General features: G+C 55.3%; 108 protein-coding genes, 7 tRNA genes and 1 pseudogene (2 of these 116 only partly in view). 77 read left to right on the plus strand and 39 right to left on the minus strand.

All coding sequences use genetic code 11. The annotated features are described in order from the left end of the window. Positions 1-455: the 5' portion of a transaldolase gene (gene tal, locus ACOTWU_RS15120; RefSeq protein WP_015572217.1), read on the minus strand. It extends 496 nt beyond the left edge of the window; only the first 455 of its 951 coding nucleotides appear in the window; its start codon is at positions 453-455; its stop codon lies beyond the left edge, outside the window. A gap of 286 nt (positions 456-741) precedes the next feature. Here tal and maeB point away from each other — a divergent pair, with 286 nt between their 5' ends. Beyond that, a complete protein-coding gene (gene maeB / locus ACOTWU_RS15125; RefSeq protein WP_126498875.1) occupies positions 742-3,021 on the plus strand; it encodes an NADP-dependent oxaloacetate-decarboxylating malate dehydrogenase in 2,280 nt (759 codons plus the stop codon). Between the two features lie 79 nt (positions 3,022-3,100). On the opposite strand, the gene hemF is transcribed toward maeB, so the two are convergent. Both hemF and amiA read right to left on the minus strand, forming a co-directional pair. Then, positions 3,101-4,000 (minus strand): oxygen-dependent coproporphyrinogen oxidase, encoded by a 900-nt coding sequence (gene hemF, locus ACOTWU_RS15130; protein WP_033487426.1) that lies wholly within the window; start codon positions 3,998-4,000, stop codon positions 3,101-3,103. Then, entirely contained in the window at positions 4,000-4,875 is an 876-nt protein-coding gene (gene amiA, locus ACOTWU_RS15135; protein ID WP_032669416.1) for an N-acetylmuramoyl-L-alanine amidase AmiA, read from the minus strand. The genes hemF and amiA overlap by 1 nt, the downstream gene beginning before the upstream one ends. A gap of 212 nt (positions 4,876-5,087) precedes the next feature. On the opposite strand from amiA, the gene ACOTWU_RS15140 reads away from it, so the two are divergent. The 10 genes from ACOTWU_RS15140 (at position 5,088) to pdxK (ending at position 13,433) form a co-directional block, all read left to right on the plus strand. Next, a complete protein-coding gene (locus ACOTWU_RS15140; RefSeq protein WP_003861292.1) occupies positions 5,088-5,513 on the plus strand; it encodes a GNAT family acetyltransferase in 426 nt (141 codons plus the stop codon). Further along, positions 5,500-5,949, plus strand: a complete 450-nt coding sequence (locus ACOTWU_RS15145) for a DUF2919 domain-containing protein (RefSeq protein ID WP_126498874.1) — start codon at positions 5,500-5,502, stop codon at positions 5,947-5,949. The genes ACOTWU_RS15140 and ACOTWU_RS15145 overlap by 14 nt, the downstream gene beginning before the upstream one ends. A gap of 63 nt (positions 5,950-6,012) precedes the next feature. Next, positions 6,013-6,588, plus strand: coding sequence for an RpoE-regulated lipoprotein (locus ACOTWU_RS15150; protein WP_032102764.1), 576 nt, complete (start codon positions 6,013-6,015; stop codon positions 6,586-6,588). A gap of 91 nt (positions 6,589-6,679) precedes the next feature. Further along, entirely contained in the window at positions 6,680-7,579 is a 900-nt protein-coding gene (locus ACOTWU_RS15155; RefSeq protein WP_017383480.1) for a Dyp-type peroxidase, read from the plus strand. Between the two features lie 176 nt (positions 7,580-7,755). Beyond that, positions 7,756-8,769: a sulfate ABC transporter substrate-binding protein gene (locus tag ACOTWU_RS15160; RefSeq protein WP_126498873.1), complete on the plus strand. Its 1,014-nt coding sequence runs from the start codon at positions 7,756-7,758 to the stop codon at positions 8,767-8,769. Next, on the plus strand, positions 8,769-9,602 hold the full coding sequence (cysT, locus tag ACOTWU_RS15165) for a sulfate/thiosulfate ABC transporter permease CysT (RefSeq protein ID WP_017383478.1): 834 nt from the start codon (positions 8,769-8,771) through the stop codon (positions 9,600-9,602). Before ACOTWU_RS15160 ends, cysT begins: the two co-directional genes overlap by 1 nt. Next, entirely contained in the window at positions 9,602-10,477 is an 876-nt protein-coding gene (cysW, locus tag ACOTWU_RS15170) for a sulfate/thiosulfate ABC transporter permease CysW (protein ID WP_003861305.1), read from the plus strand. Before cysT ends, cysW begins: the two co-directional genes overlap by 1 nt. Then, positions 10,467-11,561: a sulfate/thiosulfate ABC transporter ATP-binding protein CysA gene (gene cysA, locus ACOTWU_RS15175; protein ID WP_017692966.1), complete on the plus strand. Its 1,095-nt coding sequence runs from the start codon at positions 10,467-10,469 to the stop codon at positions 11,559-11,561. Before cysW ends, cysA begins: the two co-directional genes overlap by 11 nt. A 118-nt stretch (positions 11,562-11,679) precedes the next feature. Continuing rightward, the gene (gene cysM / locus ACOTWU_RS15180; protein WP_017692967.1) at positions 11,680-12,591 is read left to right on the plus strand and encodes a cysteine synthase CysM; all 912 of its coding nucleotides are present in this window, start codon (positions 11,680-11,682) and stop codon (positions 12,589-12,591) included. A 5-nt stretch (positions 12,592-12,596) separates the two neighbouring features. Next, positions 12,597-13,433, plus strand: a complete 837-nt coding sequence (gene pdxK / locus ACOTWU_RS15185) for a pyridoxine/pyridoxal/pyridoxamine kinase (protein ID WP_032649006.1) — start codon at positions 12,597-12,599, stop codon at positions 13,431-13,433. 44 nt (positions 13,434-13,477) lie between these two features. On the opposite strand, the gene crr is transcribed toward pdxK, so the two are convergent. The 5 genes from crr to cysZ all read right to left on the minus strand — a co-directional run bounded on the left by crr (position 13,478) and on the right by cysZ (position 18,272). After that, positions 13,478-13,987, minus strand: coding sequence for a PTS glucose transporter subunit IIA (crr, locus tag ACOTWU_RS15190; protein WP_003861316.1), 510 nt, complete (start codon positions 13,985-13,987; stop codon positions 13,478-13,480). A gap of 40 nt (positions 13,988-14,027) precedes the next feature. Then, positions 14,028-15,755: a phosphoenolpyruvate-protein phosphotransferase PtsI gene (ptsI, locus tag ACOTWU_RS15195; protein ID WP_006811455.1), complete on the minus strand. Its 1,728-nt coding sequence runs from the start codon at positions 15,753-15,755 to the stop codon at positions 14,028-14,030. Between the two features lie 45 nt (positions 15,756-15,800). Further along, positions 15,801-16,058 carry a phosphocarrier protein Hpr gene (gene ptsH, locus ACOTWU_RS15200; RefSeq protein ID WP_000487600.1) on the minus strand — a complete coding sequence of 86 codons (258 nt, stop codon included), beginning with the start codon at positions 16,056-16,058 and terminating at the stop codon, positions 15,801-15,803. Between the two features lie 317 nt (positions 16,059-16,375). Continuing rightward, positions 16,376-17,347: a cysteine synthase A gene (cysK, locus tag ACOTWU_RS15205; RefSeq protein WP_006811453.1), complete on the minus strand. Its 972-nt coding sequence runs from the start codon at positions 17,345-17,347 to the stop codon at positions 16,376-16,378. A gap of 163 nt (positions 17,348-17,510) precedes the next feature. Next, on the minus strand, positions 17,511-18,272 hold the full coding sequence (gene cysZ, locus ACOTWU_RS15210; protein WP_006811452.1) for a sulfate transporter CysZ: 762 nt from the start codon (positions 18,270-18,272) through the stop codon (positions 17,511-17,513). A 229-nt stretch (positions 18,273-18,501) separates the two neighbouring features. On the opposite strand from cysZ, the gene zipA reads away from it, so the two are divergent. The 3 genes from zipA to ACOTWU_RS15225 all read left to right on the plus strand — a co-directional run bounded on the left by zipA (position 18,502) and on the right by ACOTWU_RS15225 (position 21,798). Then, positions 18,502-19,497 carry a cell division protein ZipA gene (gene zipA / locus ACOTWU_RS15215; protein ID WP_015572226.1) on the plus strand — a complete coding sequence of 332 codons (996 nt, stop codon included), beginning with the start codon at positions 18,502-18,504 and terminating at the stop codon, positions 19,495-19,497. 68 nt (positions 19,498-19,565) lie between these two features. Beyond that, complete coding sequence (gene ligA, locus ACOTWU_RS15220) at positions 19,566-21,581, plus strand: NAD-dependent DNA ligase LigA (protein WP_017383473.1); 2,016 nt, start codon at positions 19,566-19,568, stop codon at positions 21,579-21,581. 1 nt (position 21,582) lies between these two features. Next, positions 21,583-21,798 carry a DUF3820 family protein gene (locus ACOTWU_RS15225; protein ID WP_104950400.1) on the plus strand — a complete coding sequence of 72 codons (216 nt, stop codon included), beginning with the start codon at positions 21,583-21,585 and terminating at the stop codon, positions 21,796-21,798. Here ACOTWU_RS15225 and ACOTWU_RS15230 read toward each other — a convergent pair. Next, positions 21,795-22,790, minus strand: coding sequence for a bile acid:sodium symporter family protein (locus ACOTWU_RS15230; RefSeq protein ID WP_015572227.1), 996 nt, complete (start codon positions 22,788-22,790; stop codon positions 21,795-21,797). The genes ACOTWU_RS15225 and ACOTWU_RS15230 overlap by 4 nt on opposite strands. Positions 22,791-22,879: 89 nt before the next feature. On the opposite strand from ACOTWU_RS15230, the pseudogene ACOTWU_RS15235 reads away from it, so the two are divergent. After that, positions 22,880-23,821, plus strand: a pseudogene (locus ACOTWU_RS15235) (LysR family transcriptional regulator). Here the strand turns inward: ACOTWU_RS15235 and ACOTWU_RS15240 are convergent. The 5 genes from ACOTWU_RS15240 to ACOTWU_RS15260 all read right to left on the minus strand — a co-directional run bounded on the left by ACOTWU_RS15240 (position 23,812) and on the right by ACOTWU_RS15260 (position 24,668). Beyond that, positions 23,812-24,153, minus strand: coding sequence for a FlxA-like family protein (locus ACOTWU_RS15240; protein ID WP_017383471.1), 342 nt, complete (start codon positions 24,151-24,153; stop codon positions 23,812-23,814). The pseudogene ACOTWU_RS15235 and the gene ACOTWU_RS15240 sit on opposite strands and share 10 nt — an antisense overlap. 137 nt (positions 24,154-24,290) lie before the next feature. Then, positions 24,291-24,366, minus strand: a tRNA-Lys gene (locus tag ACOTWU_RS15245). A 4-nt stretch (positions 24,367-24,370) separates the two neighbouring features. Further along, positions 24,371-24,446: transfer RNA gene (locus tag ACOTWU_RS15250), tRNA-Val, on the minus strand. A 29-nt stretch (positions 24,447-24,475) separates the two neighbouring features. Continuing rightward, positions 24,476-24,551 (minus strand) — tRNA-Val (locus ACOTWU_RS15255). A gap of 41 nt (positions 24,552-24,592) precedes the next feature. Continuing rightward, positions 24,593-24,668 (minus strand) — tRNA-Val (locus ACOTWU_RS15260). A gap of 258 nt (positions 24,669-24,926) precedes the next feature. Between ACOTWU_RS15260 and gltX the strand changes: the two genes are divergently transcribed. Continuing rightward, on the plus strand, positions 24,927-26,342 hold the full coding sequence (gene gltX / locus ACOTWU_RS15265; RefSeq protein ID WP_015572231.1) for a glutamate--tRNA ligase: 1,416 nt from the start codon (positions 24,927-24,929) through the stop codon (positions 26,340-26,342). 51 nt (positions 26,343-26,393) lie between these two features. Here gltX and ACOTWU_RS15270 read toward each other — a convergent pair whose 3' ends face one another. Beyond that, positions 26,394-26,780 carry a YfeC-like transcriptional regulator gene (locus ACOTWU_RS15270; protein WP_017383469.1) on the minus strand — a complete coding sequence of 129 codons (387 nt, stop codon included), beginning with the start codon at positions 26,778-26,780 and terminating at the stop codon, positions 26,394-26,396. Position 26,781: 1 nt separating this feature from the next. Continuing rightward, positions 26,782-27,144 (minus strand): YfeC-like transcriptional regulator, encoded by a 363-nt coding sequence (locus ACOTWU_RS15275; RefSeq protein WP_015572232.1) that lies wholly within the window; start codon positions 27,142-27,144, stop codon positions 26,782-26,784. 217 nt (positions 27,145-27,361) lie between these two features. Here ACOTWU_RS15275 and ACOTWU_RS15280 point away from each other — a divergent pair. The 3 genes from ACOTWU_RS15280 (at position 27,362) to ACOTWU_RS15290 (ending at position 29,956) form a co-directional block, all read left to right on the plus strand. After that, positions 27,362-27,437 (plus strand) — tRNA-Ala (locus ACOTWU_RS15280). A gap of 41 nt (positions 27,438-27,478) precedes the next feature. Beyond that, positions 27,479-27,554, plus strand: a tRNA-Ala gene (locus ACOTWU_RS15285). A 212-nt stretch (positions 27,555-27,766) separates the two neighbouring features. Beyond that, positions 27,767-29,956, plus strand: coding sequence for a sensor domain-containing phosphodiesterase (locus tag ACOTWU_RS15290; protein ID WP_126498872.1), 2,190 nt, complete (start codon positions 27,767-27,769; stop codon positions 29,954-29,956). Positions 29,957-30,001: 45 nt separating this feature from the next. Here the strand turns inward: ACOTWU_RS15290 and nupC are convergent, their stop codons facing one another. Further along, positions 30,002-31,189: a nucleoside permease NupC gene (gene nupC, locus ACOTWU_RS15295; protein WP_006811440.1), complete on the minus strand. Its 1,188-nt coding sequence runs from the start codon at positions 31,187-31,189 to the stop codon at positions 30,002-30,004. Positions 31,190-31,534: 345 nt separating this feature from the next. Between nupC and ACOTWU_RS15300 the strand changes: the two genes are divergently transcribed. Then, entirely contained in the window at positions 31,535-32,773 is a 1,239-nt protein-coding gene (locus tag ACOTWU_RS15300) for an Nramp family divalent metal transporter (RefSeq protein WP_023295104.1), read from the plus strand. A 33-nt stretch (positions 32,774-32,806) separates the two neighbouring features. On the opposite strand, the gene ACOTWU_RS15305 is transcribed toward ACOTWU_RS15300, so the two are convergent. Continuing rightward, positions 32,807-33,154, minus strand: coding sequence for a DUF2502 domain-containing protein (locus ACOTWU_RS15305; protein WP_033487398.1), 348 nt, complete (start codon positions 33,152-33,154; stop codon positions 32,807-32,809). Between the two features lie 127 nt (positions 33,155-33,281). Continuing rightward, a complete protein-coding gene (mgrA, locus tag ACOTWU_RS15310) occupies positions 33,282-34,280 on the minus strand; it encodes an L-glyceraldehyde 3-phosphate reductase (RefSeq protein WP_017692976.1) in 999 nt (332 codons plus the stop codon). Between the two features lie 186 nt (positions 34,281-34,466). On the opposite strand from mgrA, the gene ipdC reads away from it, so the two are divergent. Continuing rightward, a complete protein-coding gene (gene ipdC / locus ACOTWU_RS15315) occupies positions 34,467-36,125 on the plus strand; it encodes an indolepyruvate decarboxylase (RefSeq protein WP_063134551.1) in 1,659 nt (552 codons plus the stop codon). Here the strand turns inward: ipdC and ACOTWU_RS15320 are convergent, their stop codons facing one another. Continuing rightward, positions 36,126-37,361: an ion channel protein gene (locus tag ACOTWU_RS15320; RefSeq protein ID WP_032619299.1), complete on the minus strand. Its 1,236-nt coding sequence runs from the start codon at positions 37,359-37,361 to the stop codon at positions 36,126-36,128. It abuts the gene before it with no gap. A 205-nt stretch (positions 37,362-37,566) separates the two neighbouring features. Here ACOTWU_RS15320 and glk point away from each other — a divergent pair, with 205 nt between their 5' ends. After that, entirely contained in the window at positions 37,567-38,532 is a 966-nt protein-coding gene (gene glk, locus ACOTWU_RS15325) for a glucokinase (RefSeq protein WP_126498870.1), read from the plus strand. A 35-nt stretch (positions 38,533-38,567) separates the two neighbouring features. On the opposite strand, the gene ACOTWU_RS15330 is transcribed toward glk, so the two are convergent. Beyond that, on the minus strand, positions 38,568-39,299 hold the full coding sequence (locus ACOTWU_RS15330; RefSeq protein ID WP_015572237.1) for a LytR/AlgR family response regulator transcription factor: 732 nt from the start codon (positions 39,297-39,299) through the stop codon (positions 38,568-38,570). A gap of 13 nt (positions 39,300-39,312) precedes the next feature. Next, positions 39,313-41,010, minus strand: a complete 1,698-nt coding sequence (locus tag ACOTWU_RS15335) for a sensor histidine kinase (protein ID WP_017383461.1) — start codon at positions 41,008-41,010, stop codon at positions 39,313-39,315. Positions 41,011-41,396: 386 nt separating this feature from the next. Here ACOTWU_RS15335 and alaC point away from each other — a divergent pair, with 386 nt between their 5' ends. Next, entirely contained in the window at positions 41,397-42,632 is a 1,236-nt protein-coding gene (gene alaC / locus ACOTWU_RS15340) for an alanine transaminase (RefSeq protein ID WP_023304168.1), read from the plus strand. Positions 42,633-42,690: 58 nt separating this feature from the next. On the opposite strand, the gene ypdK is transcribed toward alaC, so the two are convergent. Both ypdK and lpxP read right to left on the minus strand, forming a co-directional pair. After that, positions 42,691-42,762, minus strand: a complete 72-nt coding sequence (gene ypdK / locus ACOTWU_RS15345; protein WP_099458937.1) for a membrane protein YpdK — start codon at positions 42,760-42,762, stop codon at positions 42,691-42,693. Between the two features lie 359 nt (positions 42,763-43,121). Then, positions 43,122-44,042, minus strand: coding sequence for a kdo(2)-lipid IV(A) palmitoleoyltransferase (lpxP, locus tag ACOTWU_RS15350; protein WP_026080619.1), 921 nt, complete (start codon positions 44,040-44,042; stop codon positions 43,122-43,124). A 268-nt stretch (positions 44,043-44,310) separates the two neighbouring features. Between lpxP and ACOTWU_RS15355 the strand changes: the two genes are divergently transcribed. Further along, a complete protein-coding gene (locus ACOTWU_RS15355; protein WP_220719687.1) occupies positions 44,311-45,690 on the plus strand; it encodes a diguanylate cyclase in 1,380 nt (459 codons plus the stop codon). 13 nt (positions 45,691-45,703) lie between these two features. Here ACOTWU_RS15355 and ACOTWU_RS15360 read toward each other — a convergent pair. Continuing rightward, positions 45,704-45,775, minus strand: a tRNA-Arg gene (locus ACOTWU_RS15360). Between the two features lie 75 nt (positions 45,776-45,850). Further along, entirely contained in the window at positions 45,851-46,780 is a 930-nt protein-coding gene (locus tag ACOTWU_RS15365; protein ID WP_015572241.1) for a formate/nitrite transporter family protein, read from the minus strand. 314 nt (positions 46,781-47,094) lie between these two features. On the opposite strand from ACOTWU_RS15365, the gene mlaA reads away from it, so the two are divergent. Continuing rightward, positions 47,095-47,847, plus strand: a complete 753-nt coding sequence (gene mlaA / locus ACOTWU_RS15370) for a phospholipid-binding lipoprotein MlaA (RefSeq protein WP_003861365.1) — start codon at positions 47,095-47,097, stop codon at positions 47,845-47,847. Between the two features lie 44 nt (positions 47,848-47,891). On the opposite strand, the gene fadL is transcribed toward mlaA, so the two are convergent. After that, positions 47,892-49,175, minus strand: a complete 1,284-nt coding sequence (fadL, locus tag ACOTWU_RS15375) for a long-chain fatty acid transporter FadL (RefSeq protein WP_017383456.1) — start codon at positions 49,173-49,175, stop codon at positions 47,892-47,894. Between the two features lie 372 nt (positions 49,176-49,547). On the opposite strand from fadL, the gene ACOTWU_RS15380 reads away from it, so the two are divergent. The 4 genes from ACOTWU_RS15380 (at position 49,548) to sixA (ending at position 54,213) form a co-directional block, all read left to right on the plus strand. Beyond that, positions 49,548-49,832 (plus strand): YfcZ/YiiS family protein, encoded by a 285-nt coding sequence (locus ACOTWU_RS15380; RefSeq protein ID WP_017383455.1) that lies wholly within the window; start codon positions 49,548-49,550, stop codon positions 49,830-49,832. 228 nt (positions 49,833-50,060) lie between these two features. Continuing rightward, positions 50,061-51,371, plus strand: a complete 1,311-nt coding sequence (gene fadI / locus ACOTWU_RS15385; protein ID WP_023304166.1) for an acetyl-CoA C-acyltransferase FadI — start codon at positions 50,061-50,063, stop codon at positions 51,369-51,371. Continuing rightward, positions 51,371-53,518 (plus strand): fatty acid oxidation complex subunit alpha FadJ, encoded by a 2,148-nt coding sequence (fadJ, locus tag ACOTWU_RS15390; protein ID WP_252049252.1) that lies wholly within the window; start codon positions 51,371-51,373, stop codon positions 53,516-53,518. Before fadI ends, fadJ begins: the two co-directional genes overlap by 1 nt. A gap of 209 nt (positions 53,519-53,727) precedes the next feature. Further along, positions 53,728-54,213, plus strand: coding sequence for a phosphohistidine phosphatase SixA (gene sixA, locus ACOTWU_RS15395; RefSeq protein ID WP_003861375.1), 486 nt, complete (start codon positions 53,728-53,730; stop codon positions 54,211-54,213). Positions 54,214-54,259: 46 nt separating this feature from the next. Here sixA and smrB read toward each other — a convergent pair whose 3' ends face one another. After that, complete coding sequence (smrB, locus tag ACOTWU_RS15400; protein WP_126498868.1) at positions 54,260-54,811, minus strand: endonuclease SmrB; 552 nt, start codon at positions 54,809-54,811, stop codon at positions 54,260-54,262. Positions 54,812-54,956: 145 nt separating this feature from the next. On the opposite strand from smrB, the gene prmB reads away from it, so the two are divergent. The 6 genes from prmB to ACOTWU_RS15430 are packed head-to-tail and all read left to right on the plus strand — an operon-like array spanning position 54,957 to position 59,508. Further along, entirely contained in the window at positions 54,957-55,889 is a 933-nt protein-coding gene (gene prmB, locus ACOTWU_RS15405; protein ID WP_126498867.1) for a 50S ribosomal protein L3 N(5)-glutamine methyltransferase, read from the plus strand. Between the two features lie 60 nt (positions 55,890-55,949). Continuing rightward, a complete protein-coding gene (aroC, locus tag ACOTWU_RS15410; RefSeq protein WP_015572247.1) occupies positions 55,950-57,035 on the plus strand; it encodes a chorismate synthase in 1,086 nt (361 codons plus the stop codon). A gap of 2 nt (positions 57,036-57,037) precedes the next feature. Continuing rightward, entirely contained in the window at positions 57,038-57,862 is an 825-nt protein-coding gene (gene mepA / locus ACOTWU_RS15415; protein WP_003861385.1) for a penicillin-insensitive murein endopeptidase, read from the plus strand. After that, on the plus strand, positions 57,862-58,671 hold the full coding sequence (locus ACOTWU_RS15420; RefSeq protein WP_126498866.1) for a sulfite exporter TauE/SafE family protein: 810 nt from the start codon (positions 57,862-57,864) through the stop codon (positions 58,669-58,671). Before mepA ends, ACOTWU_RS15420 begins: the two co-directional genes overlap by 1 nt. Continuing rightward, positions 58,671-59,216 (plus strand): elongation factor P hydroxylase, encoded by a 546-nt coding sequence (locus tag ACOTWU_RS15425; RefSeq protein ID WP_048219717.1) that lies wholly within the window; start codon positions 58,671-58,673, stop codon positions 59,214-59,216. Before ACOTWU_RS15420 ends, ACOTWU_RS15425 begins: the two co-directional genes overlap by 1 nt. 13 nt (positions 59,217-59,229) lie before the next feature. Continuing rightward, a complete protein-coding gene (locus ACOTWU_RS15430; protein ID WP_017383451.1) occupies positions 59,230-59,508 on the plus strand; it encodes a YfcL family protein in 279 nt (92 codons plus the stop codon). Positions 59,509-59,566: 58 nt separating this feature from the next. On the opposite strand, the gene mnmC is transcribed toward ACOTWU_RS15430, so the two are convergent. Beyond that, positions 59,567-61,564 (minus strand): bifunctional tRNA (5-methylaminomethyl-2-thiouridine)(34)-methyltransferase MnmD/FAD-dependent 5-carboxymethylaminomethyl-2-thiouridine(34) oxidoreductase MnmC, encoded by a 1,998-nt coding sequence (mnmC, locus tag ACOTWU_RS15435; RefSeq protein ID WP_032648976.1) that lies wholly within the window; start codon positions 61,562-61,564, stop codon positions 59,567-59,569. Between the two features lie 158 nt (positions 61,565-61,722). Here mnmC and fabB point away from each other — a divergent pair, with 158 nt between their 5' ends. Together fabB and ACOTWU_RS15445 are read left to right on the plus strand one after the other, a co-directional pair. After that, positions 61,723-62,940, plus strand: a complete 1,218-nt coding sequence (fabB, locus tag ACOTWU_RS15440) for a beta-ketoacyl-ACP synthase I (protein WP_017383449.1) — start codon at positions 61,723-61,725, stop codon at positions 62,938-62,940. Positions 62,941-63,007: 67 nt separating this feature from the next. Next, positions 63,008-64,186, plus strand: coding sequence for an arabinose transporter (locus tag ACOTWU_RS15445; RefSeq protein ID WP_252049253.1), 1,179 nt, complete (start codon positions 63,008-63,010; stop codon positions 64,184-64,186). Between the two features lie 87 nt (positions 64,187-64,273). Here the strand turns inward: ACOTWU_RS15445 and flk are convergent, their stop codons facing one another. Beyond that, entirely contained in the window at positions 64,274-65,278 is a 1,005-nt protein-coding gene (gene flk / locus ACOTWU_RS15450) for a flagella biosynthesis regulator Flk (protein WP_023304159.1), read from the minus strand. Between the two features lie 111 nt (positions 65,279-65,389). On the opposite strand from flk, the gene pdxB reads away from it, so the two are divergent. The 15 genes from pdxB to hisP all read left to right on the plus strand — a co-directional run bounded on the left by pdxB (position 65,390) and on the right by hisP (position 79,459). Continuing rightward, positions 65,390-66,526: a 4-phosphoerythronate dehydrogenase PdxB gene (gene pdxB, locus ACOTWU_RS15455; RefSeq protein WP_045339238.1), complete on the plus strand. Its 1,137-nt coding sequence runs from the start codon at positions 65,390-65,392 to the stop codon at positions 66,524-66,526. Positions 66,527-66,592: 66 nt separating this feature from the next. Continuing rightward, entirely contained in the window at positions 66,593-67,606 is a 1,014-nt protein-coding gene (locus ACOTWU_RS15460) for an aspartate-semialdehyde dehydrogenase (RefSeq protein WP_015572252.1), read from the plus strand. Beyond that, positions 67,606-68,418: a tRNA pseudouridine(38-40) synthase TruA gene (truA, locus tag ACOTWU_RS15465; protein ID WP_001286071.1), complete on the plus strand. Its 813-nt coding sequence runs from the start codon at positions 67,606-67,608 to the stop codon at positions 68,416-68,418. The genes ACOTWU_RS15460 and truA overlap by 1 nt, the downstream gene beginning before the upstream one ends. A gap of 28 nt (positions 68,419-68,446) precedes the next feature. Then, on the plus strand, positions 68,447-69,106 hold the full coding sequence (locus ACOTWU_RS15470) for a DedA family protein (protein ID WP_003861406.1): 660 nt from the start codon (positions 68,447-68,449) through the stop codon (positions 69,104-69,106). Between the two features lie 154 nt (positions 69,107-69,260). Next, positions 69,261-70,166: an acetyl-CoA carboxylase, carboxyltransferase subunit beta gene (gene accD, locus ACOTWU_RS15475; RefSeq protein WP_014884667.1), complete on the plus strand. Its 906-nt coding sequence runs from the start codon at positions 69,261-69,263 to the stop codon at positions 70,164-70,166. Positions 70,167-70,236: 70 nt separating this feature from the next. Continuing rightward, positions 70,237-71,505: a bifunctional tetrahydrofolate synthase/dihydrofolate synthase gene (folC, locus tag ACOTWU_RS15480; RefSeq protein ID WP_023295092.1), complete on the plus strand. Its 1,269-nt coding sequence runs from the start codon at positions 70,237-70,239 to the stop codon at positions 71,503-71,505. Next, complete coding sequence (dedD, locus tag ACOTWU_RS15485; protein ID WP_017383444.1) at positions 71,495-72,190, plus strand: cell division protein DedD; 696 nt, start codon at positions 71,495-71,497, stop codon at positions 72,188-72,190. The genes folC and dedD overlap by 11 nt, the downstream gene beginning before the upstream one ends. A gap of 220 nt (positions 72,191-72,410) precedes the next feature. Continuing rightward, positions 72,411-72,899 (plus strand): colicin V production protein, encoded by a 489-nt coding sequence (gene cvpA / locus ACOTWU_RS15490; RefSeq protein WP_000262116.1) that lies wholly within the window; start codon positions 72,411-72,413, stop codon positions 72,897-72,899. Positions 72,900-72,932: 33 nt separating this feature from the next. Further along, positions 72,933-74,450, plus strand: coding sequence for an amidophosphoribosyltransferase (gene purF / locus ACOTWU_RS15495; RefSeq protein WP_006811407.1), 1,518 nt, complete (start codon positions 72,933-72,935; stop codon positions 74,448-74,450). An 89-nt stretch (positions 74,451-74,539) separates the two neighbouring features. After that, entirely contained in the window at positions 74,540-75,109 is a 570-nt protein-coding gene (locus ACOTWU_RS15500) for a UbiX family flavin prenyltransferase (RefSeq protein WP_015572254.1), read from the plus strand. A 290-nt stretch (positions 75,110-75,399) separates the two neighbouring features. Further along, positions 75,400-76,182: a lysine/arginine/ornithine ABC transporter substrate-binding protein ArgT gene (argT, locus tag ACOTWU_RS15505; RefSeq protein WP_015572255.1), complete on the plus strand. Its 783-nt coding sequence runs from the start codon at positions 75,400-75,402 to the stop codon at positions 76,180-76,182. 226 nt (positions 76,183-76,408) lie between these two features. After that, entirely contained in the window at positions 76,409-77,191 is a 783-nt protein-coding gene (hisJ, locus tag ACOTWU_RS15510) for a histidine ABC transporter substrate-binding protein HisJ (RefSeq protein WP_045333684.1), read from the plus strand. 88 nt (positions 77,192-77,279) lie between these two features. Continuing rightward, entirely contained in the window at positions 77,280-77,966 is a 687-nt protein-coding gene (locus ACOTWU_RS15515) for a histidine ABC transporter permease HisQ (protein WP_015572256.1), read from the plus strand. Continuing rightward, the gene (locus ACOTWU_RS15520; protein ID WP_003861424.1) at positions 77,963-78,676 is read left to right on the plus strand and encodes an ABC transporter permease; all 714 of its coding nucleotides are present in this window, start codon (positions 77,963-77,965) and stop codon (positions 78,674-78,676) included. Before ACOTWU_RS15515 ends, ACOTWU_RS15520 begins: the two co-directional genes overlap by 4 nt. A gap of 9 nt (positions 78,677-78,685) precedes the next feature. Then, positions 78,686-79,459 carry a histidine ABC transporter ATP-binding protein HisP gene (gene hisP / locus ACOTWU_RS15525; RefSeq protein ID WP_017694749.1) on the plus strand — a complete coding sequence of 258 codons (774 nt, stop codon included), beginning with the start codon at positions 78,686-78,688 and terminating at the stop codon, positions 79,457-79,459. Positions 79,460-79,599: 140 nt separating this feature from the next. On the opposite strand, the gene ACOTWU_RS15530 is transcribed toward hisP, so the two are convergent. The 4 genes from ACOTWU_RS15530 to yfcG form a co-directional block, all read right to left on the minus strand. Continuing rightward, positions 79,600-80,100, minus strand: a complete 501-nt coding sequence (locus ACOTWU_RS15530; protein ID WP_023295088.1) for a GNAT family N-acetyltransferase — start codon at positions 80,098-80,100, stop codon at positions 79,600-79,602. A 44-nt stretch (positions 80,101-80,144) separates the two neighbouring features. Next, positions 80,145-81,038, minus strand: a complete 894-nt coding sequence (locus tag ACOTWU_RS15535) for a TIGR01777 family oxidoreductase (RefSeq protein ID WP_023295087.1) — start codon at positions 81,036-81,038, stop codon at positions 80,145-80,147. 13 nt (positions 81,039-81,051) lie between these two features. Next, the gene (folX, locus tag ACOTWU_RS15540; protein WP_003861432.1) at positions 81,052-81,420 is read right to left on the minus strand and encodes a dihydroneopterin triphosphate 2'-epimerase; all 369 of its coding nucleotides are present in this window, start codon (positions 81,418-81,420) and stop codon (positions 81,052-81,054) included. A gap of 75 nt (positions 81,421-81,495) precedes the next feature. Then, positions 81,496-82,125 (minus strand): GSH-dependent disulfide bond oxidoreductase, encoded by a 630-nt coding sequence (gene yfcG / locus ACOTWU_RS15545; protein WP_003861434.1) that lies wholly within the window; start codon positions 82,123-82,125, stop codon positions 81,496-81,498. 140 nt (positions 82,126-82,265) lie between these two features. Here yfcG and yfcF point away from each other — a divergent pair, with 140 nt between their 5' ends. Genes yfcF through yfcD form a run of 3 tightly spaced genes read left to right on the plus strand, consistent with a single transcriptional unit; the run spans position 82,266 to position 84,140 of the window. Beyond that, entirely contained in the window at positions 82,266-82,910 is a 645-nt protein-coding gene (gene yfcF / locus ACOTWU_RS15550) for a glutathione transferase (RefSeq protein ID WP_017692996.1), read from the plus strand. 56 nt (positions 82,911-82,966) lie between these two features. After that, complete coding sequence (yfcE, locus tag ACOTWU_RS15555; protein ID WP_003861437.1) at positions 82,967-83,518, plus strand: phosphodiesterase; 552 nt, start codon at positions 82,967-82,969, stop codon at positions 83,516-83,518. Positions 83,519-83,573: 55 nt separating this feature from the next. Continuing rightward, entirely contained in the window at positions 83,574-84,140 is a 567-nt protein-coding gene (yfcD, locus tag ACOTWU_RS15560; protein WP_006811396.1) for an NUDIX hydrolase YfcD, read from the plus strand. A 3-nt stretch (positions 84,141-84,143) separates the two neighbouring features. On the opposite strand, the gene ACOTWU_RS15565 is transcribed toward yfcD, so the two are convergent. After that, complete coding sequence (locus ACOTWU_RS15565) at positions 84,144-85,163, minus strand: LacI family DNA-binding transcriptional regulator (protein WP_017692998.1); 1,020 nt, start codon at positions 85,161-85,163, stop codon at positions 84,144-84,146. Positions 85,164-85,399: 236 nt separating this feature from the next. Here ACOTWU_RS15565 and ACOTWU_RS15570 point away from each other — a divergent pair, with 236 nt between their 5' ends. The 5 genes from ACOTWU_RS15570 to ACOTWU_RS15590 all read left to right on the plus strand — a co-directional run bounded on the left by ACOTWU_RS15570 (position 85,400) and on the right by ACOTWU_RS15590 (position 89,381). After that, positions 85,400-85,843, plus strand: a complete 444-nt coding sequence (locus tag ACOTWU_RS15570) for a PTS sugar transporter subunit IIA (RefSeq protein ID WP_047741423.1) — start codon at positions 85,400-85,402, stop codon at positions 85,841-85,843. Between the two features lie 79 nt (positions 85,844-85,922). Next, entirely contained in the window at positions 85,923-86,195 is a 273-nt protein-coding gene (locus tag ACOTWU_RS15575) for a PTS sugar transporter subunit IIB (RefSeq protein WP_003861447.1), read from the plus strand. 21 nt (positions 86,196-86,216) lie between these two features. Further along, positions 86,217-87,608 carry a PTS ascorbate transporter subunit IIC gene (locus ACOTWU_RS15580; protein ID WP_047741422.1) on the plus strand — a complete coding sequence of 464 codons (1,392 nt, stop codon included), beginning with the start codon at positions 86,217-86,219 and terminating at the stop codon, positions 87,606-87,608. Continuing rightward, positions 87,605-88,435, plus strand: coding sequence for a transketolase (locus ACOTWU_RS15585; protein ID WP_039270261.1), 831 nt, complete (start codon positions 87,605-87,607; stop codon positions 88,433-88,435). Before ACOTWU_RS15580 ends, ACOTWU_RS15585 begins: the two co-directional genes overlap by 4 nt. Continuing rightward, positions 88,428-89,381: a transketolase family protein gene (locus ACOTWU_RS15590; protein ID WP_015572265.1), complete on the plus strand. Its 954-nt coding sequence runs from the start codon at positions 88,428-88,430 to the stop codon at positions 89,379-89,381. Before ACOTWU_RS15585 ends, ACOTWU_RS15590 begins: the two co-directional genes overlap by 8 nt. A 108-nt stretch (positions 89,382-89,489) precedes the next feature. Here the strand turns inward: ACOTWU_RS15590 and pta are convergent, their stop codons facing one another. After that, positions 89,490-91,631 carry a phosphate acetyltransferase gene (pta, locus tag ACOTWU_RS15595; protein ID WP_017383435.1) on the minus strand — a complete coding sequence of 714 codons (2,142 nt, stop codon included), beginning with the start codon at positions 91,629-91,631 and terminating at the stop codon, positions 89,490-89,492. 75 nt (positions 91,632-91,706) lie between these two features. Then, the gene (gene ackA, locus ACOTWU_RS15600; protein ID WP_015572267.1) at positions 91,707-92,909 is read right to left on the minus strand and encodes an acetate kinase; all 1,203 of its coding nucleotides are present in this window, start codon (positions 92,907-92,909) and stop codon (positions 91,707-91,709) included. 337 nt (positions 92,910-93,246) lie between these two features. On the opposite strand from ackA, the gene yfbV reads away from it, so the two are divergent. The 4 genes from yfbV (at position 93,247) to ACOTWU_RS15620 (ending at position 96,868) form a co-directional block, all read left to right on the plus strand. Then, positions 93,247-93,702: a terminus macrodomain insulation protein YfbV gene (gene yfbV, locus ACOTWU_RS15605; RefSeq protein WP_032669438.1), complete on the plus strand. Its 456-nt coding sequence runs from the start codon at positions 93,247-93,249 to the stop codon at positions 93,700-93,702. Between the two features lie 92 nt (positions 93,703-93,794). Continuing rightward, positions 93,795-94,289, plus strand: a complete 495-nt coding sequence (locus tag ACOTWU_RS15610; protein WP_032669440.1) for a YfbU family protein — start codon at positions 93,795-93,797, stop codon at positions 94,287-94,289. An 11-nt stretch (positions 94,290-94,300) separates the two neighbouring features. Next, positions 94,301-94,960 carry a sugar phosphatase gene (locus ACOTWU_RS15615; protein WP_032669441.1) on the plus strand — a complete coding sequence of 220 codons (660 nt, stop codon included), beginning with the start codon at positions 94,301-94,303 and terminating at the stop codon, positions 94,958-94,960. A 75-nt stretch (positions 94,961-95,035) separates the two neighbouring features. After that, a complete protein-coding gene (locus ACOTWU_RS15620; RefSeq protein WP_017693001.1) occupies positions 95,036-96,868 on the plus strand; it encodes an SLC13 family permease in 1,833 nt (610 codons plus the stop codon). A gap of 80 nt (positions 96,869-96,948) precedes the next feature. On the opposite strand, the gene yfbR is transcribed toward ACOTWU_RS15620, so the two are convergent. Continuing rightward, on the minus strand, positions 96,949-97,548 hold the full coding sequence (gene yfbR / locus ACOTWU_RS15625; RefSeq protein WP_003861468.1) for a 5'-deoxynucleotidase: 600 nt from the start codon (positions 97,546-97,548) through the stop codon (positions 96,949-96,951). A 117-nt stretch (positions 97,549-97,665) separates the two neighbouring features. Further along, positions 97,666-98,880, minus strand: coding sequence for an alanine transaminase AlaA (gene alaA / locus ACOTWU_RS15630; protein ID WP_003861471.1), 1,215 nt, complete (start codon positions 98,878-98,880; stop codon positions 97,666-97,668). 937 nt (positions 98,881-99,817) lie between these two features. Here alaA and lrhA point away from each other — a divergent pair. The 13 genes from lrhA to nuoM all read left to right on the plus strand — a co-directional run. Further along, positions 99,818-100,756 carry a transcriptional regulator LrhA gene (gene lrhA, locus ACOTWU_RS15635; protein WP_032102733.1) on the plus strand — a complete coding sequence of 313 codons (939 nt, stop codon included), beginning with the start codon at positions 99,818-99,820 and terminating at the stop codon, positions 100,754-100,756. 631 nt (positions 100,757-101,387) lie between these two features. Continuing rightward, positions 101,388-101,828, plus strand: a complete 441-nt coding sequence (nuoA, locus tag ACOTWU_RS15640) for an NADH-quinone oxidoreductase subunit NuoA (protein WP_003861475.1) — start codon at positions 101,388-101,390, stop codon at positions 101,826-101,828. Positions 101,829-101,843: 15 nt separating this feature from the next. Then, positions 101,844-102,518 carry an NADH-quinone oxidoreductase subunit NuoB gene (gene nuoB, locus ACOTWU_RS15645; RefSeq protein ID WP_003861482.1) on the plus strand — a complete coding sequence of 225 codons (675 nt, stop codon included), beginning with the start codon at positions 101,844-101,846 and terminating at the stop codon, positions 102,516-102,518. An 89-nt stretch (positions 102,519-102,607) separates the two neighbouring features. After that, positions 102,608-104,410, plus strand: a complete 1,803-nt coding sequence (gene nuoC / locus ACOTWU_RS15650) for an NADH-quinone oxidoreductase subunit C/D (protein WP_252049254.1) — start codon at positions 102,608-102,610, stop codon at positions 104,408-104,410. Between the two features lie 2 nt (positions 104,411-104,412). After that, a complete protein-coding gene (gene nuoE / locus ACOTWU_RS15655) occupies positions 104,413-104,913 on the plus strand; it encodes an NADH-quinone oxidoreductase subunit NuoE (protein WP_006176513.1) in 501 nt (166 codons plus the stop codon). Next, positions 104,910-106,247, plus strand: a complete 1,338-nt coding sequence (gene nuoF, locus ACOTWU_RS15660; protein WP_003861487.1) for an NADH-quinone oxidoreductase subunit NuoF — start codon at positions 104,910-104,912, stop codon at positions 106,245-106,247. Before nuoE ends, nuoF begins: the two co-directional genes overlap by 4 nt. A 54-nt stretch (positions 106,248-106,301) precedes the next feature. Beyond that, on the plus strand, positions 106,302-109,025 hold the full coding sequence (gene nuoG / locus ACOTWU_RS15665) for an NADH-quinone oxidoreductase subunit NuoG (protein WP_039270305.1): 2,724 nt from the start codon (positions 106,302-106,304) through the stop codon (positions 109,023-109,025). Further along, entirely contained in the window at positions 109,022-109,999 is a 978-nt protein-coding gene (nuoH, locus tag ACOTWU_RS15670; RefSeq protein WP_003861490.1) for an NADH-quinone oxidoreductase subunit NuoH, read from the plus strand. The genes nuoG and nuoH overlap by 4 nt, the downstream gene beginning before the upstream one ends. Positions 110,000-110,013: 14 nt before the next feature. Beyond that, on the plus strand, positions 110,014-110,556 hold the full coding sequence (nuoI, locus tag ACOTWU_RS15675; protein ID WP_003861491.1) for an NADH-quinone oxidoreductase subunit NuoI: 543 nt from the start codon (positions 110,014-110,016) through the stop codon (positions 110,554-110,556). 10 nt (positions 110,557-110,566) lie between these two features. Then, positions 110,567-111,121 (plus strand): NADH-quinone oxidoreductase subunit J, encoded by a 555-nt coding sequence (gene nuoJ, locus ACOTWU_RS15680; protein ID WP_006811379.1) that lies wholly within the window; start codon positions 110,567-110,569, stop codon positions 111,119-111,121. Further along, positions 111,118-111,420: an NADH-quinone oxidoreductase subunit NuoK gene (gene nuoK, locus ACOTWU_RS15685; protein ID WP_003861496.1), complete on the plus strand. Its 303-nt coding sequence runs from the start codon at positions 111,118-111,120 to the stop codon at positions 111,418-111,420. Before nuoJ ends, nuoK begins: the two co-directional genes overlap by 4 nt. Beyond that, positions 111,417-113,258 (plus strand): NADH-quinone oxidoreductase subunit L, encoded by a 1,842-nt coding sequence (gene nuoL, locus ACOTWU_RS15690; protein ID WP_126498863.1) that lies wholly within the window; start codon positions 111,417-111,419, stop codon positions 113,256-113,258. Before nuoK ends, nuoL begins: the two co-directional genes overlap by 4 nt. A gap of 170 nt (positions 113,259-113,428) precedes the next feature. Beyond that, positions 113,429-114,409, plus strand: partial view of an NADH-quinone oxidoreductase subunit M gene (nuoM, locus tag ACOTWU_RS15695; protein WP_003861498.1) — the 5' portion only. 549 nt of this gene lie beyond the right edge of the window; 981 of the gene's 1,530 nt are visible here — the first part of the coding sequence; its start codon is at positions 113,429-113,431; the stop codon falls past the right edge of the window.

Below are 114,409 nucleotides of genomic sequence, written 5' to 3' on the forward strand. Positions count from 1 at the left end.
CAGTTGATCCCCTCTTTCTCCAGCACTTCCGCCGCGCGGATGCCTTCCCAGGTGGAGGCAAGCTTGATCAGGATGCGTGATTTATCGATCCCCTGCTCCTGGTAGAGTTCCACCAGGCGGCGAGCCTTGCTAATGCTCTTTTCCTGGTCGAATGAGAGGCGGGCATCCACTTCGGTGGAGACGCGTCCCGGTATGCTTTTAAGAATTTCCGCACCGATATTGACCGCCAGCTTGTCACTGGCTTCGGCGACCTGCTGCTCCTGCGTTTTACCGCGCTGTTTGCCGTAGGCTAGGGCGTCATCAATCAGATGACTAAAGTGCGCAAGACCGGCCGCCTTGAGCAGCAGCGAGGGGTTGGTGGTCGCGTCTTCCGGCTGGTAGTGACGAATCGATTCGATGTCGCCGCTGTCTGCAACCACGGTGGTAAATTGTTTGATGCCGTCTAGCTGGTTCATAATTACTCCTTGGAAATAAAAGAGTTAGTCGAGTGCGTCAGGTCACACTTCTGAGAAAATCATGATGGACTTAACAAAAAAGCATAGCAGACGGGGGAGGCATTGCTGTCTGAGACGGGTAACATGGCTGTTATAAATTGATAACAATTTTTATTCTGCAATGGTGAGAGTTTGGCAGCCTTCAAAGTTTAGGAGCCTGCCTGCGGCGATACTATGCGGCACACCAGGGTGTGCATAGGAACGTCAACATCACCCTTTTTGACCGAAACGTGAAAGGAATAACAAGATGGATGATCAGTTAAAACAAAGCGCTCTCGATTTTCACGAGTTTCCTGTTCCGGGTAAAATCCAGGTATCCCCGACCAAACCGCTGGCGACCCAGCGCGATCTGGCGCTGGCCTACTCGCCAGGCGTAGCTGCCCCGTGCCTTGAAATCGAAAAAGATCCGCTGGCAGCGTACAAATACACCGCCCGTGGCAACCTGGTGGCCGTTATCTCTAACGGTACGGCGGTACTGGGGTTAGGGAACATTGGCGCGCTGGCCGGTAAGCCGGTGATGGAAGGGAAGGGCGTTCTGTTTAAGAAATTTGCCGGTATCGACGTCTTTGATATCGAAGTGGACGAACTGGACCCGGATAAATTCATCAACGTGGTGGCGGCGCTGGAGCCGACCTTCGGCGGCATCAACCTGGAAGACATCAAAGCGCCGGAATGTTTCTATATCGAGCAGAAGCTGCGCGAGCGTATGAACATTCCCGTGTTCCATGACGACCAGCACGGCACGGCGATTATCAGTACCGCCGCCATTCTGAACGGCCTGCGCGTGGTCGAGAAAAACCTCTCCGACGTGCGCATGGTGGTCTCCGGCGCTGGCGCCGCGGCCATCGCCTGTATGAACCTGCTGGTGGCGCTGGGCATGCAGAAACACAACATCGTGGTCTGCGACTCCAAAGGCGTGATTTACAAAGACCGCGAGCCAAACATGGCGGAAACCAAGGCGGCCTATGCGGTGGAAGACGACGGCAAGCGCACGCTAGAAGACGTCATTGAAGGTGCCGACATTTTCCTCGGCTGTTCAGGCCCGAAAGTACTGACCCAGGAAATGGTGCAGAAGATGGCGCGCGCGCCAATGATCCTGGCCCTGGCGAACCCGGAGCCGGAAATTCTGCCGCCGCTGGCGAAGGCAGTGCGTGAAGACGCGATCATCTGTACCGGACGTTCGGACTACCCGAACCAGGTGAACAACGTGCTCTGCTTCCCGTTCATCTTCCGCGGTGCGCTGGACGTTGGCGCTACGGCAATCAACGAAGAGATGAAGCTTGCCGCCGTTCATGCTATCGCAGAGCTGGCGCACGCCGAGCAGAGCGAAGTGGTGGCCTCCGCCTACGGCGATCAGGATCTGAGCTTCGGCCCGGACTACATTATCCCTAAACCATTTGACCCGCGTCTGATCGTGAAGATCGCGCCAGCGGTGGCCAAAGCGGCGATGGACTCTGGCGTGGCGACGCGGCCGATTGAAGATTTCGATGCCTACGTCGATAAACTCACCGAGTTCGTCTACAAAACCAACCTGTTTATGAAGCCGATCTTCTCCCAGGCGCGCGCTGACGCGAAGCGCGTGGTGCTGGCGGAAGGGGAAGAGGCGCGCGTGCTGCACGCCACGCAGGAGCTGATCACCTTAGGGCTGGCGAAACCGATCCTGATTGGTCGTCCGAGCGTGATCGAGATGCGTATTCAGAAGCTGGGCCTGCAAATTAAGCCGGGCGTCGACTTTGAGATCGTCAATAACGAATCCGATCCGCGCTTCAAAGAGTACTGGAACGAATACTATTCGATTATGAAGCGTCGGGGGATCACCCAGGAGCAGGCGCAGCGGGCGGTGATCAGCAACACCACGGTGATCGGCGCGATCATGGTTCACCGCGGTGAGGCGGATGCGCTGATCTGCGGGACCATCGGCGAGTACCATGAGCATTTCAGCGTGGTGCAGGAGATCTTCGGCTATCGCGAGGGTGTTCATACTGCCGGCGCAATGAACGCGCTGCTGCTGCCAAGCGGTAACACCTTTATCGCCGATACCTACGTCAACAACGATCCTTCCCCGGACGAACTGGCGGAAATCACCGTGATGGCGGCGGAAACCGTGCGCCGCTTTGGTATCGAGCCGAAAGTGGCGCTGCTGTCGCATTCTAACTTCGGGTCATCCAAATCCGCGGCGGCGTGCAAAATGCGCCAGACGCTGGACCTGGTGCGCGAGCGTGCGCCGGAACTGATGATCGACGGCGAGATGCACGGCGACGCCGCGCTGGTGGAGAGCATTCGTAATGAACGTATGCCGGACAGCCCGCTGAAAGGCTCCGCGAACGTGCTGATTATGCCGAACGTAGAAGCGGCGCGTATCAGCTATAACCTGCTGCGCGTGTCGAGTTCTGAAGGGGTGACCGTAGGGCCAGTGCTGATGGGGGTGTCAAAACCGGTACATGTGTTAACGCCGATTGCCTCCGTGCGTCGTATCGTCAACATGGTGGCGCTGGCGGTGGTTGAGGCGCAGACGCAGCCGCTGTAAGCGCTGCGTGTCGGGTGGCGCGTTCGCTTACCCGACCTACGGGACTCGTAGGCCGGATAAGCGCAGCGCCATCCGGCAGTTACACCCAGTTCCGAACCCGAATAAACTCACGCAAGGCAGCCTCCGGGCTGCCTTCTTTGGGTTCAAAGCTGTATTCCCAGCGCACCAGCGGCGGCATCGACATCAGAATGGACTCCGTGCGCCCACCGGTTTGCAGGCCAAACAGCGTCCCGCGATCCCATACCAGGTTAAACTCCACGTAACGCCCGCGGCGGTACAGCTGGAACTCACGCTCGCGAACGCCGTAGTCGGTGTTTTTGCGGCGTTCGACAATCGGCAGATAGGCATCGGTAAAGCCTTTACCCACTGCGCGCATAAAGCTGAACGCGGTATCAAAATCCGGCGTGTTGAGATCGTCAAAGAACAGCCCGCCGATGCCGCGTTGCTCGTCGCGATGCTTCAGATAGAAATAATCATCGCACCACTTTTTGTATTTCGGGTAAACGTCTTCGCCAAACGGCAGGCAGAGGTCGCGCGCGGTGGTGTGCCAGTGCACGGCGTCCTCTTCGAAGCCATAGTAAGGCGTTAAGTCGAAACCGCCGCCAAACCACCAGACCGGATCGGCCCCCGGTTTTTCCGCGATGAAAAAGCGCACGTTGGCGTGGCTGGTTGGCACAAACGGGTTATGCGGATGCACCACCAGCGAGACGCCCATCGCCTCGAAGCTGCGGCCCGCCAGTTCAGGCCGATGCGCCGTGGCGGACGCCGGCATTGCATCACCGTGGACGTGGGAGAAGTTGACCCCGGCCTGTTCAAAAATGCCACCGTTACGCAGCACGCGGCTGCGTCCACCGCCGCCCGCTTCGCGCTGCCAGGCATCTTCCTGAAATTCACCGCCGTCTGCGGCGGCCAGTTTCTGGCAAATCGCGTCCTGTAACTGCATCAGGAAAGTTTTGACCAGTTGTGCATTCGGTTTCATCAACGTTTCCTGGAGTGCGCTTTTTGATTATCGAACCAGTTGAAATAACTGATGACCCCGGAGGCGATAGCGTTCGCGATCTTCTGACGAAACGCCGTGGTGCCGAGTAAACGCTCCTCTTCCGGGTTGGTAATGAACGAGGTTTCAACCAGCACGGACGGAATGGACGGGGACTTCAGCACCACAAACGCGGCCTGCTCGGTGCTTTTACTGTGCAGACGGTGCACGGGCTTAATCCGTTTAAGGATATGCGAGCCGAGCGTCAGGCTGTTTTTGATGGTATCGGTCTGCACGAGATCAAACAGAACCTGCTGCAACAGATGGTCTTTGTCGGTGGCTTTTTTCCCGGCCACTTCATCCGCCCGGTTTTCGCGATCGGAGAGGTATTTCGCCATGGCGCTACTGGCGCCACGGTTGGAGAGGGCGAACACCGATGCGCCTGCGGCGGAAGGGTTTGTGAAGCCATCCGCGTGAATGGACATAAACAGGTCGGCGCCGTGCTTATGGGCAATTTCCACGCGATCGTACAGCGGGATAAACGTGTCGCCCGTGCGCGTCAGGCGGGCGTCAATGCCGTTGCTGCGTAAAATTGCGCGCACATTTTTTGCAATTGCCAGCACGACGTGTTTTTCTTTCGACCCGTTTCCGCCAATGGCGCCGGTGTCGATCCCGCCGTGGCCCGGATCGAGCATGACCAGACGCTTTGCGCCGGCTTTTTTGGTTTTCGGCTTGCTGTGTCCGTTACTGGTTTTAAGCGAGCTCTCTTCTTTTGCCTGAGCCTGCTTTGCGATGCCTGTTAACGTTAAGGCCGCCAGCCCCGCTTTGAGAACCTGACGACGCGATGTGAGTGCTTTTAATGGTTTGAATGTGCTCATGCGGCCTGAATTGTAAAAATTGGGGTCCTGGTGTTATATCGTATCGCGTTTTGCGTGACGACATTCCTTATTGAGAATTGTTTTACTTTTCATTTCAATACGTGACAAAGTGACATTATGCCAAATTTTGGCGAGTTTTTCCCCGGTTATTGGCTAAATGCCCTGTTCACGCCATAATCACTGTTTTTAAACCCGAAAAGGCGGTTAATACCATGGAGATACGCGTTTTTCGCCAGGAAGATTTCGAAGAGGTGATCACCCTTTGGGAGCGCTGCGATCTGCTGCGTCCGTGGAACGATCCGGAAATGGACATCGAACGGAAGGTGAATCACGACGTCAGTCTGTTTCTGGTCGCTGAGGTCAACGGCGAGGTGGTCGGGACGGTAATGGGCGGGTACGACGGCCACCGCGGGTCGGCCTACTATCTGGGCGTGCACCCGGAATATCGCGCGCGCGGCATCGCCAACGCGCTGCTTAACCGTCTGGAAAAGAAACTGATCGCCCGTGGCTGCCCGAAAATCCAGATTATGGTGCGGGAAGATAACGACGTGGTGCTGGGCATGTATGAACGTCTGGGCTACGAGCACGCGGATGTACTGACGCTGGGTAAGCGCCTGATCGAAGATGAAGAGTACTGAGTTTCACCCTGGCGACTATGATGTTCACGGTCGTCTGCGTCTGCCTTTTTTATTCTGGTGCGTTCTGCTGTTGCAGGCCCGCACCTGGGTGCTGTTCGTGATAGCTGGCGCGTCACGCGGGCAGGGCGATACGCTACTGAATCTTTTTTATCCCGATCACGATGCATTCTGGCTGGGGTTACTGCCCGGTGTACCGGCGGTGCTGGCGTTCCTGTGCAGCGGTCGGCGGCAGTTCCTCCCGCGCTTCTGGCGCGCGCTTCGCTGGCTGTTAATTCTGGCGCAGGTTGTGCTCCTGGTCTGGCAGCCCGTGCTCTGGCTGTACGGCGAGCCGCTTTCCGGTATCGGGATTGCGCTGGTGGTGGCGGATATTGTCGCGCTGCTGTGGCTGGTCACGAACCCCCGTTTACGCGCCTGTTTTACGCAAGAGTCAGATTAAAACGGCACTTTTTGCCGATACTGCACTCCAACAAGCGTTGATTTACTACGTAAGGACGTCTCAATGAAATCGCTGCGTTTACTTTTATGCGCTCTCCCGCTGGCGTTAACCGGCTGTTCCACGCTCTCATCCATCAACTGGTCTGCGGCCTATCCGTGGAACTGGTTTGGCTCCTCAACGGAAGTGACCGAGCAGGGCGTGGGCAAAATCACCGCCTCGACGGCGCTGGATCAGGATGCCATTCAGGAGGCCATCGGCAGTGATTATCGCCTGCGCAGCGGCATGAAAACCGAGAACGGCAACATCGTGCGCTATTTCGAAGCGTTGAAAGACGACAAGGTGGCGATGGTCATCAACGGCGATAAAGGTACGGTCAACCGCATTGCGGTGATGGATGAAGAGATTCCGACCTCAGGTGGCGTGAAGGTAGGTACGCCGTTTGGCGAGCTCTACCAGAAAGCGTTTGGCCACTGCGCCAGCGTGCCGTCGGATGACAGCGTGGCGGTCGAGTGTAAGGCCGACGGCAGCCAGCACATTAGCTATGTATTCAGCGGCGCCTGGAACGGTCCGGAAGGGTTAATGCCGTCTGACGACACCCTGAAAAAGTGGAAAGTGAGCAAAATTATCTGGAAGCAGTAATTTGCGCCTGAGCAAGCCGCCTCGCTGAAATCCAGGTATAATAGCCGCCATCAATGCCACGCTGTCGTGGCATCTTTTTTCAGGAGGAGCGATGTCTCAGGTTCAGAGTGGCATTTTGCCAGAACATTGCCGCGCGGCGATTTGGATTGAAGCCAATGTCAAAGGGGACGTGGATGCCCTGCGCGCGGCCAGCAAAATTTTCGTTGATAAACTGGCCACCTTTCAGGCCAAATTCCCCGAAGCCCATCTGGGCGCGGTGGTTGCCTTTGGCAATACCGTCTGGCGTCAGCTGAGCGGCGGCGAAGGCGCAGAAGAGCTGAAAGACTTTATTCCTTATGGCAAAGGTCTTGCGCCCGCCACCCAGTATGACGTCCTGATTCATATCCTCTCCCTGCGCCATGACGTGAATTTCTCCGTCGCTCAGGCAGCGATTGAGGCCTTTGGTGACAGCATCGACGTGCAGGAAGAGATCCACGGTTTCCGCTGGGTGGAAGAGCGCGATTTGAGCGGCTTCGTCGACGGCACCGAAAACCCGGCCGGGGAAGAGACGCGTCGCGAGGTGGCTGTAATCAAGGATGGCGTGGACGCGGGCGGCAGCTACGTGTTCGTCCAGCGCTGGGAGCATAACCTCAGGCAGCTCAACCGCATGAGCGTGCATGATCAGGAGATGATGATTGGCCGCACCAAAGACGCCAATGAAGAGATTGACGGCGATGCGCGTCCGGTCACGTCCCACCTGACCCGCGTTGACCTTAAAGAAGACGGTAAGGGGCTGAAGATTGTTCGCCAGAGCCTGCCGTACGGCACCGCGAGCGGTACGCACGGCCTGTACTTCTGCGCTTACTGTGCACGCCTCTACAACATCGAACAACAGCTGCTGAGCATGTTTGGCGATACCGACGGCAAGCGTGACGCCATGCTGCGCTTCACCCGTCCGGTGACCGGCGGCTACTACTTTGCGCCGTCCGTTGAGCGCCTGCTGGCGCTGTAAATCGCTCTCCATTCGTAGGCCGGGTTAGCGTTAGCGCCACCCGGCAATTTCTCCTGCACCCCTTATTCCCTTTTCTGCTTCTAAATCACCAAACGGTATATAAAACCGTTACTCCTTTAGACTCCGTTATAAATATTATGACTATAAGATAGTCATCACATTTATAAGGGTGCGCAATGGCCGTTACTGTACTGAAAAAAGGATCGCTGGCACTGGCAGGTTTACTGCTGGTGGCGCAGGCGCAGGCAACCGAGTTGCTGAACAGTTCTTATGATGTTTCACGCGAGCTGTTTGCCGCCCTTAATCCCGCATTTGAACAGCAGTGGGCGAAAGATAACAACGGCGACAAGCTGACCATCAAACAGTCGCACGCTGGTTCATCCAAGCAGGCGTTGGCCATTTTGCAGGGGCTGAAAGCGGATGTGGTGACCTACAACCAGGTCACGGACGTGCAGATCCTGCACGACAAAGGCAAGCTGATCCCGGCGGACTGGCAAAGCCGCCTGCCGAACAATAGTTCGCCGTTCTACTCCACCATGGGCTTCCTGGTGCGCAAGGGCAACCCGAAAAACATTCACGACTGGAACGACCTGGTGCGTTCTGACGTCAAGCTGATTTTCCCGAATCCGAAAACCTCCGGCAACGCGCGTTATACCTATCTGGCGGCGTGGGGCGCGGCGGACAAAGCTGACGGTAACGATAAAGCGAAAACCGAACAGTTTATGACCCAGTTCCTGAAAAACGTCGAAGTGTTTGATACCGGCGGCCGGGGCGCAACCACCACTTTCGCCGAGCGCGGGCTGGGCGACGTGCTGATTAGCTTTGAATCCGAAGTGAACAATATTCGTAAACAGTACGAAGCGCAGGGCTTCGAAGTGGTTGTCCCGAAAACCAACGTTCTGGCCGAGTTCCCGGTGGCGTGGGTGGATAAAAACGTCAAAGCCAACGGCACTGAGAAAGCGGCAAAAGCCTATCTCAACTATCTGTACAGCCCGCAGGCGCAGACGGTGATTACTGACTATTACTACCGCGTTAATAATCCGGACGTGATGAACAAGCTGAAAGACAAATTCCCGCAGACCGAGCTGTTCCGCGTGGAAGATCATTTCGGCGCCTGGCCTGAGGTGATGAAAACGCATTTTGCCAGCGGCGGTGAGTTAGACAAATTGCTGGCGGCGGGGCGTAAGTAATGTTTGCAGGATCAACAAGACGTGTGCTGCCGGGTTTTACCTTAAGCCTCGGGACCAGCCTGCTGTTCGTCTGTCTGATTTTATTGTTACCGCTCAGCGCTCTGGTGATGCAGCTCGCTGAGATGAGCTGGTCCCAGTACTGGGAAGTGGTCACCAACCCGCAGGTGGTGGCGGCCTACAAGGTCACGCTGCTGTCTGCGTTCGTGGCCTCGATTTTTAACGGCGTGTTTGGCCTGCTGATGGCATGGATCTTAACCCGCTATCGCTTCCCGGGCCGCACGCTGCTCGACGCCCTGATGGATCTGCCGTTTGCCCTGCCGACGGCGGTGGCCGGTTTGACGCTGGCGTCGCTGTTCTCCGTGAACGGCTTTTACGGCGAATGGCTGGCGAAGTTTGATATTAAAGTGACCTATACCTGGATCGGTATCGCGGTGGCGATGGCCTTTACCAGCATCCCGTTTGTGGTACGTACCGTGCAGCCGGTGCTGGAAGAGTTAGGCCCCGAATACGAAGAGGCCGCGGAAACCCTGGGCGCCACGCGCTGGCAGAGTTTCCGTAAGGTTGTGCTGCCGGAACTTTCTCCGGCCTTGCTGGCGGGGGTGGCGCTTTCCTTTACCCGCAGCCTCGGTGAATTTGGCGCGGTCATTTTTATCGCCGGGAACATCGCGTGGAAAACCGAAGTGACCTCGCTGATGATTTTTGTCCGTTTGCAGGAGTTTGATTATCCGGCCGCGAGCGCGATTGCCTCGGTGATCCTTGCCGCGTCGCTGCTGCTACTGTTTTCGATTAACACTCTGCAAAGTCGCTTTGGTCGACGTGTGGTAGGTCACTGATGGCGGAAGTTACGCAATTGAAGCGCTATGACGCGCCCCGCATCAACTGGGGCAAATGGTTTCTGATTGGTACCGGCGTGCTGGTCTCCGCATTCATTCTCGTCGTGCCGATGGTGTACATCTTCGTGCAGGCCTTCAGCAAAGGGATTATGCCCGCGCTGCAAAACCTGGCCGATCCGGACATGCTCCACGCCATCTGGCTGACGGTGATGATTGCCCTGATCACCGTCCCGGTGAATCTGGTGTTTGGCGTATTGCTGGCCTGGCTGGTAACGCGCTTTAACTTCCCGGGGCGTCAGCTGCTGCTGACCCTGCTGGATATCCCGTTTGCGGTGTCTCCGGTGGTGGCGGGTCTGGTTTATCTGCTCTTCTACGGCTCCAATGGCCCGCTGGGCGGCTGGCTGGATGAACACGACCTGCAAATCATGTTCGCCTGGCCGGGGATGGTGCTGGTGACCGTCTTTGTCACCTGTCCGTTCGTGGTGCGCGAGCTGGTGCCGGTGATGCTCAGCCAGGGCAGCCATGAAGATGAAGCCGCGGTGCTGCTCGGCGCTTCCGGCTGGCAGATGTTCCGCCGCGTCACGCTGCCGAATATCCGCTGGGCACTGCTTTACGGCGTGGTGCTGACCAACGCCCGTGCGATCGGTGAGTTTGGCGCGGTGTCGGTGGTATCCGGCTCGATTCGCGGCGAAACCCTGTCGCTGCCGTTACAGATTGAATTACTGGAACAGGACTACAACACCGTCGGTTCCTTTACTGCCGCAGCGTTGCTGACGCTGATGGCGATTTTGACCCTGTTTTTGAAGAGTGTGGTGCAGTGGCGTTTAGAGAATCAGGAAAAACGTCAGCATCAGGAGGGAAATCATGAGCATTGAGATTGCCAATATTAAGAAGTCTTTTGGTCGCACCCAGGTGCTGAATGATATCTCGCTGGATATCCCTTCCGGACAAATGGTGGCGCTGCTGGGGCCGTCTGGCTCCGGTAAAACCACGCTGCTGCGTATTATCGCCGGGCTTGAACACCAGACCAGCGGACATATTCGCTTCCACGGTACGGACGTTAGCCGCCTGCACGCCCGCGACCGTAAAGTGGGCTTTGTATTTCAGCATTATGCGCTGTTCCGCCACATGACGGTATTCGACAACATCGCGTTTGGCCTGACCGTGCTGCCGCGTCGTGAACGTCCAGATGCCGCCGCCATCAAAGCGAAAGTGACCAAACTGCTGGAGATGGTGCAGCTTGCGCATCTGGCGGACCGCTTCCCGGCTCAACTTTCCGGCGGGCAGAAGCAGCGCGTGGCGCTGGCGCGTGCGTTAGCCGTTGAACCGCAAATCCTGCTGCTGGACGAACCGTTTGGCGCGCTGGATGCACAGGTGCGAAAAGAGCTGCGCCGCTGGCTGCGTCAGCTGCATGAGGAACTCCAGTTCACCAGCGTTTTCGTGACCCACGATCAGGAAGAGGCGATGGAAGTGGCCGATCGCGTGGTGGTAATGAGTCAGGGCAACATTGAGCAGGTTGACGAGCCAGAGCAGCTCTGGCGTGAACCGGCGACCCGCTTTGTGCTGGAGTTTATGGGGGAAGTAAACCGCCTTCAGGGCACCATTCGCGGCGGTCAGTTCCACGTTGGCGCGCACCGCTGGCCGCTGGGGTATACCTCCGCGCATCAGGGGCCGGTGGATCTGTTCCTGCGTCCGTGGGAAGTGGACGTCAGCCGCCGTACCAGCCTGGATTCACCGCTTCCGGTGCAGGTGCTGGAAGCTAGCCCTAAAGGGCACTACACCCAATTAGTGGTACAGCCCCTGGGCTGGTACACCGAGCCGTTGACCGTGGTTATGCGTGACGACGTGCCGCCGTACCGGGGGGAGCGCCTGTTTGTCGGGCTGCAACACGCGCGCATTTATCATGGCAACGAGCGCATTGAGACGCGCGAGGATATTGCTCTGGCGGAGTCAGCCTGATAGGTTATTAGTATGTTTATCGCCCGGTGGCGCTGCGCTGACCGGGCCTACAGTTATCACTGCGTCTTGTAGGCCGGGTAAGCTAAGCGCCACCCGGCTTTTTTATTGAGTAAAAATCGTGAATACACTCGAACACACCATTGGCAACACCCCTCTGGTCAAACTTCAGCGCATGGGGCCTGATAACGGCAGCGAAATCTGGGTCAAACTCGAAGGCAATAACCCGGCGGGGTCGGTGAAAGACCGGGCGGCACTGTCGATGATTGTCCAGGCCGAGAAGCGCGGTGAAATTAAGCCATGCGACGTGCTCATTGAGGCCACCAGCGGAAATACCGGTATCGCGCTGGCAATGATTGCCGCCCTGAAAGGCTACCGCATGAAGCTGCTGATGCCGGATAACATGAGCCAGGAGCGCCGGGCCGCCATGCGCGCCTATGGAGCCGAGCTGATTCTGGTGAGCAAAGAGCAGGGGATGGAAGGGGCGCGAGATTTAGCGTTAGCGATGGCGGAGCGCGGGGAAGGCAAGCTTCTCGACCAGTTCAACAACCCGGACAACCCGTACGCGCACTACACCACCACCGGCCCGGAAATCTGGCAGCAAACCGACGGGCGCATCACCCACTTTGTCTCCAGCATGGGGACCACGGGCACGATCACCGGTGTGTCACGCTTTCTGCGCGAACAGGAGAAGCCGGTGACGATTGTCGGCCTGCAACCGGAAGAGGGGAGCAGCATTCCGGGTATCCGCCGCTGGACGGCGGAGTATATGCCGGGCATCTTTAATGCGCAGCTTGTGGACCAGGTGCTGGATATTCATCAGCGCGAGGCGGAAAATACCATGCGTGAGCTGGCCGTGCGTGAAGGTATCTTCTGCGGCGTCAGCTCTGGCGGTGCCGTAGCGGGTGCGATCCGGGTGGCTGAGTCCACGCCGGGGGCGGTGGTCGTAGCGATTATTTGCGATCGCGGCGACCGTTATCTGTCTACCGGCGTCTTTGGTGAAGAGAGTTATTCGCAGGGGGCGGGGATTTAAGCGTCATGGAGATGATTTTATTCCGGGATAACACCCGGGCGCAGCAAACCGATATTGTCGCCGTACAGTCGCAGGTGGTGTACGGCAGCGTGGGAAACAGCATCGCGGTGCCGAATATTCGAACCCACCGGTTGAACGTTACCGCCGTGCCAACGGTGCTGTTCAGCAATACGCCGCACTACGACACCTTCTACGGCGGGGTGATCCCGGACGAGTGGTTCAGCGGCTACCTTAAGGCGCTGGAAGAGCGCGAGATCCTGCGCGAGCTTAAAGCGGTCACCACCGGCTATATGGGCAGCGCCAGCCAGATCGCGCTGCTGGCGAAGTGGCTGAAGGCAATCAAAGTGCAACATCCCGATCTGCTGGTGCTGGTTGACCCGGTAATTGGGGATATCGATAGCGGGATGTACGTGAAGCCGGATATTCCTGAAGCCTACCGTGAGCATCTGCTCCCGCTGGCCCAGGGCATTACGCCCAACGTGTATGAACTGGAAGTGCTGAGCGGCAAACCGTGCCGTACGCCGGAGAGCGCCATTGCCGCCGCGCAGGGGCTGCTGTCCGACACGCTGAAATGGGTGGCGATCACCAGCGCGCCAGTGGCTGACGATCCGCAGAATATCCACGTCGTGCTGGTGAGCGAAGAAGGTGTTACCGTAAGCGCGCACCCGCGCGTAGAGACGGATCTGAAAGGAACGGGCGATCTGTTCTGTTCAGAGCTGGTCAGCGGCATTGTGGGAGGGAAGACCGTTGCCGATGCCATTCGCATGGCGGGCGATCGGGTGACTGACGTTATGATCTACACGCAGTCGAAAGGCTATGACGAGCTTATTCTGCCGGCATAAACAAAAATGGCGCCCGAAGGCGCCATTTTTCTGTGCGGCAAGAATTACTTCTTGATGCGGATAACCGGGGTTTCACCCACGGTGACGCTGCCAGACAGTTTGATCAGTTCTTTGATTTCGTCCATGTTGGAGATAACAACCGGAGTCAGGGTAGACTTCGCTTTTTCTTCCAGCAGCGGCAGATCGAATTCAATTACCGGGTCGCCAACTTTAACACGCTGGCCTTCTTCCGCGATACGTTTGAAGCCTTCGCCTTTCAGTTCAACGGTGTCGATACCGAAGTGAACGAACAGTTCGATACCGCTATCGGATTCGATAGAGAACGCATGGTTGGTTTCAAAAATTTTACCGATGGTGCCGTCAACTGGAGCAACCATTTTGTTGCCAGTTGGTTTGATAGCAATGCCATCACCAACGATTTTCTCAGCAAACACTACATCCGGCACGTCTTCGATGTTGACGATCTCGCCGGAGAGCGGAGCAACAATCTCAATAGTTCCGGAGTCTTTCTTGTCATCAGAAACCAGAGATTTCAGTTTATCGAACAAACCCATGATCTTCTCCTAAGCAGTAAATTGGGCCGCATCTCGTGGATTAGCAGATTGTTTTTTCTTCAATGAACTTGTTAACCAGCGTCATTAACTCGTCCGTTGTCGGTTGAGCAAGAGCCTGCTCTGCTAACACCTTCGCATCTTCGAAGTTCGTGTTACGGATAATCTTCTTAATGCGCGGGATGGAAATGGCGCTCATAGAGAATTCGTCCAGACCCATACCCAGCAACAGAAGTGTAGCACGTTCGTCGCCTGCAAGCTCACCACACATGCCAGTCCATTTACCTTCTGCATGAGAAGCATCAATAACTTGCTTGATCAAATTCAGTACGGACGGTGACATTGGCTGGTAGAGATGTGAAATCATATCATTACCACGGTCAACTGCCAGGGTGTACTGCGTTAAATCATTGGTACCGATACTAAAGAAATCAACTTCTTTGGCTAAATGACGCGCAATGGTCGCGGCTGCCGGTGTTTCCACCATCACGCCGATCTCAATGGATTCGTCAAATGCTTTACCTTCGTCGCGCAGTTCCTGTTTGTAGATTTCGATCTCTTTCTTCAGTGCACGCACTTCTTCAACAGAAATGATCATCGGGAACATGATGCGCAGTTTACCGAAAGCGGAGGCACGCAGAATAGCGCGAACCTGGTCACGCAGGATCTCTTTGCGATCCATGGCGATACGCACGGCACGCCAGCCCAGGAACGGGTTCTCTTCTTTCGGGAAGTTCATGTACGGCAGCTCTTTGTCGCCACCGATGTCCATAGTACGGACGATTACAGCCTGCGAGCCGCACGCTTCCGCAACCGCTTTGTACGCTGCAAACTGCTCTTCTTCCGTTGGCAGAGCGTCGCGATCCATGAACAGGAATTCAGTACGATACAGACCTACACCTTCCGCGCCGTTGCGCTCAGCGCCGTCAACGTCACGTACGGTACCGATGTTAGCGCACACTTCAACCTGATGGCCGTCCAGCGTGATAGCTGGCAGATCTTTCAGTTTAGCGAGTTCCGCTTTCTCGGTAGCAACCTGCTCCTGAACGGAACGCAGCTGCTCGATCACATCGTTAGTTGGGTTGACGTAAACCACATTGTTTACGGCATCCAGAATCAGATAGTCGTCGTTTTTAACCTGGGAGGTAACGCTACCGGTACCCACAATGGCTGGCAGCTCCAGAGAACGCGCCATGATTGAGGTGTGGGAGGTACGTCCACCTGCATCAGTAATGAAACCCAGCACCTTGTTCAGGTTCAGCTGTGCGGTTTCAGACGGCGTCAGGTCAGCGGCAACCAGGATGACTTCGTCCTGAATCGCGCTCAGATCGATGATGGCCAGACCCAGGATGTTGCGCAGCAGGCGCTTACCGATGTCACGTACGTCAGCCGCACGTTCTTTCAGGTATTCATCGTCCAGCTCTTCCAGGGCAGATGCCTGACCTTCGATAACTTCATGCGCAGCCGCGTCGGCCGTCATGCCTTTATCTTTAATCAGGGCTATGATTTCCTGCTCCAGCTCCTCATCTTCGAGCAGCATAATGTGCCCTTCGAAGATGGCTTCTTTTTCTTCACCGAAAGTTTCGCCAGCTTTAGTTTTAATCGCTTCCAGTTGCGCAGATGCCTTGGCACGACCGCTCAGAAAACGTTCAACTTCCTGATCAACCTTGTCGGCAGAAATTTTTTTCCGGTCAATGACGATTTCGTCTTCTTTCAGCAGCAATGCTTTGCCGAAAGCGATACCCGGGGATGCTAAAATGCCTGAAATCATAACCCTACCTTACTTGTGACTGATATTGAAAAGAACCCGGTAAACTTACTCGAGTTCAGCCATCAGCTTAACCAGATGCTCAACTGCTTTCTGCTCGTCTTCACCTTCAGCGGAGATGGTAACAACGGTACCCTGAGTCAGGCCCAGAGTTTGCAGCTTGAACAGGCTTTTTGCGCTAGCGCTTTTGCCGTTGGAAGTCACAGTGATTTCAGAAGTGAAGCCTTTCGCTTCTTTAACAAACTGAGCAGCAGGGCGGGTGTGCAGACCGTTCGGAGCGGTAATGGTAACTTCTTGCTGGAACATTGTATTTCCCCAACTTATAGGTTTAGTGTTGTGGAACTAAAGTCTAGCCTGGCGACTTAACTTTAGCCTGTATAGTTAGCGCTGACGTTTCAATCGTCATTAAACATTATGCAGTGAAAGCAAGACTTGAACCAAATCATAAAATCGATTCAGCAGCGCTATTTCGTTCACCGATTAATTTCGCGCATCAAAATAATTGCTGGTTTAAATACCAGACCCAACGGGGTGAAGCAATGCCAGGAGGGGTAAAACTTTGAAGCAGGCCACAAAAAAGCACCTGAAAAGGTGCTTTTTTACGCGTTTTTAACATGCTGGCATCACTGTTGCAGTTCTTTCTCTGTGAAGAGATCGGCGAACAGTGCTGTGCTTAAGTAACGCTCACCCGAAGACGGTAGGATAACCACAATGTTCTTATTGGTAAAGGTTTCATCTTCCAGCAGTTTGAGGGCTGCCGCAACCGCCGCACCGGAAGAGATACCCGCCAGAATGCCTTCCTCGTCCATCAGGCGACGCGCCGTGGAGATGGCTTCTTCATTGGTAATGGCGACGACTTTATCGATCAGCTTCAGATCCAGGTTGCCTGGAATAAAGCCAGCGCCGATACCCTGGATTTTGTGAGGGCCAGGTTTGATCTCTTCGCCTGCCAGCGCCTGAGCGATAACCGGTGAGTCGGTTGGCTCAACGGCAACGGTAATCAGATCTTTTTTACCTTTCGTGCCTTTAATATAGCGAGACACACCGGTCAGCGTACCGCCGGTGCCTACGCCGGAGATAAACACATCAACCTGACCGTCGGTATCTTCCCAGATTTCCGGGCCGGTGGTTTTCTCATGAATTTCCGGGTTGGCCGGGTTGCTGAACTGCTGGAGCAGCAGATACTTTGCCGGATCGCTGGCAACAATTTCTTCGGCCTTCTGAATCGCGCCCTTCATGCCTTTTGCGCCTTCGGTCAGGACCAGGTTCGCACCCAGCGCTTTCAGCAGCTTACGACGCTCAATGCTCATGGTTTCAGGCATAGTCAGCGTCAGCTTATAGCCACGCGCCGCCGCAACATAGGCCAGAGCGATACCGGTATTGCCGCTGGTGGGTTCAACCAGCTCAACGCCAGGTTTCAGCACGCCACGCTTTTCAGCATCCCAAATCATATTCGCACCGATACGGCATTTAACGCTGAAGCTTGGGTTACGAGATTCGACCTTCGCCAGAATGCGTCCATTACCGATACGGTTCAGTCGAACCAGGGGCGTATGACCGATAGTCAGCGAGTTGTCTTCATAAATCTTACTCATGGCCTGTCCTTAACTGTATGAAATTGGGATACCGACCCAGCATACCTGTTGAACAGGTATGGGGAAGTAAGGAAATCGCATATCTATATGCTGCAAGGAAATAATGGGGATCAGTATGGAATAAGGGGCGGCATAAGCCACCCCTCTTTTACACATTTTTGCATTACTTCCATAACGCGTGCTTAGCACGGTAGCAGTCCACCCACATCGCCGTCGCGCCGCAAACGGCAACGGGCATGATGAACAAATTCAGGAAAGGGATCATGGTGAACAGGCTGGTCAGCGCGCCAAACTGCATGTTGGCAACCTTCTGAGTGCGCAGGGCAGTGCGCATCTCTTTAAACGGCACTTTGTGGTTATCGAACGGATAATCACAGTACTGGATAGCGAGCATCCAGGCGCTGAACAAGAACCACAGCACGGGTGCGACCGTCTGGCCAATCCCGGGTACAAAATAAAGAATAAGCAGCACAATCGCCCGCGGCAGGTACCAGGCGAACTTCTGCCATTCACGCTTCATGATGCGGGGGAGATCTTTCACGATCCCCAGTACGCCCGTGTCAGGTGGCGTCGCACCGGTCAGGCGCGCTTCCAGCTGTTCGGCCAGCAGACCGTTGAACGGCGCGGCTATCCAGTTTGCTATCGTCGAAAAGAAATAGCCGAAAACCAGCAGCACGGAGATAACCGCAATCGGCCAGAGCAGGTAGTCTAGCCACTGTAACCAGTCCGGCACATAGCTCATCAGGGAAGGGATCCAGCTTTCCAGTCTGGTGAACAGCCACCAGAAGGCCCCGCCCATCAGAATAATGTTGATCAGTAACGGCAAAATAACGAAGCGTCGAATGCCCGGCAGGGAGACCAGTTTCCAGCCCTGAGAAAAGTACCAGACCCCGCTGCGTGGGGCAGAAGAAGATGTTGAAACCATACCAGGCTGTACTCCTTTTTACACAACCAGTGGAATTGCCCGCCTATATTATCCAGTTACGGGCCAATGACCAGTTCGGAAATGTTCGAAAAACCAGCAAAAAGCACGATTTAGTTCATCTTTATGCTGTGAATGCTCTGCATACACTTGCACTTGACGTAAACGGCAAATACTCTTAGTGAGTAAATGTTTGCCGTGGTGGCAAGGTGTTAGAACAACAGAGAATATAATGATGCAGGATTTGCGTCTGATATTAATCATTGTTGGCGCGATCGCCATAATCGCTTTACTGGTACATGGTTTCTGGACCAGCCGTAAAGAGCGTTCCTCTATGTTTCGCGATCGTCCACTGAAGCGCATGAAGTCCAGTCGTGACGACGATGACGTTGAAGACGACATCGACGGTCCTGACGACGACGGCGTGGGTGAAGTTCGTGTTCATCGGGTCAATACTGCGCCCGGCGCAGCGCATGGAGAGCATGAAGCCCCCCGCGCTCCGCAGCACCAGTATCAACCACCGTATGCCTCTGCCCAGCCGCGCCAGCCAGCGCCGCCGCCAGTGGAAGAACCTGTTCGTCATCCGCCGCAGCAGCCTGTGCAACAGCAGCCCGTTGCGCCACAGCCTGTACAGCCGCAACCTGTGCAACAGCCGGCACAGCCAGTGCATCAGCCACAGCCTGTTCAGCAGCCGCAGCCGGTACAACAACCGCAGCCGCAGCCTGAACCGCCTGCGCCACAGCCCGCTCCGCGCGTTGAGCCAGAGCCGGTCGCAGAGCCAGAACCGGTTGTTGAAAAGCCGCAGCGTAAAGAAGCGGTGATCATCATGAACGTGGCTGCTCATCATGGCACCCATCTGAACGGTGACGTGCTGCTTAACAGCATCCAACAGGCAGGCTTCAAGTTCGGCGACATGAATATTTTCCATCGCCACCTGAGTCCTGACGGTAGCGGTCCGGCGCTGTTTAGCCTGGCCAATATGGTCAATCCAGGCACGTTTGACCCGGAAATGACCGGTGATTTCGTCACGCCGGGGGTTACGATCTTTATGCAGGTGCCGTCCTACGGTGACGAGCTGCAAAACTTTAAGCTGATGCTACAGTCCGCTCAGCACATCGCCGACGAAGTGGGCGGTGTGGTGCTCGACGATCAGCGTCGAATGATGACGCCGCAGAAACTGCGCGAGTATCAGGACCGCATCCGCGAAGTTAAGGAAGCGAACGCGTAATCGTCGCGTTAACTTCACCTCCTCCTCAACCCCCGCCTGTCGGGGGTTTTTCTCATTGATGGTGCGATATGGACTCAATCGAACAACAACTTACTGAACTGCGAACCACGCTTCGCCATCATGAATATCTCTATCATGTTATGGACGCACCGGAAGTGCCGGATGCGGAATATGACCGCCTGATGCGTGAACTGCGCGAGCTGGAAGCGCAGCACCCCGAACTGATTACGCCCGATTCCCCAACGCAGCGCGTCGGCGCGGAACCGCTGGGCGCTTTCAGCCAGGTGCGCCATGAAGTGCCGATGCTGTCGCTGGATAACGTGTTTGATGAAGAGAGTTTTCTGGCTTTCAACAAGCGTGTGCAGGATCGCCTGAAGAGCATCGACAATCTGAGCTGGTGCTGCGAGCTAAAGCTGGATGGTCTGGCCGTTAGCATTCTTTATGAGAACGGCGTGATGGTGCGTGCCGCAACGCGCGGCGACGGCACTACCGGGGAAGACATCACCACTAATGTGCGCACTATTCGTGCGATCCCGCTGAAACTGCGTGGCGATAACATTCCCGCCCGGCTGGAAGTGCGCGGGGAAGTGTTCCTTCCGCAGGCGGGCTTCGAGAAGATCAACGAAGAAGCGCGTCGTACCGGTGGGAAAGTGTTTGCAAACCCGCGTAACGCGGCGGCAGGTTCGCTGCGTCAGCTCGATCCACGAATCACCGCGAAGCGACCGCTTACTTTCTTCTGCTACGGCGTCGGGATCCTGGAAGGCGGTGACCTGCCAGATACTCACCTGGGTCGTTTAATGCAGTTCAAAGAGTGGGGGTTACCGGTTAGCAACCGCGTGCAGCTCTGCGACTCTCCGGAGGCGGTGCTGGCGTTCTATCACAAGGTTGAAGAGGATCGTCCCACGCTCGGGTTTGATATTGATGGCGTGGTGATCAAGGTTAACTCGCTGGCGTTGCAGGAACAGTTAGGATTTGTGGCCCGTGCGCCGCGCTGGGCGGTAGCCTTTAAGTTCCCGGCGCAGGAGCAGATGACCTTCGTTCGCGACGTGGAGTTTCAGGTAGGGCGTACGGGGGCGATTACGCCTGTGGCGCGTCTGGAGCCTGTGCAGGTGGCTGGCGTGCTGGTAAGTAACGCCACGCTGCATAACGCCGATGAAATTGCCCGCCTGGGCCTGCGCATTGGTGACAAAGTGGTGATTCGCCGCGCGGGCGACGTGATCCCACAGGTGGTTAACGTTGTGGAGTCTGAACGTCCTGCCGATACCCGTGCCATCGAGTTTCCAGCCCACTGTCCGGTATGTGGTTCGGACGTTGAGCGCGTGGAAGGTGAAGCGGTAACGCGCTGTACGGGCGGGTTAATCTGCGGCGCGCAGCGTAAAGAGTCCCTGAAGCACTTTGTCTCCCGCCGGGCGATGGACGTCGACGGAATGGGTGACAAGATTATCGACCAGTTAGTTGAGAAAGAGTACGTCCATACGCCAGCGGACCTCTTTACCCTGACGGCAGGTAAGCTGACCGGTCTTGATCGTATGGGGCCAAAATCTGCCCAGAACATCGTTAACGCGCTCGAGGCGGCCAAAAACACCACCTTTGCCCGTTTCCTTTACGCGCTTGGCATTCGTGAAGTCGGAGAGGCGACAGCGGCAGGGCTGGCGGCGTATTTCGGCACGCTGGACGCGCTGGAGAAAGCCACCATCGACGAGCTACAGAAAGTCCCTGATGTCGGCATTGTGGTCGCTACCCACGTTTTCAACTTCTTCGCCGAAGAGAGCAACCGTGAAGTGATCGGTAAATTACTGGAACAGGGCATTCACTGGCCTGCACCGGTAGTGGTTAATGCCGAAGAGATCGACAGCCCGTTTGCCGGTAAAACGGTGGTGCTGACCGGCAGCCTGAGCCAGCTCTCGCGCGATGACGCGAAAGCGCGCCTGGTGGCGTTGGGGGCAAAAGTGGCGGGCAGCGTATCGAAGAAAACCGACCTGGTGATTGCCGGGGAAGCGGCCGGTTCGAAGCTGGCAAAAGCGCAGGAGCTTGGCATCGAGGTAATCGACGAAGCGGAAATGATGCGCCTGTTAGGAGAGTGACGTGGAAAAAGAGCAGCTCATTGAGATCGCCAATACGGAGATGCCGTTCGGTAAATATAAGGGTCGCAGGCTGATTGATTTACCGGAAGAGTATCTGCTGTGGTTTGCCCGTAAGGATGAGTTCCCCGCCGGGCGTCTGGGCGAGCTGATGGCTATCACGTTACTGATCAAAACAGAGGGGCTGACCCAGCTGGTTCAGCCCCTGAAACGTCCTTAAACTTTCGCGGCGCGGGTCTCTTCCTGCGCCAGCTTTTCAGTCTGCGCCTTGTACCGCCGCGCCAGTACCGCGCACACCATCAGCTGGATCTGATGGAAAATCATCAGCGGCAACACCATCATCCCAATGACGGACGTCGGGAACAGAATATTGGCCATTGGGATCCCGTTGGCCAGGCTCTTTTTCGATCCGCAAAATACAATGGTGATTTCATCGGCCTTATTGAAGCCGCATTTGCGGGCTACAAAGACGTTAACCGCGATGACAATGGCCAGCAAAACGATGCTTACCACCACAATAAACAGCAGCGATCCAGCGCCCACCCTGTGCCAGATGCCGTTCACCACGGCTTCGCTGAAGGCCGTGTAAACCACCAGCAGAATTGAGCTTTGGTCCGTTTTCCCGATCCATTTTTTATGTTTTGCCACAAACGCCCCAATCCAGGGACGGGATAAGTGTCCGAGCACAAACGGCAGCAGCAGTTGCAGACAAATTTTACCCACCTGCTCCAGATTACCTTCCGCCCCGTGCATATTCATCAGCAGACCGACCAGCAGCGGTGAAACAAAGATCCCCAGCAGGCTGGAAGCGGAAGCAGAACAAACCGCCGCCGCGACGTTACCGCCCGCCAGCGAGGTAAAGGCAATAGCGGACTGCACGGTGGCCGGCAAAATGCACAGATAAAGGAAACCGGTATACAGCGCCGGATCGACATTCACCGGCGCCCACCAGGCGAACAGCACGCCCAAAACCGGGAAGAGGATAAAGGTGCTGCACATTACCCACAGGTGTAGTCGCCAGTGGCTACCGCCTGCAATAATGGCTTCCCGGGAGAGTTTGGCGCCATGCATAAAGAACAGCAGGGCAATGGCTGCCGTGGTCAGTCCTTCAATAACCGGAACGAAACTGCCCCGCGCCGGGAAGAACGAGGCCAGCAAGACGACACCAATCAGGGTCAGCGTAAACGGATCAAGGATACGAAAAAGTTTCATAATCACTCCTGAAAACAGATGCCGCTATTGTGCTTCCTTCCCTTTGAGAAATAAAATTGATTTATTGCATCCATTCATGAATTAAACAGATGAATTATTCGTTACGTTAGCTTCGCGTTTTCGTCACCGTCGCGCAGGCCCGCAGCTTTAGCCGGGCAGGGGAGATCATTGGCCTCAGCCAGTCGGCGGTGAGCCATAGCGTTAAGGAGCTTGAAACGCAAACGGGAGTGAAGCTGCTCGACCGTACGACGCGAGAAGTGGTACTCACCGAAGCGGGACAGCAGCTGGCAATGCGACTGGAAAGGCTGCTGGATGAACTGAACAGTACGCTCAGGGATGTTGGCCGGCTCGGACAACAGCTTTCCGGTACCGTGAGAGTGGCGGCGAGCCAGACGATTTCAGCGCATCTTATTCCCCAGTGTATCGCTGAAAGTAATCACCGCTATCCGGATATCGATTTTGTTTTGCACGACAGGCCGCAGCAGTGGGTACTGGAGAGTATCCGTCAGGGGGATGTGGATTTTGGCATCGTTATTGATCCCGGAGCGGTAAGCGACCTGGAATGTGAAGTGGTGCTCTCAGAGCCCTTTTTATTGCTCTGCCGCGATGATGATCCGCTGGCATCGCTGCCACACGTGGCCTGGCAGGCCTTGCAGGGGGCAAACCTGGTGTTACAGGATTATGCATCAGGCAGCCGTCCGCTGATAGATGCCGCTCTGGCCGCGCAGGGTGTTAAGGCAACCATTGTGCAGGAGATCGGGCATCCTGCCACGCTCTTCCCGATGGTCGAAGCGGGGATTGGCATCAGCGTTCTGCCGGCGCTGGCGCTGCCACTGCCGCAGGGGAGTCGTTTAACGGTGAAGCGTTTCGTACCCTGTGTCGAACGCCAGCTGATGCTGGTACGCCGTAAAAACAGGTCACTTTCCGGCGCGGCGCATGCCTGCTGGGATGTGGTGCGTATGCAGGCCGAACGTTTGATGGAGGCCCGCACACGCGATCCACTTTTTAACGAAACCAATAATCAGATGTAGATATTAATCTGATGCTCCGCGGAGGGCTTATTGATGCCTTCCGCGACTGCCTGACCTTTTTCCTGTTTTGGCATCGCCTCTTCTGCCTGCTGACGCTGCAATTGCGCCAGTTGTGCCTGCAACATAGCCAGCTGAGATTCGAGTAATTCCTGCTGCTTTTGCTTCTCTTCTGCTGTGGCATCACCCATGGCCACTTCTTTGAGCTGCTGAGTGACTTTCGTTATCTGTTTGGTCAGACGGGTGATTTGAGAAGCAATGTCGTTTCCGCCGGAGCTGTTATCTACGCTGCCGATTTCCATCGCCGACAGAGAAACGGGCTTAAGAGTTGTCATATTGAGATCCTTTTCGCCATAAAATAGAGGTATCGGCAAAGAAGGCGTGAGCTTGAGTAAAACAAGCGGTCTGGCTGCAATGGGGATGTGCTATATCGCAGATAGCAAAAAAGCGCCTTTAGGGCGCTTTTTTACATTGGTGGGTCGTGCAGGATTCGAACCTGCGACCAATTGATTAAAAGTCAACTGCTCTACCAACTGAGCTAACGACCCGAAATGGTGGGCGATGACGGGCTCGAACCGCCGACCCCCTCCGTGTAAAGGAGATGCTCTACCAACTGAGCTAATCGCCCATTTCGGAACTGCTGCGATAAGGTGAGAATGGTGGGCGATGACGGGCTCGAACCGCCGACCCCCTCCGTGTAAAGGAGATGCTCTACCAACTGAGCTAATCGCCCAATCTCAATGCTTATCTACACTGCGAGTCTACCGAAGTAGATGGTGGGTGATGACGGGCTCGAACCGCCGACCCCCTCCGTGTAAAGGAGATGCTCTACCAACTGAGCTAATCACCCCCGCTGTGTGGAGTCGCATTATAGGGAGAGTTGAAAATGAGTCAACGCATTTTCTAAAGTTTTTATTCGTTCGTCGTAAAATTAGTCAAAACGATCGCAAAACGGACTGTGGTGCATGATTTATAAACAAAAACAGCAATCTCGAACCGGATAAAGTGATCGACATTGAGGAATCGGCCCACAGTGATAGAATATTGCCCATTGTTTTCTTCCCGGAATTTGCCGATTACCGGCATCTTTATAACGTAAGGCCATTTCATGAAAATCAAAACTCGCTTCGCGCCGAGCCCGACAGGCTATCTGCATGTCGGTGGTGCACGTACCGCTCTCTACTCCTGGCTTTTCGCACGTCACAACAACGGTGAGTTTGTGCTGCGTATTGAAGACACCGATCTGGAGCGCTCAACGCCGGAAGCAATTGAAGCCATTATGGATGGGATGAACTGGCTGAATCTGGCGTGGGACGAAGGCCCATACTTCCAGACCAAACGTTTTGACCGCTATAACGCCGTAATTGACGAGATGCTGGTGGCAGGCACGGCCTATAAGTGCTACTGCTCCAGGGAGCGTCTGGATGCGCTGCGTGAAGAGCAAATGGCAAAAGGCGAAAAACCGCGTTATGACGGTCGTTGCCGCCATGACCACAGCGAGCATGCTGCGGATGAGCCTTGCGTAGTGCGTTTTGCTAACCCACAGGATGGCTCTGTTATCTTTGATGACCAGATCCGTGGTCCGATCGAATTCAGCAACCAGGAGCTGGATGACCTTATCATTCGTCGTACTGACGGATCGCCAACCTATAACTTCTGCGTAGTTGTGGACGACTGGGATATGGAAATCACTCACGTGATCCGTGGTGAAGACCATATCAATAACACCCCGCGTCAGATCAACATTCTGAAAGCGCTGAACGCGCCTGTACCGGTGTATGCGCACGTATCAATGATCAACGGTGACGACGGTAAAAAGCTGTCCAAACGTCATGGCGCGGTGAGCGTGATGCAGTACCGTGATGACGGCTATCTGCCGGAAGCGCTGCTGAACTACCTGGTGCGTCTGGGCTGGGCTCATGGTGACCAGGAGATCTTCAGCCGCGAAGAGATGATCGAGCTGTTCTCTCTAAACTCGGTCAGCAAATCAGCCAGCGCGTTCAACACTGACAAACTGCTGTGGCTGAACCATCACTACATCAATACCATGCAGCCAGAATATGTGGCGACTTATCTGCAATGGCACATTGAGCAGGCAAACATCGATACCCGTACGGGCCCTGAACTGGCGGATCTGGTGAAGCTGCTTGGCGAGCGTTGCAAAACGCTGAAAGAAATTGCTGAAAGCTGCCGTTACTTCTATGAAGAGTTTGACGCGTTCGACGCCGACGCGGCCAAGAAACACCTGCGTCCGGTTGCGCGTCAGCCGCTGGAAGTGGTGCGTGATAAACTCGAAGCCATTACCGAATGGACTGCGGAAAATGTTCACCACGCGATTCAGGCTACCGCTGATGAGCTGGAAATTGGCATGGGTAAAGTCGGTATGCCGCTGCGCGTTGCGGTGACGGGGGCAGGCCAGTCTCCGGCGCTGGACGTGACCGTTCATGCCATCGGCAAATCACGTAGCGTTGCGCGTATCAACAAAGCGCTGGGCTTTATTGCTGAGCGTGAAAGCCAGCAGTAATACTCGTGTAATACAAAAAACGGCAGGTTACCCTGCCGTTTTTTATGCCTGTTATTCAGCAATACCAAGACGCGTGAGAAAACCCTGCAACCCTTCACGAGCGAGCAACTTGTGCAAACGTTCCTGTTCGACAGTCGTCATGTTTTCCAGCGAGTCGATAATTTGTGGAAGCAGGCTGGATGAGGTTGCCACGCCGTAGTGGGAAGGGCTTTCCGCCACATGGTAAACAGCCCGACGGTTACGAATGGCGGGAAGACTAATGATGTGCTCCTTAACGTGCGCATCAATACATATCACCCTCGCTCTTCCGCCTTTTACACCGTTGATACCCTCCGTTTTCCATCCCTTCTGTCGTATCCAGCGATTAACGGTTTGTCGGGCTACGCCCAGACTGTCCGCCAGCTCTTCCGTGGTCATTTTGCTGCGTAATCTTTTCATATCAGCGTTGGTCGCGAATCCCTAAACGTTGTAACAAGCCGGTAATCCCTTCCCGCAGTAACAGCGATGTCATCTGCTTTTGCTCTTCCGGCGTCATTTCATTCGCCAGCGTCAGAAGCAGGGCATGAAGCGAGCCCTCATGGTACGCCTTATCTGGCAGTTCCGGCGTCTCTGTTGCCCTGCGCGCGCTGCGAATAAAGTCGCGCACTTTTTCATTGACGTGTACCAGACGCGCTTTGCCACCCTGAACGCCTGGCTTTGGCGATGTAATCCAACCCTCTTTGCGTACCCATTTATTGATGGTCTGTCGGCTATAGCCAGTGAGCAGGGCTAACTCTTCTGGCGTCATTCGTTCCTTGATCATACAATTTCCTGAATATCTGTGGGGTTAATTAGTGGTTCATTTTATAGCACCGTTTTACGTGAAAACGTGACAAGCTTAACTCCTGGCTGCGAGCAGGCTCGCAAAGTGATTCATTTGCATGATTTTTCGGCGATTGAAAGGCGGAGGCTGAATTTGCCGTTGACACTCTGCGGCGGAATTCATATTATGCCGCCCGTCAACATGACAGCTTTACGACGGGGCTATAGCTCAGCTGGGAGAGCGCCTGCATGGCATGCAGGAGGTCAGCGGTTCGATCCCGCTTAGCTCCACCAAACTCTGAACCCAACAGAGTGCGGTAGGTAAAGTAACATGTGGGGCTATAGCTCAGCTGGGAGAGCGCTTGCATGGCATGCAAGAGGTCAGCGGTTCGATCCCGCTTAGCTCCACCAAAATTTAAACCCTCGTCGCAAGACGGGGGTTTTTTTATATCTTGTAAAATATTTTAGACTGTTTTTGTTGCAATTAACGTCGTTTTCTACACCTCACCTCAATCCAAATCAATAAACAAGTCTATAAATAGACCTGAACTTGATTCGTGTTATTAATAAACCTATTATCCATGCGGTCAATGAGACGATGGTAAAATAGATTATCCGGATTAATGAATAGAAAAATTTACAATAATGTAAAGATATTTATGATTGCCCTGGCGCTAAGCCTGATTGCGATTCCTTTTTCTCGTTATATCTCTCCACGGGCCATCGTCAGCGAAAATGATGTTTATCTGGCGTGGTTGCCCTTAAGTGCCATGCTCGCCATCGTGTTGTTATTTGGACGACGGGCAATCATTCCTTTGCTGTTAAGTTTTAGTATTACTAATATTTATAATCTTGATTTAGCACCACTACAATCTGCCGTATTATTATGTTGTCAGACGTTTACCGTCTTCGCCGCCTGTGGCGTCATCCGTCTGGTGCTGGGCAAGCGCTGGCGACACAGCATACCGAATAAGTACATTGGCATACGTATTTTCTGGCTCGGATTTATGGTGCCTGTGGGCATCAAATTATCGATGTATCTGGCGGGATATTTATTTGATTTCCCGGTGACAATCTCCTCCTATTTCGGCGAAGGCTCTGCAATTTATAACGTTATCGATATTCAGAGTCTGATTTGTGCCGCCCTGATTTTCACCATGATGTTCTATTATCCGTTAAGAATGATTATTAATCCTCGCTATGCCCGAACATTCTGGCGGCGAAGCGTGAAGCCCCTCTTTTGTCACAAAAAAGCGTTATTTATCGTTGTGTGGCTGATGCTGTTGATCTCGATGATCGCTATTTTATGCGCGCCTTTTGAGTCGCAGTTTATTGCGGGTTATTTGATGCCAATCGTTTTCATTCTTTTCACCCTGGGGATTGGTCGTCTGAGCTATGCGCTCATCTCTTTATTCTGGGCGGCCTCGGCGCTCATGCTGCTGACCTATAATTATAATTTTCTTAATGGCGTTGAATCGGGCCACTCGCTCTCCTTTATCCTGTCGGTGCTAATCTCTTTCGCCATCTGCCTGCTTTACATGTCGCGGATCTATCAGAAAAGTGAATGGCTGAAACAGGGGTGGCAGGAGAGGGCGCTTACCGATCCGCTCACCGGTCTGCCTAACATTCGTGCGCTGGAAGTGTTTTTACAGCACCATCCCGAGGCCAAAGTCTGCTGCCTGCGCCTGGATAATCTCGAATTCCTGAGCCGTCACTACGGCATCCTCATGCGTGTACATTGTAAAAAGATGATAACCGCGTCGCTGCAACCGTTATTGCAAAAAGACGAGAAGCTCTTCCAGTTGCCGGGCAGTGAGCTGGTAGTGGTCTTGCTGGGTCCGGGCACGGCTGAACGTCTGCAATATATGGTTGATCATCTGAACAGCCGTAAGATTATCTGGAACAAGACTGAGCTCGACATCGAGTTTGGCGCCTCCTGGGGTGAAGTGCCGGATGGAGAAAGCCTGCATCACACGCTGGGTCAGCTGAGCTGGCTCTCCGAGCAGTCCTGTGCCGGGCACAACGTCCTGGCGTTAACCAACAGTCTGGATGATGTCTCCGGTCAGACGACGGACAGAGTGCTGATGCTGGCCCGCATAAAACGCGCCCTTGATATCGGTGGGCTTCACCTTTACGCCCAGCCAATCCATAACGCGCGTGGGGAAGGGTACTTTGAAATCCTCTCAAGGCTTGAAAGCGAGGGGGAGATCATCACGCCTGATCGCTTTATTCCGCTGATTGCTCAGTTTAACCTGAGCCACCGATTTGACCTGAACGTGGTGGAAAAATTGCTGATGTGGATGCGCAGCCATCCGTCCGAACGGGCCGGAACGCGGTTCTCCGTTAATCTGATGCCGCTGACGCTGATGCAAAATGAGATAGCGGCTGAGATCATCGCGCTTTTTGAACGCTACGCCATTGCGCCGCAAGATATCGTCATTGAGATCACCGAGGAACAGGCTTTCTCTGACTCGGGAAGCAGCATCAACAATATCCAGCAGCTGCGGGATTACGGCTTCCGCATTGCTATTGATGACTTTGGTACCGGCTATGCCAACTTTGAGCGCCTGAAGCGGCTGGAGGCCGATATCATTAAGATCGATGGCTGCTTCGTGAAAGATATCTGCACCGACAGCATGGATGCGATGATCGTGCAGTCCATTTGCAACATGGCCAAAACGAAATCGCTTTGTGTGGTGGCTGAATATGTGGAATCGGCTGAACAACGCGAGATGTTGCTGCGATTTGGCGTGGACTATTTGCAGGGCTATTTGATTGGTAAACCAGTGCCCCTGACGGCGCTGGAGGCATAAAAAAACCGGGTGCGAGGACTCCCGGTTTTTATTACGCGGTATGAATTACAGAACCAGTGCTGCGATAGAGGCAGACAGGACGCTCACCAGTGTTGAACCGTAAACCAGCTTCAGGCCAAAGCGAGAAACGACGTTACCTTGCTCTTCGTTCAGTCCTTTAATCGCACCAGCGATAATACCGATGGAAGAGAAGTTCGCGAAGGAGACCAGGAAGACGGACAGGATCCCTTCCGCACGAGGGGAGAGTGTGCTGGCAATCTTCTGGAGATCCATCATCGCCACGAACTCATTGGAAACCAGTTTCGTTGCCATGATACTGCCCACCTGCAACGCTTCGTGAGCGGGCACGCCCATCACCCAGGCAATCGGGTAGAAGATGTAGCCCAGAATACCCTGGAAGGAGATACCGAGTACGGCCGCAAACAGGGCGTTCAGCGCAGCGATCAGCGCGATAAAGCCAATCAGCATCGCGGCGACGATAATTGCAACCTTGAAACCCGCCAGAATGTATTCACCCAGCATTTCGAAGAAGCTCTGTCCCTCGTGCAGGTTTGACATCTGAATGTTCTCTTCGCTGGCATCCACGCGGTACGGGTTAATCAGCGAAAGCACGATAAAGGTGCTGAACATGTTCAGAACCAGCGCCGCAACCACATATTTTGGTTCCAGCATGGTCATATACGCGCCCACGATAGACATGGAAACGGTAGACATTGCGGTTGCCGCCATGGTGTACATGCGGTTACGGGACATCTTGCCGAGAATATCTTTATACGCAATGAAGTTCTCAGACTGACCCAGGATCAGCGAGCTGACTGCGTTAAAGGATTCCAGTTTGCCCATGCCGTTAACTTTCGATAACAGGAAGCCGATCGCACGGATAACCACCGGCAGAACGCGGATGTGCTGAAGGATACCGATCAGGGCAGAGATGAAGACGATAGGGCAGAGCACCTTCAGGAAGAAGAAGGCCAGACCCTGATCGTTCATGCTGCCAAAGACGAAGTTTGTCCCTTCGTTGGCAAATCCGAGCAGTTTTTCGAACATTTCGGAGAAGCCTTTCACGAAGCCCAGGCCTACGTTGGAGTTCAGGAAGAACCACGCAAGTAAAACTTCAATGACCAGCAGTTGGACAACATAGCGAATACGAATTTTTTTGCGGTCTGTGCTGACCAGCAATGCAAGTGCAGTAACGACAACGAGTGCCAGGACAAAATGAAGGACGCGGTCCATATTTGCTCCAAATATGAGGCAGGTTTAATTTCCGTGCACATTCTATGTAACAAGCACAAAGAAAACGAGATCAAGCCCACACTATAGTTACATCCTGTGACGAGTCTCAAAAATAGTGATCAACAAGACATTTTTGTTATGTTAGGTAAATGAGTGAAAAGTTAAGTTTGTGTGCTACGCTTCACAAATGTCTGCGCATTTTCACATTCTGTGACCTTGCTCCACCTGCCTGTCTATCGTTCCTGACTATCAGAGAAATCATGTTAACCGTTACAAATGAACTTGATAATCATTCTCATTTTGATAGCATAAAACATAGCAAAGGCTATATTTCCAGAGGCAGAAATGACGAATAGTCGCGTAGAGAGTAGCAGCGGCAGAGCGGCACGCAAGCTGCGGTTCGCATTAATGGGACCGGCATTCATTGCCGCGATTGGCTACATCGATCCGGGTAATTTTGCGACCAATATTCAGGCCGGGGCCAGTTTCGGCTATAAACTGCTGTGGGTTGTGGTATGGGCCAATCTGATGGCGATGCTGATTCAGATGCTCTCCGCGAAGCTGGGTATTGCTACCGGAAAAAACCTGGCGGAGCAAATCCGCGATCATTATCCACGTCCGGCAGTTTGGTTTTACTGGGTTCAGGCGGAAATTATCGCCATGGCCACCGATCTCGCCGAGTTTATCGGGGCGGCGATCGGCTTTAAGCTTATCCTGGGCGTCTCCCTGCTTCAGGGGGCGGTGCTGACCGGTATCGCCACTTTCCTGATTCTGATGCTCCAGCGGCGGGGACAAAAACCGCTGGAGAAAGTCATCGGCGGCCTGCTGCTGTTCGTCGCTGCCGCCTATATTGTTGAGCTGATTTTCTCCCAGCCGAATCTGGCGCAGCTGACGAAAGGGATGGTGATCCCGTCGTTACCCACTTCTGAAGCCGTTTTTCTGGCTGCCGGAGTGCTGGGGGCGACCATCATGCCGCACGTCATTTATCTGCACTCTTCATTAACCCAGAATCTGCATGGCGGGACGAGTAAAGAGCGCTACTCCGCCTCGAAATGGGATGTGACTATCGCGATGACCATTGCCGGATTTGTGAATCTGGCGATGATGGCGACCGCCGCCGCCGCGTTCCACTTTAACGGGCATACCGGGGTTGCCGATCTCGACCAGGCTTACCTGACGCTGGAGCCGCTACTGAGCCATGCCGCTGCCACTATTTTTGGTTTAAGCCTGGTTGCTGCGGGTCTTTCATCTACGGTTGTGGGGACACTGGCCGGGCAGGTGGTGATGCAGGGGTTCGTACGTTTCCATATTCCGCTGTGGGTTCGCCGCTCGGTCACGATGCTGCCTTCCTTTGTTGTGATCCTGATGGGGCTGGATCCGACCCGCATTCTGGTGATGAGTCAGGTACTGCTAAGTTTCGGGATTGCGCTGGCGCTGGTGCCACTGCTGATCTTCACCAGTAATAAATCGCTGATGGGCGAACTGGTGAATTCGACGTGGGTGAAGCGCGCCGGGTGGGCCATTGTGGTCGTGGTGGTGGCGTTAAACTTGTGGTTGCTGATAGGCACAGCCGCAGGCCTGTAAAAGAAAAAGGAGCCGGAAGGCTCCTTTTTGTTGTTAATGGTGATGGCCGTGACCGTGGCCTCTGCCTTTTCCATGACCCCAGCCGCCACGGCGGTCGTCACGATCGTTCCAGCCTTCGCGGTAGCCGCGTTCGTAAGCCTTACGCTTATCCCAGCCACGGTGATAGCCGTTATCGTGTTTCCACCAGCGGTTTTGACGCCATTCATAATGGCGATGCCAGTAGTCACGGTCGCGCCAGTAGCCACCGTCCCAATATCTGCCGTAGTCATCACGATCGCCAATTTGTAATTTAATCGATGGCAACAGGGTGATTTCGCCCGCACTGGCGACCAGCGGGGCCGAAACCAGTAATACCGCTGCAAGAATCAGTGACCTGAACATACTCTTCTCCTTCACGATCGGGGCCGCTGTGCGACCTGTTAACGCAATTTTACGAGTTGGTAAACATTCGTTTCATCGCCTCAACTCCTAAATCAGGAACGAGAGCACTTTTTGCTAAAAGTGTTTTTTAATCTGAACTGGACAGGATCGTATCTATCGTCTTCAGCTCTTCTGCCGTGAACCGACAATTCTCAAGCACGCCTGCTGCATCTTCAATTTGTCCGGTCTTGCTTGCGCCGATGAGCACGGATGTCACCGCATCGTGGCGCAGGATCCAGGCCAGTGCCATTTGCGATAGCTTTTGCCCCCGGTTTTCCGCCAGCGCATTCAGCTTGCGTACCTTTTCCAGCTTTTTGTCGGTGATCTGCTCCGGGTTAAGGAACTTACTGCCGCTTGCTGCGCGAGAATCCGCCGGGATACCGTTCAGATAGCGATCGGTCAACTGTCCGCCCGCCAGGGGGGAGAAGGGGATACATCCCACCCCTTTATGCTGCAACACGTCCAGCAACCCCTCTTCAGGCGCACGTTCAAACATGGAGTACTTCGGCTGGTGGATCAGACATGGCGTGCCCAGATCCTCCAGTATTTCAATCGCCTGCCTTGCCACTTCTGCCGGGTAGTTGGACAGACCGATGTACAGCGCCTTGCCCTGACGCACCACATGGTCAAGCGCTTTCATGGTTTCACGTAGCGGCGTTTGTGGATCCGGGCGGTGGTGATAGAAAATATCGACATACTCCAGCCCCATACGCCTGAGGCTCTGGTCCAGGCTGGCGATCAGATATTTACGTGAGCCCCAGTCGCCGTAAGGCCCGTCCCACATGGTGTAGCCCGCTTTGGTGGAGATGATTAGCTCATCGCGCCAGGGCAGGAAATCCTCCTGCAAAATGCGCCCGAAATTACGTTCGGCCGAACCAGGAGGCGGGCCGTAATTATTGGCAAGGTCAAAATGCGTAATACCCAAATCGAAAGCACGCTGTAAAAGTTGACGGCTGTTTTCGAGTAACGTCGCGTCGCCAAAATTATGCCAAAGCCCCAGCGAGATGGCGGGAAGCTTAAGGCCGCTTTGCCCACAGCGGCGATATTGCATTGTCTGATAACGATTTTTGTCAGGCTGATAACCCATTGGCGAGACCTCTGGCGCTGGAAAGAAACATCAGTGTATACGTTTACACTAACCTGAAGAAAATGAGCATAGCTCAGCTTTTTTCGTAAAGCATTCTTTCCAGACCCTGATTGTCGCCAATTCTGGACACGCTTCACGCTTATTTAATACTCAGAGTGAGGTCAACGTCAGAAGGACACTTATAATATGCGTACCCCCTATTGCGTCGCCGATTACCTGCTGGACCGACTAACAGATTGTGGTGCCGATCATCTGTTTGGTGTGCCAGGCGACTATAACCTGCAATTTCTCGATCACGTGATAGACAGCCCGGACATCTGCTGGGTGGGCTGTGCCAATGAACTGAACGCGTCTTACGCCGCAGACGGTTATGCCCGCTGTAAGGGCTTTGCCGCGCTCCTGACGACATTCGGCGTTGGGGAGTTAAGCGCCATGAACGGTGTGGCGGGCAGCTTTGCCGAACATGTTCCCGTCCTCCATATTGTGGGGGCCCCGGGTATGGCGGCGCAGCAGCGAGGAGAGTTATTGCACCATACGTTGGGCGACGGCGAGTTCCGCCATTTCTATCATATGAGCGAACCCATCACCGTTGCACAGGCGGTACTTACCGAACAAAACGCCTGCTATGAAATTGACAGAGTCCTGACCACTATGCTGCGGGAGCGCCGTCCGGGCTACCTGATGCTGCCCGCTGATGTGGCGAAAAAAGCCGCTACGCCCCCTGTAAGCGCTCTCACTATTAACCCCGCACCGGCTGATTCAGCCTGCTTGCAGGCGTTCCGTGAGGCTGCCGAAAAGCGCTTGTCCACGAGCAAACGCACCGCGCTGTTAGCGGACTTCCTGGTACTCCGCCATGGTCTGCGCACGGCCCTTCAGACGTGGGTGAAAGAGGTGCCGATGGCACACGCCACCATGCTGATGGGCAAGGGCATTTTTGACGAACGACAGAGCGGTTTTTACGGCACCTACAGCGGAGCGGCGAGCGCCGCGCCGGTCAAAGAGGCCATCGAGGGGGCTGATACGGTGCTGTGTATTGGCACGCGCTTTACCGATACGCTCACTGCCGGGTTTACCCACCAGCTGACGCCAGACCAGACGATAGAGGTTCAGCCACACGCGTCCCGCGTCGGCGACGTCTGGTTTACGGGTATCCCGATGAGGGAGGCCATTGAAACGCTGACAGCGCTGTGTAAAACCTATGTTCGTGATACGCGAGCGCCATTGGATCACAGCGGCTTTTCGTTCCCGACTATCGAAGGGGCGCTGACTCAGGAGAGCTTCTGGCGTACCCTGCAAACGTTTATCCGCCCCGGAGACATTATTCTGGCTGACCAGGGAACGTCTGCTTTCGGCGCTATCGATCTGCGTTTACCGGCGGACGTGAACTTTATCGTCCAGCCGCTGTGGGGATCGATTGGCTACACGCTGGCGGCAGCATTTGGCGCACAAACGGCGTGTCCGAACCGACGCGTGATTGTCCTGACGGGTGACGGCGCCGCGCAGTTGACCATTCAGGAGCTGGGATCGATGCTGCGCGACAAGCAGCGCCCGATTATTCTGGTGCTTAACAACGAAGGATACACGGTGGAAAGGGCCATCCACGGGCCGGAGCAGCGCTATAACGACATTGCCCTCTGGAACTGGACGCAGATCCCGCAGGCGCTGAGCCTGGCGCCTCAGGCAGAATGCTGGCGCGTCAGCGAAGCGGAAGCGCTGGCGGAGGTACTGGATAAAGTGGCACACCATGAGCGGCTTTCGCTGATCGAGGTGATGCTGCCGAAAGCCGATATTCCGCCGCTGCTGAGCGCGCTGACCAAAGCGCTGGAGGCGCGCAATAACGCCTGATTACCTGTCGTTTCGCCATCCCATCAGCATCGGTTTGCCCGCCAGCAGGAGCCAGGCGGGCAACATCACGATACAGAGCAGCGGCAGAAGCGTGGTATCCGGCACGACAACGGCCGCCATAAACAGGCTCAGCCACGCATCGCGCGTGACCACCAGTACCAGCCCCAGAATGGAACAGGAGACGGTAATCGCCGCAGGGACAGCGTCAACGTGCTCATGCAGCATCAGCCCCAGCGCGACGCCAACAAATACCGCCGGGAAGATACGACCTCCCCGGAAACCACAGGCCGCAGCGACCACCAGCGCCGCCAGTTTTACCAGCGCGAACAGCAGATAATCGGAGACGCTAAAGACCTGGCTGAAGGCCAGCTGCTGCATCTCGTCCAGACCCTTAAACAGCGTAACCGTCCCGCCGATGGCGCCTAAAACGCCCAGAATAAAACCCCCCATGCCCAGAATCAGCACCGGATGCTTCAGCCTGTGCATCAGGCGATGCAGGCGAGGGAGACACCACACCGCGACCATCCCCAGCGCAATGGCGATCGCGACGACGACGGCACCGCTGAAAATATCGGTGAGTTGCATCTGGCCGTAGTGGGGGATGGTGAGTGAAAAATGGGGATGGAAAAACAGGCTGGTGGTGAGGGCTCCCGCAGCGGCGGCCATTAGCGGCGCGAAGAGTTTATCCCACAGCGGTACTTCATGATCACTGCTGAGGGTTTGCGAAAAAATGAGTGCAGCCGCGACCGGAGTGCCAAACAGCGCCCCGATGGTGCCTGCTGACGCCAGGATCGTCCAGTCCAGCGCGCCAACGCGCGGAAAAAGACGCGCCCCCAGAAAGACCGCCAGCGCGATATTAACCGCCATAATGGGATGTTCAGGCCCGAGGCTTACGCCGCCCGCAAGACCGATAATCAGCGCGATAATAAGCCCCGGCAGAGCAGAGGGAGAGACAGGGGCGCCAATCAAGGGTTCCAGTGCCGGGTCCGGCCCGGCATGACCCGGGCTATAGCGGATCACCAGCCCTACGGCAATCCCGGTCAGGGTCAGCATCATCATGATCCAGCCCGGCGAGTCAATGCTGATGCCGAGTTTTACCGGAAGCGCGGTCCATAAAATCGTTTGCAGCACCGCCGCCACTTTCATGACGACGATGAGCACCAGGCTCGACGCCACGCCAATAATCAGCGCCGGGACAGCCAATAACAGCATGGTTCTGGCTCGCGGATGGAGCATGATGATTTCCTTGTACAAAACGGCTTAACGTTACTTTGCACAATCAGCATTGTGGCAATAGTGCAAAAGGTGCTGAAACGGTAAAGTTATAATGTGACGAAGATCGATAATCCATGGGCAGTCACCTTCTGGTCGTTGTTGTTATCACGCCTTGAATTTACAGTGTCCCAAAGATTTATTCTGACTTTAGCGGAGCAGTAGAAGAATGACAAAGTATGCTTTGGTAGGTGATGTAGGCGGCACCAACGCGCGCCTTGCCCTGTGCGATGTGAACAGCGGTGAAATTTCTCAGGCGAAAACCTATTCAGGGCTGGATTACCCAAGCCTGGAAGCGGTGGTTCGCGTCTATCTGGAAGAGCATAAAGTGAGCGTTGAAGACGGTTGTATCGCTATTGCCTGTCCGATCACCGGCGACTGGGTGGCGATGACCAACCATACGTGGGCCTTCTCAATTGCCGAAATGCGGAAAAACCTCGGCTTCTCGCACCTTGAAATTATCAACGACTTCACTGCGGTTTCCATGGCTATCCCAATGCTTAAACCAGAGCATCTGATTCAGTTCGGCGGTACGGCCCCGGTTGAAGACAAACCGATTGCCGTTTACGGCGCAGGCACCGGCCTGGGGGTGGCGCACCTGGTCCACGTCGACAAACGCTGGGTCAGCCTGCCGGGCGAGGGCGGTCACGTGGATTTTGCGCCGAACAGCGAAGAAGAGGGCATTATTCTTGAAGAGCTACGCGCCGAGATTGGCCACGTGTCGGCCGAGCGAGTGCTTTCTGGTCCGGGTCTGGTGAACCTGTATCGGGCGATTGTAAAATCAGACGGTCGTCTGCCGGAAAATCTGCAACCGAAAGATGTGACCGAACGCGCGCTGGCCGACAGCTGTATTGACTGCCGCCGTGCTTTGTCGCTGTTCTGCGTCATCATGGGGCGTTTTGGCGGCAACCTGGCGCTGAACCTTGGCACCTTTGGCGGGGTCTATATTGCGGGCGGGATCGTGCCGCGCTTCCTCGATTTCTTTACCGCCTCCGGCTTCCGTGGCGGCTTCGAAGACAAAGGCCGCTTCAGGAGCTATGTCCAGGACATTCCTGTTTACCTGATTGTCCACGACAACCCAGGCTTACTGGGCTCCGGGGCGCATCTGCGTCAGGTACTGGGTCAGATCCTCTGATGCTCATTCCCCTCTCCTGCGGGAGAGGGAACGCGCTACAGGTGCATGAGCTGGCGGAACTCTTTCACTCTGCTGCGGCTTACCGGCACCTGAAAATCCAGATCCTTCAGCCGCAAAATATAGGTGTTATTAAACCAGGGTTCGATTTCGCGGATCTTGTTCAGGTTGACGCAGAACGAGCGGTGGCAGCGGAAGAAGTGAGCGGCCGGGAGTTTATTGCAGAATTCGGTGATGTTCATCGCCATGACGTAGGATTCACGCCGCGTATAGACAAACGTCATTTTTTCATGCGCTTCGGCATAGTAAATATCGTCGACAGGCGTGACGATGATTCGTTCGTCCTTCACCAGATTAATCGTGTCGTTTTCCCGCGCTACCGGGCTGGCACTGGCGGGTAATGCTTGCTGCTGCCACGCGGCTTCCAGCTTATGCAGCATGCTGATAATACGCGACTCCTGGTACGGCTTCAGAATATAGTCAAACGCCTCAAGCTCGAAGGCTTCCACGGCATGCTCTTTCCACGCGGTGACAAACACAATAAACGGCTTGTGGGCGAACTGATTGATATTTTGCGCCAGCAGGACGCCGTCCAGCGACGGAATATTAATATCGAGGAATATCGCGTCGACCCGGTTATGCTGTAAAAATTTCAGCACGTCCAGACCATCCTCAAAACAGCCAACAATCTCCATCTGGCTGTGGGTTTTGATAAGCCAGCTCAACTCCTGTTGAGCCAGAAATTCATCTTCTACGATGATGACTTTCATCTGTTACTCCGGCCTACGGCAACAAGGATATCGGGGCATTCACGGGCGTTCGCTCATTCGGAACATAAAAGGCAATTTCGGTGCCCGGCTCAAGACGGTGAATATGCAGCCCGTCACCGTACAGCAGTTTGACCCGGTGATGCACATTCAGCAGTCCGATCTTGTTGCCCGGCATTTCGTTTGATTTGACGCGCTCGATGACTTTCGGATCGATGCCGTGCCCGGTATCGCGCACGGCGATGCGCACGCGGTTACCGCTTTCCGTCACGCTAATCGTTACTACGCCTTTGCCTTTACACGGCTGAATACCGTGAACAATGGCGTTTTCCACCAGAGGCTGGATCAGCAGGCTTGGGATCACGCAGCTGACCTCTTCATCAATATCGTAAATGACCGTGAGCTTATCGCCAAAGCGTGCCTGCTCGATGGCGATGTAATCCTTGATTTGATACAGCTCTTTTTTGATGTCGATCTGCTCGTCGTCATTTAGCTCAATGTTGTAGCGCAGATAGCGCGACAGATTAAATATCAGCTGCCGCGCGGTATCCGGATTCAGACGGATGGAAGAGGAGATAGCGTTCAGCGCGTTAAACAGGAAATGGGGATTGATCTTGCTTTGCAGGGCGCGCAGCTCTGCCTTATTTGCCATCTCGCGCAGCTGCTCTGCACGCGAAACCTCAAGTTGAGTGGAGATAATCTGCGACAGGCCAATCGCCATCTCCTGGAGCGAAGAGGTGATTTGGTGCGCATGGCAGTAGTAAATTTTCAGCGTCCCCGTGACCACGCCTTTTTCCCACAGCGGGATCACCAGCATTGAGTGGATCTCTGGCGTCCGGTGGGCTTCATCATTGTTTTTAATGATGATTTTTCCGTAGTTAATCGCCTGTCTGGTGGTCGGACTGATGGTATCGTCGCTGTCGCGATAATTGTGCTCCCCGACGCCAACGTAAGCCAGCACGTGGTCAATATTGGTGATGGCGACCGCATCGGCGTGAATATCACGGCGGATGATATCGCAAACCTGACGTAAAGATTCGGCGTTAACGTGTCGGAAAAGCGGCAGCGTCTTGTTGGCGATATCCAGCGCCAGCTTGGCCTGACGCGCGGCGCTGGCCTCTTTTTCGCCCTCCACGCTTTGCACCAGTAGCACGATAAAACCGATACAGACGCTCCCGAGGATCATAGGAATACCGATCTTCGAGACGATATCCAGCCCCAGCGCAACGGTTGGCGCCCAGACGATGACCAGGATCATGGTCAGCGTTTCGCAGACCATCCCCGCGATAATCCCTGCACGCCAGTGCTGCTTTTTCGAGATTTTGCGGTTAATCCAGCCCGAGAGCAGCCCGGCAATAATGCTGGTGATAAAGCAGGGGACTGCCGTCACGCCGCCAATATCAATCAGGTATCGATGGGTGCCGGCGATGATGCCTGTGATAATCCCTACCCAGGGACCAAAGAGGATCCCGCCCGACATGACGGCGATGATGCGCACGTTCACCAGCGAGCCTTCTACCGGCACCCCGGACCAGGTGCTGAACAGGGCAAACATCGAAAAGATAAACGTGACGGCCAGCAGCTCTTTTGGCGAATGGGCAGATTTATGCAACAGTTCGCGGAACAAGCGGATGCGGATAAGGAAAAAGAGACAGATCAGCATTAATGCCGCGCGGTCGAACACCGCCAGGAGCATATTGAAGATTTCGTGCACGGTCAGGCCTGGGAAAACGGGAAAAATCTATGATAGAAAACATAGGGCCTGATGACCAGCTATCCATCAGATTTATCAAATGGGGAAAAACCATAATTCTCAAAGGGGATTGCTGGCTTTTGACTGAAAGCCGGTGCTTTTCCGTTTGGGGAGAAAAGTCAGGTAACGATACTGAAAATATTGTGTTAAATCGTAGCGCTTAAAACTGCCTGTTCGCGATAAGAGTTCCGCTTTTCACTGCAATCACATTCCCGTTTTAGCGCAAAATATTGTTTTGCCGTTATCCTCTCGACAGCGTCTTTTTCTTCAGGTTATTTTCTAAGCACGCCACACGGGTGGCAGCGTCGCTCGGACGGTCCGGGCGCTAACGTGACTCTGAGGAATCTATGGCTGAATTCAGTCCTGAACGCCGTTTTACGCGTATCGATCGTCTCCCCCCTTATGTTTTCAATATCACTGCTGAACTGAAAATGGCTGCGCGTCGGCGCGGCGAAGACATTATCGATTTCAGTATGGGTAACCCTGACGGCCCAACGCCGCCGCATATCGTTGAGAAACTCTGCACGGTTGCGCAGCGTCCTGATACCCATGGGTATTCCACCTCACGCGGCATTCCACGCTTACGTCGGGCGATCTCCCGCTGGTATCAGGATCGTTATCAGGTCGATATCGATCCTGAAAGTGAAGCGATTGTGACCATTGGCTCCAAAGAGGGGCTGGCCCACCTGATGCTGGCGACGCTGGATCACGGCGATACCGTACTGGTGCCGAATCCGAGCTACCCCATTCACATCTATGGGGCGGTGATTGCCGGCGCGCAGGTGCGTTCTGTCCCGCTGGTGGAAGGCGTCGACTTCTTTAACGAGCTGGAACGGGCGATTCGTGAAAGCTATCCGAAGCCGAAAATGATGATCCTCGGTTTCCCGTCAAACCCAACGGCACAATGCGTTGAACTCGAATTCTTCGAGAGAGTGGTCGCGCTGGCTAAGCGTTACGACGTGCTGGTGGTACACGATCTCGCCTACGCCGATATCGTTTATGATGGCTGGAAAGCGCCGTCAATTATGCAGGTACCGGGTGCCCGTGATGTGGCGGTTGAGTTTTTCACCCTGTCGAAAAGCTACAACATGGCGGGCTGGCGAATTGGTTTTATGGTGGGAAACAAAACGCTGGTGAGCGCCCTGGCGCGTATTAAAAGCTACCATGACTATGGCACCTTTACGCCGTTACAGGTCGCGGCCATCGCGGCGCTGGAAGGGGATCAGCAATGCGTGCTCGATATTGCCGCTCAGTACAAACGCCGCCGTGATGTGCTGGTAAAAGGGCTTCATGAAGCAGGCTGGATGGTGGAAATGCCAAAAGCCTCTATGTACGTCTGGGCGAAAATTCCTGAGCCGTATGCGGCGATGGGTTCTCTGGAATTTGCCAAAAAACTGCTTCAGGACGCCAAGGTTTGCGTCTCTCCAGGCATTGGCTTTGGTGACTACGGTGACACGCACGTGCGTTTCGCGCTGATTGAAAACAGCGACCGTATCCGTCAGGCAGTGCGGGGCATTAAAAGCATGTTCCGCGCGGATGGCCTGCTTGCAGCGAAGAGCGTTGCGGAACAACCCGAGTCGTAACGGACAACAAAAAAAACAGGCGCCAACGGCGCCTGTTTTTTTGACTGCATTTTCTTAACTAGATCATCAGAGCAAACGTTCCGGCCCAAACTAAAACAATAACCGAAATGCCCATAAAGAAATATTTCACGTTTCATCGCTCCGCGTATCTTCCGGTACGCATTAAAAAAACAGAGTCCAACTGAGTATAGAGAGTTGAAATCATGCGAAAGGGGAAATCGGAATTATCCCGTGACGTCGCTAACTTCAGCTCTGAATTCTGTGCTTTCCTGTCGCCAGACGGCGCTAATGTACGCCTAAATTTCAGGAGTGACAAGAGGCATTTTTTTAAATAATTTCCTACACTTACGAGTGTCGTGGAACGGCGACAGTTTGATTTCGGTACGCAATAAATGCCTTTTGAGCGACGGTCGAAAAAAGCCGTTACGCACTGCGATTACAGGTGTTTGAAAAGGTTAGTTTCTTAGCGAAACTAACCTTCGGCAGGGGTCAGATATAGAGTGAGGCTTCGCCCAGGGGACGGGTTTTAAAGCGGCGGTGCATCCACAGATATTGCTCAGGTGCACGCATAATCTCAAACTCAATCACCTTATTGATAAAGGTCGCGGCTTCACTCTCATCTTCAGGATAGTTCGCCATCTCTGGGGAGATATGCAGACGATAGCCTGACTTATCCGCTTTTCTGACCATGGTCACCGTCAACATCGCGGCGCCTGAGAGACGTGAAATCACAAAGGTACCGTTCGTCGTAGCGACATCTTTAACCGCAAAGAAAGGGGCAAAACTGCTGCCTTTAGGACCGTAGTCCTGGTCCGGGGCAAACCAGACGGCTTCCCCTTTTTTCAGGGCGCCAACCATACCGCGCAGATTGTTACGGCTGATCATCGCCTTATTTGAACGCATGCGGCCCCGCGTTTGTACCCATTCCATCAGCGCGCTGTTATGCGGGCGATAGGTTGCCATCATCGGCTGACAAAGACCCATAACGCGGCCGCCCAGCTCAAGCGACATAAAATGCACACCCACAACCATCACGCCGCGGTTTTGCATCTGGGCACGTTTCAGGTTATCCAGGCCTTCCACGTCAAACCATTTACGGACACGCTCATCTGGCCAGAACCAGGCCATACCGGTTTCAAGCAGCGCCATACCGATAGATTTAAAGTTTTCCGCAATCAGCGTTTCGCGCTGCTGGGCATTGTAATGCGGAAAGCAAAGTTCGAGATTTTTTCGGGCAATGGATTCACGACGCTTAAGAAAGTAACGCGATGCGCTGCCGAGCTTAGAACCCAGGAAACGGATCACGGGATATGGAAGTTGAACCAGCAGCCAAAGCACGCCAAGGCCGAACCATGTAAACCAGTAGCGCGGGTGCAGAAACGCCCGCTGAAATTTGGATTGAGACAAAATAGTGGAACCTATGTGAAGCCTGTGAAGGTAGCGCAGACTTCGCGATACCACGTGCCATTGAGACCGTAGGACGAGGTCATGGTTGCAGGCTTTACCGTTCTTTACGACGTTGCCTGGCCATTGCTGACTTGGGTGGGCGGCATAATGTAGCACCGTTATACATTATGAGCTATCACTCGTTTTTGTTTAAAAAAGCGGCAATTGCGGAGTAGTTTGATTTTGCTATTGTTAAATCTGCGTTCCCGCATGTCTCCTGAAGGTGCAGACCATGGAAACCTACCTGCAAACGGTGAAAGAAGAGTGGGTGAAGCTGATTAATGAAACCGATCCCGATGTGCATCGGCTTGCGACTGAGCTTGCCAGAGACAACGCAACTCCCCTGGTCGCTGAATTCTATCGTGTTGTGCTGGCAGATCCATCGGCAGCTGAATTCCTGACCACCGAACAGGTGGAGAGGCAGCTTCAGGAGGCGCTTCGTCGCTGGCTTATTGATGTGCTCTCATGCCGTGTGGAGCAGGTTGAAGAGCAGATGCGGGCGCAGCAGCGCGCTGCGGATGTTCATGCCCGTATTGGTATTTCGGTTGATTTAGTTGAAATGGGTTTCCGTGTTCTGAAAAAGCTGCTGTTACCTGTCATTACTACCCGCGCCCATTCGCCTGAGGTGAAGCTGCATATTTATCACTACGCGATAAACAGTATCGATCTTGCCATGGAAGTGATGTCGCGGGCCTATGTATTTAGCGAGAACAATGCGGCGAAAGAGGACGAAAATTATCGCATCTTTTCCTTAATGGAGAACGCAGAAGAGGAGAAGGAGAGACAGACCGCGGCGCTGCTGTCATGGGAAATGGTGCTTCTGTATAAGATCACGCTTAATTCCAGTATCGGCAACAGTCTGCCGCTGGGGCAGTCTGAATTTGGACTGTGGTTTAGCCATAAAGGTCGGCACTATTTCAGCGGCATCGCTGAGGCCGGTCATATCTCTCGTCTGATTCAGGAATTCGATGACCTTTTTAACGAGGTCCGTCTTGCAGGGCAGGGTCTGAGTGATAAAGCGCAGCGGGATAAATTCTTGCAGCGAATGCGTAATACCCTCTCGCAAATCATCACGCTTTTGCGCGAACTGTTTGACGAAGTGTCGCGACACGAGGTGGGGGTTGATGTCCTGACCCGCCTGTTGAATCGCCGTTTCCTGCCAACCATCTTCAAACGCGAAATCCTGCACGCCACCCGGGCGGGAACAAAGCTCTCGACGCTGCTGATTGACGTCGACAAATTTAAACAAATCAACGATACCTGGGGGCACAATACCGGGGACGAGATCCTGCGAAAAGTCTCCGGCGCGTTCTACGACAACGTGCGAACCTGTGATTACGTTTTTCGCTACGGCGGCGATGAATTTCTGATTGTGCTAACGGAAATCTCAGAGGTGGACGCGCTGCGAATTGCCGAGCGTATCCGCAGGCGGGTGGAAAAAATCAAGGTTAACTCCCCAACCGGCGATATTATCCCGCTCTCCCTCTCGATAGGCGTTGCGATGTTCAACGGGCATCCCGATTACGAGCGATTGATTCAGGCGGCGGATGAAGCCTTATACGGCGCGAAACGGCGTGGCCGAAACTGCGTGGAGCTTTGGAAGGGGGCGTAAGGAAAGACAGAAGTGTCCCCTGCAGGAATCGAACCTGCAACTAGCCCTTAGGAGGGGCTCGTTATATCCATTTAACTAAGGGGACGAAGCGGCAAGAGTATAGCGTTATTTACACTTTTCGTTAAGCGCATTGCCGCCTGACTGGTCAAAGAGTCACCGTTCACGCCGATTTTTCGGCAGTTTTATCCTTTTTTTCCTGAGCCTTAAGCTCGGCCTTACGCTTGTTGGACATGTCGTTACGGATTTGCGCATGGCTCAGCAGCGCAAAGATAAAGGTCCCGCCACAAATGTTGCCTGCGAGGGTAGGCAGGGCGAACGGCCAGAAAAAGTCGCTCCAGTGGAGTGTGCCGTTAAATACCAGATAAAGGATTTCAACAGTTCCGACAACAATGTGTGTGGTATCGGCGAGTGCGATAAGCCAGGTCATCAGGATAATTACCACGATTTTCGCGCTACCCGCTGACGGGAACATCCAGACCATAGTGGCGATGATCCACCCGGAAATTATGGCATTAGAGAACATTTCAACCGGCGTGTTTTTCATCACATCCATGCCAATTTTCACAAATGCGTCGCGGGTCGGTTCATCAAATATTGGCATATACTCGAACGCCCAGGCGGCTATGCCCGTACCGATCAGGTTCCCCAGCAGCACGACGCTCCACAGGCGCATCAGTAAACCGAAATTACCGAGGGTCGGATTTTGCATGACGGGCAGTACGGCAGTGACGGTATTCTCCGTAAAAAGCTGCTGTCGCGCCATAATGACGATAATAAAGCCGAACGTGTAGCCTAAATTTTCAAGCAAAAACCCGCCCGGTACGCCTTCCAGCTGAACGTGAAATATCCCTTTGGCGAGCAGAGAGGCACCCATCGACAGACCGGCTGCAATGGCTGACCACAGCAGGGCCATCGCGTCGCGCTCCATCTCTTTTTCCCCGTCCTGGCGAATATGCTCATGAATAGCCATGGCGCGCGACGGCAGGCGCTCTTCATCGACTTCTATCTCTTCTCCCCGGTCTTTCTCCTCGCTTTCAATCTCATGTTCCTCTTTGCTTTCACCAATTTTCTCTTCGCTAATGTCTTTCATAACAGCTCCTTCGGGGTAATTGCTCATTTAAGCGTAGCGGCTTTTAGCGCTTTCCCCGTGGGGATGCTCTTAAATTGCTGAAAATGGCAATAAAGGTGAGACATCTCTTTCAAAGCCAATATAAAATTGCCAGCGAAACGAATTCCGAAAGACAGGCTATGCTGAAATTAGCGTGATGACGCGAGCGGGTCGACATTGTCCTCGTAGACATCGGTAAGCGTGCTGTTACAATCACTTGCACGTTTCAGGCGGAGCATCACCGGCTCCGTCACAGATGGCATTCAACGATAGCCATATTGAACAGGGAGAAATTTATGAAGCTTCGGCTGTCGGCGCTTGCGCTGGGCGTAACAATGCTTGTGGGCTGCGCCAGCTCTGGCGAGCAAACGGGACGCTCCGATCCTCTCGAAGGATTTAACCGTTCAATGTACAGCTTTAACTATAATGTGCTGGATCCATATCTGGTTCGTCCGGTTGCCGTGGCATGGCGTGACTATGTTCCGCAGCCGGCGCGTAACGGGCTGAGCAACTTTACCAGTAACCTGGAAGAGCCAGCGGTTATGGTCAACTACTTCCTTCAGGGCGACCCGTATCAGGGGATGGTGCATTTCACCCGCTTCTTCCTGAACTCCCTGCTGGGTATGGGCGGCTTAATTGATGTCGCAGGCATGGCGAACCCGAAATTACAGCGTGAACAGCCGCACCGTTTCGGCAGCACGCTGGGTCATTATGGCGTAGGTTATGGTCCGTATGTGCACCTGCCATTCTACGGCAGCTTTACCGTGCGTGATGATGGCGGCGACATGGTGGATACGCTGTATCCTGTACTGTCATGGCTCACCTGGCCGCTGTCGATTGGTAAATGGACCGTGGAAGGAATTGAAACGCGTGCGCAACTGCTGGATTCTGATGGTCTGCTGCGTCAGTCTTCCGATCCGTACATCATGGTCCGCGAGGCCTACTTCCAGAACCATGATTTTATTGCCAACGGCGGTAAGCTGAAGCCGGAAGATAATCCGAACGCGAAAGCCATCGAGAACGAATTAAAAGATATCGATTCGGAATAAATAAAAAAGGTGAGCAATGCTCACCTTTTTTAATCGTGTTGGGATTAGAACGCGTAGTTGAAGTTGGTACCAAACAGCCAGGCTTTACCTTCAGAGGAAAACTCGTACGGGCCTTCCTGGAAGGTCACCTTCTGGCCATGCATGTACGACACGCCCGCGTCGATAGAGGCATTCTCGTTGAACGCGTAGGTTGCCCCCGCACTCACCCAGAAACGGTCCTGATCCGGAATGGAGATAGAACGTTTATCGGCCGGTACCGGGCTGTCATCAAATGCCACGCCGGTACGGAACGTCCAGTTGTCATCCATATAATAGGTCGTACCAAGCGCGATACGGTAAGCATCGTGGAAGCTTTCGTCTTTATAGAACAGCGTCTGGCCGTTGCTGCCGGTGGCTTTAAGCTCCTCGAACTGGCTCCAGCTGGTATACGCGAGGCTGTAGTGAATTGCCCACTGCGGCGCAACGCGGTTATAACCTGACACTTCCCACATTTCTGGCAGATGCAGCGACAGTGAACCCGGTACGGTTTGATTCGAGGTACCCCATGGAATGGTGGTGCCCGCGCCTGGGACCATACCGTTGACTGGGCTCAGGATGCCGCTTTTGTAATCGCCATCGAAATCAATTTTCACTTCTGAGCGATAGGTCAGACCCCAGCGGTTGTTTTTATCCAGTTCATACAGGATACCGGCGTTCCAGCCGTAACCCCATTCATCACCTTTCAGGCTGGCAATTTTATTGCTGTTTTTCGGCAGTGCAGCAGTTTGCTCCCCGGAGTAACGCTCGATTTTTGCATCGGCGTAGACAGCATCAAAGCCCAGACCAAAGCTCCAGTTATCGTTCAGACGATATGCGCCGCTCAGGTTGAGGTTCAGGGTCGTCAGGTCGGTTTTACCGCCGTATTCCCCGGCCGGATAGTTGTTATTGAACTCCGTTGCCAGGCCATAGTTAGAGGTGACAGAGGCACCCCAACCAAACTGTTCATTGATTGGCGCAACAAAGTGCAGGTTAGGCACCCACGCGGTCGGCGCAATGTTATCCGCCTTCAGATCTGCGCCGGTGAACTGAGATTTGCCAGAAATATTGACATCAGGATCGATGTAAACCGCACCGGCAGAGAAGGTAGGGCGATCAAACATCATGATCAGTGCCGGGTTACGACTCGCGTTGCCTGCGTCATCGGCAATCGCACCTTCCCCGGAATACGCACGGCCAAGGCCAGAGGAAGAAAATTCGTTTAACTGGAAGCCCGCTGACCAGGCGGACGTTGAGACGATTGCCACTGCAACTGCTAAAGCAGTTTGTTTGAACAGGGTTTTCTGGCTCATGACCATAACCTCATTGAGTTATTTTTATTCAATAATTGTTACATACCGTAACAGGAGCGCGAAGTGTAGGGTCTGAGGTATGACTTACAAATCAGACCAGTGGCGAGAGTATAGGTCTGACCAGCTGGGATGTTGCAAGTTTGTTTATTAATATTTTCAGATATGTTTCTTGAAACGAGATCTGGTTGGCAAAATTGTGACCAGTGCGATTCCTCTGAAAAGGGGAATTTTGTTTTAGATCATTTTTTAGTGTGATATTGCTCACTTATCCGATTTTGCGCCATTAACGGCTGGAGGGGGCTCGTTCGGGGGCGTAAAATAGACGCATCGTGTTTATCTCGCGCCCTGCGCGAATACAGAGGAAATTGAGCTATGAGTAAATGCAGTGCTGATGAAACCCCGGTTTGCTGCTGTATGGATGTTGGCACCATTATGGACAACACCGATTGCACCGCCTCTTACAGCCGCGTATTCCCTAACCGCGCTGAAGCGGAAGAGACGCTGGCCGCGCTGAGCCAGCGCGCGCGTGAAGTCGAATCCGATCCGTGTGAAATCAAATCCACCTTCACGGAAGTGGAAGGCGGCGTGCGGCTGGATATCGACTTTGTGTTCGCCTGCGAAGCAGAAACGCTGATCTTCCAGCTGGGCCTGCGTTAATACTTTTTGCACGGGCCTATGATCGTGTAGGCCGGTTAAGGCAACGCCGCAACCCGGCAACAAATCTCACAAATGCCTCTGCCATGCAGGGGCATTTTCTTTTTCTTCTCTGTGCCTTAGCTCGCAATTTTTCGCTTCCCCGATTGGCTCAATGTAAAAAAATAGTTAAGACTATTATCAGGTCAGACCACTTAATGTGTGCGCAAAATTTTTTTACAGGGGAGTGTTATGAGTCAGGCATTACCGCTTATCACCCGACACGGTGACCGCATTGCCATTGTCAGCGGGTTACGTACGCCGTTTGCGCGTCAGGCAACCGCGTTTCACGGTATACCGGCTGTCGATCTGGGAAAAATGGTGGTGGGGGAGATGCTGGCTCGCAGCGAGATCCCGCCAGAGGTTATTGAGCAACTGGTTTTCGGCCAGGTGGTGCAAATGCCGGAAGCGCCCAATATCGCACGTGAAATCGTGCTGGGCACCGGCATGAATGTTCACACCGACGCATACAGCGTCAGCCGCGCCTGCGCCACCAGTTTCCAGGCGGTGGCGAACGTGGCGGAAAGCCTGATGGCGGGGACCATTCGCGCGGGGATCGCCGGCGGCGCGGATTCCTCATCCGTACTGCCCATCGGCGTCAGCAAACAGCTGGCCCGCATCCTCGTGGATGCCAACAAAGCCCGGACCACCGGTGCGAAGCTCAAACTCTTCTCGCGTTTACGTCTGCGCGACCTCATGCCCGTGCCACCTGCCGTTGCTGAATACTCCACCGGCCTGCGTATGGGCGACACTGCCGAGCAGATGGCAAAAACCTACGGTATTACCCGCGAACAGCAGGATGCACTGGCGCATCGCTCGCATCAGCTCGCTGCGAAAGCCTGGTCGGAAGGCAAACTTGCCGACGAGGTGATGACGGCTTACATCCCGCCTTTCCGCGAACCGCTGGTGGAAGATAACAATATCCGTGGCACCTCGACGCTGGAGGATTACGCAAAACTGCGCCCGGCGTTTGATCGTAAACATGGCACCGTTACGGCGGCGAACAGTACGCCACTGACGGACGGTGCCGCCGCCGTGATCCTGATGACGGAATCCCGGGCGAAAGAGCTTGGCATCACACCGCTGGGCTATTTGCGTAGCTACGCCTTTACCGCCATTGATGTCTGGCAGGACATGCTGCTCGGTCCGGCCTGGTCCACGCCGCTGGCGCTGGACCGCGCAGGGCTGACGCTCTCCGATCTCACGCTGATTGATATGCATGAAGCCTTTGCCGCACAAACGCTGGCAAACGTGCAGCTTATGGCGAGCGAACGTTTTGCCCGCGACGTGCTGGGCCGTACGCATGCCACAGGCGAAGTGGATCAGAGTAAATTCAACGTGCTGGGTGGCTCTATTGCCTACGGTCATCCGTTTGCGGCGACCGGCGCGAGAATGATAACCCAGACCTTGCACGAGCTGCGTCGCCGCGGCGGCGGTTTTGGTCTCGTTACCGCCTGTGCGGCGGGCGGCCTGGGTGCAGCAATGGTTCTGGAGGCTGAATAATGGAAACGACATCTGCATTTAACCTGGCTGTTCGCCTTGATAACGTGGCTGTTATCACCATTGATGTACCCGACGAAAAGATGAACACCCTGAAGGCCGAGTTCGGCGTTCAGGTGCGTGCGATGCTCAGACAGATCCGTGAAAACAAAGCGATACGTGGCCTGGTATTTATCTCGGCAAAGCCGGATAACTTTATTGCCGGGGCCGATATCAACATGATCGCCCGGGCGAAAAGCGCTCAGGAAGCAGAGGACCTGGCGCGTCAGGGGCAGCAGGTCATGGCGGAGATCCATGCGCTGTCGATACCCGTTGTTGCTGCGATCCACGGGGCCTGCCTGGGCGGTGGGCTTGAGCTGGCGCTGGCCTGTCACAGCCGCATTTGTACCGACGATGCGAAAACCGTACTCGGACTGCCGGAGGTACAGCTTGGATTGCTGCCCGGTTCAGGTGGCACGCAGCGCCTGCCGCGTCTGGTGGGCGTCAGTACGGCGCTGGAGATGATTTTAACCGGTAAACAGCTGCGCGCCCGTCAGGCGTTAAAGGCGGGTCTGGTTGATGAGGTCGTTCCGCACGCCATCTTGCTTGAAGCCGCCGTTGAGCGGGCGCTGAAAGGTCGTCAGGCGAAACGCCCTCTGCCGGTGCGCGAGCGTATCCTCGCCGGGCCGCTGGGGCGCACGCTGCTGTTCAATATGGTGGGTAAAAAAACCGAGCAAAAAACCAAAGGGAACTATCCGGCAGCGACGCGCATTCTGAAGGTGATTGAAACCGGTTTATCGCAGGGCAGCAGCAGCGGTTATGCTGCGGAAGCGAAAGCCTTTGGCGAGCTGGCGATGACGCCGCAGTCGCAGGCGCTGCGCGGCATTTTCTTTGCCAGCACGGAGGTTAAAAAAGATCCGGGCAGTGAAGCTGAACCGGCTCCGCTGCGCGCCGTTGGCGTTCTGGGTGGTGGGCTGATGGGCGGCGGCATTGCATTTGTCACCGCCAGCAAAGGCAAATTGCCCGTACGTATCAAAGATATCAATCCTAAAGGTATCAACCACGCGTTGCAGTACAGCTGGCAGAACCTTGATCGCAAAGTGAAGCGCCGCCATATCAAGGCCAGTGAGCGTGATAAAACCCTCGCGATGATCACTGGCGCCACCGACTACAGTGGGTTTGCACACCGCGATCTGGTGATTGAAGCCGTGTTCGAAGATCTGGCCCTTAAGCAGCAGATGGTGGCGGACGTTGAACAGCATTGCGCGCCGCACACCATTTTCGCATCAAACACCTCGTCTTTGCCGATCGGCGACATCGCGGCGAAAGCCGTGCGCCCGGAGCAGGTGATAGGGCTGCACTATTTCAGCCCTGTCGAAAAAATGCCGCTGGTGGAGGTTATCCCGCATGCCACAACCAGCCCGCAAACTATTGCCACCGTGGTGAAACTGGCGAAAAAACAGGGCAAAACCCCGATTGTGGTCGCGGACAAAGCCGGCTTCTACGTCAACCGCATTCTGGCGCCGTACATTAACGAAGCGATGCGGTTGCTGACGGAAGGGGAGAAAATTGAGCACGTCGATGACGCCCTGGTGAAGTTTGGCTTCCCCGTCGGCCCAATCCAACTTTTGGATGAGGTAGGAATTGATACGGGGACTAAGATTATCCCTGTGCTGGAAGCGGCTTATGGCGATCGTTTTGCGCCGCCTGCAAACTTTGTTTCTGCAATTTTGAAGGACGATCGCAAAGGCAGAAAAAATGAACGCGGTTTCTATCTTTACGCCGCGAAAGGGCGTAAAAGCAAGAAACAGGTCGACCCTTCAGTTTATACGCTTATTCCTGTCACGGGTCAGGGAAAACTGTCGGCGGTTCAGTGTGCTGAGCGCTGCGTGATGATGATGCTCAATGAAGCGGCGCGCTGCTTTGGTGAGCAGGTGATCAAAAGCGCGCGCGACGGCGACATCGGCGCCGTGTTTTGTATCGGTTTTCCGCCATTCCTTGGCGGCCCGTTCCGGTATATGGATACCCTCGGGGCGGGTGAAGTGGTTGCGATCCTGCAACGTCTGGCCTCGCAATACGGTCCACGGTTTACACCTTGTGACGAATTATTGCAGATGGCGGAATGGGGTCAGACATTCTGGCCCGCAAGGGAAACTGATTGCGTAAACTGAAGTCAAAGAAGGGTAAATCCTGAGGTGATGGAACCTGTTCTGGCGAAATTGTAAACAGAGATTGACTATACTTACGCCATTGAGGTAAAAAACAGCGTTTCATTCACCGAATGGATCAGGCACAATGCCCGGCCATCGGGTTTTCTACCTCGGAGCATTAATCGCGGGTAGTTAACGCCGGTGATTCTGGTTAACAAAAGCGGTGCAATATGCAAGTTTTTATCATGCGTCACGGCGACGCGGCACTCGATGCCGCCAGTGACTCAGTACGTCCTTTAACCGTCTGTGGCTGCGACGAATCCCGTCAGATGGCGACATGGCTTAAAGGTCAAAAAGTGGACATTGAACGCGTTCTGGTGAGTCCGTTCCTGCGGGCAGAACAGACGCTGGATGTGGTAGGGGAGTGTATGAACCTGCCATCCAGTGTGGATGTTCTCCCTGAACTCACGCCGTGTGGCGATGTTGGCCTTGTCAGTGCATACCTTCAGGCGCTGTGCAATGAAGGTGTCGCTTCCGCACTGGTCATTTCCCACCTGCCGCTGGTCGGCTATCTGGTATCTGAGCTGTGCCCGGGCGAAACGCCACCGATGTTCACAACGTCCGCCATTGCCAACGTCACCCTCGACGAAACCGGCAAAGGGGTCTTTAACTGGCAAATGAGTCCGTGCAACCTGAAGATGGCAAAAGCCATCTGACGTGACGTGCGATATGGCGGGGTGCAGCGTGCCTCCCGCCATCCTGTCAGGGCAATTCTGGCGGCTGCCACTCCTCGACCTCAATCAATACCAGCAATGCGGCATCTCCGCCGTACTCTTTTGGCGCCTGATGAAAAGCCATCACGTATGGATGCTGAGCCAGCCACAGCGGTGTCTGTTGCTTAAGAATATGTTTGCCGTGGCCGTGCATCACGCAGGCGCAAAAAACATGCTCGCGACGACATGCCGCGATCAACGCCCCCAGCTCCTGTTTCGCCTGCATCTGGGTCAACCCATGCAGATCGAGGAACAGCTCCGGCGAGTAATCTCCCCGGCGTAATTTTTTCAGTTCAAAATGGCTGACGTCTTCGCGCACGTATTTCACCGCACCCTGCGTATTTAGCAGCGGCTGAAACTCATCTGAAAAATAGTGGCTGTTATCGGCCTGCTCCTGGAGCAACCGTTTGACCGGTACCTCGCTGACTTTTTTACGCTGCGGGCGATGGACAATGGTGTCGTGCGTGATTTGACGCGTCCCGGTCATCAGCTGGCGGAAGAGAGCCTGATCCTCCTTGCTGAGCGATGTTTTCTTTTTCATTCGTCATTCTCATCTCGTATTTCCGATAGTGTACCCGACTAAACGCATTTTTTAACCTCAAGCGGTACGCGTCATTGCTGATTTATCGCCGTCTTCATGGCAAACTAGCCGCCGAAAATTATGCGAGCATGCCCTGGAGGAAAGAGTGGATAAAATTTTTGTCGATGAAGCAGTAAACGAGCTGCATACCATACAGGACATGTTGCGCTGGTCGGTTAGCCGCTTCAGCGCCGCCAATATCTGGTACGGACACGGTACCGACAACCCGTGGGATGAGGCCGTGCAGCTGGTGCTGCCGTCTCTCTACCTGCCGCTGGATATTCCGGAAGACATGCGCACCGCGCGCCTGACCTCCAGTGAAAAACACCGCATCGTTGAGCGCGTGATCCGTCGCGTAAACGAGCGCATTCCGGTGGCTTACCTGACCAACAAAGCCTGGTTCTGCGGCCACGAATTCTATGTTGATGAGCGCGTGCTGGTGCCGCGTTCGCCGATTGGCGAGCTGATCAACAACCATTTTGACGGCCTGATTAACCATCAGCCGCAGCACATTCTTGATATGTGCACCGGCAGCGGCTGCATCGCCATTGCCTGCGCGTACGCCTTCCCGGAAGCGGAAGTGGACGCCGTCGATATCTCCACCGACGCGCTGGCCGTCACCGAACACAACATTGAAGAGCACGGGCTGATTCATCACGTCACGCCTATCCGCTCTGACCTGTTCCGCGACCTGCCGACGCTGCAATACGACCTGATCGTCACCAATCCGCCGTACGTGGATGCAGAAGATATGTCCGACCTGCCGAACGAGTATCGTCACGAGCCGGAGCTGGGCCTGGAGTCAGGCTCTGACGGGCTGAAGCTGACCCGCCGCATCCTGGCCTGCGCGCCGGATTATCTGACCGATGACGGCGTTCTGATTTGTGAAGTAGGCAACAGCATGGTACATCTGATAGAGCAGTACCCGGATGTGCCGTTCACCTGGCTTGAGTTCGACAACGGCGGTGACGGCGTCTTTATGCTGACCAAGGCGCAACTGCTTGATGCACGCGAATACTTCAGCATTTACAAAGATTAATCCAGCGGGCTTCGGCCCGTTTCACAACGCTCAAACACAAACAACAACATCGGAGCCGTGATGGCAGGAAACAGTATTGGACAGGTATTCCGTGTGACCACCTTTGGCGAGTCGCACGGTCTGGCACTGGGTTGTATCGTTGATGGCGTCCCGCCAGGCATCGAACTGACCGAAGCCGATTTACAGCATGACCTTGACCGTCGCCGTCCGGGTACCTCTCGCTACACCACGCAGCGTCGCGAGCCGGACCAGGTCAAAATTCTCTCCGGCGTATTTGAAGGCCGTACCACAGGAACCAGCATTGGCCTGCTGATTGAAAACACCGATCAGCGTTCTCAGGACTACGGCGCGATTAAGGACGTTTTCCGTCCTGGTCACGCCGACTATACCTACGAACAAAAATATGGCTTTCGCGACTATCGCGGCGGCGGACGTTCTTCCGCGCGTGAAACCGCGATGCGCGTGGCGGCAGGAGCAATTGCCAAAAAATATCTCCAGCAGAAATTCGGCATCGTTATCCGCGGCTGTCTGTCCCAGATGGGCGACATTCCGCTGGCAATCAAAGACTGGGATCAAGTAGAGCTCAACCCGTTCTTCTGCGCCGATGCCGACAAGCTGGACGCGCTGGATGAGCTGATGCGTGGCCTGAAAAAAGAGGGCGACTCCATTGGTGCGAAAGTCACCGTGGTGGCCGACGGCGTGCCGGCTGGCTGGGGCGAGCCGGTATTTGACCGCCTTGACGCCGATATCGCCCACGCGCTGATGAGCATCAACGCGGTGAAAGGCGTTGAAATCGGCGACGGTTTTGACGTGGTCAAGCTTCGCGGCAGCCAGAACCGCGACGAAATCACGAAGGCGGGTTTCCAGAGCAACCATGCGGGCGGCATTCTGGGTGGCATCAGCAGCGGGCAGCAAATTATTGCCAATATTGCGCTGAAGCCAACGTCCAGCATTACCGTCCCGGGCCACACGATTAACCGCGCTGGCGATGAAGTTGAGATGATCACCAAAGGGCGTCACGATCCGTGCGTGGGGATCCGCGCGGTGCCGATCGCAGAAGCGATGCTGGCGATCGTGCTGATGGATCACTTCCTGCGCCAGCGCGCGCAGAATGCGGATGTGACGACCACCATTCCACGCTGGTAACTATGAAAAAAACCGCAATCGCTCTGCTGGCGCTGCTGGCCAGTGGAGCAAGCCTGGCCGCAACGCCGTGGCAGAAAATCACCCACCCGGTAGCGGGGAGCGCGCAGTCCATTGGCGCTTTCTCCAACGGGTGTATCGTCGGCGCGCAGGAACTTCCGCTGCAATCGGATACCTATCAGGTGATGCGCACCGACCAGCGCCGTTATTTCGGCCATCCTGACCTGGTGCTGTTTATTCAGCGTCTTGGCAACCAGGTGCATAACCTGGGGCTGGGGACGATGCTGATTGGCGATATGGGGATGCCTGCCGGTGGTCGCTTCAACGGCGGTCACGCCAGCCACCAGACCGGACTGGATGTGGATATCTTCCTGCAATTGCCGAAAACGCGCTGGAGCTCAGCGCAGCTGCTGAAACCGCAGGCGCTGGATCTGGTCTCGGCCGACGGTAAACGGGTCGTCGCCTCGCGCTGGTCGCCGGAAATTTCCAGCATGATTAAGCTGGCGGCAGAGGATAACGACGTCACGCGGATCTTTGTTAATCCGGCCATCAAGCAGCAGCTTTGCCTGGATGCGGGAACGGATCGCGACTGGTTGCGTAAAGTGCGCCCTTGGTTCCAGCACCGGGCGCATATGCATGTTCGCCTGCGCTGTCCGGCGAACAGCCTGGAATGTGAAGATCAGCCGCTGCCACCGCCTGGCGATGGTTGTGGTTACGAACTGCAAAGCTGGTTTGAACCAGCCAAGCCTGGAACCTCTAAGCCTGAGAAGAAGACACCGCCTCCGTTGCCGCCTTCCTGCCAGGCGCTACTGGATGAGCATGTACTTTAATGGATAATTTCGTCGATCTATTCATGGTGTCACCGCTGCTGCTGGCGGTGCTCTTTTTTGTTGCGATGTTAGCCGGATTTATCGATGCCCTGGCGGGCGGCGGCGGGTTGCTCACCGTTCCGGCGCTGCTGGCGGCAGGCATGAGCCCTGCCCAGGCGCTTGCCACCAACAAACTCCAGGCATGCGGCGGTTCGCTCTCCTCGTCGCTCTATTTCATCCGGCGCAAAGTGGTGAATCTCGCCGATCAGAAGCTCAATATCCTGATGACGTTTATTGGCTCAACGGCGGGTGCGCTGCTGGTCCAGCACGTTCAGTCCGACATTCTGCGCCAGATCCTGCCGCTGCTGGTTATCTGTATCGGCCTCTATTTCCTGCTGATGCCAAAGCTCGGGGAAGAAGATCGACAGCGTCGTCTTCACGGCCTGCCGTTTGCGCTGATTGCCGGTGGCTGCGTCGGTTTTTACGATGGCTTCTTTGGCCCGGGGGCAGGCTCGTTTTACGCGCTTGCATTCGTGACGCTGGCCGGGTTCAACCTCGCCAAATCCACCGCCCACGCCAAAGTCCTCAACGCGACCTCCAACGTTGGCGGTCTGCTGCTGTTTATCATTGGCGGCAAGGTTATCTGGGCAACCGGGTTTGTGATGATGGCAGGGCAGTTTTTGGGCGCGCGCGCAGGCTCGCGTCTGGTATTAAGCAAAGGACAAACGCTGATCCGCCCGATGATTGTTGTCGTCTCGGCGGTGATGAGCGCCAAACTTCTTTATGACAGCCATGGACAGGAGATCCTCACCTGGTTGGGGATGAACTAATGAACAGTACGCATAACTACGAACAGCTGATTGAGATCTTCGATGGCTGTTTTGCTGATGATTTTAATACCCGTCTGATTAAAGGCGACGACGAACCGATCTATCTTCCTGCTGATGACGAGGTTCCGTATAACCGCATCACCTTTGCCCACGGCTTTTACGCCAGCGGTTTGCACGAAATTTCGCACTGGTGTATCGCCGGGAAAGCGCGTCGCGAGCTGGTGGACTTTGGTTACTGGTACTGCCCGGACGGGCGCGACGCCACCACCCAGGGGCAGTTCGAAGATGTGGAGGTGAAACCTCAGGCGCTGGAATGGCTGTTCTGCGTAGCGGCGGGTTTCCCGTTCAACGTAAGTTGTGACAACCTCGAAGGCGACTTCGAGCCAGACCGTATCGTCTTCCAGCGCCGCGTTCATGCGCAGGTGATGGAATATCTTGAGAAAGGCATCCCGGCACGTCCGGCACGCCTGATCGAGGCTTTACAGAATTATTACCACACGCCGGAGATCACGGCGGAATGCTTCCCTTGGCCGGAAGATCTTTAACAGAGGAAAGAAGATGATCGCAGAATTTGAATCACGCATTCTGGCGTTAATTGATGACATGGTGGAACACGCCAGTGATGATGAGCTGTTCGCCAGCGGTTATCTGCGTGGTCACCTGACGCTGGCGGTAGCCGCGCTGGAAGCCGGGGACGATCACTCTGCCGACGCCGTTCACGCGGAAGTCACTCGCAGCCTGGAAAAAGCCATTCTGGCCGGGGAACTCTCTCCGCGCGACCAGTCTTTAGTGCTGGGCATGTGGGACAATTTGTTCCAGCAGGCGAAAGCGAAGTAAGTGTATCACCGCCCTCTCCCACAGGGAGAGGGCCGGGGTGAGGGCACCAGACCGCACCCTACTTGACCATTTTCCCCTTCAGCAATTTCCGCACCCACAGTCGGTTTGGATTCAGCCCCGCGAGCGTAACCCTGTCCAGCGGAACCGGCTCGTCGCTCATTTGCGCGGCTAACGCTTCAGCCAGCAGCGGCGCGGAGCATAATCCCCGCGAGCCTAAGCCACCCAGCATAAACAGCTCGGGGTGAACGGGAGCACTTACCGCCGTTTCTTTGTTGTCAGCAAGATCCTGATAGACTTCAAGCGTGGCGTCATAGTCCGGCACGTTTCCCGCCATCGGCAGGTGATCGCGGGTCGCGCAGCGTACGCCGCAGCGCGCCTGACCCTCACCGACATTCACCTCTTTTGCCCACGACGCATCCGGGAAACAGTCGAGCAGGCGCTGGCGGTTTTGCTGCTGATCCGCTTCGCTGTACTGCATATCTGTTTCACCGCGATGGTAGCTGGCACCGATGCAGTGATGGCCGTTGGACGGGTTTTGCGGCGTCAGGTAGCCGTCGTAACACAGCACCTGACGCAGTTTGCTCAGTTGGGGGGCGGCAGGAATATGGCTTACCTGGCCGCCGACCGGATAAACCGGCAATGACGCTGTCTGGGTAAACTGGCTGATATGATGCCCGTTGGCCAGCACAACGCTGGCATGCTGCGCCTCTTTGCCGTTAGCGAAACGCAAATTCCAGTGCGCAGTGCGGCTTAGCGATTGAACCTTATGGGCATAATGCACTGTCAACCCACGCGACTGCCCGAGGGCTATCGCCGCAGAAGTCAGTTCAGCCGGACACAGCCAGCCGCCGAGTGGATACTGAATACCCCCGCAGCCGGTGTCGACGCCAGCGGTCTCTGCAACCTGCTGCGCCGTGACGGCATGGGCGATGGCCTCCGGCAGACCCAGCGACAGCATTTGTGTGATTTTCTGCTGGCTCTTCTCGTCCCAGCCGAGCTGCGTCACGCCGCACCAGTTGTGGTCGAACGCAACCGGCAGGCTATCGTAAAGGCGGCGAGCAAACGTAAACGCCGCCGGGAAGAACTGGAACAGTGCCGGATCGTGTGAACTTAATAAGGGATAAAGCGCGCCCTGACGGTTGCCTGATGCGCCCGTCGCCGGCGCCTCGTCAGCGCAGTAGAGCGTCACCTGCCAGCCACGGTGCAGCAGCGCCAGCGAGAGCAGGGCGCTGGCGATACCCCCGCCCACAATGGCGACCTCACGCGAGGTGCTGGCGCGACGGGCAAACCAGGGGGCCTGCGCCGGGATCGCCAGATCCTGTTCCATCACCCCGACCAGCATGTCGCGTTTGCGGCCAAAGCCTTTGGTTTTCCGCATGGTAAACCCCGCCTCCTGCAACCCACGGCGAACAAATCCCGCCGAGGTGAAGGTAGCAAGCGTCGCGCCCGGGCGCGCCAGACGTGCCATGGCGCTGAACAGGTGCGGGCTCCACATGTCCGGGTTTTTGGCGGGCGCAAAACCATCCAGGAACCAGGCGTCCACCTTCTGATTCATTGAGTCATCGAGCTTATCGGTCAGGTCGTTAATGTCGCCCAGCCACAGGTCGAGGGTGACGCGTCCGTCGTCCAGAATCAGACGATGACAGCCACCGATAGCCGGAGGCCACTGGGCCTGAAGCTGTTCCGCCCAGTGGGTAAGCTCCGGCCAGCGCTGATGGGCAAGCCGCAGATCGTGCGCGGTAAGCGGAAATTTTTCGAAACTGATGAAATGTAATCTTTGTAAGGTAGCCTCGGGGTGTGCAGTGCGAAACTGGTCGAACGCCTGCCAGAGGGTCAGAAAATTCAGCCCGGTGCCGAAACCGCTCTCCGCTACGACAAACAGGCTGCGCGGATGCTCAGGGAAGCGGGTGCTGAGATGATTTCCTTCGAGGAAGACATAGCGCGTCTCTTCCAGTCCGTTATCATTAGAAAAGTAGACGTCATCAAAATCTCGGGAAACAGGTGTACCCTCAGCGTTGAATTCGAGGTTGGCAGGTTGTATGGCGTTTTGTTTCACGTAAGTTACTCGTCCGACAGGCAGTGGCACGATCTTAGCGATGTGAGCCCATCGGTGCAAATTTCCACAGAAAATGGCTGATCGGACTTGTTCGGCGTACAAGTGTACGCTATTGTGCGACTCGAAACTTTTTATAGTGCGACTTACAGAGGTATTGAATGAAACGTGCAGTGATTACTGGCCTGGGCATCGTTTCCAGCATCGGTAATAACCAGCAGGAAGTCCTGGCATCTCTGCGTGAAGGACGCTCCGGGATCACTTTCTCTGAAGAGTTTAAAGATTCTGGAATGCGTAGCCACGTATGGGGTAACGTTAAACTGGACACCACCGGTTTAATTGACCGTAAAGTGGTTCGTTTCATGAACGATGCCTCTATCTACGCCTATCTTTCCATGCAGGAAGCGATCAAGGATTCTGGTCTGAGCGAAGACGCTTACCAGAACAACCCACGCGTGGGCCTGATTGCAGGCTCCGGCGGTTCCTCTAAAGCTCAGGTGTTCGGTGCTGACGCCATGCGCAGCCCGCGCGGCCTGAAAGCGGTCGGTCCATACGTTGTGACCAAAGCCATGGGGTCAGCGGTTTCCGCGTGCCTGGCAACGCCGTTCAAAATCCACGGTGTGAACTACTCCATCAGCTCTGCATGTGCGACCTCCGCACACTGTATCGGTAATGCGGTTGAGCAGATCCAGCTGGGCAAACAGGACATCGTATTTGCTGGCGGCGGCGAAGAGCTGGGCTGGGAAATGGCCTGTGAGTTTGACGCAATGGGCGCACTGTCCACCAAATACAACGAAACGCCAGACAAAGCGTCCCGTACTTATGACGCACACCGCGACGGTTTTGTTATCGCTGGCGGCGGCGGTATGGTTGTGGTTGAAGAGCTGGAACACGCGCTGGCGCGTGGCGCGCACATCTATGCTGAGATCGTGGGCTACGGCGCAACGTCTGACGGCGCTGACATGGTTGCTCCATCCGGTGAAGGCGCGGTGCGCTGCATGAAGATGGCGATGCACGGTGTTGATACTCCAATCGACTACCTGAACTCCCACGGCACCTCAACGCCGGTAGGCGACGTGAAAGAGCTGGGTGCGATCCGTGAAGTGTTCGGCGACAATAGCCCGGCTATCTCTGCAACCAAAGCCATGACCGGTCACTCTCTGGGAGCGGCGGGCGTGCAGGAAGCGATCTACTCTCTGCTGATGCTGGAAAACGGCTTTATCGCGCCAAGCATCAACATCGAAGAGATGGACGAGCAGGCGGCTGGCCTGAACATCGTGACCGAAACCACCGAACGTGAGCTGACGACCGTTATGTCCAACAGCTTCGGTTTCGGCGGCACCAACGCCACGCTGGTGATGCGTAAGCTGAAAGCGTAAGCGTTTGAAGGTATAGTAGAAGGGAGCCGCGCGGCTCCCTTTTTTATGCCTGAACACGGAGTTATGCATGAAGGCTGTTACCCCTGAGAAGAGCGCTCCTTCCGGGAACCTTTCCCTTTTCCGCATCGCCTTTGCGGTGTTTCTGACCTATATGACCGTTGGCCTGCCGCTGCCGGTGATCCCCTTGTTCGTTCACCAGGAGCTGGGCTATGGCAACACCATGGTCGGTATTGCGGTGGGCATTCAGTTTTTAGCGACGGTATTAACCCGGGGCTACGCCGGTCGCCTGGCGGATCAGCACGGCGCAAAACGCTCGGCGTTGCAGGGCATGTTTGCCTGCGGGCTGGCGGGGGGAGCCTGGCTGCTGGCGGCGCTGTTGCCAATAGATGCAGCGTATAAATTCGCGCTGCTGGTGGCAGGGCGCCTGATCCTCGGCTTTGGCGAAAGCCAGCTGCTGACCGGCACCCTTACCTGGGGAATGGGGCTGGTGGGGCCTGCGCGTTCCGGAAAAGTGATGTCCTGGAACGGGATGGCGATTTACGGCGCGCTGGCGGCAGGCGCACCGCTGGGGCTGCTGATCCACAGCCAGTTTGGTTTTGCGGCGCTGGCAGGCACCACCATGGTATTGCCGCTGCTGGCGTGGGCGTTTAACGGTTCGGTGCGTAAGGTGCCCGCCCATAAAGGCGAGCGTCCTTCGCTGTGGAGCGTGGTGGGGCAAATCTGGCAGCCGGGGCTTGGGCTGGCGCTTCAGGGGGTGGGCTTCGCGGTTATTGGTACCTTTGTTTCCCTCTATTTCATGAGCCGCGGCTGGGCGATGGCGGGCTTTACGCTGACGGCCTTTGGCGGCGCGTTTGTATTGATGCGCGTGCTGTTTGGCTGGATGCCGGATCGCTTTGGCGGCGTGAAGGTGACCGTGACGTCACTTGTCATTGAGACCGTGGGTCTGGTACTGCTCTGGCAGGCGCCCTCTGCATCCGTTGCGCTGCTGGGTGCGGCGTTAACCGGCTGCGGCTGCTCGCTGATCTTCTCGGCGCTGGGCGTTGAAGTGGTGAAGCGCGTGGCTCCGCAGGTGCGCGGCACGGCGCTGGGCGGCTATGCGGCGTTTCAGGATATCTCATACGGGGTCACCGGGCCGCTGGCGGGGCTGCTTGCAACGTCGTTTGGCTATCCTTCCGTCTTCCTGGCCGGTGCTGTGTCAGCGGTGGTGGGAATTGTGGTGACGCTGGTGGCGTTTCGCAAGCGGTAGTATGTTGCCGGGTGGCGGCTTCGCCTTACCCGGCCTACTGTTCGAGCCGTTGTAGGCCCGGTAAGCGAAGCGCCACCGGGCAAATCCTCACGCAACCAGCCAGAAAATCGCCAGCGCAATCACCAACGCGATAAACATCAATCCCGGACGGGCAGAAAGCGTTTTGAACGTATCAACTACGGGGGCAAACAGCGGGCTGTAGATCGGCTGAATGTTTCTTACCTCCGGCACGCCGCCTTCCCGCTCGGCGCGGCGAATGAAGATCTGATTGAGCACGTCCTGCACCTGCGCGGTGGTCAGCACCGTTTGCGGCGTAGCCTGCCAGCTCTGCTGAGCGTAATCCCGAATCATATCGAACTCGTGCGGTTCCAGCGGTTGTTTCAGCGCCGCCTGTACGCTGTGCAGGGTCGGGGCGCTCTGGGTGCTGAGCGTCTGACGCGCCTGGAGCCAGGTGACCAGATGGGTAAACTGTTTTGCCGGGATCATCTCGCCCGCTTTCACACCGGAAAGTTCCAGCATAGATTGCCAGATAAGCTTTGTGGGTTCGCCGGTAGCAGCAGCCAGCTTAGTGACCATCTGCTTGAGCGTATTATGCTCCGCAGGCTGCAATGGCCGCTCTGTAGACGGGCGCTGTTGCGGCTGCGGGATAGAAAGCTGATTGCTTTGCAGCAGGGTCAACACGGTTTTCAGCTGTTCCGGAGAAAGCTGGCTCAGGGCGGTATGACCGTACTGTTGACGGATAAAATCACTCACCGCCTGGCGATTATTCCCCTGGCCCAATAGCTCGGTCAGCTGCGAGATAATCTGGCGGGTAGTATGTTGCTGCTGTGCGCTGGTAAGACGCTGGTTAAGGTTTTGTTCGGCGGCAGGGAAATGGCGCGACTGTAGCGGCGCATCGTTTCTTACGCCCAAATCGTGCTTAACGCCGGCCCATACCTCTGCGTTTTGCTGTGAGGTTAACGCAATAAGACGCGTGATCAGACGCTCCAGTACGGTGCGTTGCTGCGTGGAGAGCGGTTGTTCGCCTGGCGTGTTGGGCGTTACGGGGCCTTCACCCGGAGGGCGCGGAGGCGTACCTGAAATGGGCTGCATCGTCAAAAATCCTTAAAGTCAAACTCTGCGTAACCGGGCGGAGATATATGCCCGGCGGCGAGATTATGGCACACTTGGCAGGTTTACTTCCTCTCAAACAGGTACTCAGACGTGAAAATCCTCGTTGATGAAAATATGCCTTACGCCCGTGAGCTGTTCAGCCGCCTGGGTGAGGTTAAGGCTGTCCCTGGTCGCCCGATTCCGGTCAGCGAACTGGACGATGCAGACGCCCTGATGGTGCGCTCGGTGACCAAAGTAAATGAGGCACTGCTCACCGGCAAAGGGGTTAAATTTGTCGGGACGGCAACGGCCGGGACCGATCATGTGGATGACCAGTGGCTTAAGCAGGCGGGGATTGGTTTTTCCGCGGCGCCAGGCTGTAACGCCATTGCCGTCGTGGAATATGTTTTCTCCTCGCTATTGATGCTGGCCGAGCGCGATGGTTTTGCGCTGAAAGACCGCACCGTCGGGATTGTGGGTGTGGGCAACGTGGGCGGACGTCTGCAAAAGCGTCTGGAAGCCTGGGGTATCCGCACCCTGCTGTGCGATCCGCCGCGTAAGGATAACGGCGATGAAGGCGACTTCCGCACGCTGGATGAGCTGGTCGACGAGTGCGACGTCATCACCTTCCATACGCCGCTCTTTAAAGAGGGGCCGTACAAGACTCTGCACCTGGCCGACGAAAAGCTGATCCGCCGTCTGAAGGCTGGCACTATTCTGATAAATGCCTGCCGGGGACCGGTGGTAGATAACGCGGCGCTGCTGGCATGTCTCGACGAAGGACAAGAGCTTAGCGTCGTGCTGGACGTCTGGGAACCAGAGCCGGATCTCAACGTCGCCTTGCTGAATAAGGTGGACGTGGGTACCGCGCATATCGCGGGTTATACCCTTGAAGGCAAAGCGCGTGGCACAACCCAGGTGTTTGAGGCTTACAGCGCCTTTATCAGCCATCCGCAGCAGGTGGCGCTGGATACGCTGCTGCCCGCCCCGGAATTTGGCCGCATTACCCTTCATGGCCCGCTGGATGAGGCAACGCTGAAAAGACTGGTGCATTTGGTGTATGATGTGCGCCGCGATGACGCGCTGCTGCGTAAAGTGGCGGGTATTCCGGGTGAGTTTGACAAGCTGCGCAAAAATTACCTTGAGCGCCGCGAGTGGTCTTCCCTGTATGTCATGTGCGATGACGCGTCAGCGGCGGGGCTGCTGCATAAACTGGGATTTAACGCCGTTCACCACCCGGCACGTTAATGTCTTCTTAATGCTCCCTGTCGGATATTCCGGCAGGGACGCTTTTTATTTCTGGAGTAAACCACCATGTCTGAAGGCTGGAACATTGCCATTTTGGGTGCCACTGGCGCCGTGGGCGAAGCCCTGCTTGAAACCCTTGCTGAGCGTCAGTTCCCGGTGGGTGAGATTTACGCACTGGCGCGTACCGACAGCGCAGGAGAACATCTGCGTTTCGGCGGCAAATCCGTGATGGTGCAGGATGCCGCCGCGTTTGACTGGACGCAGGCTCAGCTGGCGTTTTTTGCCGCAGGGGCGGAAGCCACGGCGTCTTACATTGAAGAAGCGACAAATTCAGGCTGTCTGGTGATCGACCTGAGCGGCCTGTTCTCCCTGGAGCCGGATGTGCCGCTGGTGGTGCCGGACGTCAACCCGTTTGTGCTGGCTGACTACCGCAACCGCAACATCATTGCAGTACCGAACAGTCTCACCAGCCAGTTGCTGACCGCGCTGAAGCCGCTGATCGACGACGGTGGCCTGTCGCGTATTTCCGTGACCAGCCTGCTTTCAGCCTCCGCTAACGGTAAAAAAGCCGTAGACGCACTGGCAGGGCAGAGCGCGAAGCTGCTGAACGGTATCCCGATCGACGAAGATGATTTCTTTGGCCGCCAGCTGGCGTTCAACATGCTGCCGCTGCTGCCGGATCGTGAAGGTTCGGTGCGGGAAGAGCGTCGTATCGTCGATGAAGCACGCAAAATTTTGCAGGATGACGGGCTGATGATCTCCGCGAATGTCGTGCAGTCTCCGGTCTTTTACGGCCACGCGCAGATGGTCGGGTTTGAAGCCCTGCGTCCGCTGGCGGCTGAAGAAGCCCGCGACGCGTTTGGCCGCGGTGAGGACATTGTCCTGTCCGAAGAGAGCGAATTCCCGACGCAGGTGGGCGACGCCACCGGCAGCGCGCATCTCTCTGTGGGCTGCGTGCGTAACGATTACGGTATGCCGGAGCAGGTGCAGTTCTGGTCCGTTGCCGACAACGTGCGTTTTGGCGGCGCGCTGATGGCGGTCAAAATCGCGGAAAAACTGGTGCAGGAGTATCTGTACTGATGTCAGATGTGGAACAAAAGCCGGTCCACAGAATTGCCCTCGGCATTGAATACGATGGCAGTAAATACTATGGCTGGCAGCGGCAGAATGAGGTGCGCAGCGTCCAGGAGAAGCTGGAGAAAGCGCTCTCTCAGGTGGCGAATGAACCGATAAGCGTCTTCTGTGCGGGCCGCACCGATGCCGGCGTTCACGGCACGGGGCAGGTGGTGCATTTTGACACCACCGCCGTGCGCAAAGACGCGGCCTGGACGCTGGGTGTAAATGCGAATTTGCCTGGTGACATTGCCGTGCGTTGGGTGAAAGCTGTGCCGGATGATTTTCACGCGCGTTTCAGCGCGACGGCGCGGCGCTACCGTTATGTCATCTATAACCAGCGCTTGCGCCCGGCGGTGTTAAGCCAGGGCGTGACGCATTTTTATGAACCGCTGGATGCAGAACGTATGCAGCGTGCGGCGCAGTGTCTGATTGGAGAGAATGATTTTACGTCGTTTCGTGCGGTGCAGTGTCAGTCCCGTACGCCGTGGCGTAACGTCATGCACATTAACGTCAGTCGTTATGGCGCGTATGTGGTGGTGGATATCAAAGCCAATGCCTTTGTACATCATATGGTGCGGAATATTGTAGGCAGCCTGATGGAAGTGGGCGCCGGACACCAGCCGGAGAGCTGGATTGCAGAACTGCTGGCAGCGAAGGACAGAACGCTTGCGGCAGCAACGGCGAAAGCGGAAGGGCTGTATCTGGTTTCGGTGGATTATCCGGACCGGTTCGACCTGCCAAAACCGCCAATGGGCCCGCTGTTTTTAGCGGACTAAACAAAGGTGCAATTAGGGCTTAGACAATATGGACGTAATACGTTTTCTGATTGATTTCATCCTGCATATTGATGTTCACCTGGCGGAGCTGGTCGCGCAGTACGGCGTCTGGGTGTACGCCATTCTGTTCCTCATTCTGTTCTGTGAAACCGGCCTTGTGGTTACGCCGTTCCTGCCGGGAGATTCACTGCTGTTCGTGGCGGGCGCGTTATCCGCACTGCCAACGAATGACCTGAATGTCCATCTGATGGTGGTCCTGATGATCATCGCCGCGATTGTTGGTGATGCGGTCAATTACACCATCGGGCGGGTGTTTGGCGAGCGGTTGTTCAGTAATCCGGACTCGAAGATTTTCCGCCGCAGTTATTTAGATAAGACCCATGCGTTCTATGAGCGCCATGGCGGTAAGACCATAATCCTTGCCCGTTTTGTGCCTATTGTGCGTACATTTGCACCTTTTGTGGCGGGAATGGGTCACATGTCCTATCGTCATTTTGCCATGTACAACGTGGTGGGCGCGCTGCTGTGGGTGCTGCTGTTCACCTATGCAGGCTACCTGTTTGGCGATCTGCCGGTGGTTCAGGAAAACCTTAAGTTACTGATTGTAGCGATTATTGTGCTTTCCGTACTGCCTGGCGTAATCGAAATTATCCGTCACAAACGCGCGGCGGCAAAGCAAGCGAAGTAAATGCACGCTGGCGGTTCGACCACTTTTTTATCCAAAGTTTCGGGCTGTTATGTTTTAATGTGCAACATTCATGGTCTGTTGGAGGCAAAAATGGCATTATTCGCCTCTTACAGCAAAACTGGCATACGACCAGGTTCAGGCAGAAAGGTTATCAATGAGCTGGATTGAACGAATTAAAAGCAACATTACCCCAACGCGTAAAGCGAGCATTCCTGAAGGGGTATGGACGAAGTGTGATAGCTGCGGCCAGGTTCTGTATCGCGCAGAGCTGGAACGCAATCTTGAGGTGTGTCCGAAGTGTGACCACCATATGCGTATGTCGGCGCGCAACCGCCTGCATAGCCTGCTGGACGAAGGTTCTCTGGTAGAACTGGGCAGCGAACTGGAGCCAAAAGATGTGCTTAAGTTCCGCGACTCCAAAAAATACAAAGATCGTCTGGCCTCTGCGCAGAAAGAGACCGGCGAGAAAGACGCGCTGATCGTCATGAAAGGCACCCTGCACGAGATGCCGGTGGTTGCCGCCGCGTTTGAGTTCTCCTTTATGGGCGGCTCAATGGGCTCTGTGGTTGGCGCGCGCTTCGTGCGTGCCGTTGAGCAGGCGCTGGAAGACAACTGCCCGCTGATCTGCTTCTCCGCCTCCGGTGGCGCACGTATGCAGGAAGCGCTGATGTCCCTGATGCAGATGGCGAAAACCTCTGCGGCGCTGGCGAAAATGCAGGAGCGCGGTCTGCCGTACATCTCGGTACTGACCGATCCAACCATGGGCGGCGTTTCTGCAAGCTTCGCGATGCTGGGCGACCTGAACATCGCTGAGCCAAAAGCGCTGATCGGCTTTGCGGGTCCTCGCGTTATCGAGCAGACCGTACGTGAGAAACTGCCGCCGGGCTTCCAGCGCAGTGAGTTCCTCATTGAGAAGGGCGCCATCGACATGATCGTCCGCCGTCCGGAAATGCGCCTGAAACTGGCAAGCGTCCTGGCGAAGCTGATGAATCTGCCGGCGCCGAACCCGGACGAGCCGCGCGAAGGCGTGGTGGTACCGGATCAGGAACCCGAGGCCTGATAACTGAAAAGGGCAGGGCCGAATGGCGCTGCCCTTTTGCTTTCTAAACCGTTAATGACAACCGGGCATCATGGAAAATAAAAGCATTCCTCAAGCCACGTCGCCCCTGGCCGCGTGGCTTTCTTATCTGGAAAACCTGCACAGTAAAACTATTGACATGGGCCTTGAGCGCGTAAGCCAGGTTGCCGCGCGTCTTGACGTGTTGAAACCCGCGCCTTTCGTATTTACCGTGGCCGGCACTAACGGTAAAGGCACCACCTGCCGCACGCTGGAATCTGTCCTGATGGCGGCGGGGTACAAGGTTGGCGTTTACAGCTCGCCGCATCTGGTGCGCTATACCGAGCGCGTGCGCGTGCAAAACACCGAGCTGGCGGAATCCGCCCATACGGCGTCGTTTGCCGCTATCGAAGCTGCGCGCGGCGAAACCTCATTAACCTATTTCGAATACGGCACCCTGTCGGCGCTGTGGCTGTTTAAGCAGGCGCAGCTGGACGTGGTGATCCTGGAAGTGGGGTTGGGCGGGCGTCTGGATGCCACCAATATGGTGGATGCGGATGTCGCCGTCGTCACCAGCATCGCGCTGGATCACACCGACTGGCTGGGCCCGGACCGCGAGAGCATTGGCCGTGAGAAGGCCGGTATTTTCCGGGCCAATAAGCCTGCCGTGGTAGGCGAACCGGACATGCCGCACACCATTGCTGAGGTAGCGAAAGAGAAGGGCGCTCGTCTGCTGCGTCGCGGCGTGGACTGGCAGTATGAGGTGCAGGACAAAGGCTGGCGCTTCAGCGATGCGCAGGGCGTGCTGGAGAATCTGCCGCTGCCGCAGGTGCCACAGCCTAACGCGGCGACTGCGCTGGCAGCCCTGCGCGCCAGCGGATTAGCGGTAAGCGAGCAGGCGATCCGCGATGGCATTCAGAACGCACTGTTACCGGGACGTTTTCAGATTGTGAGTGAGTCGCCGCGTCTGATTCTGGATGTTGCACATAATCCGCATGCGGCGGCGTACCTCGCAGGACGTCTCAAATCGTTACCAAAAACCGGGCGCGTGCTGGCGGTTATCGGTATGCTTCATGATAAAGATATCGGCGGCACGCTGGCCTGCATGGAGAGTGTGGTCGATAGCTGGTATTGTGCTCCTCTGGAAGGGCCGCGCGGCGCGACTGCTGAGCAGTTGATGGAACATCTCGGCAAAGGCGAAATCTACAGCAGTGTGGTTTCGGCCTGGCGTGCCGCGATGGCGGAGGCTAAACCAGAAGATACCGTGCTGGTGTGTGGGTCATTCCACACGGTGGCACATGTCATGGAAGTGATGGACGCGGGGAGAACCGGTGGCGAGTAAGTTTCAGAACCGTTTAACAGGAACCATTGTGCTGGTCGCGCTCGGGGTGATTATTCTCCCGGGACTGCTCGACGGGCAAAAAAAGCATTACCAGGATGAATTTGCGGCCATTCCGCTGGTACCCAAACCGGGCGATCGCGACGAGCCCGATATGCTGCCAGCGGCAACGCAGGCGCTGCCTGCCCAGCCGCCAGAAGGTGCAGCGGAAGAGGTGCGCGCAGGTGATGCAGCCGCGCCGTCTCTTGATCCGTCGCGTCTGGCCGCGAATAACAACGTTGAAATCGATCCTGTACCGGTAGAGCAACCCAAACCGGTTGAAAAACCGAAGCCGGTAGAGAAAACGCAGCCTAAACCGCAGCGTGACAAAGCCGACGAGCAGCTGGCTGCGGCAACGGAAACGCCGCCACCGGCCAAACAGACCCAGCAGGAGGCCGCCCCTACGGGTAAAGCCTATGTCGTTCAGCTCGGTGCGTTGAAAAATGCAGATAAGGTCAATGAGATCGTGAGTAAACTGCGCGGCGCGGGATACCGTGTTTATACTTCACCCACCACGCCAGTACAGGGTAAAATTACCCGTATCCTCGTGGGGCCGGATGCGTCTAAAGATAAGCTCAAAGGTTCGCTTGGCGAGCTGAAGCAAATCTCCGGCCTGAGCGGTGTGGTGATGAACTACAGCGCAAACTGATAGAAATTACCCCCTCACCCTAACCCTCTCCCTTGAGGGAGAGGGCCGGGGTGAGGGGGAGGCAGACGTTCACAGAAACGTCAAAGGTGCGGTGGCGTTGAGCATTTTTTCAGCGCCTTTTTTATTTACGCGTGGGAAGGAAATCCCTACGCAAACGTTTTCTTTTTCTGTTAGAATTCGCCCCGAACTGGATGACAGGGCGTTTAATCGTGGGACACATATGGTCTGGATTGATTACGCCATCATTGCGGTGATTGGTTTTTCCTGTCTGGTTAGCCTGATCCGTGGCTTTGTTCGTGAAGCGTTATCGCTGGTAACCTGGGGTTGTGCTTTCTTTGTTGCCAGTCATTACTACACTTACCTGTCTGTCTGGTTCACGGGCTTTGAAGATGAACTGGTCCGAAACGGAATCGCCATCGCGGTGCTGTTTATCGCGACGCTGATTGTCGGCGCTATCGTCAATTACGTGATAGGTCAGCTGGTCGAGAAAACCGGTCTGTCAGGAACGGACAGGGTACTCGGCATCTGTTTCGGCGCGTTGCGAGGCGTGCTCATTGTGGCCGCGATCCTGTTCTTCCTGGATACCTTTACCGGGTTCTCCAAAAGTGAAGACTGGCAAAAATCGCAGCTCATTCCGGAGTTCAGCTTCATCATCAGATGGTTCTTTGACTATCTGCAAAGCTCTTCGAGTTTCTTGCCCAGGGCATAAACCCTGAGATGTGGCTTAACGAGGAAAAGACGAATGTGCGGTATTGTCGGTATCGCCGGTTTCATGCCGGTAAACCAGTCGATTTATGACGCGTTAACGGTGCTTCAGCACCGTGGGCAGGATGCTGCGGGTATCATCACCATTGATGCAAACAACTGCTTCCGTTTACGCAAGGCGAATGGCCTGGTAAACGATGTGTTTGAAGCCCGCCATATGCAGCGTCTGCAAGGTAATATGGGGATCGGTCACGTTCGTTATCCTACTGCTGGCAGTTCCAGCGCCTCTGAGGCTCAGCCTTTTTACGTTAACTCCCCGTATGGCATCACGCTTGCCCACAATGGCAATCTGACCAATGCCCACGAGCTGCGTAAAAAGCTGTTCGAAGAGAAACGTCGCCACATTAACACCACCTCTGATTCTGAAATCCTGCTCAATATCTTTGCCAGCGAACTGGATAACTTCCGCCATTATCCGCTGGAAGCAGACAACATTTTTGCCGCCGTTGCCGCGACTAACCGCCTGATCCGTGGCGCGTATGCTTGCGTGGCGATGATCATCGGTCACGGCATGGTGGCCTTCCGCGATCCAAACGGCATTCGCCCGCTGGTGCTCGGCAAACGTGACCTCGGCGATGGCCGTTCCGAGTACATGGTTGCCTCCGAAAGCGTGGCGCTGGACACTCTGGGCTTCGAATTCCTGCGTGATGTCGCGCCAGGCGAAGCGGTCTACATCACTGAGAAGGGCCAGCTGTTTACCCGTCAGTGCGCCGACAACCCGGTGAGCAACCCGTGCCTGTTCGAATACGTTTACTTCGCGCGTCCGGACTCGTTCATCGACAAGATTTCCGTTTACAGCGCGCGCGTCAACATGGGGACGAAACTGGGCGAGAAGATTGCCCGCGAGTGGGACGATCTCGACATTGATGTCGTGATCCCAATCCCTGAAACCTCCTGTGATATCGCGCTGGAAATTGCCCGTATTCTGGACAAGCCGTACCGTCAGGGCTTCGTAAAAAACCGCTACGTGGGCCGCACTTTTATCATGCCGGGCCAGCAGCTGCGTCGTAAGTCCGTACGTCGTAAGCTGAACGCTAACCGTGCCGAGTTCCGCGACAAGAACGTGCTGCTGGTGGACGACTCCATTGTGCGCGGCACGACGTCTGAGCAGATCATCGAGATGGCGCGTGAGGCCGGGGCGAAGAAAGTGTATCTCGCCTCCGCAGCGCCGGAAATTCGCTTCCCGAACGTGTATGGCATTGATATGCCAACCGCTAACGAGCTGATTGCTCACGGTCGTGAAGTAGACGAAATTCGGCAGATCATCGGTGCCGACGGCCTGATTTTCCAGGATCTGAACGATCTGATCGACGCGGTGCGCGCCGAGAACCCGGATATTCAGCAGTTCGAATGCTCGGTATTCAATGGGATCTACGTAACGAAAGACGTTGACCAGCAGTATCTCGACTATCTGGATTCGCTGCGTAACGACGATGCGAAAGCCGTCCAGCTGCAAAACGATCTCGAAAGCTTAGAGATGCACAACGAAGGTTGATGCGTATGCAGGTGAGGGCGCTCGCCCTCACTTGCAACTCCCCGTAAAATCCTGCACAGTCTGCCCTGAAATCAGCAAGGGCGAAAATCATGAAACGACTCATTGTAGGGATCAGCGGTGCCAGCGGCGCGATTTATGGCGTCCGGCTTTTACAGGTGCTGCGTGACGTTGCAGGCGTAGAAACCCATCTGGTGATGAGCCAGGCGGCGCGTCAGACCCTCTCTCTTGAAACCGATCTCTCCCTGCGCGACGTTCAGGCCCTGGCTGACGTTGTCCACGATGCCCGCGATATCGCCGCCAGCATCTCTTCGGGCTCGTTTAAAACGGCCGGCATGGTTATTTTGCCCTGTTCGATTAAAACTCTTTCCGGCATTGTAAACAGCTATACCGACACGCTGGTGACGCGTGCAGCGGATGTGGTGCTGAAAGAGCGTCGTCCTCTGGTGCTTTGCGTGCGGGAAACGCCGCTGCACCTGGGACATCTGCGTTTAATGACGCAGGCAGCCGAACTGGGGGCCGTGATTATGCCGCCGGTCCCCGCGTTCTATCATCGTCCGCAAACGCTGGACGATGTCATCAACCAGACCGTTAATCGCGTACTGGATCAGTTCGATATCGACCTGCCGGAAGATCTCTTTACCCGCTGGCAGGGGGCGTGAAGCTGTGCACAAACAAGGTGCATGAAAAGACAATTTGCCCTGTTTCAGGGCAAAACTGCAACCGCGATCATATCCTCGACATTTAATTCGCTTTTTCCCTTTTTCTCTTTCCGGTTCGTTCGGCAGACCTGCTATCTTTCACCATTAAGGCAGTATCGCAACGTTTTATTAACATATTTAACGTCGAAGTTTTAACCCGACGACAATGTGGCATAAGACCTGCAAGAAAAGCCTGCAACACAACACACAACATAAACCATAATAAAATCACGGTTCTTGAGGGTAAATGTATGAAGAAGACGGTTCTGGCTCTGTCTTTGCTCGTGGGCTTGAGTGCAGCAGCAAGTAGCTATGCAGCGCTTCCACAGACAGTTCGTATCGGTACAGACGCAACCTACGCGCCATTCTCCTCCAAGGATGCGAAAGGCGACTTCGTGGGGTTTGATATCGATCTGGGAAATGAGATGTGCAAACGCATGGAAGTGAAATGCACATGGGTGGGCAGTGACTTTGACGCGCTGATCCCGTCGCTGAAAGCCAAGAAAATTGATGCCATTATCTCTTCTCTCTCCATCACGGAAAAACGTCAGCAGGAGATCGCCTTCTCTGAGAAGCTCTACGCTGCCGACTCACGTCTGATTGCCGCGAAAGGCTCGCCAATCCAGCCGACCATCGACTCGCTGAAAGGCAAACATGTTGGCGTGCTTCAGGGCTCGACCCAGGAAGGTTACGCCAATGCTAACTGGCGCGAGAAGGGCGTCGATGTTGTGGCTTACCAGAACCAGGATCTAATCTACTCTGACCTGGCGGCAGGCCGTCTGGATGCCGCGTTTCAGGATGAAGTCGCCGCGAGCGAAGGCTTCCTGAAACAGCCTGCGGGTAAAGAGTACGCCTTTGCCGGCCCGTCGGTAAAAGACAAAAAATACTTTGGCGACGGTACCGGTATTGGCCTGCGTAAGGATGATACCGAGCTGAAAGCCGCCTTCGACAAAGCGTTTAATGAGCTGCGTAAAGACGGTACCTACGACAAACTGGCGAAGAAATACTTCGATTTCAACGTCTACGGTGATTAATGCCTGAATAAGATGCACTGAAGTGGTGCATCCTAACGGGGTTATGTTCCAGTATGGTGCAATACATGCACCATACTGGATCGCTGTGTGCATAGTTAAGCATTTAAAATGCAAAAATTCCCGTTCAAAGGCATTAATCTTTGCCTGAATGAGGGGATTAATGGCACATTAACAACACCCCGTCGTCGTAAAAATCTCGTATTAAGACAGTTTGTTGAGGACAGATATGAAAAAACTGGTGTTGTCACTTTCTCTGGTACTGGCTTTTTCCAGCGCCACCGCGGCATTCGCAGCAATTCCGCAGAAAATTCGTATTGGAACTGACCCAACCTATGCACCTTTCGAATCGAAGAATGCGAAGGGGGAACTGGTCGGTTTTGACATCGATCTGGCTAACGAGCTGTGCAAACGCATTAAAGTGCAATGTACCTACGTTGAAAACCCGCTGGATGCGCTGATCCCGTCCCTGAAAGCGAAGAAAATTGACGTGATCATGTCCTCCCTGTCCATCACAGAAAAACGTCAGCAGGAGATTGCCTTCACGGACAAACTCTATGCGGCGGACTCACGTCTGGTGGTGGCGAAATCCTCTGACATTCAGCCAACCCTTGAATCTCTGAAAGGCAAACGCGTGGGCGTGTTGCAGGGTACGACGCAGGAAACCTACGGCAACGAGCACTGGGCGCCAAAGGGGATTGAAATTGTCTCTTACCAGGGCCAGGAAAACATCTACGCAGACCTGACGGCAGGCCGCATTGATGCAGCATTCCAGGACGAAGTGGCGGCAAGCGAAGGCTTCCTGAAACAGCCTGTGGGTAAAGATTACAAGTTCGGCGGTCCGTCCATTAAGGACGAAAAACTCTTTGGCGTCGGTACCGGTATGGGCCTGCGTAAAGAAGACAACGAACTGCGTGAAGCCCTGAACAAAGCGTTCGCCGATATGCGCGCGGACGGCACCTATGACAAGCTGGCTAAAAAGTACTTCGATTTTAATGTTTACGGCGGCTAATCGCCCCGTCTGATAACGTGCGGCCCCTCCCGTTGCGGGAGGGGAAAAGACACGGTTCCACCACTCACGAGACGACAGGGCACGCGGTATGCTGTACGGATTTTCTGGCGTTATTTTACAGGGCGCGCTTGTCACCCTTGAGCTGGCTATCAGCTCCGTGGTGCTGGCGGTGCTGATAGGCCTGGCGGGCGCGGGGGCAAAATTATCCGCCAACAGACCGCTGGCGCTGATATTTGAAGGCTATACCACGCTGATTCGCGGCGTGCCTGACCTGGTGCTGATGCTGCTGATCTTTTACGGCCTGCAAATCGCACTTAACGGCGTGACGGATGCCATCGGCATGGAGCAGATCGATATCGACCCGATGGTGGCCGGTATTATTACCCTTGGTTTTATCTACGGTGCCTATTTCACTGAGACTTTCCGCGGCGCTTACATGGCCGTGCCGAAAGGGCATATTGAAGCGGCGACCGCCTACGGTTTTACCTCCTCACAAACGTTTCGCCGGATCATGTTCCCGGCCATGATGCGCTACGCGCTGCCGGGCATCGGTAACAACTGGCAGGTTATTCTCAAGGCTACGGCGCTGGTCTCCCTGCTGGGTCTGGAAGATGTGGTGAAGGCCACGCAGCTGGCGGGTAAAAGCACCTGGGAACCGTTCTATTTTGCGGTGGTCTGCGGCGTAATTTATCTGGTCTTTACGACCGTCTCCAATGGTGTGCTGCTTCTGCTCGAACGTCGCTACTCCGTGGGTGTGAAGAGGGCTGACCTGTGATTGAGATTATTCAGGAGTACTGGAAATCCCTGCTGTGGACGGATGGCTACCGCTTTACTGGCGTGGCCATCACGCTGTGGCTGCTGATCTCCTCGGTGGTAATGGGCGGCATTCTGGCGGTGTTTCTTGCCATTGGCCGCGTGTCGAACAATAAATTTATCCAGTTCCCTATCTGGCTATTCACCTACGTGTTTCGCGGTACTCCGCTGTACGTGCAACTGCTGGTGTTCTATTCCGGGATGTACACGCTGGAGATCGTGAAAGGCACCGAGATGCTGAACGCGTTCTTCCGCAGCGGTCTGAACTGTACGGTGCTGGCGCTGACCCTCAATACCTGCGCCTATACCACCGAGATCTTCGCCGGGGCCATCCGTTCTGTGCCGCACGGTGAGATCGAGGCGGCGCGCGCGTACGGCTTCTCGTCCGTGAAGCTCTACCGCTGTATTATTCTGCCTTCGGCGCTGCGTATTGCGCTGCCGGCCTACAGCAACGAAGTGATTTTAATGCTGCATTCGACGGCACTGGCGTTTACCGCCACGGTACCGGATCTGTTAAAGATTGCCCGCGATATTAACTCTGCCACCTACCAGCCGTTTACGGCGTTTGGCATTGCGGCAGTGCTCTATTTGATCATTTCTTACGTCCTGATCAGTCTGTTCCGTAAGGCTGAAAAACGCTGGTTGCAGCATATAAAACCGTCGACGCACTGAGAATTTATGATGGCTGAGAACAAATTAAACGTAATTGATTTGCACAAGCGCTACGGCGAACATGAAGTGCTGAAAGGGGTGTCGCTGGAGGCTAACGCGGGCGACGTGATCAGTATTATCGGCTCATCAGGTTCGGGTAAAAGTACCTTCCTGCGCTGCATCAACTTCCTCGAAAAGCCGAGCGAAGGATCGATTGTGGTGAGCGGACAGAACATTAATATGGTCCGTGATAAAGACGGCCAGCTTAAAGTGGCGGATAAAAACCAGCTGCGCCTGCTGCGTACACGCCTGACGATGGTGTTCCAGCACTTCAACCTCTGGAGCCACATGACGGTGCTGGAGAACGTGATGGAAGCGCCGGTTCAGGTGCTCGGCTTAAGCAAGCAGGAAGCCCGCGAGCGTGCGGTCAAATACCTGGCGAAAGTGGGTATCGACGAGCGGCAGCAGATCAAATATCCGGTGCACCTGTCAGGGGGGCAGCAGCAGCGTGTTTCCATCGCCCGTGCGCTGGCGATGGAGCCGGAAGTGTTGCTGTTTGACGAACCGACTTCCGCGCTGGATCCTGAACTCGTTGGCGAAGTGCTGCGCATCATGCAAAAGCTGGCGGAAGAGGGCAAAACGATGGTGGTGGTGACGCACGAGATGGGCTTCGCCCGTAACGTTTCTAACCACGTTATCTTCCTGCATCAGGGGAAAATTGAAGAGCAGGGTCATCCGAATGAGGTGCTGGCGAACCCGCAAAGCCCGCGGTTGCAGCAGTTCCTGAAAGGCTCGTTGAAGTAGGTTTGGCCTTTCTCCCTCTCCCTGTGGGAGAGGGCCGGGGTGAGGGCATCAGGCCGCAGAGCCGCCCAATTGCCCGGTGGCGCTTCGCTTACCGGGCCTACAAACCCCGTAGGCCGGGCAAACGCAGTGCCGCCCGGCATTCAACACTCCAGCCGATACACCCAGTCGTCATACCGTACGCCGTTAATCTCGTACGCCTTCTCCAGCACCTGCGTGCGCACAAAACCCGCTTTCTCAAGGACCCGCACCGACCCAACGTTATCTGCCAGCACGTACGCGTTTATCGCCTTCACGCCCGTCTGGTTAAATGCATACTCACACACCGCGCGCAGCGCTTCGCTGGCAATGCCTTTTCCCTGCGCGGCAGGCACAACCGTGTAGCCAATATCCGCCTCTTCACGGTTCGCCGCACTGATTTGCAGGCCGATATCCCCGAGCGGCGTAACGTCGTTATGCAGACGGACCACAAAGACATGCTCCGCCATCAGGCGCGCGGCAAATACGCGGCGCGTCTCTTTTTCCGGCGTGATAGCGGCCATATAGCGCATGATGGCGGGGTCTTCACGCAGAGAGCGGAAGAACGCCCAGTCAGAAGGTTCGAAAGGGGTGAGGTGAAGCCGGGTTGTGGTAATGGTTGCCATAGTTACGCCATCTCATCCAGACATGGCGTATAACTCTAACATATTCACTGCACCACATCCCCCAGCGCCTCTTCCAGGTCATACCAGCGGAACGTGAACCCGGCCGCTTCCAGCCGTTTTGGCAGCGCGCGTTGCCCGCCCAGCACCAGCACCGAAGACTCACCCATCAACAGACGAATCGCCGTTGCAGGCACACGCAGCACCGCCGGGCGATGCAGGGCATGCCCCAGGGCGTGAGCAAATTGTTCATTACGTACGGGGTAAGGGGATACCATGTTAAATGGCCCGCGCAGGTCGTTATCCAGCAGCCAGAGAATGCCGTTGACCATATCCTCGATATGGATCCACGCCAGATACTGACGACCGTTGCCGATGGGCCCGCCAAGTCCCATTTTAAACGGCGGCAGCATTTTACCGAGAATACCGCCCTTCGGCGCAAGTACCACGCCGGTGCGCAGCAGGCAGACGCGGGTACGATCGCTTTGCGCCGCGCAGGCGATGCGCTCCCACTGGGCGCAGAGTTTATGGGTAAACTCGTTATGCGGCGGCTCCTCTTCGGTCACCACCACTTCACCGAGATCGCCATAGTAGCCTGTAGCAGAACCTGAAATCAGCACCGAAGGCGGCGTCTCGCTGCTGCGAATCAGCTCAACCAGCCTTTCGGTCATGTTCCAGCGGCTGCTGCATAAACGCTGTTTTTGCTCTTCGGTCCAGCGTTTATCGGCGATAGGTTCGCCAGCAAGGTTGATGACGGCGTCAAAGCCGTTCAGATCCTGCCTTTCCGCCAGGCCTTTCCAGATCTCAACGCCGACGCCCAGCACCTGGCGCGCTTTCTCCGGGCTGCGCGTGACCACGGTAATGTCGTGATGCAACGCCTGCAAACGTGGAATGAGATGGCGACCAATCAGGCCCGTACCGCCGGTGAGCAGGATCTTCATACAACCTCCAGGTTTACGCCTGGCGCTGCCAGCTTAACGTCATGGAGACGGAGTCGGCGTAGCGCAGGGCGTGAAGTTTATCGATCTCCACTTCAGCATAAGTGACCCAGTGGTGTTCGCGTGCGATGTCGAGCACATCCTGAGTTAATTTTTCCAGTAGCGCAAAACGGTTGTTCTCAACGTACTGGATGATGCTTTTGGTGATCGTGCGATAGTTCAGCGCGTCATTGATGTCCTCGCTGGCACGCGCCTTGTCTGCCGGGTAGTGGATCACTACATTCACCACGATATCCTGGCGATTCGCGATCTCCTCCTCTTTGATACCAATGAACGTGCGTAAGCGTAAGTTTTTTATACGAATAATAGCGTCATGCTGGGACATTGCAGGTCTTCTCCGTGTCAGTATTTTCACCTCATCATACATGAGGAAAACACCTGCACCCAACGGGGCGCAGGCTCAAATCTGATGGATTTTTTGCATGGCGCGTTCGGTGGCCGGGCGCGTCCGGATGCGCTCAAACCAGTTGTTCACTGCCGGATAAGTGGCCAGATCGATCCGGTGGCGTTCATGGGTGTTAATCCACGGCCAGCAGGCGATATCTGCAATGCTGTAATGCTCACCTCCCAGCCACGGTGATTTTTCCAGCCGACGGTTCAGGACCCCGTACAGGCGCTGGGTTTCGACCTGATATCGCTCAATGGCGTAAGGGATCGTCTGCGGCGCATAGGCGGTAAAGTGGTGATTCTGCCCCAGCATTGGCCCCAGGCCGCTCGACTGCCAGAATAACCATTGCAGCGTGTGATGACGCTCGCGCAACTCACCGCTCAGGAGCTTGCCGGTTTTCTCTGCCAGATAGAGCAAAATCTCTCCAGACTCAAACAGGCTTAACGGTTTGCCGCCGTCAGAAGGCAGGTTATCAATGATGGCCGGAATTTTATTGTTGGGCGATATGGCCAGAAAAACGGGGCGGAACTGGTCGCCTTTACTGATATCCACGCGAATGATCCGGTAGTCCACTTCGGCTTCTTCGAGAAAGAGGGTGATCTTATGGCCATTAGGGGTGGGGGCATAATAGAGATCTATCATTCTCAACTCCTGTCAGTGCGAATAGTGTTGCCATAAAAAATCAGTATAGGTGCTTGTTGTAAATCGTGAGTTTTCATCAAGTGACAGCGAGGCAAAGAGATTATATGTTGAGTGAAAACCGATCAGCCGATGAGGATGTTATGAGCCAGCCTGTAATAACGTTGTGGTCCGATGCGAACTTTTTTTCTCCTTATGTCATGAGCGTTTATGTGGCGCTGGCAGAAAAGGGGCTTACTTTTAGTCTGAAAACCGTCGACCTGGACAGCGGCGAACATCTGAAGCCCCAGTGGCAGGGCTACGCGCTCACTCGCCGAGTCCCTGTGCTGGAGATCGACGGTTTTGAGTTGAGTGAATCCTCGGCGATTGACGAGTATCTTGAGGACCGCTTTGCCCCGCCAGAGTGGGAACGCATCTATCCTCACGATCTGCAAAAGCGCGCCCGCGCTCGCCAGATCCAGGCATGGCTGCGTAGCGACCTGGTGCCGATTCGCACAGAACGCTCTACGGACGTGGTGTTCGCTGGCGTCAAAAAGCCCGCCCTCAGCGAGGAAGGCTTATCCAGCGCCCGGAAGCTGATCGAAACTGCCTCATCGCTGCTGGCGCAGGGTAACCCCAACCTGTTTGGCGAGTGGTGTATTGCCGACACCGATCTGGCGCTGATGCTCAATCGCTTGATCCTCAACGGCGATGACGTCCCACAGCTGCTGGTGGATTACGCCACATTCCAGTGGCAACGCGCGTCGGTACAGCGCTATCTGGCACTCTCTGCTAAGCGCGCGGGCTGATAAGACGGGGCGCTTGAGGTATGATAGGGGCAGTCTGAATTCCTGAGGAGTAACTGATGAAACTGATGTTTGCGTCGGATATTCATGGATCGCTGCCCGCGACCGAACGCGTGCTTTCTCTGTTCGCCCAAAGCGGAGCGCAATGGCTGGTGATCCTGGGCGACGTGTTAAACCACGGCCCACGCAATGCGTTGCCGGAAGGCTACGCTCCCGCGCAGGTGGCGGAAAAACTTAATCATTTTGCCTCGCGCATTATCGCCGTTCGCGGCAACTGTGACAGCGAAGTTGACCAGATGCTGCTGAATTTTCCCATCACCGCTCCCTGGCAACAGGTGTTGATGGAAAACAGCCGTTTGTTCCTGACCCACGGGCACCTGTTCGGCCCGGATAACCTGCCGTCACTCGCCGCTGGCGATGTCCTGGTTTATGGTCATACTCATATTCCGGTGGCGGAAAAACGCGGGGCGTTTTATCACTTTAATCCCGGGTCTGTCAGCATTCCTAAAGGCGGCAATCCGGCAAGCTACGGCATGTATGAAGACGGGACATTAAGCGTTATCGCACTTAATGATCAGCAAGTTATTGCGCAGATAGCGATTAATCCGTAAGTTACACCACAACTGCAAACGCGCCGAAAGAGCGCTTAGACGAGAAGGTTTCCCGATGGTGGAGCAGAATCATTTGGCAAGTACTGAGTGGGTTGACATTGTCAGCGAAGAGAATGAAGTGATCGCGCAGGCCAGCCGCGAACAAATGCGTGCGGAGCGTCTGCGTCACCGCGCGACTTACATCGTTGTTCATGATGGCATGGGCAAGATTCTGGTCCAGCGTCGCACCGACACCAAAGATTTTCTTCCTGGTATGCTGGATGCCACAGCAGGTGGCGTTGTGCAGGCCGATGAAGTATTGCTGGATTCCGCGCGTCGTGAAGCGGAAGAAGAGTTAGGTATCGCTGGCGTGCCGTTTGCCGAGCACGGGCAATTTTATTTCGAAGATGAACATTGTCGCGTCTGGGGCGGGCTGTTTAGCTGCGTTTCCCACGGACCTTTCGCCTTGCAGGAAGAGGAAGTGAGCGAAGTGTGCTGGATGACGCCGGAAGAGATCACCGCGCGTTGCGACGAGTTCACGCCAGATTCCCTTAAAGCACTGGCGCTGTGGATGACCCGCAACGCCAAAAACGAATCCGCTAAACCGGAAAATAAGGCGGAAAAAGAGGAAGAGGCTGAGTAAGCCTTAACAGCTTTCCCGCATACACAGGCTGGACGCGATGGGTTTATGATCGCGCCAGTCTCCGTCATTCAGACGTTCCAGTAACGCTTTCCCGGCTTCAATCCCAATCTTGCGATGCGGTACTGCCATCGTTGTCAGCGGCGGCTGACAGACGCGGCTGACGTCGCTGTCGCCAAAGCCCACGACCGCTAAATCGTCCGGCACTTTGATGCGTCGACGCTGGCACTCATACAGCGCGCCGCAGGCCAGTTCATCTGATACGCACACCAGCGCATCCAGTTCCGGCCACGCCAGCAGGAACTCTGGCAGTTGTGCCGCGCCGGTGGAGAAGTTCGGCGGCATGGCGGCATTAATCACTCTGTTCGGCGACAGGTGGTGGCGCAGCATCGCCTTGTACCAGCCCTGCAAATGCTGCTGAAAAATCCACTGCTCCTGGTTAGCGCACAGCAGGCCGATATTCTGGTAGCCACGCTGAATCACCATCTCGGTAAGTTCATACATGGCGGCGACGTTATCAATCCCGATATTCATATCAATCGGATCGGCACGCATTGCACCCATTTCCATCACCGGGATAGAGGCGTTTTTCAGCCAGTGGCGTACGGTATCGGAGTGCTCGACGCTGAGCAGTATCGCCGCGGCGATATTCGAGGCCAGCAGCGTTTCGAGCAGTTTCTCTTCCTGTTCAAGACGATGCTGAGATTCCGCCAGCATGATCTGATATCCGGCTGGCTGGAGCACCTGCTGTAGCCCGGCGAACATCTCGGAACAGCCAGCTTCGGAAAGATTGGGAACTACCATCGCGATCGTCCATGACGACGCCGATGCCAGTGCGCTGGCGGCAAGATTGGGCATATAACCCAGCTCCTGCACCGCGGCTTCAATTTTTTCACGCAGTTTATCGGAAACCTGTTCGGGCGTGCGGAGGGCACGGGAAACAGTCATCGTGCCTACGCCGGCAAGCTGTGCGACATCCGCGAGCGTTACTTTTCCGGTACTGCGCCGTTTTCGGGTTAAAGACATACATCTTCCTGCTGACAGGACGCGATTCAGTTTCATCCTTCATTTTACGTGACAGGCAGTATACGCCTTAAATCCCTTTTTTTGCTGTGATTTCGCACCATGATAGCAATTTGATAGCGCTATCACAGTTCTGCATGTTAGTCGTTGGTAGCGCTATCTTTGTGATCGCGATCGCAGTCATTGATTGATGGGTTGAATAGAGTTTGCCCATGTCTGGTCTTTAGAGGGAGTGAAAAATGCTCAAAAAGTGGATATATGATACAACCATCATCCTACAGGATAGCGTTGAAAGCTGGCCCCAGGCGCTGGAACTGTGCGCGAAACCGCTGCTGGATTTGCAGGTCATTGCGCCGGAATATGTCACGGCTATCATCGAGCAGCACCAGACGTTAGGTCCCTACTATGTGCTGGCTCCAGGGCTGGCAATGCCACATGCGCGACCGGAAGAAGGGGCGAAAGGACTTTGCCTGTCATTATTAAAACTAAAACAGGGCGTCTCTTTTGGTGCCGGTGAGTTTGACCCCGTCGATGTGATTGTGATGCTGGCGGCACCGGACAAGCATAGCCATATCGAAATGATCTCAGCCTTAGCGGAATTATTTTCCAGCGACGAAGATATGGCTGAATTACATCGGGCGAATACGCTGGAGGAGATAAAAACCGTTATCGATCGCTTCTGATTTAATTATTTAATCCGATTCATCTCAACATTACGCGTCAGCGTGATGGGGCGTACTCTACTCAAAAAAGGGGATAACAATGAAAATCATGGCTATTTGCGGCTCCGGCCTGGGCAGCAGTTTTATGGTCGAAATGAATATTAAAAAGGTGCTCAAAAAACTGGAAATTGAGGCCGAAGTTGAACACTCCGATCTCTCCTCGGCCACGCCGGGCGCGGCGGATCTGTTTGTAATGGCGAAAGACATTGCCGCCAGCGCCAGCGTGCCGGAAAGCCAGCTGGTGGTAATCAACAATATCATCGATATCAACGAACTCGAAGCGCAGCTGCGCGCCTGGTTCGAAAGACAATAATCCTGATAAGGCGAGGTGGATATGTTTATCCTTGAAACGCTGAATTTCGTTGTTGATATTTTAAAAGTCCCTTCAGTGCTGGTCGGGTTAATTGCTCTGATTGGTCTTGTGGCGCAGAAAAAAGCCTTTTCGGATGTGGTAAAAGGCACAATTAAAACCATTCTCGGCTTTATTGTACTGGGCGGCGGCGCAACTGTGCTGGTGGGCTCTTTAAATCCGCTCGGCGGTATGTTTGAGCACGCCTTTAATATTCAGGGCATTATTCCCAACAATGAAGCTATTGTATCGATTGCCCTGGAGAAATATGGCGCTTCCACCGCGCTCATTATGGCCTTCGGGATGGTGGCGAATATTATTGTCGCGCGCTTTACCCGCCTGAAATACATCTTCCTCACCGGGCATCACACCTTCTACATGGCATGCATGATCGGCGTGATCCTGACGGTTGCAGGCTTCGAGGGGGTCGGGCTGGTCTTTACCGGTTCGTTGATCCTCGGCATGATTATGGCCTTCTTCCCGGCGATTGCGCAGCGCTATATGAAGCGTATTACCGGCAACGATGAGATCGCCTTCGGTCATTTCGGTACGCTGGGCTACGTGCTGTCCGGCTGGATTGGCAGCAAGGTCGGGAAAGGCTCGCGCTCCACCGAAGAGATGAACCTGCCGAAGAACCTTAGCTTCCTGCGTGACAGTTCAATCTCCATCTCCCTGACCATGATGATTATCTACCTGATCATGGCGGTGAGCGCCGGACGTGAGTATGTGGAGGCCACCTTCAGCGGCGGCCAAAACTACCTGGTATACGCCATCATTATGGCCATCACCTTCGCGGCAGGCGTGTTCATCATCTTGCAGGGCGTGCGCCTGATTCTGGCGGAAATCGTCCCGGCCTTTACCGGCTTCTCGGAAAAACTGGTGCCCAATGCGCGGCCTGCGCTGGACTGCCCGGTGGTCTACCCGTATGCGCCAAACGCGGTGCTGATTGGCTTCCTGTTTAGCTTCCTCGGCGGGATTGTGGGCTTGTTCATCTGCGGTCAGTTTAGCTGGGTGCTGATCCTCCCGGGCGTCGTGCCGCACTTCTTCACCGGCGCAACGGCGGGCGTGTTCGGTAACGCCACCGGTGGACGCCGCGGGGCAATGATTGGCGCCTTTGCTAACGGCCTGCTGATCACCTTCCTCCCGGTCCTGCTGCTGCCCGTTCTGGGCGCAATTGGCTTTGCGAATACGACCTTCTCGGACGCTGATTTTGGTGCGGTCGGGATTGTGCTGGGCAACCTGGCACGCTTCCTGTCGCCGCTTGCCATCACCGGACTGGTTGTTGTGTTGTTCGCGCTGCTGGTGGCCTACAACGTCTTCGCTAAAAACAAACCTGCCAGCGGTAACGCGCAGGAAAACCCCGGAGCCAAATCATGAATGAGAATGAAATAACCGAACTGGCGCGTCAGATCCGCCTTGAGACGCTGAAATCCCTTACGCAGCTGGGTTTTGGGCACTACGGCGGCAGCATGTCAGTCGTTGAAACGCTGGCCGTTCTGTACGGCGCGGTAATGAAAATTGACCCGGCCGATCCGGACTGGCCAGAGCGCGATTACTTTGTGCTGTCGAAAGGCCATGCGGGGCCGGCGCTGTACAGCACGCTGGCGATTAAGGGCTACTTCCCGATTGAAGAGCTGAGCACGCTGAACCAGAACGGGACGCGTCTGCCAAGTCACCCGGATCGCCTGAAAACACGCGGCGTGGATGCCACCACCGGTTCACTGGGGCAGGGGATCTCCATCGCTGGCGGCATGGCGCTGTCGCACAAGCTGGCAGGAAGGCCAAACCGGGTGTTTTGCATCGTTGGCGACGGAGAACTGAATGAAGGGCAGTGCTGGGAAGCCTTCCAGTTTATCGCTCACCATCGACTGAACAACCTGACGGTATTCGTGGACTGGAACAAACAGCAGCTCGACGGCGAGCTGGACGAAATCATCAGCGCCTTCGACCTGGAAGGCAAATTCCGCGCCTTTGGTTTTGACGTGGTGACGGTGAAAGGGGATGACATTCCGGCGCTGCTGGAGGTGACCGCGCCGATCCCTGAGGCTGATGCGCGTCCGCGGGTGGTGATCCTCGACAGCATTAAAGGGCAGGGGGTGCCATACCTTGAACAGCTCAGCAACTCGCATCACCTGCGATTAACCGAGGAGAGCAAAGCGGCGCTTAACGAGACGATTCGCCAACTGGAGGCTTCACATGATTAAGGTTGCACCGACAGGACAGAAAGATGCCGTTGAGATGCGTAAGGTCTACGCGGGTTTTGTGGCAAAACAGATTGAGGCCGGGAGCGAGATCATTGCGCTCGAAGCGGATCTGATGAGTTCGATGGCGATGGACGGCGTAGCGCGTGATTACCCACAGCACGTCATCAACTGCGGCATTATGGAGGCCAACGTGATTGGGACGGCCGCCGGGCTGTCGCTCACCGGACGTAAGCCGTTCGTTCATACCTTTACCGCTTTTGCCAGCCGTCGCTGCTTTGACCAGCTGTTTATGTCCCTGGACTACCAGCGCAATAACGTGAAGGTGATTGCCTCGGATGCGGGCGTGACGGCCTGTCACAACGGCGGGACGCATATGTCGTTTGAGGATATGGGCATCGTGCGCGGTCTGGCGCATTCAGTGGTGCTGGAGGTGACCGATGCGGTGATGTTCGAAGATGTGCTGCGTCAGCTCATCGACCTGGAAGGCTTTTACTGGGTAAGGACCATCCGTAAACAGGCGCCGAGCGTGTATGCCCCGGGGTCAACCTTCACCATCGGCAAGGGCAACGTGCTGCGCGAGGGAACCGATATTACCCTGATTGCTAACGGCATTATGGTGGCGGAAGCGCTGGAGGCGGCGCGCCAGCTGGAGCAGGAGGGGGTAAGCGCAGCGGTCATCGACATGTTTACCCTGAAGCCCATCGATCGGATGCTGGTGAAAAACTATGCCGAGAAAACCGGGCGTATTGTGACCTGCGAAAATCACAGCATTCACAACGGGCTGGGGTCGGCGGTGGCGGAAGTGCTGGTGGAAACCTGTCCGGTGCCTATGCGGCGGGTGGGGGTGAAGGAACGGTATGGTCAGGTGGGTACGCAGGACTTCTTGCAGAAGGAGTATGGCCTGACGGCACATGACATTGTGTCGGCGGCGCGGGAGCTGCTGTAATAAAAAAGGCGACCATTTGTGGTCGCCTCTCTTGCCGGATGGCGCTTCGCTTATCCGGCCTATAAAACCGTAGGCCCGGTAAGCGCTAGCGCCACCGGGCTTTTTAGCTTACTGCTGCTGCGAAGACTGGATCGCGGTCAGCGCGATGGTGTAGACGATATCGTCAACCAGCGCACCACGGGACAGGTCGTTCACAGGTTTGCGCATGCCTTGCAGCATTGGCCCGATGGAGATCAGGTCTGCTGAACGCTGTACCGCTTTATAGGTGGTGTTACCGGTGTTCAGATCCGGGAAGATGAACACGGTAGCGCGACCTGCAACCGGCGAGTTCGGCGCTTTGGATTTCGCCACGTCAGCCATTACCGCGGCATCGTACTGGAGCGGGCCGTCGATCATCAGATCCGGACGTTTTTCCTGTGCAATGCGGGTCGCTTCACGGACTTTCTCTACGTCACTACCTGCACCAGAGGTGCCGGTGGAGTAGGAGAGCATCGCGACGCGTGGTTCGATACCGAAGGCAATCGCGGAGTCCGCAGACTGGATAGCGATTTCTGCCAGCTGCTCTGCGGTTGGGTCCGGGTTGATCGCGCAGTCGCCGTAAACGTAAACCTGTTCAGGCAGCAGCATGAAGAACACGGAGGAGACCAGAGAGCTGCCCGGTGCAGTTTTGATCAGCTGCAACGGTGGACGGATGGTATTTGCGGTGGTGTGAACCGCACCGGAAACCAGACCGTCAACTTCGTCCTGCTCCAGCATCAGCGTACCCAGCACCACGTTGTCTTCCAGCTGCTCGCGCGCAACGGCTTCGGTCATGCCTTTGTTCTTACGCAGCTCAACCAGACGGGCAACGTAGCTTTCGCGGACCACGTCAGGATCAACGATTTCGATGCCCGCGCCGAGCTCAACGCCCTGAGACGCCGCAACGCGGTTGATCTCATCCGGGTTACCCAGCAGCACACAGGTCGCGATACCGCGCTCTGCACAGATGGCTGCCGCTTTAACGGTACGTGGTTCGTCGCCTTCTGGCAGAACCACGCGTTTGCCCGCTTTACGCGCCAGCTCGGTCAGCTGGTAACGGAAGGCTGGAGGAGACAGACGACGGCTGCGCTCGGAGGTCGCCGTCAGGGATTCGATCCAGTCTGCGTTGATGTAGCCCGCAACGTATTCCTGAACTTTCTCGATACGCTCGTGGTCATCAACCGGCACTTCGAGGTTGAAGCTTTGCAGGCTCAGGGAGGTCTGCCAGGTGTTAGTGTTCACCATGAAGACTGGCAGGCCAGTGGCGAACGCACGTTCGCACAGCTTGCTTACGCGTGGGTCCATCTCGTAGGCACCGGTCAGCAGGATCGCGCCGATCTCCACGCCGTTCATCGCGGCCAGACAGGCTGCAACCAGCACGTCCGGACGGTCTGCGGAGGTTACCAGCAGGGAACCTGCACGGAAGTGCTCCAGCATGTGTGGAATGCTACGTGCGCAGAAAGTTACGGACTTCACGCGGCGGGTGTTGATATCGCCTTCGTTGATCACGGTGGCGTTCAGGTGACGCGCCATATCGATTGCACGGGTGGCAATCAGATCGAAGCTCCATGGCACCGCGCCCAGAACTGGCAGCGGGCTGGAATCCTGCAACTTAGCCGGGTCAACTTTAATGACTTTCGCTTTGGAAGAGTCGTCAAAAATTTCGGACAGGTCAGGACGCGTACGGCCCTGCTCATCTACTGGCGCGTTCAGCTTGTTAACAATCACGCCGGTGATGCTGGTGTTTTTCGCACCGCCGAAGCTGCTGCGCGTCAGTTCGATACGCTCTTTCAGCTGCTCTGGGGTATCCGTGCCCTGAGACATCACGAAAACAATCTCTGCGTTGAGGGTTTTCGCGATTTCAAAGTTCAGAGACTGGGCAAACTGGTGTTTACGGGTCGGGACCAGGCCTTCAACCAGCACCACTTCCGCGTCCTGCGCGTTTGCGTGGTAGTTGGCAATGATCTCTTCCATCAGCACGTCTTTCTGGTTGCTGGAGAGCAGAGATTCAACGTGGCTCATCTTCAGCGGTTCAGCCGCTGGCAGATTGGAGTTCTTGCGAACGATGGTGGTGGTCTGGTCTGGCGCATCGCCACCGGCACGTGGCTGGGCGATAGGCTTAAAGACGCTCAGACGAACGCCTTTGCGTTCCATAGCGCGGATCACGCCGAGGCTGACGCTGGTCAGGCCGACGCTGGTTCCGGTAGGGATCAGCATAATAGTACGGGACACGGTTTATCCTCTTTCGTTACCGCCGCGTTGGGCGGGTTACAAAACAGCACCGCCAGCATTGCTGGCGGTGTGGAATCAGGCAGTCAGGCGGTGCGCGTCTTGCGCAATGACCAGCTCTTCGTTAGTTGGGATAACGATAGCAGGGCGGGTGCCTTCTTTGTTGATGAAGCCAGACTTGCCGAAGCGGGCAGCCAGGTTACGCTCATGATCAACTTCGAAGCCCAGAACGCCCAGTTTGCCCAGGGACAGTTCACGTACCATTGCCGCGTTCTCACCGATACCGCCGGTGAAGATAACAGCATCCAGACGGCCTTCCATCAGCGCGGTGTAAGAACCGATGTACTTCGCCAGACGGTGGCAATAAACGTCCATTGCACGTTTAGCGTCAGCTTTTTCTGCGTAGTTGTCTTCAACGTAACGGCAGTCACTGGTGACCTCGGTCAGGCCCAGCAGGCCAGACTCTTTGGTCAGCATTTTGTTGATGTCGTCAACGCTCATGCCCAGGGTGTCGTGCAGGTGGAAGATGATCGCCGGGTCGATATCACCGGAACGGGTACCCATCACCAGACCTTCCAGCGGGGTCAGACCCATAGAAGTGTCAACACACTTACCGTTGCGGATAGCGGAAACAGAACCACCGTTGCCCAGATGGCAGGTGATAATGTTGACTTCTTCAACCGGCTTGTTCAGCACTTTTGCGGCTTCCTGAGTCACATAGAAGTGGCTGGTGCCGTGAGCGCCGTAACGACGGACGCCGTGCTCTTTGTACAGGCTGTATGGCAGGGCATAGAGGTAAGACTCTTCCGGCATGGTCTGATGGAACGCAGTATCAAACACGGCCACGTTTTTGTCTTTCAGACTCGGGAAGGATTTCAGTGCTTCAGCGATACCGATCAGGTGAGCCGGGTTATGCAGCGGTGCGAAAGACGCAGAGTCTTTGATACCCTGAATCACGGAGTCGTCGATTACCACGGAACTGGTGTATTTTTCGCCGCCGTGGACGATACGGTGACCAATTGCGGTCAGCTGAGCAGACAGTTCTGGTTTTTGTGCCAGAATAGTGTTAACGATAAAGTTCAGCGCTTCACTGTGAGCGGCGCCTGCACCTAAAGCCGCTTCTTGTTTGCTGCCGTCCATCTTCCACTTGATACGTGCTTCAGGCAGATGGAAACATTCGGCCAAACCAGAGAGGTACTCGTCACCGTTGAGCGCATCGATGATGGCGAATTTCAGTGAGGAGCTACCGCAGTTCAGAACCAGTACTAACTTACTCGACATGGAAGTACCTATTATTGATACGTGGCTAAAAAAACGTCAGTGAGTCTAAAAGCGTAACGCATGCTGACCCAGACATTTATGATTAACATCATGCCAAACGAACATTCTGGCAGGATGGAAGAAATACCTATGATTTTAAGCCATTTTGAACATTTTTCAGACAATGGCATAATATGCGATAATTTGACGAGTTAACGCTTATCGTCTACGGCCCTATCAGGCTGGCACAGGATACCCGATACGGGGTAGCGATGACAAAATATTTTGAACGTTGTCATAGCCTGTTGTGGTTTTGCACGAAAATTTTAATTTTTATATGTGAAGTTGAGGTACAGCCATGTCGACACCCGAAATCCCGTCCGTGAACTTTTTTAGTCTGTTTCGTCGGGGACAGCATTACGCAAAGACATGGCCGATGGAAAAGCGCCTCGCGCCCATGTTTATTGAAAATCGCACTATTCGCGCCACGCGTTATGCGATTCGCTTTATGCCCCCGATTGCCGTTTTTACCCTGTGCTGGCAGATAGCGTTAGGTGGACAGCTTGGCCCTGCCGTCGCGACGGCGCTCTTTGCGTTAAGCCTGCCGATGCAGGGGCTATGGTGGTTAGGTAAACGTTCCGTCACGCCACTTCCGCCTACTATTTTACACTGGTTTTATGAAGTGCGTGGAAAGCTGGAGGAGGCGGGCCAGGCGCTGGCGCCGGTTGAAGGCAAGCCGGACTATCAGGCGCTGGCGGATACCCTCAAGCGTGCGTTTAAACAGCTTGATAAAACATTCCTCGATGACTTGTGATTGATCATCGAAACGACGACCAAAAGAAGGCACAGTAACAATCAGTTACCGTGTCTTTTTTTTACAGTGCAATGCGCTACAGGAGTCGAAAGATGGAAATGACCCATGCTCAACGTCTGATTTTGTCTAACCAGTACAAGATGATGACTATGCTTGATCCCGATAACGCTGCGCGCTACAGCCGCCTGCAAACCATTGTCGAACGTGGTTTTGGCTTGCAGATGCGCGAACTGGATCGCGAATTCGGCGAACTGAAAGAGGAAACCTGCCGTATCGTTATCGACATCATGGAGATGTACCATGCGCTGCATGTGTCCTGGACCAATCTGAAGGACCAGGAGACCATTGACGAGCGCCGCGTGACGTTCCTGGGCTTTGATGCTGCGACGGAAGCGCGCTATCTGAGCTATGTACGCTTTATGGTGAATACCGAAGGGCGCTACACCCATTTTGATGCGGGTACGCACGGCTTCAACGCCCAGACCCCGATGTGGGATAAGTATCAACGTATGCTGAGCGCGTGGCACGCCTGTCCGCGTCAGTACCATTTAAGCAGCAACGAAATTCAACAAATCATTAATGCCTGACGGAGGTGCGTGTGCAGTGTAAAGGTTTTCTGTTTGATCTGGACGGTACGCTGGTGGATTCGCTACCGGTGGTGGAGCGCTCGTGGTGCCACTGGGCCGACCGGCACGGCATCGACCATCAGGACGTACTGAATTTCATCCATGGCAAACAGGCCATTACCTCATTGCGGCACTTCCTTGCGGGACGTTCTGAGGAAGATATTCAGGCGGAGTTCCGCTATCTTGAGCAGATTGAAGCTACCGATACCGAAGGCATCACCGCGCTGCCCGGTGCGCGTGAACTGCTTGAGCACCTGAATGAAGCGCAGATCCCGTGGGCTATCGTCACCTCCGGCTCGGTTCCCGTCGCGCATGCCCGTCATAAGGCGGCAGGTTTACCGACGCCGGACGTCTTCATTACCGCTGAGCGCGTGAAGCGCGGCAAGCCTGAACCGGATGCGTTTCTGCTCGGCGCAGAACTGCTTGGCCTTGCGCCAGCGGAGTGCGTGGTGGTGGAAGACGCGGCGGCAGGCGTGCTGGCCGGGCTGAACGCCGGAAGCCACGTCATTGCCGTTAACGTCCCGGCGGGTTCCCCCCGGCTGGAAGAGGCGGATTTCGTGCTTAACACCCTGACCGCCATCGACGTCTCGAAGGCGTCAGACGGAGTTGTAACCGTCTCGCTAAAAATGTAATCCCATGATATAGCCCCGCATTACCGGGGCTTTTTTATGGCAGAATTGCTTCTCCTCCACTGACAAGGACATGTTGTGAACGGTGAACTGATTTGGGTCCTGAGCCTGCTGTTAATCGCCATCATTCTTTTTGCCACGGGCAAGGTGCGCATGGATGCCGTCGCCCTGTTTGTGATTGTCGCATTCGTTCTGAGCGGTACCCTTTCCCTGCCGGAAGCCTTTTCCGGGTTTAGCGATCCCAACGTTATTTTAATTGCCGCCCTGTTTATTATTGGCGACGGGCTGGTACGCACCGGCGTGGCGACGATGATGGGGTCGTGGTTGGTTAAGGTGGCGGGCAGCAGCGAAACCAAAATGCTGATTTACCTGATGCTGACGGTCGCCGGGCTGGGCGCGTTTATGAGCTCTACGGGCGTCGTGGCCATCTTTATTCCGGTCGTGCTGAGCGTCTGCATGAGGATGCAGATCTCCCCGTCGCGGCTGATGATGCCGTTGAGCTTCGCCGGGCTCATCAGCGGCATGATGACGCTGGTCGCGACGCCGCCGAACCTCGTCGTGAACAGCGAACTGATCCGTGAGGGGCTTGAGGGGTTTAGCTTTTTCAGCGTTACGCCGATCGGGCTGGTGGTACTGGTGATGGGCATTATCTATATGCTATTGACCCGTTTTGCGCTGAAAGGGGAGAAGCAGGATAAAGCCAAAGAGGGCTGGAAGCGGCGCTCTTTCCGCGATCTGATTAAAGAGTATCGTCTGACCGGGCGTGCCCGACGTCTGGCTATCCGCCCGGGATCGCCCATGGTGGGGCAGCGGCTGGATGACCTTAAGCTACGCGAACGCTATGGCGCGAACGTCATCGGGGTTGAGCGCTGGCGTCGTTTTCGCCGGGTGATCGTTAACGTGAACGGGGTGTCAGAGTTTCGCGCGCGTGACGTCCTGCTGATTGATATGTCCACCGCAGACGTGGATCTGCGGGAGTTTTGTAGCGAGCAGCTGCTGGAGCCGATGGTCCTGCGCGGCGAGTATTTCTCTGACCAGGCGCTGGATGTGGGAATGGCCGAGGTGTCGCTGATCCCGGAATCGGAGTTATTGGGCAAAACCGTGCGTGAAATCGGCTTTCGTACCCGCTATGGCCTCAACGTGGTGGGCCTGAAGCGCGATGGCGTAGCCCTTGAAGGGGCGGTGGTGGATGAGCCGATCCTGCTGGGGGATATCTTCCTCGTGGTCGGCAACTGGAAACTGATTAGCCAGCTCGGGCAGAAAGGCCGCGATTTTGTGGTGCTGAATATGCCGATTGAAGAGAACGATGCATCACCGGCGCACAGCCAGGCGCCCCATGCGATTTTTTGCCTGGTATTGATGGTCGCGCTGATGCTGACGGACGAGATCCCTAACCCGGTGGCGGCGATAATCGCCTGTCTGTTAATGGGCAAATTCCGCTGTATTGACGCCGAAAGCGCTTACAAAGCGATTCACTGGCCGAGCATCATTCTCATCGTCGGGATGATGCCCTTCGCCCTGGCGCTACAGAAAACCGGCGGGGTGGATTTGATCGTGAAAGGCTTAATGGACGCGGGCGGGGGATATGGTCCGTACCTGATGATGGTTTGCCTGTTCGTCATGTGTGCCACCATTGGTTTGTTCATCTCCAATACCGCAACGGCGGTGCTGATGGCGCCCATTGCGCTGGCGATGGCAAAATCGATGGGTGTTTCGCCGTATCCGTTTGCGATGATGGTTGCGATGGCGGCGTCCGCGGCATTTATGACGCCGGTCTCTTCCCCGGTCAATACGCTGGTGCTGGGGCCCGGGAATTATAGGTTCAGTGATTTCGTGAAGCTGGGTGTGCCGTTCACCGTGCTGGTGATGGTGGTGTGCGTGGTATTGATACCGGTCCTGTTTCCGTTCTGAGCATTTTGCCGGGTGGCGGCTACGCCTTACCCGGCCTACAACCCCGTAGGCCCTGCAAGCGCAGCGCCGCTGGGCGAAAATCAGAGTGGCGAATCCTGGCTAATCTCATCCAGCGACAAATGGAAGCTCGGCACAAACACGCGCATAAAGTAGTCCATCTCTTCGCTGCGACGAGATTCCAGCGTTTTTTCCAGACGCGTTTTTGCCAGTAAAAATTCGTTATTCCCGGCGGACAGTTCTTCCAGACACTTCAGGTAGGCGCACAGCGCATCGGCCTGCTTAACCAGGGATTTCTCCTCTTCCGTATACTGATGCTCATCGATCAGCGGCCCGAAGATATCGCGCAGCTCTTCAGGCACCATGTCGATCAGCTTCTGCTGGGCAATCTTCTCAATGGCCTTATATTCTTGGGCAATCTGCGAGTTGAAATATTTCACCGGCGTAGGCAGATCCCCGGTCAGCACTTCCGATGCATCGTGATACATCGCCAGCAGGGCGATACGTTCGGCATTCACCTGCCCGTTGAATTTGCGGTTTTTAATCGCGGCCAGCGCGTGCGCGACCATGGCAACCTGCAAACTGTGCTCAGACACATTTTCAGTACGCACGTTGCGCATCAGCGGCCAGCGGTTGATGAGTTTCAGGCGGGAGAGGTGGGCAAAGAAATGACTCTGACTCATAGGTTACCTTATGTCTTCACTGCGACAGACTTCATTGTGCGGGGAGGGGAGGGAAGATGCAAATTTGCGGATGTTGCAGGCCGGGTAAGCGCAGCGCTACCCGGCGGAAAGTCAGCGTTACTGATGGTACCCGGAGAGGAAGCGCCCGAAGCGGCTGATGGCCATCTCGAGATCGTCTTCGCGCGGCAGGGTGACGATACGCACGTGATCCGGCCACGGCCAGTTAAACGCCGTCCCCTGAACCAGCAGCACTTTTTCCTGCAACAGGAAGTCGAGCACCATTTTCTGGTCGTCGTGAATATTGAAGCGCTTCGCGTCGATTTTCGGGAACATGTACAGCGCGCCGTTAGGCTTCACGCAGGAGACGCCCGGAATATCATTAATCAATTCCCATGCGCGGTTGCGCTGTTCATACAGGCGGCCGCCTGGAACGATAAACTCGCTGATGCTTTGATAGCCGCCGAGTGCTGTCTGGATCGCATGTTGCGCCGGTACGTTGGCGCACAGACGCATGGATGCCAGCATCTCCAGCCCTTCAATGTAGCCTTTCGCATGTTTTTTCGGACCGTTCAGTACCATCCAGCCCTGACGGAAACCGGCAACGCGGTAAGTTTTAGACAGTCCGTTAAAGGTGACCGTCAGCAGATCGGGCGCCAGCGCGGCGATAGAGTGGTGCTGCGCCGCGTCGTACAGGATCTTGTCGTAAATCTCGTCGGCAAAGATGATCAGGTTGTGCTGGCGGGCGATCTCGACGATCTCCATCAGCAGCTCTTTTGAATAGACCGCACCCGTCGGGTTATTCGGGTTAATGATCACGATACCCCGGGTGCGCGGGGTAATTTTGGCACGAATATCATCCAGATCCGGGAACCAGTCAGAGGATTCGTCGCACAGGTAGTGCACCGCTTTACCGCTGGACAGGGACACCGCAGCCGTCCACAGCGGATAATCCGGGGCAGGAACCAGCATTTCATCGCCGCTGTTCAGGAGCGCCTGCATCGCCTGAACGATCAGCTCCGAGACACCGTTGCCAATGTAGATATCTTCAACGGTGACGTCGCGCATACCGCGAGCCTGATAGTGCTGCATGATGGCTTTACGGGCGGAATAAAGCCCTTTTGAATCGCAGTAGCCTTGTGCAGTGGGCAGGTTACGGATCACATCCACCAGGATCTCATCCGGCGCTTCAAAACCAAATGGCGCGGGGTTGCCGATGTTGAGTTTCAGAACCTTATTGCCTTCCTCTTCAAGGCGTTTTGCCTCTTTGAGTACCGGGCCACGGATGTCGTAACAGACGTTGTCGAGCTTGCTGGATTTTTCGATAGGGGACATGAACCTTTAACCTTTTCGCTATTATTGCAACTTCCTGCCGTGGAAGTGAGCACGGAACAATGTACTCCCACCGCGCTTCGTTTTGAAGGGCGCACAGAAGAAGATTTCGTCCAACCGGGCAATGCCGCGGTGATCGCTTACTCTAACGACGGAGTGATTTTGTGCCTGAATTTATCGTGATAAAGAGGGGGGTTGGGTTGTTTGTGCTAAAAATTTCATATAAAGATGAATATTATTCTGGGATAAATAAAAAGACGATTCGGGCTGATGCATTAGTCCCCCTGAGTGACCATTCGTAAAACCTGAATGCTAAGATACCGATTGCCATATTAGCAAAGCCAGGTTAAAAGTTACTCATGTGAAATTAATGTTAAGGGTTATTAATGAATGGCCTGAATCTAAATTAAACTTTATTTATTATTAACGACGAAAATGCAACTTTCGTTAATTTTAATAAAAAGAGTGTAGTTGCTTATCATTGGCGGTAAATCCTTAATATTGCAATAAGACTTATAAATATAGTGGATTTGGGTTAAGATGTGTTTCGGGAATGCAGCATAGCGATAGGCCTGTTACGTATATCGGATACTGCTTTCCTGTATTAATCGATTGTTATTGTTAAAATTATCTCTGGCTGATTGGGTAAGTCACATCTTGCTACGTTGCCAACGCTGCGATATAGATGGCAGAAAACATGTCTTACTCTTTATGGTATTAACATCGACCTGCAAACAACGAAATATCCTGGACGCAAGAGAATAAAAATAACGTCATGAAACGTGATTTCTGACTGGTGATATACCGCAGTACAATAACTATCTGTCAGGCAGTCTGCCGGGCCGGGATGCGAGGGAAACTCTTCAGAAGGAATTGCTTAACTGTTACACACAGCTTCAACCCGGGCAGCTCCGCACGAGCAACCTGAAAGTGAAAAGATATGATAAATGCAAATCGTCCGATAATGAATCTCGACCTCGATCTGCTGAGAACGTTTGTTGCGGTCGCCGATCTCAACACTTTTGCAGCAGCTGCTGCCGCCGTTTGCCGTACCCAGTCCGCCGTGAGTCAGCAAATGCAGCGGCTGGAACAACTGGTTGGTAAAGAGCTTTTTGCGCGTCATGGACGTAATAAGCTTTTAACAGAACATGGTATTCAGCTTCTGGGTTATGCCAGAAAGATACTGCGCTTTAATGATGAAGCCTGTATGTCATTAATGTTTAGCAACCTTCAGGGAGTGTTAACATTAGGGGCGTCAGATGAATCAGCAGATACCATTTTACCCTTCCTTCTCAACCGAATTAGCTCGGTTTATCCGAAGCTTGCCCTGGACGTTAGCGTTAAACGCAATGCCTTCATGGTTGAGATGCTGAAAGAAAACGAGGTTGACCTGGTGGTCACCACGCATCGACCTGGCCAGTTTGACAGCCTGACGCTGCGTACTTCTCCAACGCACTGGTACTGTGCCGCGGAGTATGTATTGCAGAAAGGTGAGCCGATACCCCTGGTCCTGCTGGACGATCCGAGTCCGTTCCGCGATATGGTGCTGGCTGCGCTCAACGAAGCCAGTATTCCATGGCGCCTGGCGTACGTGGCGTCAACCTTGCCCGCAGTGCGAGCGGCGGTGAAGGCCGGGCTTGGCGTAACGGCCCGTCCGGTGGAGATGATGAGCCCCGATCTGCGTGTGCTGGGTCAATCCGAGGGACTCCCGTCGTTGCCGGATACGGAGTACCTGCTGTGCCATAACGCCGCCAGCAACAACGAGCTGGCAAAAGTGGTGTTCGAGGCAATGGAAAACTACCACAATCCATGGCAGTACGCGCCTGTTACTCCCGAAGGAGGGGACGACTCCCTGATCGTGGAAGGGGATTTTGAGTGATCATTCCCTCAAAATTCTCGTAACAAAATGTAAGTGCAAAAAAGAGCCACTCGCATGATTTTTTCCTGCGAGTGGTTTTTTTTGCTATTCATAACCGTGAACGGAGCAGGGATAAAGCAAATAACGCTTATTTATCAATGCAGAAAATGTTTTTGGTTAAGATGTAAACAATACCTGTTCTAACTTACCTCATACCCCGCCGATGTTAAAAAAACAGGAAATATGTTGCTGTTTTTTTGATTGAATTAACAAAAGCGTGTCTCAGATCAAGAAAATACTCCCATTTGGGGGGAGGAATCGTTGGCAAATCCTGTCAAAATAGGAGGGTTATTTTTTTTACTTCCAAAACGGACACGATTCAACAAGATGCATTTGACGGAAAGTCATGTACCCACCAGGGTTAAAGGGCACCAAATGTTAATGAGAATCGCACGTTGTAATTTAATGTGAAGAAACCTTTGTTAAAGTTGACAAAAGGTTATAGAAAGGAGTAAAAAACCCCATCATTTTGCTGTCTATGTCTCATTTCTGACAGTTAGTGTAAGGTTATTTTGTTCCTCCCCATGAATCGATGTGATGCCCATCTGCCAGCAAGAGCAGTGTCGTCGGTATCACTTTTGATGAGTAAGCAATGAGTATGTCAACATCCACAGAAGTCATCGCTCATCACTGGGCATTCGCAATCTTTCTTATTGTAGCCATTGGCCTGTGCTGCCTGATGTTAGTCGGCGGCTGGTTCCTGGGCGGTCGCGCCCGCGCAAGGCACAAAAACACACCTTTCGAATCAGGTATTGATTCAGTAGGTACCGCTCGCTTACGCCTGTCTGCCAAGTTCTACCTGGTAGCCATGTTCTTCGTCATTTTTGACGTGGAAGCGCTTTACCTCTTCGCGTGGTCTACCTCCATTCGCGAAAGTGGTTGGGTGGGCTTTGTCGAGGCCGCAATTTTCATTTTAGTGTTACTGGCCGGTCTGGTTTATCTGGTGCGTATTGGCGCGCTGGACTGGACACCTGTGCGTTCACGCCGTGAACACATCAACCCGGAAAACAGTATCTCTAATCGTCAGCAGTAACAGCGAGGCAATAAGATGGATTATACGCTCACCCGCATAGATCCTAACGGTGAGAATGACCGTTACCCCCTGCAAAAACAGGAGATCGTAACCGACCCCCTGGAGCAAGAAGTCAACAAAAGCGTGTACATGGGCAAGCTCGAACATGCCATGCACGACATGGTCAACTGGGGTCGTAAGAACTCCATCTGGCCATACAACTTTGGCCTTTCTTGCTGCTACGTTGAAATGGTGACGTCATTCACTGCGGTGCATGACGTTGCGCGTTTTGGGGCCGAGGTACTGCGTGCTTCTCCACGTCAGGCTGACCTGATGGTGGTGGCCGGGACCTGCTTTACCAAGATGGCACCGGTTATTCAGCGTCTTTATGACCAGATGCTGGAGCCAAAATGGGTTATCTCCATGGGCGCATGTGCAAACTCCGGCGGTATGTACGACATTTATTCCGTTGTGCAGGGCGTTGATAAGTTCATTCCGGTGGATGTGTACATCCCGGGCTGCCCGCCGCGTCCAGAGGCCTATATGCAGGCGCTGATGCTGCTCCAGGAGTCAATTGGTAAAGAACGCCGCCCGCTTTCATGGGTTGTTGGCGATCAGGGTGTCTATCGCGCGAACATGCAGTCTGAGCGCGAGCGTAAACGTGGTGAACGTATTGCCGTCACCAACCTGCGTACGCCTGACGAAATTTAATTTGCGCCTGTGGGCCTGGAGAACACCTTCGCATATCACTACTCAAATAGCGCGAAGCCAGGCTTAACAGTCACCACGGACCATTTGCAATGGTGATCAATATGACCGACTTAACCGCGCAAGAAGCCGCCTGGCAGACCCGGGATCATCTCGATGACCCCGTCATTGGCGAACTGCGCAACCGTTTTGGGCCGGATGCCTTTACTGTTCAGGCCACCCGCACCGGGGTACCCGTTGTTTGGGTGAAGCGTGAGCAATTACTGGAAGTTGTCGATTTCCTCAAGAAATTGCCAAAACCTTACGTCATGCTGTTTGACTTACACGGCATGGACGAACGTCTGAGAACGCACCGCCAGGGTCTCCCTGCTGCGGATTTTTCCGTTTTCTACCACCTGATCTCAATAGACCGCAACACGGATATCATGCTCAAGGTGGCATTGTCTGAAAACGACATGCATCTGCCGACGATCACCAAACTTTTCCCGAACGCCAACTGGTACGAGCGTGAAACCTGGGAAATGTTCGGCATGACCTTCGACGGTCACCCGCATCTGACGCGCATCATGATGCCGCAGACCTGGACCGGCCACCCGCTGCGTAAAGACTACCCGGCACGCGCCACCGAATTCGACCCGTTTGAGCTGACCAAAGCCAAGCAGGATCTGGAGATGGAAGCGCTGACCTTCAAGCCGGAAGACTGGGGCATGAAGCGCGGCACCGAAAACGAGGACTTCATGTTCCTCAACCTCGGTCCAAACCACCCCTCTGCGCACGGTGCATTCCGTATTATTCTTCAGCTTGATGGCGAAGAGATTGTCGACTGCGTGCCTGACATCGGCTATCACCACCGTGGTGCCGAGAAGATGGGCGAGCGTCAGTCCTGGCACAGCTACATTCCGTACACCGACCGTATCGAATACCTCGGCGGCTGCGTGAACGAAATGCCATACGTGCTGGCCGTTGAGAAGCTGGCAGGCATCACCGTCCCGGATCGCGTTAACGTGATTCGCGTGATGCTGTCTGAACTGTTCCGTATTAACAGCCATCTGCTGTACATCTCCACGTTCATTCAGGACGTCGGCGCGATGACGCCGGTCTTCTTCGCTTTTACCGACCGTCAGAAAATCTACGATCTGGTGGAAGCGATTACCGGTTTCCGTATGCACCCGGCCTGGTTCCGCATCGGCGGTGTGGCGCACGATCTGCCGCGCGGCTGGGACCGTCTGCTGCGTGAATTCCTCGACTGGATGCCGAAACGTCTGGCGTCTTACGAGAAAGCCGCGCTGCGTAACTCCATCCTGAAAGGCCGTTCCCAGGGCGTTGCTGCCTACGGCGCGAAGGAAGCGCTGGAGTGGGGAACCACAGGTGCTGGCCTGCGTGCGACCGGGATTGATTTCGACGTGCGTAAAGCCCGTCCTTACTCTGGTTACGAGAACTTCGACTTTGAAATCCCGGTTGGCGGCGGCGTTTCCGACTGCTACACCCGCGTGATGCTGAAAGTGGAAGAGCTGCGCCAGAGCCTGCGCATCCTTGAGCAGTGCCTCAACAACATGCCGGAAGGCCCGTTCAAGGCGGATCACCCGCTGACGACGCCGCCACCGAAAGAGCGCACGCTGCAACATATCGAAACCCTGATCACCCACTTCCTGCAAGTTTCCTGGGGCCCGGTCATGCCGGCACAGGAATCCTTCCAGATGATTGAAGCGACCAAGGGTATCAACAGCTACTACCTCACCAGCGACGGCAGCACCATGAGCTACCGCACCCGCGTGCGTACGCCAAGCTTCGCGCACTTGCAGCAGATCCCGGCCGCCATTCGCGGCAGTCTGGTCTCCGACCTGATTGTGTATCTGGGTAGTATCGATTTTGTTATGTCAGATGTGGACCGCTAATTATGCACGAGAATCAACAACCACAAACCGAGGCTTTTGAGCTGAGTGAAGCAGAGCGTGCCGCCATTGAGCACGAGATGCACCACTACGAAGACCCGCGTGCGGCGTCCATTGAAGCGCTGAAAATCGTACAGAAACAGCGTGGTTGGGTGCCGGATGGGGCGATCTACGAGATCGCAAAAGTGCTGGGCATTCCGGCAAGTGACGTAGAAGGCGTAGCCACGTTCTACAGCCAGATCTTCCGTCAGCCGGTAGGCCGCCATGTGATCCGCTACTGTGACAGCGTGGTCTGCCACATCACCGGTTATCAGGGCATTCAGGCTGCGATTGAGAAGAAACTCAATATCAAGCCGGGCCAGACCACCTTCGACGGACGCTTTACTCTGCTGCCAACCTGCTGCCTGGGTAACTGCGACAAGGGGCCGACCATGATGATTGATGAGGACACTCACAGCCATCTGACGCCGGAAGCGATTCCTGACCTGCTGGAGCAGTACAAATGAAAACTGTAATTCGTACTGCTGAGACGCATCCGCTGACCTGGCGTCTGCGTGATGACAAACAGCCGGTCTGGCTCGACGAATATCAGAGCAAAAACGGCTATGCCGGCGCGCGTAAAGCCCTTGGCGGCATGGCGCCGGACGACATCGTTAACGCGGTGAAAGAGTCTGGCCTGAAAGGCCGCGGCGGCGCGGGCTTCTCCACCGGTCTGAAGTGGAGCCTGATGCCGAAAGATGAATCCATGAACATCCGTTACCTGCTGTGTAACGCCGATGAAATGGAGCCGGGTACCTATAAAGACCGCCTGCTGATGGAACAGCTGCCGCACCTGCTGGTGGAAGGCATGCTGATCTCCGCGTTCGCGCTGAAAGCGTACCGTGGCTATATCTTCCTGCGCGGTGAATACATCGAAGCGGCTGAAAACCTGCGTCGCGCGATTGCCGAAGCCACTGAAGCCGGTCTGCTGGGTAAAAACATCCTGGGCACCGGGTTTGACTTCGAGCTGTTCGTGCACACCGGTGCCGGGCGTTATATCTGCGGTGAAGAAACCGCGCTGATTAACTCCCTGGAAGGCCGCCGCGCGAACCCGCGCTCCAAGCCACCGTTCCCGGCAAGCTCCGGCGTGTGGGGTAAACCGACCTGCGTCAACAACGTCGAAACCCTGTGCAACGTCCCGGCGATCCTCGCGAACGGCGTGGAGTGGTATCAGGGCATCTCCTCAAGCAAAGATGCCGGTACCAAGCTGATGGGCTTCTCCGGTCGCGTGAAGAACCCTGGCGTCTGGGAGCTGCCGTTCGGCACCACCGCACGCGAAATTCTTGAAGACTACGCCGGCGGCATGCGCGATGGCCTGAAATTCAAAGCCTGGCAGCCGGGTGGGGCAGGGACGGACTTCCTGACCGAAGCCCACCTTGACCTGCCAATGGAGTTCGAAAGCATTGGTAAAGCAGGCAGCCGTCTGGGTACGGCGCTGGCGATGGCCGTCGACCATGAGATCGGCATGGTATCCCTGGTGCGTAACCTGGAAGAGTTCTTCGCCCGCGAGTCCTGCGGCTGGTGTACACCGTGCCGTGATGGTCTGCCGTGGAGCGTGAAGATCCTGCGTGCTATCGAACGTGGCGAAGGCCAGCCTGGCGATATCGAGACACTTGAGCAACTGTGTCGATTCTTAGGGCCGGGTAAAACCTTCTGTGCCCACGCACCGGGCGCCGTCGAGCCGCTGCAAAGCGCGATTAAATATTTCCGCGACGAATTCGAAGCAGGCATCAAGCAGCCGTTCAGCAATACCCATTCGATCAATGGTATTCAGCCGAACCTGCTGAAAGCGCGCTGGTAAAAACAGAATTTTGATTAACGCTCGGTTTCGGCCGAGCCAACTGGAAGCATGCTAATGGCTACGATTCATGTAGACGGCAAAGAATACGAAGTCAACGGGGCGGACAACCTGCTGGAAGCTTGTCTGTCTCTTGGCCTCGATATTCCGTACTTTTGCTGGCATCCGGCGCTGGGCAGCGTCGGTGCTTGCCGCCAGTGTGCGGTGAAGCAATATCAAAACGCGGAAGACACGCGTGGTCGCCTGGTGATGTCCTGTATGACGCCAGCCGCCGAAGGCACCTTTATTTCGATTGATGACGAAGAAGCCAAACAGTTCCGCGAAAGCGTGGTGGAGTGGTTGATGACCAACCACCCGCACGACTGTCCGGTGTGTGAGGAGGGCGGTAACTGCCACCTTCAGGATATGACCGTCATGACCGGTCACAGCTTCCGTCGCTATCGCTTTACCAAGCGTACCCACCGTAACCAGGATCTGGGGCCGTTCATCTCTCACGAAATGAACCGCTGCATCGCCTGCTACCGCTGCGTGCGTTATTACAAAGATTATGCAGACGGACAGGATCTGGGCGTATATGGCGCGCATGACAACGTCTACTTCGGTCGTCCGGAAGACGGTACGCTGGAAAGCGAATTCTCCGGTAACCTGGTAGAAATCTGTCCGACCGGCGTATTCACGGATAAAACCCACTCTGAACGTTACAACCGTAAATGGGACATGCAGTTTGCGCCAAGCATCTGCCAGCAGTGCTCCCTTGGCTGTAACACCAGCCCGGGTGAACGTTACGGCGAACTGCGTCGTATCGAAAACCGTTACAACGGTACCGTTAACCACTACTTCCTCTGCGACCGCGGTCGTTTCGGCTATGGCTATGTGAACCTGAAAGACCGTCCGCGTCAGCCGGTTCAGCGCCGTGGCGATGACGTCATTACCCTGAACGCTGAGCAGGCGATGCAGGGCGCGGCAGATATTCTGCGTCAGTCGAAGAAAGTGATCGGCATCGGTTCCCCGCGCGCCAGCATCGAAAGCAACTTCGCGCTGCGCGAGCTGGTTGGGGCGGAAAACTTCTACACCGGTATCGCCCATGGCGAGCAGGAACGTCTCCAGCTGGTGCTGAAAGTGCTGCGTGAAGGCGGCATTCATACGCCTGCGCTGCGCGAAATCGAATCCTATGATGCGGTTCTGGTGCTGGGTGAAGACCTGACGCAGACCGGCGCCCGCGCTGCCCTGGCGGTTCGTCAGGCGGTGAAAGGTAAAGCACGTGAAATGGCAGCGGCGCAGAAAGTGGCTGACTGGCAGATTGCGGCCATCCTTAACATCGGCCAGCGCGCGAAGCATCCTCTGTTTGTGACTAACGTCGACAACACCCGTCTGGACGATATCGCCGCGTGGACCTACTGCGCGCCGGTTGAAGATCAGGCGCGTCTCGGCTTTGCCATTGCCCACGCGCTGGACAGCAACTCGCCGGCCGTTGAACTGGATCGCGACCTGCAAAACAAGGTCGACGTGATTGTTCAGGCGCTGGCGGGGGCGAAGAAACCTCTGATTATTTCCGGTACCAACGCCGGTAGCGCTGAAATCATTCAGGCCGCAGCGAACGTTGCCAAAGCCCTGAAGGGCCGCGGCGCTGACGTCGGTGTGACCATGATTGCCCGTGCGGTGAACAGCATCGGTCTGGGTATGATTGGCGGCGGCTCGCTGGAAGACGCGTTAAGCGAACTGGAATCCGGTGCCGCTGACGCCGTTGTGGTGCTGGAAAACGACCTGCATCGCCATGCTTCTGCCGCTCGCGTTGACGCCGCGCTCTCCAGAGCGCCGCTGGTGATGGTTATCGACCATCAGCGCACCGCGATCATGGACAAAGCGCACCTCGTGCTCTCTGCGGCAAGCTTCGCAGAAAGCGACGGGACGGTGATCAACAACGAAGGCCGCGCCCAGCGTTTCTTCCAGGTTTATGACCCGGCCTACTACGACAGCAACACCGTGATGCTGGAAAGCTGGCGCTGGCTGCACTCTCTGCACAGCACCGTGCAGAGCCGTGAAGTGGACTGGACGCAGCTCGACCACGTTATCGACGCGGTTGTTGAGAAACTGCCTCAGCTGGCGGGTATTAAAGACGCCGCGCCTGACGCAAGCTTCCGCATTCGCGGCCAGAAACTGGCGCGTGAGCCGCACCGCTACAGCGGTCGTACCGCGATGCGCGCCAACATCAGCGTGCACGAACCGCGTCAGCCGCAGGACAAAGACACCATGTTTGCCTTCTCGATGGAAGGGAACAACCAGCCGTCTGCGCCGCGTTCGCAAATCCCGTTTGCATGGGCACCGGGCTGGAACTCCCCGCAGGCATGGAACAAGTTCCAGGCTGAAGTGGGCGGTCACCTGCGCCACGGCGATCCGGGCGTGCGTCTGATTGAAGCCTCCGAAACCGGTCTGGACTTCTTCACCACCGTTCCGGCGAGCTTCCAGGCGCAGGAAGGTCACTGGCGTATTGCACCGTACTACCATCTGTTCGGTAGCGACGAAATGTCCCAGCGTTCTCCGGTATTCCAGCAGCGTATGCCGCAGCCGTACATCAAGCTCAACCCGGCGGATGCCGCGAAGCTTGGCGTTAACGCGGGTGCGAACATTGCCTTTAGCTACGACGGCCAGACAATCAGCCTGCCGCTGATTATTTCTGAACGCCTGTCAGCAGGGCAGGTGGGTCTGCCGATGGGTATGCCTGGCATCGCGCCGGTCCTGGCGGGTGCGCATCTTGATAACCTTCAGGAGGCAAAAGCATGAGTTGGTTAACGCCGGATCTTATCGACATCCTGCTGAGCATTCTGAAAGCGGTTGTGATTCTGCTGGTGGTCGTCACCTGCGGCGCGTTCATGAGCTTTGGTGAACGTCGTTTGCTCGGTCTGTTCCAGAACCGTTACGGACCGAACCGCGTGGGCTGGGGTGGTTCACTCCAGCTGGTCGCGGACATGATCAAGATGTTCTTTAAAGAGGACTGGGTTCCGCGCTTCTCGGACCGCGTGATCTTTACGCTGGCGCCGATGATTGCCTTCACCTCGCTGCTGCTGGCGTTTGCTATCGTTCCGGTCAGCCCGACCTGGGTGGTGGCTGACCTGAACATCGGCATTCTGTTCTTCCTGATGATGGCAGGCCTCGCGGTTTACGCGGTGCTGTTCGCAGGCTGGTCCAGTAACAACAAATACTCGCTGCTGGGTGCGATGCGTGCTTCCGCGCAGACGCTGAGCTACGAAGTGTTCCTGGGGCTCTCCCTGATGGGCGTGGTGGCGCAGGCCGGTTCATTTAACATGACCGACATCGTCAACAACCAGGCCGACATCTGGAACGTTATCCCGCAGTTCTTTGGGTTTATTACCTTTGCCATCGCGGGCGTGGCGGTGTGTCACCGTCACCCGTTTGACCAGCCAGAAGCCGAACAGGAACTGGCCGACGGTTACCACATTGAATATTCCGGTATGAAGTTCGGTCTGTTCTTCGTGGGCGAGTACATCGGTATCGTCACCATTTCCGCGTTGATGGTAACGCTGTTCTTTGGTGGCTGGCATGGCCCGTTCTTACCGCCGTTCATCTGGTTCGCGCTGAAAACCGCGTTCTTCATGATGATGTTCATTTTGATTCGCGCAGCGTTACCGCGTCCGCGTTATGACCAGGTAATGTCCTTCGGCTGGAAAGTGTGCCTGCCGCTGACGCTCGTCAACTTGTTGGTAACGGCGGCTGTCATTCTCTGGCAGCAGCCATAAGGGGCTTTGAGATCATGACCTTAAAAGAATTATTGGTAGGTTTCGGCACTCAGGTACGCAGTATCTGGATGATCGGCCTGCATGCGTTTGCCAAACGCGAAACCCGGATGTACCCGGAAGAGCCGGTATATCTGCCGCCGCGCTACCGTGGACGTATCGTGCTGACGCGCGACCCGGACGGTTCCGAGCGTTGCGTTGCCTGTAACCTGTGTGCGGTAGCGTGTCCGGTGGGCTGTATCTCTCTGCAAAAAGCAGAGACGGTAGACGGCCGCTGGTACCCTGAGTTCTTCCGCATCAACTTCTCACGCTGCATTTTCTGCGGTCTGTGTGAAGAAGCGTGCCCAACCACGGCGATTCAGCTGACTCCAGACTTCGAGCTGGGTGAGTACAAGCGTCAGGATCTGGTGTACGAGAAAGAGGATCTGCTGATTTCCGGTCCGGGCAAATACCCGGAATATAACTTCTACCGGATGGCGGGTATGGCAATCGACGGCAAAGATAAAGGCGAAGCAGAGAACGAAGCTAAGCCTATCGACGTCAAGAGCCTGTTACCGTAAGGAGAGGGCAATGGAATTCGCTTTTTATATCTGTGGCCTTATCGCCATCCTGGCTACGCTGCGAGTGATCACGCACACCAATCCGGTGCATGCGCTGCTGTATTTAATCATTTCGCTGCTGGCTATTTCCGGGGTGTTCTTTGCGCTGGGCGCGCACTTCGCTGGTGCGCTGGAAATCATCGTCTACGCCGGGGCCATCATGGTGCTGTTTGTGTTCGTGGTGATGATGCTCAACCTGGGCGGCTCTGAAATTGAGCAGGAACGTCAGTGGTTAAAACCACAGGTGTGGATTGGCCCGGCGATTCTGTCGGCCATCATGCTGGCGGTGATTGTTTACGCCATTCTGGGCGTCAACGACCAGGGTATCGACGGGACGCCAATCAGCGCGAAAGCCGTGGGTATTACCCTGTTTGGTCCGTACGTTCTGGCGGTTGAGCTGGCCTCAATGCTGCTGCTGGCGGGTCTGGTTGTGGCCTTCCACGTTGGCCGCGAAGAGCGTGCTGGCGAGGTGCTGAGCAACCGCACTGACGACCGCGCGAAAAGAAAAACGGAGGAACGCGCATGATCCCCTTAACACATGGACTGATCCTCGCTGCGATTTTATTCGTTCTGGGCTTAACCGGTCTGGTTATCCGCCGCAATCTGCTGTTTATGCTGATCGGTCTTGAAATCATGATCAACGCTTCCGCGCTGGCCTTTGTGGTCGCCGGTAGCTACTGGGGCCAGACCGATGGTCAGGTGATGTACATTCTCGCCATCAGCCTCGCGGCTGCTGAAGCGAGTATTGGCCTGGCGCTGTTGCTACAGCTCCATCGTCGCCGCCAGAACCTGAACATCGATTCAGTAAGTGAGTTGCGTGGATGAACATGCTTGCCTTAACCATTATTTTTCCGCTGATTGGCTTCGTGCTGCTGGCGTTTTCTCGCGGCCGCTGGTCTGAGAATCTGTCTGCCACCGTGGGCATTGGCTCTATCGGCCTGGCTGCGCTGGTCACAGCGTATGCGGGTATCGACTTCTTTAACAATGGACGTCAGGCCTACAGCGTACCGCTGTGGAACTGGATGTCGGTCGGTAACTTCAACATCGGTTTCAACCTGGTGCTGGATGGTCTGTCTCTGACCATGCTCTCCGTGGTCACCGGCGTCGGCTTCCTGATCCACATGTTCGCCTCCTGGTACATGCGCGGTGAAGAGGGATACTCCCGCTTCTTCGCCTACACCAACCTGTTTATCGCCAGCATGGTGGTTCTGGTGCTGGCCGATAACCTGCTGCTGATGTATCTGGGCTGGGAAGGCGTGGGTCTGTGTTCTTACCTGCTGATCGGTTTCTACTACACCGATCCGAAGAATGGCGCAGCGGCCATGAAAGCGTTCGTCGTGACCCGCGTGGGTGACGTGTTCCTCGCTTTCGCGCTGTTCATTCTTTACAACGAACTGGGCACGCTAAACTTCCGCGAAATGGTGGAACTGGCGCCGGCGCACTTCGAAGCAGGCAACAACATGCTGTGGTGGGCAACGCTGATGCTGCTGGGTGGCGCTGTGGGTAAATCCGCGCAGTTGCCGTTGCAGACATGGCTGGCCGACGCGATGGCGGGTCCAACCCCTGTCTCCGCGCTGATCCACGCCGCGACCATGGTCACCGCCGGTGTCTACCTGATTGCGCGTACCCATGGCCTGTTCCTGATGACCCCGGAAATTCTGCATCTGGTGGGTATTGTCGGTGCGGTTACGCTGGTGCTGGCAGGCTTTGCCGCGCTGGTGCAGACCGACATCAAACGCGTTCTCGCGTACTCCACCATGAGCCAGATTGGTTACATGTTCCTGGCGCTGGGCGTTCAGGCGTGGGACGCGGCCATTTTCCACCTGATGACGCACGCGTTCTTTAAAGCGCTGCTGTTCCTCTCATCCGGTTCGGTGATTCTGGCCTGCCACCACGAGCAGAACATCTTCAAAATGGGCGGACTGCGTAAGTCCATCCCGCTGGTTTATGTCTGCTTCCTGGTAGGCGGAGCGGCGCTGGCGGCACTGCCGCTGATCACCGCAGGCTTCTTCAGTAAGGACGAAATCCTGGCGGGCGCCATGGCGAATGGTCATATCAATCTGATGGTTGCGGGTCTGATCGGTGCGTTTATGACCTCCCTGTACACCTTCCGTATGATTTTCATCGTCTTCCACGGTAAAGAACAAATTCACGCTCACGCAGGGAAGGGGATTACCCACCACCTGCCGCTGATTGTGCTGCTGGTCCTGTCCACCTTCGTTGGCGCGATGATTGTGCCACCGTTGCAGGGCGTACTGCCGGCGACAACCGAGCTTGAGCACGGTCGCGTTCTGACGCTTGAAATCACCTCCGGCGTTGTGGCTATCGCGGGCATCCTGATTGCCGCATGGCTGTGGCTGGGTAAACGCACGCTGGTGACAGCCGTTGCCAACAGCGCGCCGGGCCGTCTGCTGGGCACCTGGTGGTACAACGCATGGGGCTTCGACTGGCTGTACGACATGATCTTCGTGAAGCCGTTCCTGGGCATTGCGTGGCTGCTGAAGCGCGATCCACTGAACAGCCTGATGAATATCCCGGCGATCCTCTCTCGCTTTGCAGGTAAAGGCCTGCTGTTCAGCGAGAACGGTTATCTGCGCTGGTATGTGGCGTCCATGAGCATCGGTGCGGTTGTCGTACTGGCGCTGCTGATGGTGTTGCGTTGATTTTGAGTTAGCGGGGATTGTCGGGTGGCGCTAGCGCTTACCCGACCTACGGACCGTAGGCCCGGTAAGCGAAGCGCCACCGGGCAAAAGGCCCCGCACTCAAACGTGAATTTTGTCGAATTCGTTGAAAATCGGTCCCTGAGGGACTTTAACAAGGAATAAAAATCGCCATGTTACTACCCTGGCTAATATTAATTCCCTTCATCGGCGGCTTCCTGTGCTGGCAGACCGAACGCTTTGGCGTGAAGATGCCGCGCTGGATCGCGCTGATCACCATGGGATTGACGCTCGCGCTTGGTCTGCAACTCTGGTTGCAGGGTGGCTACTCACTGACCCAGTCCGCGGGCCTTCCGCAGTGGCAGTCTGAGTTCATTCTGCCGTGGATCCCACGTTTCGGTATTACGATCCACCTCGCGATTGACGGTCTGTCGCTGCTGATGGTGGTGCTGACCGGTCTGCTCGGCGTTCTGGCGGTACTCTGCTCCTGGCGAGAAATCGAAAAATACCAGGGCTTCTTCCACCTGAACCTGATGTGGATCCTGGGCGGCGTGATCGGCGTGTTCCTGGCCATCGACATGTTCCTGTTCTTCTTCTTCTGGGAGATGATGCTGGTGCCGATGTACTTCCTGATCGCGCTGTGGGGCCACAAGGCATCCGACGGTAAAACGCGTATCACGGCGGCCACCAAGTTCTTCATCTACACCCAGGCGAGTGGTCTGGTGATGCTGATTGCCATCCTGGCGCTGGTATTCGTGCATTACAATGCGACCGGCGTCTGGACCTTCAACTACGAAGATCTGCTGAAGACCCCGATGTCCCACGGCGTGGAATACTTGCTGATGCTCGGCTTCTTCATCGCCTTCGCGGTGAAAATGCCGGTCGTACCGCTGCACGGCTGGCTGCCGGACGCGCACTCTCAGGCGCCAACGGCGGGTTCCGTTGACCTGGCGGGTATCTTGCTGAAAACGGCGGCCTACGGTCTGCTGCGTTTCTCCCTGCCGCTGTTCCCGAACGCCTCCGCAGAGTTCGCGCCGATTGCCATGTGGCTGGGCGTGATCGGTATCTTCTACGGTGCATGGATGGCCTTCACGCAGTACGACATCAAACGTCTGATTGCCTATACCTCCGTTTCCCACATGGGCTTCGTGCTG

It is taken from the genome of Enterobacter cloacae complex sp. GYL001 (assembly GCF_049237125.1).
GTDB classification, from domain to species: domain Bacteria; phylum Pseudomonadota; class Gammaproteobacteria; order Enterobacterales; family Enterobacteriaceae; genus Enterobacter; species Enterobacter hormaechei_C.

Bases quoted from the DNA above. Each gene is read 5' to 3' on its own strand.
- nuoB (WP_003861482.1), top strand. From the start codon at position 101,844: ATGGATTATACGCTCACCCGCATAGATCCTAACGGTGAGAATGACCGT.
- yfcE (WP_003861437.1), top strand. From the start codon at position 82,967: ATGAAACTGATGTTTGCGTCGGATATTCATGGATCGCTGCCCGCGACC.
- ACOTWU_RS15535 (WP_023295087.1), bottom strand. From the start codon at position 81,038: ATGAAGATCCTGCTCACCGGCGGTACGGGCCTGATTGGTCGCCATCTC.
- ACOTWU_RS15515 (WP_015572256.1), top strand. From the start codon at position 77,280: ATGCTGTACGGATTTTCTGGCGTTATTTTACAGGGCGCGCTTGTCACC.
- ACOTWU_RS15425 (WP_048219717.1), top strand. From the start codon at position 58,671: ATGAACAGTACGCATAACTACGAACAGCTGATTGAGATCTTCGATGGC.
- cysT (WP_017383478.1), top strand. From the start codon at position 8,769: ATGTTTGCAGGATCAACAAGACGTGTGCTGCCGGGTTTTACCTTAAGC.
- ACOTWU_RS15380 (WP_017383455.1), top strand. From the start codon at position 49,548: ATGAGTAAATGCAGTGCTGATGAAACCCCGGTTTGCTGCTGTATGGAT.
- glk (WP_126498870.1), top strand. From the start codon at position 37,567: ATGACAAAGTATGCTTTGGTAGGTGATGTAGGCGGCACCAACGCGCGC.
- fadJ (WP_252049252.1), top strand. From the start codon at position 51,371: ATGGAAACGACATCTGCATTTAACCTGGCTGTTCGCCTTGATAACGTG.
- nuoL (WP_126498863.1), top strand. From the start codon at position 111,417: ATGAACATGCTTGCCTTAACCATTATTTTTCCGCTGATTGGCTTCGTG.
- cvpA (WP_000262116.1), top strand. From the start codon at position 72,411: ATGGTCTGGATTGATTACGCCATCATTGCGGTGATTGGTTTTTCCTGT.
- ACOTWU_RS15145 (WP_126498874.1), top strand. From the start codon at position 5,500: ATGAAGAGTACTGAGTTTCACCCTGGCGACTATGATGTTCACGGTCGT.
- fadI (WP_023304166.1), top strand. From the start codon at position 50,061: ATGAGTCAGGCATTACCGCTTATCACCCGACACGGTGACCGCATTGCC.
- nuoA (WP_003861475.1), top strand. From the start codon at position 101,388: ATGAGTATGTCAACATCCACAGAAGTCATCGCTCATCACTGGGCATTC.
- ACOTWU_RS15140 (WP_003861292.1), top strand. From the start codon at position 5,088: ATGGAGATACGCGTTTTTCGCCAGGAAGATTTCGAAGAGGTGATCACC.
- ACOTWU_RS15500 (WP_015572254.1), top strand. From the start codon at position 74,540: ATGAAACGACTCATTGTAGGGATCAGCGGTGCCAGCGGCGCGATTTAT.
- ACOTWU_RS15420 (WP_126498866.1), top strand. From the start codon at position 57,862: ATGGATAATTTCGTCGATCTATTCATGGTGTCACCGCTGCTGCTGGCG.
- amiA (WP_032669416.1), bottom strand. From the start codon at position 4,875: ATGAGCACATTCAAACCATTAAAAGCACTCACATCGCGTCGTCAGGTT.
- nuoI (WP_003861491.1), top strand. From the start codon at position 110,014: ATGACCTTAAAAGAATTATTGGTAGGTTTCGGCACTCAGGTACGCAGT.
- mlaA (WP_003861365.1), top strand. From the start codon at position 47,095: ATGAAGCTTCGGCTGTCGGCGCTTGCGCTGGGCGTAACAATGCTTGTG.
- ACOTWU_RS15240 (WP_017383471.1), bottom strand. From the start codon at position 24,153: ATGACAACTCTTAAGCCCGTTTCTCTGTCGGCGATGGAAATCGGCAGC.
- cysW (WP_003861305.1), top strand. From the start codon at position 9,602: ATGGCGGAAGTTACGCAATTGAAGCGCTATGACGCGCCCCGCATCAAC.
- ptsH (WP_000487600.1), bottom strand. From the start codon at position 16,058: ATGTTCCAGCAAGAAGTTACCATTACCGCTCCGAACGGTCTGCACACC.
- truA (WP_001286071.1), top strand. From the start codon at position 67,606: ATGTCAGATGTGGAACAAAAGCCGGTCCACAGAATTGCCCTCGGCATT.
- flk (WP_023304159.1), bottom strand. From the start codon at position 65,278: ATGCAGCCCATTTCAGGTACGCCTCCGCGCCCTCCGGGTGAAGGCCCC.
- cysZ (WP_006811452.1), bottom strand. From the start codon at position 18,272: ATGGTTTCAACATCTTCTTCTGCCCCACGCAGCGGGGTCTGGTACTTT.
- accD (WP_014884667.1), top strand. From the start codon at position 69,261: ATGAGCTGGATTGAACGAATTAAAAGCAACATTACCCCAACGCGTAAA.
- ACOTWU_RS15530 (WP_023295088.1), bottom strand. From the start codon at position 80,100: ATGGCAACCATTACCACAACCCGGCTTCACCTCACCCCTTTCGAACCT.
- ptsI (WP_006811455.1), bottom strand. From the start codon at position 15,755: ATGATTTCAGGCATTTTAGCATCCCCGGGTATCGCTTTCGGCAAAGCA.
- crr (WP_003861316.1), bottom strand. From the start codon at position 13,987: ATGGGTTTGTTCGATAAACTGAAATCTCTGGTTTCTGATGACAAGAAA.
- fadL (WP_017383456.1), bottom strand. From the start codon at position 49,175: ATGAGCCAGAAAACCCTGTTCAAACAAACTGCTTTAGCAGTTGCAGTG.
- ACOTWU_RS15570 (WP_047741423.1), top strand. From the start codon at position 85,400: ATGCTCAAAAAGTGGATATATGATACAACCATCATCCTACAGGATAGC.
- nuoJ (WP_006811379.1), top strand. From the start codon at position 110,567: ATGGAATTCGCTTTTTATATCTGTGGCCTTATCGCCATCCTGGCTACG.
- ACOTWU_RS15580 (WP_047741422.1), top strand. From the start codon at position 86,217: ATGTTTATCCTTGAAACGCTGAATTTCGTTGTTGATATTTTAAAAGTC.
- ACOTWU_RS15330 (WP_015572237.1), bottom strand. From the start codon at position 39,299: ATGAAAGTCATCATCGTAGAAGATGAATTTCTGGCTCAACAGGAGTTG.
- ACOTWU_RS15275 (WP_015572232.1), bottom strand. From the start codon at position 27,144: ATGATCAAGGAACGAATGACGCCAGAAGAGTTAGCCCTGCTCACTGGC.
- alaA (WP_003861471.1), bottom strand. From the start codon at position 98,880: ATGTCCCCTATCGAAAAATCCAGCAAGCTCGACAACGTCTGTTACGAC.
- nuoE (WP_006176513.1), top strand. From the start codon at position 104,413: ATGCACGAGAATCAACAACCACAAACCGAGGCTTTTGAGCTGAGTGAA.
- ACOTWU_RS15300 (WP_023295104.1), top strand. From the start codon at position 31,535: ATGACGAATAGTCGCGTAGAGAGTAGCAGCGGCAGAGCGGCACGCAAG.
- smrB (WP_126498868.1), bottom strand. From the start codon at position 54,811: ATGAAAAAGAAAACATCGCTCAGCAAGGAGGATCAGGCTCTCTTCCGC.
- cysK (WP_006811453.1), bottom strand. From the start codon at position 17,347: ATGAGTAAGATTTATGAAGACAACTCGCTGACTATCGGTCATACGCCC.
- folX (WP_003861432.1), bottom strand. From the start codon at position 81,420: ATGTCCCAGCATGACGCTATTATTCGTATAAAAAACTTACGCTTACGC.
- ACOTWU_RS15305 (WP_033487398.1), bottom strand. From the start codon at position 33,154: ATGTTCAGGTCACTGATTCTTGCAGCGGTATTACTGGTTTCGGCCCCG.
- nuoF (WP_003861487.1), top strand. From the start codon at position 104,910: ATGAAAACTGTAATTCGTACTGCTGAGACGCATCCGCTGACCTGGCGT.
- gltX (WP_015572231.1), top strand. From the start codon at position 24,927: ATGAAAATCAAAACTCGCTTCGCGCCGAGCCCGACAGGCTATCTGCAT.
- nuoC (WP_252049254.1), top strand. From the start codon at position 102,608: ATGGTGATCAATATGACCGACTTAACCGCGCAAGAAGCCGCCTGGCAG.
- yfcG (WP_003861434.1), bottom strand. From the start codon at position 82,125: ATGATAGATCTCTATTATGCCCCCACCCCTAATGGCCATAAGATCACC.
- yfcD (WP_006811396.1), top strand. From the start codon at position 83,574: ATGGTGGAGCAGAATCATTTGGCAAGTACTGAGTGGGTTGACATTGTC.
- ACOTWU_RS15155 (WP_017383480.1), top strand. From the start codon at position 6,680: ATGTCTCAGGTTCAGAGTGGCATTTTGCCAGAACATTGCCGCGCGGCG.
- ACOTWU_RS15610 (WP_032669440.1), top strand. From the start codon at position 93,795: ATGGAAATGACCCATGCTCAACGTCTGATTTTGTCTAACCAGTACAAG.
- nuoH (WP_003861490.1), top strand. From the start codon at position 109,022: ATGAGTTGGTTAACGCCGGATCTTATCGACATCCTGCTGAGCATTCTG.
- nupC (WP_006811440.1), bottom strand. From the start codon at position 31,189: ATGGACCGCGTCCTTCATTTTGTCCTGGCACTCGTTGTCGTTACTGCA.
- hemF (WP_033487426.1), bottom strand. From the start codon at position 4,000: ATGAAACCGAATGCACAACTGGTCAAAACTTTCCTGATGCAGTTACAG.
- cysA (WP_017692966.1), top strand. From the start codon at position 10,467: ATGAGCATTGAGATTGCCAATATTAAGAAGTCTTTTGGTCGCACCCAG.
- alaC (WP_023304168.1), top strand. From the start codon at position 41,397: ATGGCTGAATTCAGTCCTGAACGCCGTTTTACGCGTATCGATCGTCTC.
- nuoK (WP_003861496.1), top strand. From the start codon at position 111,118: ATGATCCCCTTAACACATGGACTGATCCTCGCTGCGATTTTATTCGTT.
- ACOTWU_RS15590 (WP_015572265.1), top strand. From the start codon at position 88,428: ATGATTAAGGTTGCACCGACAGGACAGAAAGATGCCGTTGAGATGCGT.
- aroC (WP_015572247.1), top strand. From the start codon at position 55,950: ATGGCAGGAAACAGTATTGGACAGGTATTCCGTGTGACCACCTTTGGC.
- ACOTWU_RS15565 (WP_017692998.1), bottom strand. From the start codon at position 85,163: ATGTCTTTAACCCGAAAACGGCGCAGTACCGGAAAAGTAACGCTCGCG.
- lrhA (WP_032102733.1), top strand. From the start codon at position 99,818: ATGATAAATGCAAATCGTCCGATAATGAATCTCGACCTCGATCTGCTG.
- yfbV (WP_032669438.1), top strand. From the start codon at position 93,247: ATGTCGACACCCGAAATCCCGTCCGTGAACTTTTTTAGTCTGTTTCGT.
- hisP (WP_017694749.1), top strand. From the start codon at position 78,686: ATGGCTGAGAACAAATTAAACGTAATTGATTTGCACAAGCGCTACGGC.
- nuoG (WP_039270305.1), top strand. From the start codon at position 106,302: ATGGCTACGATTCATGTAGACGGCAAAGAATACGAAGTCAACGGGGCG.
- ACOTWU_RS15290 (WP_126498872.1), top strand. From the start codon at position 27,767: ATGAATAGAAAAATTTACAATAATGTAAAGATATTTATGATTGCCCTG.
- yfbR (WP_003861468.1), bottom strand. From the start codon at position 97,548: ATGAGTCAGAGTCATTTCTTTGCCCACCTCTCCCGCCTGAAACTCATC.
- pdxK (WP_032649006.1), top strand. From the start codon at position 12,597: ATGGAGATGATTTTATTCCGGGATAACACCCGGGCGCAGCAAACCGAT.
- yfcF (WP_017692996.1), top strand. From the start codon at position 82,266: ATGAGCCAGCCTGTAATAACGTTGTGGTCCGATGCGAACTTTTTTTCT.
- mgrA (WP_017692976.1), bottom strand. From the start codon at position 34,280: ATGGGTTATCAGCCTGACAAAAATCGTTATCAGACAATGCAATATCGC.
- ACOTWU_RS15150 (WP_032102764.1), top strand. From the start codon at position 6,013: ATGAAATCGCTGCGTTTACTTTTATGCGCTCTCCCGCTGGCGTTAACC.
- hisJ (WP_045333684.1), top strand. From the start codon at position 76,409: ATGAAAAAACTGGTGTTGTCACTTTCTCTGGTACTGGCTTTTTCCAGC.
- fabB (WP_017383449.1), top strand. From the start codon at position 61,723: ATGAAACGTGCAGTGATTACTGGCCTGGGCATCGTTTCCAGCATCGGT.
- ACOTWU_RS15160 (WP_126498873.1), top strand. From the start codon at position 7,756: ATGGCCGTTACTGTACTGAAAAAAGGATCGCTGGCACTGGCAGGTTTA.
- ipdC (WP_063134551.1), top strand. From the start codon at position 34,467: ATGCGTACCCCCTATTGCGTCGCCGATTACCTGCTGGACCGACTAACA.
- zipA (WP_015572226.1), top strand. From the start codon at position 18,502: ATGATGCAGGATTTGCGTCTGATATTAATCATTGTTGGCGCGATCGCC.
- mepA (WP_003861385.1), top strand. From the start codon at position 57,038: ATGAAAAAAACCGCAATCGCTCTGCTGGCGCTGCTGGCCAGTGGAGCA.
- argT (WP_015572255.1), top strand. From the start codon at position 75,400: ATGAAGAAGACGGTTCTGGCTCTGTCTTTGCTCGTGGGCTTGAGTGCA.
- ACOTWU_RS15445 (WP_252049253.1), top strand. From the start codon at position 63,008: ATGAAGGCTGTTACCCCTGAGAAGAGCGCTCCTTCCGGGAACCTTTCC.
- ACOTWU_RS15430 (WP_017383451.1), top strand. From the start codon at position 59,230: ATGATCGCAGAATTTGAATCACGCATTCTGGCGTTAATTGATGACATG.
- ACOTWU_RS15460 (WP_015572252.1), top strand. From the start codon at position 66,593: ATGTCTGAAGGCTGGAACATTGCCATTTTGGGTGCCACTGGCGCCGTG.
- ACOTWU_RS15230 (WP_015572227.1), bottom strand. From the start codon at position 22,790: ATGAAACTTTTTCGTATCCTTGATCCGTTTACGCTGACCCTGATTGGT.
- purF (WP_006811407.1), top strand. From the start codon at position 72,933: ATGTGCGGTATTGTCGGTATCGCCGGTTTCATGCCGGTAAACCAGTCG.
- ACOTWU_RS15270 (WP_017383469.1), bottom strand. From the start codon at position 26,780: ATGAAAAGATTACGCAGCAAAATGACCACGGAAGAGCTGGCGGACAGT.
- sixA (WP_003861375.1), top strand. From the start codon at position 53,728: ATGCAAGTTTTTATCATGCGTCACGGCGACGCGGCACTCGATGCCGCC.
- ACOTWU_RS15470 (WP_003861406.1), top strand. From the start codon at position 68,447: ATGGACGTAATACGTTTTCTGATTGATTTCATCCTGCATATTGATGTT.
- ackA (WP_015572267.1), bottom strand. From the start codon at position 92,909: ATGTCGAGTAAGTTAGTACTGGTTCTGAACTGCGGTAGCTCCTCACTG.
- ACOTWU_RS15320 (WP_032619299.1), bottom strand. From the start codon at position 37,361: ATGCTCCATCCGCGAGCCAGAACCATGCTGTTATTGGCTGTCCCGGCG.
- ACOTWU_RS15575 (WP_003861447.1), top strand. From the start codon at position 85,923: ATGAAAATCATGGCTATTTGCGGCTCCGGCCTGGGCAGCAGTTTTATG.
- ACOTWU_RS15355 (WP_220719687.1), top strand. From the start codon at position 44,311: ATGGAAACCTACCTGCAAACGGTGAAAGAAGAGTGGGTGAAGCTGATT.
- ACOTWU_RS15585 (WP_039270261.1), top strand. From the start codon at position 87,605: ATGAATGAGAATGAAATAACCGAACTGGCGCGTCAGATCCGCCTTGAG.
- maeB (WP_126498875.1), top strand. From the start codon at position 742: ATGGATGATCAGTTAAAACAAAGCGCTCTCGATTTTCACGAGTTTCCT.
- folC (WP_023295092.1), top strand. From the start codon at position 70,237: ATGGAAAATAAAAGCATTCCTCAAGCCACGTCGCCCCTGGCCGCGTGG.
- ligA (WP_017383473.1), top strand. From the start codon at position 19,566: ATGGACTCAATCGAACAACAACTTACTGAACTGCGAACCACGCTTCGC.
- ACOTWU_RS15365 (WP_015572241.1), bottom strand. From the start codon at position 46,780: ATGAAAGACATTAGCGAAGAGAAAATTGGTGAAAGCAAAGAGGAACAT.